Here is a 115,343-nt window from a genome sequence, read left to right on the forward strand (position 1 = left end):
CCTCGGGAGGAAAACTTGCCAAGGGGCAGGTCCGGGACCTGGCTCTGGCGGCGCTTGCCGCGGGTGAGCTCGAGGTCGCGGCCGGTGTCGGCCTCCTCGATCCGGTAGGGAGAGGGGCGCAGGGATGAGTTCGGCCCGCTGAGAGGGAATATCGTTGTTCCAGTGCTGCTGCGCCGGTAGGAAGGCAGTACGCCCGCGGGTCTCGATTCTGTATCCGCCAGTGAAAAGGGGAGGTCCACGTGACCGAGATCGACCAGCCGAACCGTGTGGTGGGCTTCACCAGAATGGACGAGTCCACCAAGGAGGACATCGCACTCATCTTCACGGAGTCGAAGAAGTTCCTCAACGATCGCCTGGTGGACACCATGGTTGACCTGCTCGACTCGCTCAAAGGGCCGACGCTCGGCTACCAGGTCGACCGCTACGAGCACTCGCTGCAGACCGCGTCGAGGGCGTACCGCGAAGGGGCCAGAACCGATCTGATAGTCGCCGCGCTGCTGCACGACGTCGGCGACGCGATGGCGCCGGCGAACCACGCGGAGCTGGCGGCGTCGATCGTCCGTCCATACTTGGACGCGGAATCGACATGGGTCGTGCAACACCACGGAATCTTCCAGGGTTACCACTACTGGGACCGGCTCGGCCTCGATACCGATGCACGCGAAAAATTCCGCGGTTCACCGTATTTCGGCACCTGCGCCCACTTCTGTGCCGAGTGGGACCAGGTGTCCTTCGACCCAGGCTACGAGACCTTGCCGATCGATCACTTCGTGCCGATGTTGCGTGAGGTGTTCACCCGTTCGGCGTCAGGGTTCGGCTCGGACTGATCCTGATCGACACCCGCGCATGGCCGTTGCTCGGCTACTGGAAGAAGGGTGGTTCTACGCGCCTGAGGGAGCAGTGTAGATGGGCACGCTAACTTGGTTGTATGACCACGCCTCTGCAGAACATCACCATCAACACCCTCTCCGGTGAACCCACCAGCCTCGGTGCGTGGGACGGCCATGCCCTCCTCGTCGTCAACGTCGCATCCAAGTGCGGCCTCACGCCGCAGTACACCGTGCTCGAACAACTCGCGAAGGACTACGCCGACCGCGGGCTGTTCGTCATCGGTGTTCCGTGCAACCAATTCATGGGTCAGGAACCCGGCACCGCCGAGGAGATCCAGGAGTTCTGCTCGACCACCTACGGCGTCACGTTCCCCCTGCTCGAGAAGATCGAGGTCAACGGCGAGAACCGGCACCCGCTGTACGCCGAGTTGACGAAGCAGGCCGACGCGAGCGGCGAAGCCGGTGACATCCAGTGGAACTTCGAGAAGTTCCTGATCGCGCCCGACGGTACGGTCGTGAACCGCTTCCGTCCCCGCACCGAACCCGATGCACCCGAAGTGATCGACGCGCTCGAAGAGATCCTGCCCGCCTGAAGACCACCCTGCCGCGACAGACCAGAACAGAGCACGAGAAACATGTTTTCGACCGAGGCGCGTGACGCGCTGTACGACATCATCCGCATGCGCCGCGACGTGCGCGCCGAGTTCAGCGGTGACGTGATCTCCGAGGACGTGCTGTGGCGCGTCCTCGGGGCTGCCCACCACGCGCCGAGCGTCGGCAACACCCAACCGTGGGACTTCGTGGTCGTGCAGGACCGGGAACGTCTCGCGCAGTTCGCCGAGCATGTGGCAGGGCGCCGTCAGGCATTCGCCGACTCGTTGCCCGAAGACCGCAAGGGCACCTTCGACCCGATCAAGGTCGAGGGGATCGTCGAGTCCGGAACCGGCATCGTCGTCACCTATGACCCGGAGCGGGGCGGCAAACACATCCTCGGCCGCCACACCATCGACGAATCGGGTCTGTTCTCCGCGGTGCTCGCGATCCAGAATCTCTGGCTCGCGGCGACAGCGGAGGGGCTCGGCGTCGGCTGGGTGTCGTTCTACGAGGAGCCGTTCCTCGCCGACTTCGTCGGTGTCGCCGGTCCCGTCCGGCCCATCGCGTGGCTGTGCGTCGGACCGGTCACCGCGCTGCAGGAGGTCCCCGATCTCGAGCGGTTCGGCTGGCGCAGCGGACGTGAGCTCACCGATGCGGTGCACCGCGACACGTTCGCGGGTGCTGCGTTCGAGCCGGACGCCGCAGACGCCTGACAGCCGACATACCTACCGACAGCGGCGGCAGGCACCCACGGGTGCCTGCCGCCGCTGCTGTCGGTACCCGTCAGAGTTCGGCTGCGACCTTCCACGCCGAGTGGATCGCACCTTCGATGTAGTCGACGCTGCCTGCGTCGCCGACCACGCGTACATCCAGGCCCGAATCGGCCAGTTGGTCGGCCAGCGGTGCAGCGGCCGACACACCGGACGCGACGATGACCATGCTGGCGCGGGCAGACTTCGTCTCGCCGTCGACGGTGAACTCCACGGTCTTCGGCGTGATCCGCTCGACAGTGGCATTGCGGTGCACCTGCACGCCGATTTCACGAGCATGCTTCGCAGCGGTCCACCTGCGCGGCATCGCCATCGGAACACCGAGCTGCTGCCCTTCGGCGAGCAGCGTCACGCGGCTACCGCGCTCGGCCATGAACTCTGCCAGCTCGAGTCCGACGAGCGAGCCACCGATCACGACGACGTCCTTGGCCATCGGCAGGAACTTCAGGAACCGGGTACTGAGGCTGCGGATCCGTTCGGCGCTGGTGGTGATGCGTGCCAGTTTGCCGAGCTTGCCCATGATGCGCAGGAACAGTGCCTGATCGGAGACGTCGCCCGTACCTGTCATGAGTGCACGCATGCTGTCGCCGGTGTGCACGTGCGGCAGGTCGCCGCCGGGAACGGTCGGACGCTCTCGTACTGCGCCGGTCGCGACGATCACCACATCCGGGTTCAGCGCACGCACGGATGCCGCGGTCGCCTCAGTGTTCAGGCGCACGTCGATGCCGAGCCGGGTGACTTCCTGAGCCTGCCATTTCAGCATGCGTCCGTTGTCGGGGGTGGTCAGGCTGGAGAACCACATCGTGCCGCCCAGCCGGTCCGCCTTGTCGAGGACCGTCACCCGGTGTCCGCGTTCGGTGGCGACCCGCGCCGCCTCCAGACCGCCAGGCCCGGCGCCGATGACCACGACGTGCTTGGATGTGGCGCTCCGGACGAACGGCATCAGCGTCTCGTTGCCGAGCGTGGGGTTGACCGCGCAGATCGGCGTGGCATCCCAGAAGTTCTCCTGAACACACACGTAGCAGTTGATGCACGGGCGGATCTGTTCGGTGCGGCCCGTCTCGAGCTTGTTCACGAGCTGCGGGTCGGCAAGCAACTGGCGGCCCATCGCAACGAAATCGGTGTGTCCCTCGGCGATCATCTTCTCGCCGACCTCGGGCAACATGCGGCCGACGGTGATGACCGGGATCGACACCGCACGTTTGATGGCGGCAGCGTTGTCGGTGTAGAAGCCGACCTTGTCGGGCAGCGGGCCGTCGGTGAAGTTCGCGAACGCGTTGAGCGCGGTGCCCGTGACGTGGATGGCGTCCGCGCCCGCCTGCTCGAACATGACGGCGGCGGCCGTGGACTCCTCCACGGTGAGACCGTCGGTTTCGCCGTACTCCTGGCCGGCCAGACGCACGATCACCGCAAGGTCGTCGCCGACCTCGGCCTTGACCGCACGGATCACCTCGACCGTCAGCCGGGCCCGATTCTCCAGCGACCCGCCGTATTCGTCGGTGCGCTGATTCGAGTACCGGCTCAGGAACCCGCCGAGAACGTAATTGTGGGCGACATGGATCTCGACCGCGTCGCCACCGGCAGTCTTCACACGTCCTGCCGCTTCGGCGAACATGCGGATCAGCCACTCGATGTCATCGACGGTGGCCTCGTGATACGTGGTCTGCTTGCCGCCTTGGATGGCGGCCATCTTCTTCAGTTCCTCGGGCGTGTTGTCGATGAACGCGCTCATGTCGCTCGGTGGCTTCGGCCTGCTCGGAACGAGCTGTGGCCGATCCTGGACCGTGTCGATACGCGCAACCTTGCCGTGGTGCGTCATCTGCACGCACAGCTTGCTTCCTGCGTCGTGAACCGCGTCGGCGAGTGCTTTGAGCCCGGGGATGAACCGGTCCTCGGACAGTCCGGGCTCCTTCGTGCTGGCACATCCGGCGGGGTACGCAACTGCGCAGCATCCGGTGATGATCAGCCCGGTTCCCCCGGCGGCGCGAGCGACGAAATGATCGATGTCGCCCTGCTCGATCTCGCCGTCCTCGCAGAGGTTCATGTCCATCGCAGGCAGCACCACCCGGTTGTCCAGAGCAATGGGACCGATGGCACCGGGGGAGAGCAGGTTGGGGTATGTCTGAAGCCGGTTCGTCACGGGAGAAAGCTATTCCTGGCAGAAGGGCCGGCGGGAATCGGTCCCGATGAACGAGATGCCGGTCACTCAGCGCCGAAGCAGTGAGACCGGTACGCTGTCGAACCCGCCTGCGGGGTACGCGGCGTGACCCGGAGGCACGGCCACTTCGATGAAGTCGGTCGCGGCGAGCAGCTCTTCGATCAATACCGTCAGTTCGAGTCTCGCCAGCGGTGCGCCGGGGCACCCATGGATGCCGCGCCCGTAGAGCAGATTGTCGTCGGGATCGCGGTCGAGCCGGAACTCGTCGGGATCACCGAAGACGCCCTCGTCGCGATTCGCCGACGCCCACAGCACCATGACGCGCTCGCCCACTGGAATCGTCCGGCCGCTCACCGTCACCTCCTCGGTGGTGCGACGACGGTTCGCGATCAAGGGCGCACGCATGCGCAGAATTTCGTCGCACGCAGCGCCGATGAGATCCGGCTCGGAACGGAGACGACGTTGGACATCGGGGTTCGCGGCGAGGAACGACACGAGGATCCCGACACAGGCGGCGATCGTGCTCAGTTCCCCGACCGTCCAGTTACGGATGAGGGACACCAGTTCGGCGTCGGACAGCGGCCGTCCGTTCACCCGCTCGGCGAGCAGTTCGGCGGTGACGTCGGCCGGCCGCTCGGGGGTGCGGCGCTCATCGAGCTGTTCTCGGATGTAACCGTCGAACTCCATCGCGATCGCCGACATCGCTTCTCTGTCCAGGGCACGCGTCGCTTCCCGGTTCTTGCGTGTCCATTCCCGCAGCGGGTCGTGAAGGCGTGCCGGCCATCCCATGAAGCGGCACTGGATACGGTTTGCGAACGGTTCGGCCAGCTCGGAGACGATCTCGACGAGGCCGTCGCCGAGCGCGCCGACGAGCTGCCGCGACACCGCGCGGCACTCGGGTTCGAACTCGCGCATGCGGCCGGGAGTGAAGTAGCGATCGTTGATCGCACGGAACGCCGTGTGCTCCGGCGGATCCATCCCGTTGGGAACCGACAGGTGTGACGACACCGAGTTGCTGAACGTGCCGGGGTCGTCGAGGATCCGCACGATGTCGGCGTGCCGGAACACCGTCCAGTTGCGGTACGCGCTGTACGCCACGGGGCACCGGGCGCGCATCTCGTCGTATGCCGCGACCTGGTCGGTCTGGACCTGTGCGGAGCGCGGATCCCAATCGACATGCGGTTCGCCGGTCATCGACTGCCTCCGTTGTATCGCCGGTACATGCCCTCCCAGTGTGCAGACCGTGGACGGACTGTCGCGTAGGTTTCGGCCCCCCGACGATTTCCGTTCATCCGCATCGTGCATCGTGAAAGGCATGAGCGGACAACTGATCGTGTCGGTCTCGGGGATCAGGGACGCCACACGCGACGTCATCGACGGATTCGCGCGGGAGATGGACGCCCGCGGCGTGCCCCTGTCGCTGTTCGTCGCGCCGAGGCTCAAAGATCACTACCGCCTGATCAACGATCCGGAGACCCAGGAGTGGCTGCTCGAACGCCGTGAAGGGGGCGACGCGGTGGTTCTGCACGGGTACGACCAGGCTGCGACCAAGCGCCGTCGCGCCGAGTTCGCCGCACTGCCCGAGCACGAAGCCCGTCTGCGTCTGCTCGCGGCCGACCGTGTCCTCGAAGAGGTCGGCTTGCGTACCCGCCTGTTCGCGCCCCCGCGCTGGCTCGGATCGCCGGGTGCACTCGCCGCGCTCCCGCACGCCGGGTTCCGTCTGATGGCCGACATCGCGGGGATCCGTGACCTCGAACGCGACACCGTCGTCAAATCCCGCGTCTACGGCATCGGGGACGGCGCGAAGACCGAACCGTGGTGGTGTCGGGCCATGGTGATCGGGGCGGGGCGCGTGGCGCGCCGTGGTGAACTGTTGCGTGTCGCAATATCCGGAGCGCACCTGGCGAAGCCAGGGCCTCGGCAAGCGATGCTCGACGCTGTGGATATCGCACTGCACCACGGCGCGGAGCCCAGCGTCTACCGTTGGCAGCGCACCGTATTCGATCGCAGTGTGGCCTGAGGTCGTTCGGGACGATCGCCGGACTCGTCTCCCATCGGGCGCTACCGGTCGGTAGTCTTTCCGTCCATGGACGCAGACGTGATCGTGGTGGGCGCGGGTCTCGCGGGATTGGTCGCAACGGGGGAGTTGATCGACGCGGGCCGCAAGGTGCTGCTCGTCGATCAAGAGAATTCGAACAACCTAGGCGGACAGGCATTCTGGTCTTTCGGCGGACTGTTCTTCGTCGACAGCCCTGATCAGCGTCGCCTGGGGATCAAGGACTCGTACGAACTTGCCCTCCAGGACTGGATGGGTACCGCAGGTTTCGACCGCGACGACGAGGACCGCTGGCCGCGCCGCTGGGCGCAGGCCTACGTCGAGTTCGCGGCGGGCGAGAAGTACGCCTGGCTACGGGAGCGTGGCCTGAAGATCTTCCCGATGGTCAACTGGGCCGAACGCGGCGGTTACGACGCCGGCGGCCACGGCAATTCCGTTCCGCGCTTCCACATCACGTGGGGAACCGGCCCCGCGCTCGTCGAGATGTTCGCGCGCAAGGTCCGTGACGGTGTCGAGCGCGGACTGGTGACGCTGAAGCACCGCCACCAGGTGGACGAGCTGGTGGCGGCGGGCGGCGCGGTCACAGGCGTGCGCGGCACCGTCCTGGAACCGACCACTGCCGCACGCGGCGTGAAGTCGTCGCGGACTGCGGTCGGCGATTTCGAGTTCTCCGCCGGCGCCGTCATCGTCACGTCGGGCGGTATCGGAGGCAACTACGACCTCGTGAAGAAGAACTGGCCGAAGCGGCTCGGGGAGCCGCCGAAGCACATGCTCACCGGGGTACCCGCGCATGTCGACGGCAGAATGCTCGAGATCACCGAGAACGCAGGTGGCAACGTCGTCAACCGCGACCGCATGTGGCACTACACCGAGGGCATCACCAACTACGACCCCGTGTGGCCGAACCACGGCATCCGCATCCTGCCCGGGCCGTCGTCGCTGTGGCTCGACGCCACCGGCAGGCGGCTTCCGGTGCCGCTGTTCCCCGGTTTCGACACTCTCGGCACACTCGAGCACATCGTGGGTACCGGCCATGATCACACCTGGTTCGTGCTGGATCAGAAGATCATCGAGAAGGAGTTCGGCCTCTCCGGGTCGGAGCAGAACCCCGATCTGACCGGTCGTGACATCCGACTGCTGTTGCAGCGCGTGAAGTCCGGCGCCCCCGGTCCGGTGGAGGCGTTCAAGGAACGCGGCGTCGACTTCGTGGTGCGCGACAACCTCGCCGACCTCGTCGCAGGCATGAACGAACTCACCCCGGACGCGCCTCTCGACTACGCGACGGTGCGATCGGTAGTCGAGGCCCGCGACCGTGAGATCGCCAACAAGTACACAAAGGACCTGCAGGTCGCCGCACTGAGAGCAGCGCGCGCCTACAAGCCCGACCGCATCGCGCGGATCGCCTCACCGCACCGGATCCTCGACCCGAAGGCCGGGCCGCTCATCGCCGTCAAACTGCACTTGCTCACCCGCAAGACACTCGGCGGACTGGAAACCGATCTGTCGTCGCGGGTGCTCAAAGCCGACGGATCGGTGTTCGATGGTCTGTTCGCCGCAGGTGAGGTCGCAGGCTTCGGTGGCGGCGGCGTCCACGGCTACCGGGCGCTCGAGGGCACATTCCTCGGCGGTTGCATCTTCTCGGGCCGGGCGGCGGGTCGCGCCGCCCGGTGACCGTCCCGGCCGGGTGCTTCGTCAGACCTCTTCGCGGTCCTCGTGCTTCAGCACCCGGAACTCGGTGCCCGCAGGCGCCATCTCGGAGTACCGGCCGTAGAAGATCCCATTGGCCTGATCGGTGATGATGCCCTGGTGGATCGGCACCGCCACGCGCGGATTCACCGCGCGCAAGTAGTCGACCGATTCCCAGATCTTGAGCCAGGGAGCAGCCGAAGGCAGCGCGAGCACATCGACCTTCTCGTGCGGAATGTAGAGCGAATCGCCCGGATGGAGCAGACGGGCCGGGTTCTCGTCGTCGCCGACGAGGTAGGCGGTGTTGTCGATCACCGGTAGTTCGGGGTGGATCACCGCGTGGCGTCCGCCGGTGCCGCGGACGGTGAGGGTGCCGACGGTGAACGTGTCGCCGGGGCGCACCGCCGACCAGTCGCCGCCCAGCATCGACGCCGACTGCGGGTCGGAGAACAGCGCGGCGCCCGGGTTCGCCTCGAGCAGCGCGGGAAGGCGCGCCGGGTCGGCGTGGTCGGGATGCTGGTGGGTGACGAGGACGGCGTCGAGTCCGGTGATCCCTTCGAATCCGTGCGAGAAATTGCCCGGGTCGAACAGGATCGTGGTGCCGTTGTGTTCGAGCAGGATGCAAGAGTGTCCGAAGTGCGTCAGTCGCATGGATCCGAGTATGCCGGGCTCGACCGCTGCGCGTGGGCCGGTAAACTGCAGCGTGTCCGGTATCCGTCTCCGGACGCCAGCACTACTACCGAGGAGCAGCACGTGGCGCGTGTCGTCGTCGAAGTCATGCCCAAGACCGAGATTCTCGACCCCCAGGGCCAGGCCATTGTCGGGGCGCTGTCGCGGCTGGGCTTCGCGGGCGTGACCGACGTCCGTCAGGGAAAGCGGTTCGAGCTGGAGATCGACGGCAGCGTCGAGGATGCCGAGCTCGAGAAGATCGCCGAGGGTCTCCTCGCGAACACCGTGATCGAGGACTGGACGGTCCGTCGAATCGACGGTGAGGCATGAGCGCCCGCATCGGAGTCATCACGTTCCCGGGAACGCTCGACGACGTCGATGCATCCCGCGCCGTGAAGCTCGCCGGTGGTGAGGCCGTGAGTCTGTGGCACGGCGACGCCGATCTGAAGAATGTCGACGCGGTCATCGTGCCCGGCGGATTCTCCTACGGCGACTACCTGCGCTGCGGCGCGATTGCCCGGTTCGCTCCGGTGATGGGCAAGGTCGTCGAGGCAGCGCAGGGCGGAATGCCCGTCCTCGGTATCTGCAACGGCTTCCAGGTGCTGTGCGAGGCAGGCCTGCTGCCGGGTGCTCTGACCCGCAACGCCGGTCTGCACTTCATCTGCCGCGACCAGTGGCTGAAGGTCGAGGCCACCGACACTGCGTGGACGTCGCGCTACGAGTCGGGCGCCGAGATCCTCGTGCCGCTCAAGTCGGGAGAAGGCCGCTATCAGGCTTCCGAGCAGGTGCTCGACGAGCTCGAGGGCGAGGGGCGTGTCGTGTTCCGCTACGCGGGCGACAACCCGAACGGTTCGCAGCGCGGAATTGCAGGTATCTCGTCGGCGAACGGCCGCGTCGTCGGTCTCATGCCGCATCCGGAGCACGCCACCGAGGCGCTCACCGGTCCCAGCGACGACGGGCTCGGCATGTTCTACAGCGTTCTCGACGCCGTTGTGAACGCCTGACTTCTGGCACGACAAGACCCCGCTGTCCATCTGGGCAGCGGGGTCTTGTGTTCGGAAACGGAAGCGAGGGACCCCGTCGCCGTCCCGATCGGCCTCGAGGTCCCTCGCCCGTAATACACCCGGAATTCAACCCCCCGATCGAGTCCCGAGCCGGAGCCACCCCCATCCCCCTCCGGTGGCGCCGACGTCGAGTGTGCCGGACACGATCGATCTTGTCGTGAGTAGGAATACGCAAACTTCGGGTATCCATATCCGGGCTGTTCGGACGTACGCTGTAGCGCACTGTTCCGATCCCACTCGTGAAGGACCGGCATATGGCAACTTCTGATACGGCATCCTCCGAACCCACCGCTGCGAATTCCAGTACGTCGGACGAAGCACCTGTGTCCGAAGAATCTTCGGTGAAGCGCATGCTGCACATCTTCGACGTGACGCAGACCGGTGAGAACAGCTTCACCGGGGAGAGCGACGGCGGGGGACGACGCGTCGTCGACGGCACCCAACTGCTCGCCCAGTCCATCGTTGCGGTAGCGAAGCGATTTCCCGACAAGGAGATCCGATCTGCACGGGCGATCTTCTCGCGCGCGGTCGATGCGGACGAACCGGTCGATTTCGAGATCGATATCGTTCATGCGGGACGCACCATGGTCAGCGCCAACGTGGCCGTATGCCAGAACGGTCGCCGCCACGCGATGGTGTCGATCCTCGCGGATCGTCCGACCCCGGACGTGATCCGCCATCACAAATCCCGGCCCGATGTGGCCCCGCCTGCCCGAGCTCATCTCAACGAAATGCCCATGACCGGACGGGAGCTCAGGGTCGTCGATGTGGTGGACGTCCGCAGCCCCGAAGAGGTCGGGCCGCCGGAACTGTATGCCTGGCTGCGTTACGACCCGATCCCGACGCGTACCGACCTGGCCAAGGCGCTCATCGCGCACTTCACAGGGCACCTGTCGGTCTCCGCGACCATGCGGGCACACGACGGAATCGGAACGAGCCAGGCACACCGGACTGTTTCGACCGGAATCATGACGGTGTCGGTCGCATTCCACGACCCGGTCCGATGGGACGGATGGTTGCTCTATTCCCACGAAAGCACGCAGGTGGGTGGAGGAATGTCCTACGTGCGTGGGCAGGTGCACACCGAAAGCGGGGAATTGCTCGCATCGTTCACCCAGGAAGCGATGATCCGTCCGTTGCAGGCCGATCATTCTGCGATACCCGCAAGCGCGCGATTGTGACCGAACGCAGAACCACCGCACAGGAGAGTGCCGATGAGTGTGCACGACGAGACACGTCCCCGGGGCAGCACCGGTTTCGCGGACAGGCCGGACTACCGGGTCGATATCCATGCCCGCCGCAACGTGGTCCGCGCGACCCTGGGCGGGGTGCTCCTCGCCGAGACCACAGCATCCCTGCTGGTCGACGAGCAGGACCACGGCCTGGTGTTCTACTTCCCACGCGCGGACGTCGCGGTGGAACTGGCACCGGCCGGGGGCGCCGGGTCGCGGTGCCCGTTCAAGGGCGAGGCGACGTATTGGCGTTTCGATGGGGACGGCGAGCAGCCGCTGTGCTGGAGCTATGAGGAGCCGTGGGAGCAGGTCGCTCGGATACGCGGATTCGTGGCGTTCTACCAGGACGCCGTGACCGTGAGCGTGGGGCAGGCCCATCCTGCGGTCTCGGGGCGCTGAGCAGAAGGCGACGGTGGCGCCGGCGAGGGCGCAGCAGCGAGTGCGAAGATGCTGGCATGCCTTCGATCACGAATGCCGATGCCCAGGGTCTGTGCAACTTCGTCGACCTGTCTCCCTCACCGTTCCATGTGTGCGCGACCGTTGCGGCAACTCTGAGCGACAACGGGTTCACCGAGCTCGACGAGACCAGCAGCTGGCCTGCTGATCCGGGTAGGTACTACGTGATCCGGGGCGGCTCGCTGATCGCGTGGAGCACCGAAGGGGAAGACACGAGCCCGGCCCGGCCGTTCCGCATCGTCGGGGGACATACCGACAGCCCGAATCTGAGAGTCAAGCAGCACCCGGATCTCGCGTCGGCCGGATGGCAGCTCGTCGGCCTCGAACCGTACGGCGGGGCATGGCTCAATTCGTGGCTCGACCGCGACCTCGGGGTGTCCGGACGGTTCACCGTCCGCTCCGGTCACACCACCGAGGACGTGCTCGTGCGCGTCGACAAGCCGGTTCTGCGTGTGCCGCAGCTCGCCATCCACCTGTCGGAAGACCGGAAGGGCGTGCAGCTCGATCCGCAGCGCCACGTCAACGGTGTGTGGGGCATCGGGCGCGAGCCCCGGTCGTTCATCGAGTATCTCGCGGAGCAGACGGGTATCGACGCCTCCTCGGTCCTCGGCTGGGAACTCATGACGCACGACCTGGCACCGAGTTCACTCGTCGGCGCAGGCGGAGATCTGGTCAGCGCTCCGCGACTGGACAACCAGACCACGTGTTACGCGGGCCAGCAGGCCCTGCTCGCCGCAACCGAGCACGTCGCCGAGCATGCCGGACCGATGCCCGTGCTGGCCCTGTTCGATCACGAGGAGGTCGGCAGCATGTCCGACCGCGGGGCGTTCTCCGATCTGCTGAACACGGTCCTCGAACGCATCGTGCTGGTGCGCGGCGGTGGGCGCGACGAATTCCTGCGTGCGATGGCCGGGTCGATCGTGGCCTCCGGCGACATGGCACACGCGACGCATCCGAACTATCCGGACCGGCACGAACCCGCGCACCGGATCGCGGTGGGCGGCGGACCGGTGCTCAAGGTCAACCAGAATCTGCGGTACGCGACCGACGCGGAGGGCGCCGGTGCATTCGCCCTCGCCTGCGAGCAGGCCGGTGTTCCCCTCCAGCGCTACGTCCACCGGGCGGACCTGCCGTGCGGTTCGACGATCGGACCGATCACTGCGTCCAGGACCGGCCTGACCACCGTCGACGTCGGTGCGCCGCAACTCGCGATGCACTCGGCGCGGGAGTTGATGGGTGCGGCGGATGTGACGACGTATGCGGATGCGCTCGCCGCATTTCTCACGCCGCGCTTGCCTCATTCCTGAGACCGGCGCGCCGCCCGGTGCGAGACTGGGGTCGTCCAGTCCGGCGTGCGATCGGGGGTGTCGAGGTGAGCGGCCCGTCCTTCCCCGACCACCTGCTCGGCCTCGACGAGTGGGTGGGGCTCCCCGAGTACGAGCGCTTCCACGTGGAGCTCTGCGAGGGGGTTCTCGTTGCGTCGCCGCAACCCGGATCAGCGCACGACCACGCCGCGCTCGCGCTGGTGTTGCAGCTCGACGACCAGCTTCCAGGCAACCTGTGTGTGCTCGGTGGGGTGGAGGTCCTGGTCACTGCCGAGCCGCTCACGGTGCGCGTTCCCGACGCCATCGTGGTCGACCGGGCCCTCGTGGACGCGGATCCCGACCGAGCTCCGTCCTCCGAGGTGCGGTTGGTACTCGAGGTCACCGTCGACGGCACTGCCCGCACCGACCGCGTCACGAAGTTCTCGGAGTATGCGGAGGCCGGGATCCCTCAGTACTGGATCGTCGATCTCACCGGTCCGCCGGTGATCGCGGTCTTCACCCTCGATTCCGGCTGGTATCGATACGACGGTGAACACAGCGGTGCACCGACGCTGACCGCGGCGGGAAACGAGGTCACCGTGGACCTCGGCGGGCTCGTCGAACAGAGCGCCCGTGCACCTGCGGAACGCCGCGTGACGGCGCCCGTGCAGGAGCACAACGCAGTGGTCGCCGACACCGCTGCGGCACCGGAAGCGCCGGAGGGGCCTGCCCCCCGATAGACTGGCCTCCGGCAGTGCCCGCCCGGCCTGCTGTTTTCGATCCTGCTGTTTCTCGATCCCAGAGTGAAGGGACCCGACGCCCAGTGTCATCGCACGTGGATACCGTCACCCACGCCGCCGAAACCCCCGATGTCGCTCAGCCCTATCGGGAGCTGGGGCTGAAGGAAGACGAGTACACCCGCATCACGGAGATCCTGGGGCGCCGCCCCACGGACGCCGAGCTGGCGATGTACTCGGTGATGTGGTCCGAGCACTGCTCGTACAAATCGTCGAAGGTGCACCTGAAGTACTTCGGTGAGACCACCACCGACGAGATGCGCTCGTCGATGCTCGCCGGTATCGGTGAGAACGCAGGCGTCGTCGACATCGGCGACGGCTGGGCCGTCACCTTCAAGGTCGAATCCCACAATCATCCCTCCTACGTCGAGCCCTACCAGGGCGCAGCGACAGGTGTCGGCGGCATCGTCCGCGACATCATGGCGATGGGTGCTCGCCCGATCGCGGTGATGGACCAGCTTCGCTTCGGCGCGGCCGACCACCCCGACACGCGTCGCGTCGTCGACGGTGTCGTGCGCGGCGTCGGTGGCTACGGCAACTCCCTCGGCCTGCCCAACGTCGGTGGCGAGACCGTGTTCGACGCGTCCTACCAGGGCAATCCGCTCGTCAATGCGCTGTGCGCAGGAGCGATGCGTGTCGAGGATCTGCATCTGGCGTTCGCGTCGGGTACCGGCAACCGGATCATCCTGTTCGGTGCCCGCACCGGCCTCGACGGCATCGGGGGTGTGTCCGTACTCGCGTCCGAGACGTTCGACGACAGCGAAGGCGGTGGACGTCCGAAGAAGCTGCCCAGCGTCCAGGTCGGCGACCCGTTCACAGAGAAGGTGCTCATCGAGTGCTGCCTCGACCTGTATCGCGAGAAGCTCGTTGTCGGTATCCAGGATCTCGGCGGTGCCGGGCTCTCCTGCGCGACATCCGAGCTGGCCGCTGCCGGTGACGGCGGCATGCACATCTACCTCGAGCGTGTTCCCACGCGCGCGACGGGCATGACCCCGGCCGAGGTGCTCTCCTCGGAGTCTCAGGAGCGTATGTGCGCGGTCGTGGCACCCGAGAACGTCGACGCGTTCATGGCCGTGTGCAAGAAGTGGGATGTGCTCGCCACCGATATCGGTGAGGTCACCGACGGCGAGCGTCTCGTCATCGACTGGCACGGCGAGACCGTCGTCGACGTGCCGCCGCGCACGGTCGCGCACGAGGGGCCGGTATACGAGCGTCCCGTGCAGCGTCCCGATACGCAGGACGCGCTGATCGCCGACACCACTGCGAAGCTGAAGCGTCCGGAGACGGACGATGAGCTGAAGGCCACGTTGCTGAAGTTGCTCGCGTCGCCTGCGCTGTGCAGCCGCAAGTGGATCACCGAGCAGTACGACCGGTACGTGCGTGGCAACACTGTGCTGGCCGAGCACGCCGATGCCGGTGTGGTCCGCGTCGACGAGAAGACCGGCCGTGGTATCGCGCTGGCCACCGATGCGTCGGGCCGCTACACGCAGCTCGACCCGTACGCCGGTGCGCAGCTCGCGCTCGCCGAGGCGTATCGCAATGTGGCCACCACCGGTGCTACGCCGAAGGCCGTGTCCAACTGCCTGAACTTCGGTTCGCCGGAGGATCCGGGTGTGATGTGGCAGTTCCAGCAGGCCGTGCGCGGTCTCGCCGACGGATGCGCGCAGCTCGGTATTCCGGTCACGGGCGGTAACGTCAGCTTCTACAACCAGACCGGCTCCACGCCGATTCTGCCGACGCCGGTCGTTGCGGTCCTCGGAGTGATCGATGATGTGCACCGTCGCATCCCCACCGGCCTCGGGCTAGAGCCCGGTGAGACGCTGATCCTGCTGGGGGAGACCCGCGACGAGTTCGACGGGTCCATCTGGGCGCAGGTCGAGCACGATCATCTCGGTGGTGTGCCGCCGAAGGTCGATCTCGAGCGTGAGCGTCTGTTGTCGGAGATTCTCCTTGCGGGGTCGCGTGACGGGCTGATCTCTGCTGCTCACGACCTGTCCGAGGGTGGGCTTGCGCAGGCTGTTGTCGAGGCTGCGCTCGCGGGTGAGACGGGATGCCGGGTTCTGCTGCCCGAGGGTGCGGATCCGTTCGTGACGTTGTTCTCCGAGTCGGCGGGCCGGGTGCTCGTTGCTGTTCCGCGTACCGAGGAGTCCCGGTTCACGGGTATGTGCACGGCGCGGGAGATGCCGTGGGTCCGGATCGGTGTCGTCGATGAAGGGTCCGACTCGGTCGAGGTTCAGGGCCGGTTCTCGGTGCCCATGAGTGAACTCCGCGAGGTCTACGAAGGCACCTTGCCGGCACTGTTCGGGTAACCGAATGGCGGCTGCCCAGGTCGATCGGCTGGCAGCGATAGAAGCCCGTCAGGGGCAGATCATCGCCGCAGTCACCGATTTCGGTGAACGCCACCCCCTCACCGCTCGGGTGTGGGGGTGGCTCAGCCTCGATACGACCGGGGTGGCATTCGCCGCTCTGTTCTTCTGCTGGTCGTTGTCACCGTCGCTACTGCCGCGCGACTGGCTGTTCCAGGGCATCATCGGCGGGCTCAACGCCACGATCGGGTACGGGCTCGGCTGCGTCGTCGGCTGGGCCGTCACTCGATTCGTGCTCAGGGGACGAGCGTGGTGGCCGCTGCCGCTGCCCGTCGAACGGGCGATCAGGGTGGCGGTCCCGGTTGCAGGCATCCTCGCTTCGCTGGTCGCTCTCGTGCTCGCCGCCGGTCAGCAACGTCAGCTGGCTGCCCTCATGGACGCCGAGGGCACCACGACGTCCGGCTACCTTCGCACCTGCCTGCTCGCCCTTGCCGTTGCCGCATTGCTGATCTCGCTGTGGCGCGGGTTGCGCGATCTCGGCCGCTGGATTTCCAGGCAACTCGTGCGGCGCACACGGATGCCGGCGGGGCTCGCCCGCACCCTCGCGGTGATGGTCGTCGTCCTCGCGACCTTCATGCTCATCGACGGTGTGCTTCTGCGCGGTGCTTACGCGATCACGAACTCGGCATTCAGCATTCAGGACGACACCACCCGACCCGGCGCGATACAACCGTTGAGCCCCGCGAAATCCGGCAGTCCCGAGTCTTTCGCACCTTGGGAGACACTCGGGTTCGAAGGCCGGAACTTCGTGTCGCGGGGACTGGACACCGACGAACTGACCGCGATCAACGGTGTCCCCGCGCAGGAACCGATTCGCGTCTACGTCGGGCTCGATACGGCCGAAACAGCCGAGGAACGCATCGATCTCGTCGTCGACGAGCTCGAGCGCACCGGTGCGTTCGACCGTTCTGTACTGGTGCTGATCCCCACGACAGGGACCGGCTGGGTCAACCCTACGGCGGCGCAGGCGATGGAGCTCGTGCACAACGGCGACGTCGCGATGGTGGCGTGGCAGTACTCGTACCTGCCGAGCTGGATTTCGTTCCTGGCCGACAAGGAGAAGGCCGCTGCTGCAGGCGAGATGCTGATCGACCGCGTGCACCAGCGGTGGCTCGAGCTCCCCGAAGACCAGCGGCCCGAATTGTTCGTCTACGGCGAGAGTCTCGGAACGCAGTCGGGTGAAGGTGCTTTCGACAGTCTCGCGGACATCCGGGAGACCGTCGACGGTGTGCTGTGGGTCGGACCGCCGAATTCGAATCGGCTGTGGAGTCAGCTCGTCGAGCGCCGGGATCCGGGTAGTACCGAGGTCGAGCCGGTGTATGCCGATGGTCTCGTCGTTCGGTTCGCGGACAGCCGACAGGAGATCGGTGTTCCCGACACTCCGTGGTTGTCGCCGCGCGTCCTGTACATCCAGCACGCCTCGGACCCTGTCGTCTGGTGGACGCCGGACCTGCTGTTCACACGTCCCGACTGGTTGTCCGAGCCGCCCGGGCCGGATCGGCTCCCGCAGATGCGCTGGTTCCCGTTCGTCACGTTCTGGCAGGTCTCGGCCGATCTGACGAACGCGGCAGGGGTTCCGGACGGGCACGGTCACAACTACGGCACCACCGTGCTCGACGGGTGGGTGGCGGTGACGCAACCCGAGGGTTGGACCGATACCGACACCGAACGGGTCCGGATCGCGTTGGAGGCGCTGCGCAAGACGCAGGGGCCGGAGAAATGAGCATCCGGATGTGGCGCGGACCGGTCGCTGCGGTTGCTGCAGTGGCGCTCGGAGCGATCCTGCCCGCAGCCCCTGTCGGGCCGCGTGGCCGCGCGCTGCTCGCCGTCGGTGCCGGGATCGGTGCGGTGGCGTTGACCCGCGCGTCGGGTCTCGACCGACATGCCCTCGGTCTCGACGTATCGCGGCTGCGTGCAGGCCTGCGGTGGGGAGCCGCCGCGGCAGGCGCCATCGGGGCCGGCTATGTCGTCGCGCTGTCCGTTCCGGCGCTGCGCATCCACTTCGTCGACGACGAACGGGGCCGGCGCGAGGACTTCTACGAATGGATCGGCCTGCACATTCCGATCGGCACCGTCCTCGCCGAAGAGTTGCTCTTCCGAGGCGCGTTGACGGCCCTCGTCGGGCCGGTGCCTCAGGCGGTGGCGTTCGGACTGTGGCACGTGCGCCCGGCGATCGCCGTCGGCGACAGCGTAGCGACGACCGTGGTCGTCACGGCCCTGTCGGGCTTGGCCTTCGCGTGGTTGCGAAGGGGGAGCGGCAGCGTTCTCGCGCCGGCACTGGCTCATCTCGCGATCAATGTCGGGGGAGCGGTCGCGGTGCGGGTCGCGACGGCCGGGACCGGCCGGTCCCACACAGCGAATTAGGCTCGACTCCATGGCACCGCGCAAGATCGTCGATCCCGCCGACCTCCGTGAGGCGCTCCTGCGCGTCGGGTCGTGGGTGTCGGGCAGCAGCGACGAGAAGCCATCGAGGACGGACCTCGCGGTGGCGGTGCGGCTCAGCGCCCGGACTCTCGAACAGATCGCGCCGGGCTCGAGCGTCGAGGTGCGGGTTCCACCGTTCGTGGCGGTGCAATGCATCGAAGGTCCCCGGCATACGCGTGGGACGCCCCCCAATGTCGTCGAGACGGACCCCCGGACGTGGCTGCGGCTGGTCGTGGGACTCGAGGTGTTCGACGATGCAGTGGGCGCCGGCGGCGTCGATGCGTCGGGCGCACGGACAGGTGAGATCGCACATTGGCTTCCGCTCCTTCGTCTGTGATCCAGGAGTCCGTGCGGGTGCATGGTCGGGGGCGTCCGGAACGGCACGTAGAATGGGCCTGCCCCGATTTTGTCCAGCCCCAGGGAGCACCCCGGTGACCAGTGCCGATCTGTCGGTTCACACACGCAATCTTCTCGCCTCGGACGAACCCGAGAACGAGCCGCGCGAAGAGTGCGGCGTCTTCGGAGTGTGGGCTCCCGGCGAGGACGTGGCGAAACTCACGTACTACGGGCTCTACGCCCTTCAGCATCGAGGTCAGGAAGCCGCGGGCATCGCAGTTTCCGACGGTGCGCAGGTCCTCGTGTTCAAGGATCTCGGTCTGGTGAGCCAGGTCTTCGACGAGCAGACCCTGGCTGCGATGCCGGGTCATATCGCCGTCGGCCACTGCCGCTACTCGACGACGGGATCGACGACGTGGGAGAACGCACAGCCGATCTTCCGTACCACGGCGGCAGGCACCGGCGTGGCGCTCGGCCACAACGGCAACCTCGTCAACACCGCCGACCTTGCGCAGAAGGCGCGTGAGCTGGGCGCGCTCGACCAGAATCGTCCGGGCGCAGCGACCTCCGACTCGGACCTCGTCGGTGCGCTCCTCGCCCATGCGGCGGCGGACAGCACGATCGAAAACGCCGCAATGAAGCTGCTACCGACCCTCCGCGGCGCGTTCTGCCTGACATTCATGGACGAACACACCCTTTACGCGGCGCGCGACCCCTGGGGCATCCGGCCTCTGTGCCTGGGTCGTCTCGATCGTGGCTGGGTGGTGGCCAGCGAAACCGCGGCGCTCGACATCGTCGGAGCGTCCTTCGTTCGCGACATCGAGCCCGGTGAGTTGCTCGCCATCGATTCCGACGGTGTCCGGTCGTCCCGTTTCGCGGCGCCCGAACCGAAGGGCTGTGTTTTCGAATACGTGTATCTGGCGCGACCGGACTCGACGATCAGCGGACGTTCGGTGCACGCGACGCGTGTCGAGATCGGACGGCGCCTCGCGAAGGAACATCCGATCGACGCGGACCTGGTGATCCCGGTCCCGGAGTCCGGAACTCCCGCCGCGGTCGGCTACGCACAGGGCTCCGGTCTGCCGTACGGACAGGGGCTGATGAAGAACGCCTACGTGGGCCGCACCTTCATCCAGCCGAGCCAGACGATCCGTCAGCTGGGTATTCGGCTCAAGCTCAATCCCCTGCGCGAGGTCATCCGCGGGAAGCGACTCGTCGTCGTCGACGATTCGATCGTGCGTGGCAACACCCAGCGTGCACTGATCCGCATGCTGCGTGAGGCCGGGGCGCTCGAGATCCACGTCCGGATCGCGTCGTCCCCTGTGAAGTGGCCCTGCTTCTACGGCATCGACTTCGCCTCGCCCACCGAGCTCATCGCCAACGGTGGCGGTCACCGCGACACGGACATCGACGAGCACGACTACGACGAGATGGTCGAGATGGTGCGCCGGTCGATCGGTGCCGATTCGCTCGGCTACATCTCGATCGACGGCATGATCGGCGCGACCGAGCAGCCGTCGACGCGTCTGTGTGCGGCGTGCTTCGACGGCAGCTACCCGATTGCGTTGCCTACCGAGTACGCGATCGGCAAGAACGTCCTCGAAGGTGTCGTCGATGCGGAATCGGTCACTCCGACCGTGCTGGACAACGCCAACGCGGACGTTCTGAGCCGTCCGTAGATCCGGTTCCGGTACCGTGAGTGCGCGGTCGGCTCTCTCGGGCCCGCTTTCGCATGCGTTCTGACGGACACCGGCCACCCTGCATTTCGGTCACGAACGTGCCGTAACGCAACCTGACAACCCTATTCACAACTCGAAGCTGGAGCCGACAACCCATGACCGAGGAGACAACCCCCGGAGCTTCCTACGCAGCGGCAGGCGTGGACATCGAGGCGGGCGACAAGGCCGTCGAACTGTTCGCTCCGCACGCGAAGAGGGCAACACGACCGGAGGTGCTCGGAGGTCTCGGGGGCTTCGCGGGTCTGTTTGCACTCAAGGGCGACTACAAGGAGCCGCTGCTCGCCGCGTCCACCGACGGCGTCGGCACGAAGCTTGCGGTGGCGCAGGCGCTGGACAAGCACGACACCGTCGGTCTCGACCTGGTGGCCATGGTCGTCGACGATCTGGTCGTGTGCGGCGCCGAGCCGCTGTTCCTGCAGGACTACATCGCTGTCGGGCGCGTCGTGCCCGAGCGCGTCGCCGAGATCGTCTCGGGTATCGCCGAAGGCTGCGTCCAGGCCGGCTGCGCTCTTCTCGGCGGCGAGACTGCAGAACACCCCGGCGTGATGGCAGACGGCGACTACGACCTGTCTGCGACCGGTATCGGTGTGGTGGAGGCCGAGAAACTCCTCGGCCCCGAGCGCGTCCGCCCTGGTGATGTCGTGATCGCGATGCGCTCGTCGGGACTGCACTCCAACGGGTACTCGCTCGCACGCAAGGTGCTGCTCGAAATCGGCAAGATGAGCCTGACGGCCCACGTCGACGAGTTCAGCCGCACACTCGGTGAGGAACTGCTCGAGCCGACGCGGATCTACGCGAAGGACTGCCTGGCCCTCGCCGCCGAGACCGAGGTGCGCACCTTCTGCCACGTCACCGGTGGCGGGCTTGCGGCCAACCTGGCGCGCGTGATGCCGAAGGGCCTCGTCGCTGAACTCGACCGCACTACGTGGAGCCCGGCACCTGTTTTCGGTCTCATCGCTCAGCGCGGTCGTGTCGAGCGCGCCGAGATGGAGAAGACCTTCAATATGGGTGTCGGCATGGTCGCGATCGTCGCGCCCGAGGACGTCGACCGCGCGCTTGCGGTGCTCACGGCTCGGCACATCGAGAGCTGGACTCTCGGAACTGTCCGGAAGGCGCAGGATGCCGACGGTGAGCGGGCGCTGCTCCTCGGTGATCACCCGCGCTTCTGACGGCAGCGGCAAAATACGAAACAAGGGCCGGATATTCACGCTGGAGCGTGAATATCCGGCCCTTGGGTGTTTCTATGTGAACTCGCGGTCGTTGCGTCGCACACGCAGGGGGACCGCTCGATCAGCCGATGTCACCATCAGTGGAGGGGGAGCCGATGCCGGCTCCCCCTCCACTGATGGTTTACGTCTGGTCAGCGACGCCAGTCGTCGTCGTCGTCCCAACCGGAACCTTGGTCGGCGAAGACCTCGTCCCTGTGCGAGTTGGGTGCACCGCCCGACAGATCTCCGTCCGACAACTCTCGTTGAAGGCTCTCGAAGTCGGTGGATGGCGAGCTGTACTTCAGTTGCCTTGCAACCTTGGTCTGCTTTGCCTTAGCTCGGCCGCGGCCCATGGCCAACCCCCTCGCGCTTTGACGGGGCGGCCTGGGGAATTTGGCGGCCCCGGTGTGTTGAGTATTTTCCTGTGCCCCACTTTAGCTTGGAAAACTCAGTTCCGCTCCCACCCACCCGTTCAGGCCGGTGTCCGTTACATCTCATTGACACCCGACCTGCAGTAATGCGGTATTCAATTGTGTGAAGATGCGGCTCAGAACACCCCCGGTACGGCTCGGACGGTGCCGACACGCGCACCACCACCGAGTACGGGTTGCGAAGCCAGAGCTGCCAGCTTCTCGTCGACGGCTATCCCGAGCCGGGTGAGGACCGCAGCGGTGAGCGGGAGCCGGGCACGTTCATGACCATCGTCGATCTTGAAAGCGAACGCCGAGCCGTTCGGAAGGGCGCCCGCATGGATGCCGTCGGCTCCGGCCTTGCACACCAATCCCGGAACGGCCTGAATGAGCCGCAGGTCGTCCTTACCCGACCCTGAGATGAGGAACGGGTGCTCGCGGATCGCATCGGCGACAGCGTGTTCGGGCGTGTCGGGATCGGCGGTCGCCAGCCGGGAGTACGCGCGGGCCAGATTGATCAACGGCACCGGGACGATGGGAAGCCCGCATCCGTCGATTCCGAGATCCGTCTCCTCGATGTCGCCCGTGAGATCGAGGATCGTCTCCACCACAGCTCGCTGCAGGGGGTGGGCGGAGTCGAGGTAGTTCGCGGTGGGCCAGTTGTTGACCGCGCACGTCGCGAGCATCGCGGCGTGTTTACCCGAACAGTTCATGTAGGCGGGACGAGGGGCGCGACCCGCTGCGAGGACCTCGGCGCGGGCGAGTTCGTTGCCGGGTAGGTCCGCGGGACACTGCAGTGCGTCTTCCCCGAAGCCGGAGTAGGCGAGCAGCTCCTCGACGAGTTCGATATGGTCCGATTCGCCTTCGTGCGACGCCGTCGCGATGGCAAGTTCGGCGGTGTTGCGGGGCGCGAAGCCCAACCGCAGCATCGCGGTTGCCTGCAACGGCTTGTTCGACGAGCGCGGATAGACGGGAGTGTGAACCTCGCCGAGCGACACGATCACCTCACCGCGGGGATCGAGGACCACGAGAGATCCCCGATGTATGCACTCCCGGAATCCGGAGCGCACCACTTCGACCAGTTCGACGCTCAATACATCACCCGTACCTCTCGCCCGGCGACACGTCGCCGGGCCTTGTCCGCGACACTCGGCGACAGATCGTCCTGCTGCTCGAGCATCATCGCGATCCGTTCCGGGTCGCGTCCGGTGAACAAGTCGCGCACGGTCACCCCGTGCCCCGGGACGTCCTCGACGACGATGCGGTCGCCGGCCTGCACCCGGCCTTCGACGAGTACCTTCAGGTAGACGCCCGTGTCGCCGCGGGCCGCGAACCGCTTGACCCACCCCGTTTCGCCCGACCACACACCGAACGTGCCGCAGGGCGTACGCGGGCCTGTCACCTCGAGCAGGAGACCGGCGCCGCCTACCCGCCACCGCTCGCCGATGACCGCGTCGCTGGTCGCGATGCCACTGGTTCGAAGATTCTCTCCGAACCATCCGGCGGGAAGGTCTCGGCCGAGGTCGCCGGCCCAGCGCCCGGCTTCGTCGTCGCCGTACGCGTAGACGGCTTTGAAGCGGCCCCCGTGGTTCTCGGTATCGCATTGGCGGTCACCGTCGAGGCCGAGACGTCCGACATGGACGGGACCCGCCACGGGGCGCTTGTCGATCCCGGTGACGGGGACGCGGCGGGTGCCGCTGGCCCGGATCTCGTGCACCACACACACGGCGTCGACCCGGCCGGGATTCGGTGCGGGACTCAACGGCCGCGCAATCGGTCGACCGCGAGGCGGCCGGCCTGGATCGTGTCGTCGGCCGGCACCGAATCCGGATCGATGGCGGCCGCACACGGACCGACGACGAGCGCGGTGTCGGTCGCGATGTTGCGTTTGACGAGGGCCAGCGCTATCGGGCCCAGCTCGTAGTGATCGACGACGGTGCCGAGCCGTCCGACCGAGCGGCCTCCGGCGGTGATCGCCTCACCGGGTTCGGGACGCCCGTCGGCCGAGCCGTCGAGGTGCAGAAGAACCAGGTGACGCGGCGGTTTACCGAGATTGTGGACGCGGGCCACGGTCTCTTGGCCGCGGTAGCAGCCCTTGTCGAGGTGGACCGCGCCGGCCTCGGCAGGACCTCCGATCCAGCGGGCCTCGTGTGGGATGGTGCGCTCGTCGGTGTCGAGCCCCACGCGCGGCCGGGAGTCGGCGACGCGCAGTGCCTCGAACGCCCAGATGCCCGCGGCGCGGGCGCCTGCGGTGGTGAGCGCGGTGAAAATCTCGCCGAGTTTCTCGCGCGGCACGAGCAGGTCGTAGGAGTGCTCGGCGGGCCACGGCATTCTCCGCACGAATCCGCCGCCGGGGAGCGCGACGGCCGCATAAGCCTCGGCGGGCATGGCATCGAGGCCCAGTGCGGCGAGGATCGGCGCGCCGTCGGCATCGGAGCCGAGCAGAGAGAGCACCGCGAGTTCGTTGCCGTCACGGGGCTCGGCCTTTGCCCAGAAGACCATCTTGGTGAGGAACCCGAGCAGGTCGGGGCCACGGTCGTGTTCGGTGTCGATCCAGGTGGTGCCGTCGAGGTCGGTCTGCACGAAGTGGTGTTCGACGCGACCGTTCATATCGAGGCTGAGGTTCTCGGCGGAGGTGCCGTCGGGCAGGGATTGCACGTGCTGACTGGAAATGGTGTGCAACCAGCTCAGGCGTTCGTCGCCGCGGATCGCAATCACGAAGCGGTTGGAGCGGTCGACGACGGCGACGGAGCCGACGGCGGCGCGCTGTTCGCCCAGCGGATCTCCGTAGTGCCACGGCAGGCCCTCGTCGGGACTTCCGGGCGGGGACGCGACGGCATCGGGGAAGGTGAGCAACGGGCTCTCGGACACGATCGGAAACTCGGCCACGACACCAGTCTATGGGGAAGCGATCGGCAGGGGAGTAGTGGATAGGGTGGGCGGCATGGCTGATCGGGTGCTGGTGACACTGGATGGCGAGGTGAGGGATGCTGATGCGCCCCTGCTGCACGCCGACGATTTCGGAGTGCTGCGAGGGGACGGTGTCTTCGAGACGCTACTGGTGCGAGGCGGGCGAGCCCGCGCGGTCGAGCTGCATCTTGCACGGCTCGCGTCGTCCGCATCCGTAGCTGATCTTCCTGCCCCCGAGCTCGACGACTGGCGTATGGCCATCGACATTGCCGTCGAGCAGTGGGGAGATGCGCGAGAAGGTGTACTTCGTCTCGTCTACACCCGCGGCCGAGAGTTCGGCGACGGGCCCACGGCGTTCCTGCTGGTGACCCCGGTGGCCGAGCGTGTTCAGGCCGCGCGGCGCGACGGTGTCTCGGTGGTGTCGCTCGAGCGCGGGTTCTCGGTGGACCTCGCGCAGAAAGCACCGTGGCAGCTCCTCGGCGCGAAGACGTTGTCGTATGCGACCAACATGGCTGCGCTGCGCCACGCGGAATCCGTGGGGGCCGACGACGTGATCTACACGAGCAGTGAGGGCCACGTTCTGGAAGGCCCGCGATCGACGGTGGTGATCGCGCGCGGACGGACTCTCCTCACGACCCCGCCGGAACAGGGCATTCTGCCGGGCACCACCCAGCAGGCTCTGTTCGAGGCAGCTCGCGGGCACGACTTGACGGTGCGGTACGAGGCGCTGCGGCCCGCCGATCTCATCGTCGCGGACGGAGTCTGGCTGTTGTCGAGTGTGGCGCTCGCCGCGCGTGTGCACACGTTGGACGGTCACTCGCTCGCCACTGAGGCGCTCGGCGACGAGATCGAGAAGCTGGTCGACAAGGCGATCGAGACCGCACGCTGACACTCGCGTGAGCCCGGCCGCGGGGGCGGGCTGGTTGTGGTGGTGGCCACCGATGATGGGCGAGACCGACATTTTCTACTACTGTTCGTAGTAACAAGCCGTTCTGCATGTGCGCGGTCGGTCTTGTGAACAGAATCCGACGCGGGCCCCGCGCTCGGACTTCATCCAGGTACCGGCCCTACCTGTACTGGCTCGACTCGGAGTGGCAATGGACGTGCTCGACCTGTCCCGATGGCAATTCGGGATCACGACGGTGTATCACTTCATTCTCGTCCCGCTGACCATCGGGCTCGCCCCGATGATCGCGATCATGCAGACGATGTGGGTGATCACGAAGAAGGATCACTGGTATCGGCTCACCAAGTTCTTCGGGAAGATGTTCCTGATCAACTTCGCACTCGGTGTGGCCACGGGCATCGTGCAGGAATTCCAGTTCGGCATGAACTGGAGCGAGTACTCGCGCTTCGTCGGCGACGTGTTCGGCGCGCCACTCGCGCTCGAAGGTCTCGTAGCCTTCTTCATGGAATCCACTTTCCTCGGACTGTGGATCTTCGGGTGGAGCCGCCTCCCGAAACTGGTACACCTCGCGACCATCTGGCTCGTCGCCATCGGCGTCAACGCCTCCGCGTTCTTCATCATCGCAGCCAACTCGTTCATGCAGCACCCGGTCGGTGCGGTGTACAACCCGGAGACCGGGCGCGCAGAGCTGACAAGCATCTGGGAACTGCTCACCAACAACACCGCGCTGGCGGCGTTCCCGCATGCGGTGGCCGGGGGCTTCCTCACGGCGTCGACCTTCGTCGCCGGTATCGGAGGCTGGTGGATGGTGCGGAACATGCGTCGTGCCGCGAAGCTCCGTGAATCCGAAGCGCCGGAGACGGATGTCCTCGAAGAGGCCGAGCGACTCGAATCGGACGCGCGGACGATGTTCCGCCCCGCGACACGGCTGGGGCTGCTCATCATGATCATCTCCGGGATCGGTCTCTTCGTGACGGGGGATGTCCAGGCAAAACTCATGTTCGAGCAGCAACCCATGAAGATGGCCTCGGCAGAATCCCTGTGCCACACCGAAACCGACCCGAACTTCTCGATTCTCACCATCGGCACCCACAACAACTGCGATGGCGTGATCCACGTTCTCGAAATGCCTTTCGTGCTGCCGTACCTCGCCGAAGGCGAGTTCTCCGGTGTGACACTGCAGGGCGTCGAAGACCTGCAGGCCCAATACGAGGAGCAGTTCGGTCCGGGCAACTACAAGCCCAACCTGTTCGTCACCTACTGGTCGTTCCGGGCGATGATCGGTCTCGCGGCGGGGTCTGCCGCCCTGGCGCTCGCCGGCCTGTGGGTCACCCGACGCGGACGGGTGCCGGATCAGAAGTGGTTCGGATGGCTCAGCATCGCGGCGATTCCCACACCCTTCCTCGCGAACAGCGCCGGCTGGATCTTCACCGAAATGGGCCGTCAACCCTGGGTGGTCCACCCGAACCCGACCGGTGTCGACATGATCCGGCTCACGGTCGAACAGGGCGTCTCGGACCACGCGCCCGCGACCGTGATCACCTCGCTCGTCGCGTTCACTCTGGTCTACGCGGGCCTCGGCGTCGTGTGGTTCTGGCTCATCCGCAAGTATGCGATGGAAGGCCCGATGGAACACGACGCGCAGCCACCCGGCGAGCACGACGACGAGTCCGACGACAACGGACAGCCCAAACAGCTGTCCTTCGCGTACTAGGAGACGGCCATGGGGCTCCAAGAAGTCTGGTTCATCCTGATCGCCGTGCTGTTCACCGGGTACTTCGTCCTCGAGGGGTTCGATTTCGGTGTGGGCATGCACATTCCGGTACTCGGACGGGGCAGGGACGAGACCGCCGACACCCGTCGGCGCGTGTTGCTCAACACCATCGGACCCGTATGGGACGGCAACGAGGTGTGGCTGATCACCGCAGGCGGTGCGCTGTTCGCTGCCTTCCCCGAGTGGTACGCCACCTTGTTCTCCGGCTTCTACCTACCGCTGCTGTTGATACTGCTCGCGCTCATCCTGCGCGTGTGCGCCATCGAATGGCGCGGCAAGATCGATGATCCGAGGTGGCGTCGCCGCTGCGACCGGGGCATCATCTTCGGCTCATGGGTACCGGCGGTGCTGTGGGGTGTGGCATTCGCGAATATCATCCGCGGCGTCGCAATCGACGAGAACAAGCAGTACGTCGGCGGGTTCTTCGATCTGCTCAATCCCTACGCGCTGCTCGGCGGCGTTACCACCGCACTCGTGTTCGCTCTGCACGGGGCAGTGTTCATCGCGCTCAAGACCGCCGGCGACGTGCACGAGGATGCGGTGAAACTCGCACGGCGTCTTGCACTCCCGGCTGTCCCGGTTGCGGGCGGGTTCGTGCTGTGGACACAGCTCGCCTACGGCAAGGACTGGACGTGGATCCTGGTTGCCGTCGCGGCGCTGTCGCTGCTGATGGTCGTGGCACTCACTGTCGCCGAACGTGAGGGCTGGGCATTCGTGTTCACGACCATCGCGATCATCGCGACCGTCGTCTTGCTGTTCGCCTCGCTGTTCCCGAATGTCATGCCGTCCACCCTGGACCCCGCATGGTCGTTGACGATCGAGAATGCGTCCTCGAGCCCGTACACCCTGAAGGTCATGACCTGGGCTGCTGCGATCATGACCCCGGTCGTTCTGATCTATCAGGGCTGGACGTACTGGGTTTTCCGCCAACGTATCTCGACCGCCCAGATTCCCAAGTCCATCGGGCTGACAATCGGAACGAAATGACCGTCGAGTCCGCTGCGGTTTCCGCCGACGTGTCTGCACGAAGACGGGGGCCGATCGACCCGCGACTGTGGCGCTACTCCGCCGCAGCGCGCGGGTACCTCGTCCTGACGGTCATCACGTCGCTCGTCGATGTGGCGATGGTGATCGCGGCGGCGCTGATGATCGGTACGGTCCTCGCCGGGGTCATCACCACAGACGCGCGGTCGCTCGGAGATTGGAGCACCGAACTCGGTCTCCTCGCTGCGGTTGTCGTCGTGCGGGTCGCGGTGACCTGGTTGCATTCGCGCTACGCCCACCGCTCGGCGACCCGGGTGATCGCAGAACTCGAACACGAGGTCCTGGACGCGGCAACCACCTTGCCGCCCCGCGAACTGGACCCGCGGCGGGACGAGATCGCGACCGTACTCACCCGCGGGCTCGACGGTCTCGGCGATTACCTCACCGGTTACATCCCGGCGCTGCTCCTGGCCGTCACGCTCACCCCGATCACGATCGTCGTCATCGCCACGCAAGACCTCACGTCCGCGCTCATCGTGGTGATCACCCTTCCCCTGATCCCGATCTTCATGATCCTCATCGGAGTCCTCACGAAAGGGAAAGCCGACCGCACCCTCTCGGCGATGACCACACTGTCGTCACAACTGCTCGACCTGGTCGCGGGACTGCCGACCCTGCGCGCACTGGGTCGTGAACGCGGACCGGAAGCTCGTGTGCGCCAACTCGGCGAGGACCACCGTCGCACCACGATGTCGGCGCTCCGGGTTGCGTTCCTCTCGGGTACGGTGCTCGAATTCCTCGCGACCCTCTCGGTCGCGCTCGTCGCGGTGGCAATCGGCCTGCGCCTCGTCACCGGCGATATGGCCCTCGAAGCCGGCATCATCGCGCTGATCCTCGCACCGGAGGCCTACCGGCCGCTACGCACCGTGGGTAGCAAGTTTCACGCCGCCGAGGACGGGATGGCCGCCGCGGAGAGAGCATTCGCGATCCTCGACAGCGTGGGCACCGGTGCGCCCCGACCACCGGCAGGGCCGACGAAGCACCGGAATCCGAGCCGGGGCAGCGCGCCGGAACTGGTGTTCGACGGGCTCAGTGTTGCGGGCCGTGACGGATACGCCCCGCACCGGTTCAGTGCGGTCTGCCGACCCGGTGAGATCACCGTCCTCACCGGACCCAACGGCAGCGGTAAGTCCACCGCATTGCTCGCGCTCCTCGGCCTTGCCGAAGCGGCAGAAGGACTGGTCACCGTCGACGGTGCCTCGGCAGAAGGCACCGATCAGTGGTGGAATCGGGTCGCTTGGCTGCCGCAACGACCGGTGCTGGTTCCAGGCACCCTCGCCGACAACCTGCAACTCACGGGGGCCGACCCCGCGACGCCCGAACTCGACGAGATCTGCGTCGCAACGGGATTCGACGCTGTTCTGGCCGACCTTCCGGATCGATGGGACACCGTCGTCGGTGCCGACGGCACCGGTTTGTCGCTGGGCCAGCGGCAACGGCTGGCACTCACCCGCACCCTGGCGTCACCGCGAGATGTCCTGCTGCTCGACGAACCCACCGCACACCTCGACGACGTCACCGAAGTCACCGTGTTGAACACGCTTCGTGACCGCGCGGAAGCAGGACGCACCGTCGTGATCGTCGCGCACCGACCTTCCCTGCTCGCGATCGCGGACCGGGTGGTCGCCGTGGAAGGGCGTGCCGCATGACCGAGCCGAAGGGCCGCAGCGACAGAAAGTGCCTGCTGCGGCGCGCGATGGCGCTGCTCGAACTCGAACCTCGACGCGTGATGCTCGCCGTGGGCGCCGGGGTTGCGACCCTCGGCAGCGCGTTGCTGCTCGCCGGAGTCTCGGCGTGGCTCATCGTGCGGGCGTGGGAGATGCCTCCGGTCCTCGACCTGACTGTGGCGGTCGTCGCGGTGCGTGCGCTGGGTATCTCGCGCGGACTCTTCCGGTACTTCGAGCGCCTGGCCACCCACGACACAGCTCTTCGCGGCATGACATCGGCACGGTCGCGGCTGTACGAGCGCCTCGCCGAAGGTGACCCGGCTGCCTCCGCCGGGCTGCGACGCGGGGATCTGCTCGCCCGCACCGGTTCCGACGTCGACGCCCTCGGCGATGTCGTGGTGCGCGCCCTCGTACCCATCGCCGTGGCGGTCGTACTGTGCGTCGCCGCCGTGATCGCGGTCGGGATCCTCGTACCCGCTGCGGGCGCGGTCCTCGCCGTTGCTCTGCTGATCGCGGGAGTCGTCGCACCGTGGCTCTCGGCGTCCGCCGCGGCCCGTGCGGAAGCCGACGGCGACGCCGCCCGGTCCCGCTTCGGTGAGGACGCCGTGACCGCACTCGACCATGCCGCGGAACTACGTGTCGCGGGGCGCTTGACCGCCGTGACCGACCGCGCGCGGGCCGCGAATCTCGAATCGGTGCGTGCCACCGATCGTTCGGCGGCTCCCGCCGCATTCGCCGACGCGGCAACACCGCTCGCGGTCGGGGCGAGTGTGCTCGGTGCTCTGTTGATCGGCGTCACGGCATTCGGGTCGGATGCTTCGACGATGAGCCCCACGACCCTCGGAGTCCTCGTGCTGCTGCCGCTGTCCGCGTTCGAAGCCACAGCGGTCCTTCCTGCTGCGGCACAGACACTGACCCGAGCTCGACTTGCGGCCAGGCGCATCGTCGACATTCTCGACCGTGCAGATCGGCCCGTACCCCACGGAACTGCCTCCGCGGACGGCCCGGGCACACTCCGCGCCGACGGACTGCGCAGCGGATGGCCGGGCGGCGCGGACACCGAACCCGTCGATCTGGAGGTGGGCCCCGGTTCGCGGGTCGCGATCGTCGGGAGCAGCGGTAGTGGCAAGACCACCGCATTGATGACACTGGCCGGACTGCTCGTACCGGCGGGTGGATCGGTGACCCTCGACGGCGTGGATCTTGCTGAGATCGATCAGGCCGCGGTCCGCCGGCGTATCGCTTTCTTCGCCGAGGACGCCCACATCTTCGACACGTCGATCCTCGAGAATCTGCGTGTCGCCCGGGGTACCGTCGACGAGTTCGAGGCGCGGGCCGCACTCGCGTCGGTAGGCCTCGGGGAGTGGGTCGACGCACTACCCGACGGCGTCCACACGGTGCTGACCTCAGGTGCCCGCGACATCTCGGGCGGACAGCGCCGCCGGTTGCTCCTGGCACGCGCGATTCTGTCTCCGGCGGACATACTGTTGCTCGACGAACCGGCCGAACACCTCGATGCGGAGGACGCCGCGCACCTGCAGCGCCGGCTCCTCGATGCCGGTTCGGGACTCGTCGCTGCCGCTCGGACGATCGTCCTCGTCACGCACAACCTGCCCGAGGGCACCGCCGCCGACCTGGTGGTACGCGTCGAGAAAAATGCGTTGCCGACGTTGTGATCCGCGCGTACTTTCTCAGGTACACGAGAAAGGAGGTGGTCTGGAAGTGATTGATATTCGGACGCGTGAGGTGACCATCCGCTAGCAGTGTGACGACGGAATTCACCCGCCGCACATGGCAGGCGAATCCCAGGTGGTCACCCGGCCCCCGAGCACCGGTCTGTCCGGACCGGACCCGGCATTCACGGACGTCGTTCTGTGATGTGCCGGGAGGCTCGGGGGTCGTTCGCGTTCCGGACGGTGGATTCCGAAGTGATCATTCGCACGGTTCCGAAAACTCAGTGTGTGTGTGCAGGCGCCGGGGTACACATGGATGATGCCGATTCTGCAGCAGGCCCACGATGCTCTCCGGCTACGCACTTCGCCGGGCATCTTCTTTGCCTCGGCGGGTGTCGCGATCCTGTTCGTCGTGCTGACGATCGCGTTCACCGACGCCGTGGACGAAATATTCAGTACTGCATCGAACTGGATCATGACCAACCTCGGCTGGTTCTACATACTCGGGGTCACGACCTTCCTGCTCTTCCTGGTTGGGATCGCACTCACCCGCTACGGCAGGGTCCGTCTCGGCGGCGACGACGAACGACCGGAACATTCGAACATCGCATGGTTCTCGATGCTTTTCGCGGCGGGTATCGGCACGATTCTGATGTTCTGGGGAGTTGCAGAACCGATCTCGCACTTTGCGAACCCGCCGAGGCAGGACGTCGAACCGGGTTCGGTCGAGGCCGCTGAAGAGGCGATGGGCTTCGCCCTCTATCACTTCGGTCTGCACACCTGGACTATCTTTGCGCTCCCCGGCCTGTGCTTCGGCTATTTCATCTACAAGCGGCATCTGCCGCCGCGTGTCAGTTCGATCTTCGCGCCCCTCCTCGGCGGACGGATCTACGGACCGATCGGCCACACGATCGATGTCGTCGCGATTCTCGGCACCGTGTTCGGTGTCGCGACCTCGGTGGGTCTGGGGACACTGCAGATCAATGCCGGTCTCGCGCAGTTGTTCGACGTCGAGGAATCCGGAGTCATCCAGATCGGGTTGATCGCGATCGTCACGGTGATGGCCGGTGTCTCGGTTGCTCTCGGGCTCGACAAGGGCATCAAACGATTGTCGAATCTCAACATCGGCATGGCGGTGGGTCTTCTGATCTTCGTGCTCGTCACCGGCCCGAGCCTGTTTCTGCTCAAGGGCATGATCGAATCGGTCGGTATCTATGGCGAATCCCTACCGCGACTGGCGTTCTGGAACGACACTTTCGCGAACTCCGGATGGCAGAACACGTGGACCGTCTTCTACTGGGCATGGACGATCACCTGGTCGCCGTTCGTCGGTATCTTCATCGCCCGGATCTCCCGCGGCCGCACGGTCCGCGAGTTCGTCGGCGGTGTGCTCGGGCTGCCCGTGCTCTTCTCCGTGATCTGGTTCAGCATCTTCGGCATGGGCGCCTTCGACATCGAACTCAACGGTGAAGGTGGTCTGGTCGAGCGTGTCGTGGACGACGGTGACATCCCCGGTGCGCTCTTCGAATTCCTCGGGCACTTCCCGTTCACCGGGGTCGTCTCGTTCATCGCGGTCGTGCTTGTCGTGATCTTCTTCGTGACGTCGGTCGATTCGACGGCGATGGTGCTGGACATGATGGCGTCCGGTCACGAGGAGAAGGCGCCGATTCATCAGCGTCTGTTCTGGGCGGTCCTGATGGGTGCCGTTGCGGCGACGATGCTCGTCGCGACCGGTAAGGACGGGCTCGACGCGCTGCAACAGGTCATCACGGTGGTCGGGTTGCCGTTCTTCGTGATGGGCTGGGTGATGATGTACAGCCTTGTGCGCGGCATCCGCGAGGACCTCGGTGAACGCCCGGAACCGGTGACCAGGCAGTGGCCCGAGGTGTACTCGGCCGAGGCGCTTGCCGCGGCCGAGGGCCTACCTGCACCCGAGGTGGTTGTGGTCACGCACGCAATCCCGGAGGAAGAAGAACAGGAAGGGCCGGAGACGGACAGTCAGGAGTCGGCCCGCGCCGCAGAGCGGCCGGCCGACTCGAAGTGACGCGTCCGGCGGAGCCGGAGCGTCAGCCGACGTAGCGCGACAACCGCGCTGACATGCGCGGGATCAACTCGCCGTCGCCGATGACGCGTTCTTCGACGTAGGCGAGGTCGCCCCCTTCGATGATGCCGTAGAGCCGCTTGGCTCCGCCCACGGTCTCACCGGATTTCGTGCGGATCACGACGTCGGTCGCAAGTTCCCAGGAGGACTGGGTCAGGGCCGCTCCGTAGTACAACTCGACGACACCGGAGCTGTGGGTGAGCAGCAGTTCGACGGTCTCGGGATCCTCGCTGCCTGCGGCGTCGGTGCCCGACACACGCCAGAAGCCGCTTTCACGGCGATCGGGTGCACTGAACTCGCCGGCCTCGTCGAGCCGCCACGAGCGCGCTTCCCACGCGAGATAGTCGGATCCATTGTGTGAGACGACGATCTGTTGACCGAAGCGGTAGTCGCCCGTCTCGGGATCGTGTCCTTCGCCTTCGCCGCGCCACACACCGACGAGCGGCAGCAATGCCAGCATCGCCGGGTTCAGGTCGGGCCCGAGCCTCAGGTTCGCGGTGTCCTCAGGGCCGGGGAGACCGGGCAGGGCCGGGATATTGCGCTCGGCGGTGGCCTCGGCGCGTTTCTCGGCATCGGCGATGGCGTCGTTACCGCTGCGGCGGGGTCCGTCGTCCGTCACTGGTCTTGGGTGACCAGGCGGTAGATGGTGTACAGCGTGAACCAGATGATGAGCAGCGCTGCGAGGACCAGGAGAACTTCGAAGAAAATGACCACGGGCACATATTAGCTCCTCGGTGTTCGTCGGTACGACTCGGCCGGGTGGGAACGCGAAGGGCCCCGCTCCTGATCGGAGCGAGGCCCTGATGCCCTGAACGTGACCTGTCGGTCGGGGCTACTTCGCGACGGTGACGTCGACGTTGTGGACACCGGCGGAGGTCGGGCTCACGGTCGCGGTGCCGTTGCCCGTGCTGGACAGCGCACGGATCTTCCACTCGCCGGGTGCGGCGAAGAAGCGGAAGTCGCCGGTAGCCGACGCGACCACTTCGGCGGTGAACTCATCGGTGCTGTCGAGCAGGCGCACGAAGGCGCCACCGACGGGTTGTCCGTCGGCTGCGAGAACACGGCCGGTGATGACCGTTTCCTTCTCGGTATCGACGTTCGACGGAAGAGTCTGGGACTGGACGGGTGCTCCACACATGTTCTTATGCTCCCAATTCGATCGGTGCGCCGACGAGCGAGCCGTACTCGACCCAGCTGCCGTCGTAATTCTTGACATTCTGCTTGCCGAGGATCTCCTGCAGCACGAACCAGGTGTGGCTCGAGCGCTCGCCGATCCGGCAGTAGGCGATGGTTTCCTTGGTGTCGTCGAAGCCCTTCGCTGCGTAGAGAGCGGTGAGCTCGTCGTCGGACTTGAACGTGCCGTCCTCGTTGGCGGTGGTGCTCCACGGGATGTTGATCGCGCCGGGTACGTGTCCACGCTGCTGTGCCTGCTCCTGCGGAAGGTGCGCGGGGGCGAGGATCTTGCCGGAGAACTCGTCGGGCGAACGCACGTCGACGAGGTTCTTGTTGCCGATGGCGTCGATGACCTCGTCGCGGAACGCGCGGATCGACGTGTCGGGTGCGGCGGCCTTGTACTCGGTAGCCGGGCGGCTGACCTCGTCCTTCGACAGGGGGCGACCGTCGAGCTCCCACTTCTTACGGCCGCCGTCGATGAGCTTGACATCGTTGTGGCCGTAGAGCGTGAAGTACCAGTAGGCGTACGCGGCGAACCAGTTGTTGTTGCCGCCGTACAGCACGACGGTGTCGTCGTTCGAGACGCCCTTGGCCGACAGCAGCGCGGAGAACTGCTCCTGGTTCAGGAAATCGCGACGGACCGCGTCCTGCAGATCCTTGCGCCAGTCGAGTCGGATCGCGCCCTCGATGTGGCCGCCTTCGTAGGCGGAGGTGTCTTCGTCGACCTCGATGAAGACGGTCTTCGGCGCTTGCAGGTTCTGCTCAGCCCAGTCGGCGGAGACCAGAACGTCGGAGCGAGCCATAGTTGTTCCTTTCGTGGTGACACTGAAGTAGTCGTGGGTGGAACGGCAGAAGTGCTGGCGGAACAGCGAATTCAGGTGGTCTGTGACCGCAACCGGGAGACGAGCGGATACATGCGGCACCCGAGGCACACCCCGAATGCGGCATTCAACAGGGCTGCGAACAACGCGAATCCTGCGGCGACGAGACCGAGCGTGACGGCACCGGCCAGTAGTGCGGCGGTGCCGATCAAGGCGAATACGAAGCCGACCCCCTGCGCGAACCGCAACGGCTCGGCGGGCTCGGTCTCGGACGGCGGCGACAGGCGCGGTGCAACCGCGACGGCGAAGAGCGTGCCGTACGGGCTTCGGCGTGGGCCGACAGTGGCGCCGAGGAGGAACACGACGGTCTGTACGGCCAGCACGATGCCTGCTGCCCGCGGTGCGAACGAGGCGATGGCGAGGACCGAGACGAGAACCACTGTGGTGATCCAGGCGGCGAACCGGGGTCCGCGCACGTCCACCTGGAGAGCAGAGGATGTGGTGAGAGACATGTGTGTACTCCTGCTGGATCGATATCGCTGGGGCGAGTCGAATCGCGGTAGGTCGACCGCGGGTGGATCAGCAGGTACAACAAGTGCCACCGAGGCGGCACAGATCAACTGTGCGGCGTCGGGTGAGCATCAGCTCTTGGCAGGTCAGCACGCGTCGCAGTCTAACCGAGAAAACGGCGCAGGGAAGGGCCGGGTGCCTGCTTGTTTCACAGCCCGGGTGCCCGCCGGTGTCACAGCGCGGCCAGTGCTTGCCTCAGATCGTTCGTCGTCGGAACCCCGGAGACCCGGTAGCGCTGGTGTCCGTCGCCGTCGAACAGGAAGGTCGTGGGAAGCGAGAGTACGCCGAGTTGCGTGGCGAGGGAGACGTTCTCGTCGAAGTCGAGCTCGATGTCGCGCACCGGCGCCGCTGTGCCGCCGTTGTCCTCGATGACCCCGGAAACGACCCGGCGGACTGCGGCACATGGCCCGCACCATGGCGCGGAGAAGTGCAGGATCACCGGTTCGCCCTCACCGACCCCGACCTTGCCGAGTTCAGGGTCCGCGGCCGAAGTCTCGGCGATGGGTAGTTGCTTCAGCCGGCCCGACCGGGACCGGATCACCGCACCCACTACACCCGCCGCGACGATCACGACCGCAAGGACGATGAGCGCGTTCACGAGGGCTGTTGCACTTCGGTGAGGTCGATGGTCACGTTGTGCGCTTCACCTTCGATCACGATCCGCGAGCCCCGTGCCTCCACCGACGTGGGATAGACGCCGAACGGCAGATCCTGTGGTTCGATTGTGGTGGTGAACAACCCCAGTACCAGGGGTTTCAGCGGATCGGGAACGGAGAAGTCGGCATGCCCTTCGGGGCCGAAGTACAGGTCGGACGCCACGATCTGTACCCGGTCGCCGTCGAGGACGAGATCTGCCTGGACACTGACCCGCGCGGAGAGCGGGCCGACCGGCACGGTGCCGGTGAGCACGACACCGCCCGCGGTGGTCGGACCGGATCCGCCTGATCCGCCCGTGCCGTCCGATTTGCTGGCAGGCGGCGCAGAAATCTGCAGATCGGGAATGCCGAGTGCCTGACCGAGCTCGGTGGCGTCGATCATGACACGGCCGTACAGCAGGTCGACCGGTACCGACCGGATCGATCCGTCGAGGAGCGCGGACGCCTCTGCGTGGGCGCCCACCAGGTTCGCTTCGACGGTGATGTCCCCGAGCATGTCGGTGGGGACCCGATCCGCAGTGATCTCGACGTTCTCGTAGTGACCGTTGCGCGCTTGCAGAAGAAAAGGGAAACCGTGGATCGTCACCGCGGGATCGGCCTCGAGGGCGCCTCCCTCACGCAGTGCGCGAGACAGCCGATACTCCGACCAGGCCGCCGCTCCGAAATCGACCAGCAGAACGAGTCCGACGAGGACGACGAGACCATAAATGAGTTTGCGCACGCCGACCATTGTGACGGAACGTACCGGGCGGCGTTCTCGCCAGCTAACACGGCGGTAACAAATGGGGGGTTAATCTGTACCACACCGTTCATCCGGAACGGTCTGCCCAGGCAGTGCGAAGAAACGGAGGCCCGGTGGAGCTTCTCCTTCTGACCTCCGATCCGGATCCTGATGCTGTGTTGCCGTCGTTGTCGCTGCTGGCGCATTCGGTACGGCCGGTCCCGACCGAAGTGTCGTCGCTGCTCGAGGCGGCCACCGCCGATATCGCGCTCGTCGATGCCCGAACCGATCTCGCGGCGGCGCGCGGATTGTGCCGCCTGCTCGGTGGCGCCGGGTCGGCGATACCCGTGGTCGCTGTTCTCACCGAGGGCGGGCTTGTCGCGGTCAACCCCGAGTGGGCGCTCGACGACATCCTGCTCACAGGCACCGGGCCCGCCGAACTCGACGCTCGGTTGCGGTTGCTCCTTGCTCGGTCCGGCGGTGCGGTCTCTGCCGAGACCTCCGGGCGGATCACGCTGGGCGAACTCACCATCGACGAGGACACATATACAGCGAGGCTGCGCGGGAAACCGCTCGACCTGACGTACAAGGAATTCGAGCTTCTCAAGTACCTCGCCCAGCACGCAGGCCGAGTCTTCACCCGCGCACAACTGCTGCAGGAGGTGTGGGGCTACGACTTCTTCGGTGGCACCCGGACGGTCGACGTGCACGTGCGACGACTCCGCGCGAAGCTCGGCCCCGAACACGAAGCCCTCATCGGGACCGTCCGCAACGTCGGATACAAAGCCGTCCGGCCGAGCAGCCGTACCAAGGGCGGTCACACGGTCGGCCACCCCGAGGACGAGTTCGCCGAGTAATCGCTACCCTCGGGTGCATGAAGTTCGGGCCCAATGAGCGCGAAGAGCTCCCGCTGCAGCAGCAGTTCGTCGATCGTCCGACCGCGGCGCAGGCCGCCGAGGTGCAGGCACTGTTCGAGCGTGCCACCGCGCACGACGGGACGGCTCCGGTGTCGGAGCAGGCAGTTCACTCGCTGACCCGCGACACCGATGCGCGGCATCTGATCGCCGTCGTCGACGGGGCGGTCGCCGGGTATGCGAACCTCATGCCTGCGCACGACGAACATCCGTCGATGTCCGAGGTCGTCGTCGATCCGGCCTACCGGGGTCACGGCCTCGGCGGCGAGCTCGTCGGCGCAGCCCTGACCGAAGGGGGTCCCGAAGCACGGGTGTGGGCGCACGGAGATCTTCCCGCAGCCCGCGCTGTCGCCGCGAAGCACGGCCTCAGGGGCGTTCGCGAACTCCTTCAGCTGAGGAGGCCGCTCGATCTCGCGCTCCCCGAACTCGAAATACCCGATTCGGTCGAGCTGCGCACGTATCGAGGACCTTCGGACGATCCGGAACTCGTGCGGGTCAATGCTTCCGCCTTCGAATGGCACCCTGAGCAAGGGCGGATGACCGCGAGCGACGTGGCCGACCGTCGGGCCGAATCGTGGTTCGATCCGGCCGGGCTGTTTCTCGCATTCGACGTCGCCGACCCGGATCGCCTCTTGGGATTCCACTGGACGAAGGTGCACCCGCCGGGGCCGACGGAACCGGCGCTCGGCGAGGTGTACGTGGTCGGCATCGACCCGGAGGCACAGGGCCGGGGACTCGGGCGGCTCCTCACGCTCGCCGGACTGCATCATCTGCGCGAGCGGGGACTACCCACTGTGCTGCTCTATGTCGAGGGTGACAACACAGCCGCGCTCAACACCTACGGCAAGCTCGGGTTCGAGCGATTCCATGTGGATGTCGCATACGCGAAGTGAACATCTCCCGACGACACGTTGTTGTCCGGTGAAGTTCGGGTGATTGTCGCAACACCAATAGTGCCTGTATCCGGCGTGTTCATCTCCCGTTAACCGGCGAGAGAGTATCCGTCCACCGGATCCGCCTACCTTCTGCATACGGGTCGGATGCTGACGACTCGGCGCAGGGGATCCTCCCGCGTCTCGAAGTCGCCACCCAGCCTTGTGTGGCGGAAGCGATATTCCTGAAGGAGTACAGGTGAACCTGAAGCGCAATGGTGCCCTGCTCGGCCTGTTTGCGGCCGGCGCACTCACGCTCGCGGCTTGCGGTAGCGACAACAATGCGGGCTCGGTCGAGGTCGACGCCGACGCGTCGGGCGCGACCTGCGAGGGCAAGGCGAACCTCTCCGGTGCGGGGTCGTCTGCGCAGAAGAACGCGATGGACAACTTCGTTTCCACCTACATCGCCGTCTGCAACGAGAAGGGCGCCTCGGTCAACGTGGCGTACAACCCGTCGGGTTCCGGTGACGGCCGCACGCAGTTCATCGCCAGCCAGATCGATTTCGCCGGCTCCGATTCGGCCATCAAGGAGGAGCAGGCCGCACTGGCAGCCGAGCGTTGCGCCGGTAACCCGGCATGGAACCTGCCTCTCGTGTTCGGCCCGGTCGCACTTGCCTACAACCTCGAGGGCGTCGACAATCTGGTCGTCAACGGTGAGGTCGCAGCCAAGATCTTCAACGGCCAGATCACCACGTGGAACGATCCGGCGATTGCCGCGCTGAACGAGGGCGTCGAATTGCCCGACAGCCCGATCACCGCGATCGTCCGTTCCGATTCGTCGGGTACCACCGACAACTTCCAGCAGTACCTCGAAGCAGCATCCAACGGCGCATGGACCACCGGTGCAGGCTCCGATTTCACCGGCGGTATCGGTGAAGGTGCGAAGGGCTCGGCCGGTGTCGCCCAGGCTGTTTCGGGCGCTCCCGGATCGATCACCTACGTCGAGCAGTCGTTCGCCGAGCAGAACGGGCTCAGCATGGCTTCCATCGACACCGGCAACGGCCCGGTCGAGCTGAACTCCGAGACCGCCGCTGCGGCCATCGATGGTGCAGAGTTCGCCAGCGCAGGCGGCGGCGACCTGACCCTGGACCTCACGTCGATCTTCGGCACCGACGCAGAAGGCGCCTACCCGCTGGTGCTCGCGACCTACGAGATCGTGTGCTCGGGCGGTTACGACGCCGACACCTCGGCAGCGGTCAAGTCGTTCCTGGTCAGCGCGGCCAACGAAGGCCAGGAGGGCCTCGAGGAAATCGGCTACGTCCCGCTTCCCGAGTCCTTCAAGTCGAAGCTGACCGAATCGATCGACGCCATCGCCTGATCGTCTGCACAGGCGGACCGCCCGTTCCGGAAATTCACCACGAGATAGATTGCGAGTTCACATGAGTGACGCGCCGAGCACCTCGGCTACTCGCGCCGCCGGTCCTGACCCGGCCGGGTCAGGACCGGGCGGTCCGCACGGCAGTACACCGGAGGCCAAGATTACTTCCCCACAGACCAAGAAGAAGTCCGTCGTTCGCCCAGGGGACCGGATCTTCAGTTCGCTGGCTTCCGGGTCCGCTGTCCTGGTCTCGGTGATCATCGCCGCGATCGCGGTGTTCCTCGTGTGGCGCGCCGTTCCGGCCTTGCAGCGCAACACCGTCAACTTCCTCACCAGCCGCACGTGGATCACGCAGGACATCGAGGAGATGGCCTTCGGCGTCCTCGATCTGTTCCAGGTGACCGTCCTCGTGTCGCTGTTCGCACTGGTCCTCGCGATGCCCGTGGCGCTCGGTATCGCGATCTTCCTGACCTCGTACTGCCCCGAGAAGATCAAGAAGTCGCTCGCGTACGTGATCGACCTGCTCGCCGCGGTGCCGTCGATCGTCTACGGCCTGTGGGGCATGCTCGTCCTGGCGCCCTTCCTCCGACCGGTCGCAGAGTTCCTCAACACCAACCTCGGCTGGTTCCCGTTGTTCGCGACGGGTAGCGGATCGATCATCGGCGGCGGAACGATCTTCACAGCGGGCATCGTGCTCGCCGTGATGATCCTGCCCACCATTGCCGCGGTCAGCCGCGAGGTGTTCGTCCAGACACCCACCGCGCACATCGAGGCCGCACTCGCACTCGGTGCGACCCGCTGGGAAGTCGTGAAGACCACGGTGATCCCGTTCGGCAAGTCCGGCTACGTCAGCGGTTCCATGCTCGGTCTCGGACGTGCACTCGGCGAGACCATGGCGCTCTATCTGATCCTGCGGACCACGTCGGAAGCGTTCTCCTGGTCGCTGTTCGACGGTGGCGCCACCATCGCATCGAAGATCGCTCTCGGCTACGCCGAATTCAACAACAACATCCAGGCCGGTGCCTACATCGCCGCGGGTCTCGTGCTCTTCGTCCTGACCTTCGTCGTCAACGCCGCAGCCCGCATGATCGTCGCTGGAAAGAAGGACTGACGCCATGACGACGACAACCCTCACATCGCCCGTCAAGGCACCGACGTTCCAGCGGGTCAGCGGTGCACGCAGGGCCAAGGACGTTGCGGCCACCGTGCTCGTCACCCTCTCGGTGCTCATTGCGCTTGTGCCTTTGGCCTGGGTGCTCATCACCGTGATTTCCAAGGGCATGCCCGCCCTGCTCTCCTCGACGTGGTTCACCCATTCACTGAGTGGACTGACCGCTTCGTCCATGGGAGGCGGTGTCTACCACGCGATCGTCGGCACCCTCCTGCAGGGATTGGTGTGCGCGATCATCTCGATCCCGCTCGGAGTGTTCGTCGCGATCTATCTCGTCGAGTACGCGGGTAAGTCGAAGCTCGGCCGCATCACGACCTTCATGGTCGACATCCTCAGTGGTGTTCCGTCGATCGTCGCCGCGTTGTTCATCTACGCGCTGTGGGTGGCGACCTTCGGAATGCCCAAGTCCGCATTCGCGGTGTCCCTGTCGCTGGTGCTGCTGATGGTGCCGGTCGTGGTGCGCAGCACCGAGGAAATGCTGCGAATCGTTCCTCAGGATCTCCGTGAGGCGTCGTACGCGCTCGGGGTCCCGAAGTGGAAGACGATCGCCCGGATCGTGCTCCCGACCTCGCTCGCAGGCATCATCACCGGCATCATGCTCGCCCTTGCTCGCGTGATGGGGGAGACTGCGCCGCTGCTGATTCTCGTGGGATACGCACCGTTCATCAACTTCAACCTGTTCGGTGGCGAGATGGCAACCCTGCCGGGTCTGATGGTGGCCGAGATGAACAACCCCACCGAAGCGGGCTCGATGCGCATCTGGGGTGCTGCACTGACCCTGATCCTCATCATTGCGATCCTCAACATCGCCGCCAAGCTGATCGGCCGCTTGTCGCAGGTCGGCTCCAAGTAGACGAGCCGGCGATGACCACATACTTCGAATTCGATACACCATTAGGGAGCCGATGATGGCCAAGCGTCTGGACCTCAAGGACGTCAATATCTTCTACGGGAAGTTCCACGCGGTGTCCGACGTGACGCTGTCGGTGCCTCCTCGCAACGTCACGGCGTTCATCGGCCCGTCCGGCTGCGGTAAGTCCACCGTGCTCCGCTCCCTCAACCGTATGCACGAGGTGACCCCCGGTGCCTACGTCGAGGGTTCGGTGCTCCTCGACGGCGAGGACATCTACGACGCGGCTGTCGATCCTGTGGGGGTTCGCAAGACGATAGGCATGGTGTTCCAGCGGCCGAATCCCTTCCCGACGATGTCCATTCGCGACAATGTCGTAGCCGGACTGAAGCTGCAGGGAATGCGCGACAAGGGCAAGCTCGACGAGGTTGCCGAGAAGTCGCTGCGTGGCGCGAACCTGTGGACCGAGGTCAAGGATCGCCTCGACAAGCCCGGGGGTGGCCTGTCCGGCGGTCAGCAGCAGCGTCTGTGCATTGCCCGTGCAATCGCGGTACAGCCTGACGTGTTGCTCATGGATGAGCCGTGCTCCGCCCTCGACCCGATCTCGACGCTCGCAATCGAAGATCTGATCACGGAGCTGAAGCAGGAGTTCACGATCGTCATCGTCACTCACAACATGCAGCAGGCGGCCCGCGTGAGTGACCAGACCGCATTCTTCAATCTCGAGGCAACCGGCAGGCCCGGCAAGCTGATCGAGATCGACGACACCGAGAAGATCTTCTCGAACCCGACGCAGAAGGCCACCGAGGACTACATCTCGGGTCGCTTCGGCTGAGATCTCCCCGGCGACAGTACGAACAGGAGAGCCCCGACCGGATTGATCCGGTCGGGGCTCTGCGCGTGTGGGGCAGGAGAACTGTGTGGGGCAGGAGAACTCAGGATTCGGGGTACACAGTGAGCTTGTCGACGCGCTGCTGCATGGTGTGGAAGTCCTCGAGGGTGGGCAGCTTGCCCGTTACCAGGAAGATCACACGACGGCCCACCTCGACGGCGTGATCGGCGAAGCGCTCATAGAAGCGTCCCAGCAAGGTGACGTCGACGGCCGCCGCCACACCGTGCTTCCATTCGCGGTCCATGAGTACCGTGAACAGGTGACGGTGGAGATCGTCCATCGCTTCGTCCTCCTCGTGGAGGCGTGCCGCGCGCTCGGGGTCTCGGGTTTCGAGGATCTCGCGGGTTGCGGCGCCGAGGGACACGGCGATCCGGCCCATTTCGGCGAAGTATCCGCTGACCTCGTCGGGAAGCACGTGATTGGGGTGACGTCGACGCGTGGCCTTCGCGATGTGCAGGGCAAGCGCACCCATCCGGTCGATGTCGGCGACGATCTGGATTCCGCTCACCACTGCGCGCAGGTCGCCGGCGACCGGACCCTGCAGCGCGAGAAGCGCGAACGCCTTCTCTTCGCACACGGCACCGAGTTCGGTGATCTTGTCGTGCTCTTCGATCACCATCTCCGCGAGCGGGAGGTCGGCCTGGAGCAGGGCCTGGGTGGCCCGTTCCATCGCCGTTCCGGCGAGCCCGGCCATTTCGCCGAGTAGCCCGGTGAGTTCATCCATCTGTTCGTTGTAAGCGACGCGCATAATGTCACACCATACGGCGTCCGAGGGTCCTTATCACGATCAGAGAGTGAACCGGAGGTGAACGACGCGGATGGGTTCAGCGCTCTCAGCTGCAGGGATCGGCGGCGGCGTTGGTAACGGTGAGGTCGGCGGGTAGCTGGACGGCACCCTCGGCGTCGGCTTCTTCGATGGCGACCGGTTCGAGCGGGCTCCCGGGCGGCGTGGGTGACACGACGACACCGTCGTAGCCCGATCCGAGAACGACCTCGACCACGTTGCCGATCGACGAATCCGATGCACGCTGCAGCACCGCACCGGGGAACGTCGAGGCGACCGTCATCGCTTCGGCCTCCATCCCGGGAGCGAACCGGACGACCGTGTGTGTGCTGGTGCCTGTGTAGTTACCGGTGTTGTAGATGGGGAACCCGTACATGGCAAGTTCGTCGGCAGTGCTTGCGGCGAGCCCGGACACATCCGATGCGTTGGATACCTGCACCGACACCCAGGACGGATCGACCGCCGAGAGGGAGGGGGCCATCTCCGGCGGCGCGTCCGGATCGGCCTCGGCGGCCGGGTCGCGCTTTTCTCCCGGAAGGGGCTGGTCGTCGATGATCGCGGTGAAGATGGCTTCGATGTCGTCGAGCCGGGGAATCTCGTTGCCCCACTCGGTGGTGCCTGCAGTGGGTGTGGTCAGGAAAGTCACGGCCCCGGCGTCGACATTCTGAAGGGACCGGCCGAGCTTCACCAACGAATCGGCGTTGACGTTCTCGACGAAGGTCGCGCGGGTGAAGGCACCGATGAGACCGTTCAGCTTTCCTGGGTCGAGCAGGACCTTGTTCGACAGCGCGGACCGCAGCAGCGACGACAAGAACTTCTGCTGGCGGTTGATACGCGAATAGTCGCTGTTGATCTCGGACTCGACCTTGCGCGCACGAACGTAATCGAGGGCTTGCCGACCATCGAGAAGGTGGGTGCCCGCCGTGTCGATGATCGTGCCGAGCTCACCGTCCACCAACGGAGTCGGGGTGCAGACCTCGACACCGCCGACCTCGTCGACCATCGATTCGAAGCCCGCGAAGTCGATACCGACGAAGTGACCGATCTTCAGGCCCGACATCTTCTGGATCGTCTTGACCAGGCATTTCGGACCGCCCAGGGCGTATACCGCGTTGAGTTTGTCGCCATCGGCCGCGGGGTGGATCTCCGAACTGTAGTCGCCGGTCGAGCTGTCCCACGCGAGACAGACCGGCCGTTCGACATCGAGATCCCGGGGGAATGACACCGCAACGACGCGACTGCGATCGGCGGGAATGTTGACGAGGATCGCGACGTCGGCACGAGAGCCCTCCGCGTCTTCGACGCTGCCTGCACCCACCTCGCCGCTGGCGCCCGCACGCGTATCGGTACCGACGATCAGGTAGGTCTCGTCACCGGTCTGCCCGATCGGATCGACGATGTCTGCGGACTCGGTGTCGAGCGCTGCGATCTGAGAGAACCCGGCCTCCGTCGCTCGGAGATAACTCCAGACCGACCCAGTACCCACCAGGGCGACGACGGATACGAGCGCGACCGAGGCACGCGCGAACAATCGGAGTTTCCGTTTCTTGCGCTTCTTGCTCAACGCCAGCCGGCTCAGTCCGTCGCCGGCCACCGCATGGGGCGTCGCCGTCGGCTCGTCGCCGACATCGTCGGGCTCTGTGCCTGGCCCTTGGGGGGCTACGGCAGTGGCCGGCGCGACCGATCTGGTGCGGTCATGGTCGGCCGGGGTTGCCCGGGCCGGGACGCGGCCATGAGGTGGGTGAGCGGGGGGAAGCGCCGCCGCCGCGGTCAGTGGAGGTGGATCCGTCCGCTGCGGGGGTGTCGCTTCCACGGGCGTGCGAGGTTGCTGATGCGGTGGCCCGGATACGCGTGGAGGCCGCGACGCCACCGGAGGCGGAGCCTGCGGCGTCCGGGGCGCAGGCGGAGTATCGGGAGCCCGAGGTGACGTGGGCGGTCGTGGTGCCGGGGGAGGTGGAGATGCGGCGGGAGGCGGCGGCAGTGACGGTGCTGACGGGGCAGGCGGCGATGACGAGGTGGACGGTGATGACGGGGTGGAGGGGGGCGAATTCTTCTCGCGATCCACCTTGTTCATCAGCTCCGCGACGGTGAGCTGTTTCGATTTGTCTGCAGAGTCGTTGCGCCTGCTGCGTGCGCTCTCGCTGCGGCGGCTGTCGGAGCGAGAACCGGCACTTCGTCCGGTGTCCGACCGAGCGCGATCGGTTTCTGCACTGTCGGCCCGGTCCCGACGGATTCGGCCGGAGTGTGCGTCGCGGTTGGAGGGGTCGGCGATCGGTCGCTCCCAGGGGGCACGACTGTCGGGCGAACCCGGATCGTGCTCCTCATCCACAGATGCCCCGGCCTCTCCGCGTCGCGTTTCCGCACTCGTAGTGTTCGCCCTCGGTCCGAGCGACCTCGCCATGATACTGATTGCCGGGCGACGAACGGAGATGTGCGAGCTTTGTCTCGCTCGGATGGTGAATCAGCGCAGTTCAGCCACCAGAGTGCATGATGTCCGCGCCCGCTGGGACCAGAGTGTCGTCGGGGTCGTCGAGCCATCCGTCGGGAAGTGCCACGGAGCTGGGGGAGCCTTGGCGGCCACGCGGGCCTTCGGCATCGGCCGGGAACGGGACGGCCGGGTCGAGCAGGCCGAGGAGATCGTCGAGTTCGCTCAGCGACGACACCCGCGCCAGGCTGCTCCGGACTTCTGAACCCGCTGGGAAGCCACGCAGGTACCAGGCGATGTGCTTACGGATTTCGCGCATGCCCTTGTCTTCACCGTGGTGATTCGCGAGCAGCGTGGCGTGGCGGCGCATGATCACTGTGACCTCGCCCAGCGTGGGAGGGGTGGGGATCTCCCTGCCGTTCAGCGCCGCGCTCAATTCGGCGAACAACCAGGGACGCCCCAGGCACCCGCGTCCGACGACGACACCGTCGCATCCGGTCTGCGCCATCATCTTCTCGGCGTCCTCGGCATCGAAGATGTCGCCGTTGCCCAGGACCGGTACGTCCGTGACATGGTCCTTGAGGCGGGCGATCTCGTTCCAGTCCGCGGTGCCCGAGTATCGCTGAGCAGCGGTGCGGGCGTGCAGTGCCACAGCAGCAGCACCCTCGGCTGCAGCGATGCGCCCCGCATCGAGGTGGGTGTGGTGTTCGTCGTCGATGCCGATGCGGAACTTGACGGTGACCGGGATATTCGTGCCCTCGGTGGCGCGTACCGCCGCCGCGACGATCTGTCCGAACAAGCGACGCTTGTAAGGCAGAGCCGATCCACCGCCCTTACGGGTGACCTTGGGGACGGGGCACCCGAAGTTCATGTCGATATGGTCTGCGAGGTCCTCGTCGACGATCATCTTCGCTGCGGCATATGTCGTGTCGGGATCGACCGTGTAGAGCTGTAGCGAACGGGGCGTCTCGGTGGGGCCGAACGTGGTCATGTGCATCGTGACCGGATGACGTTCGACGAGGGCGCGCGCGGTCACCATTTCGCACACGTACAGGCCGGACGTGCTGCCGCTCCGCTCGAGTTCGAGGTCGCGACACAGAGTGCGAAATGCGACATTCGTCACCCCGGCCATCGGAGCCAGCACGACAGGGCTGTCCAATTCGAGCGAGCCGATCTTCAGGGCAGACATGAGAACCTCGAGAAAGCGTTGTGGTGCAAAGGAATACGACCAGGTTCCTGCAGGCGCAGGGTGGGACACCTGTGCCCGGCGCCGAAACCGGCACCGGGCACAGGATAACTGCCGGCGGTGGTGGCGCCCGAATCGGTCGATTCGGGCTCGGGCTCCACTCGCAGCGTCAGGAAACGGCTCCGGCGCGCTCGCGCTTGGCTGCCTCGCGGGCGAGAGAACGGTCGCGCATCTCCTCGAACTTCACGGTCTGCTTCTCGAGGTCTTCGAGGAAGGTGCCGAGTTCGTCGAGCGTCTGGGCGCCGGCGCTACCGTAGTCGCGATCGAACAGCTTCCACTTGCGCAGAACGGGCATCACGACGTCGTCGAGGTGCTGGCGCAGGTCGTAGATGCCGTGCTTTGCCATCAGGACGCCGTTGCGACGGAAATTGGGCATGCCTGCGCCGGGCATCTGGAAGTTCTTCAAGACCTCGGTGATCGCTTCGAGGGCTTGGACCGGCGCCACGTCGAGGGCTGCTTCGCAGATGTTGCGGTAGAAGATCATGTGCAGGTTCTCGTCGGCGGCGATGCGCTGGAGCATCTTGTCGGCGATCGGGTCGTCGCACGCGTGGCCGGTGTTGCGATGGGAAACGCGGGTCGCAAGCTCCTGGAAGGTGACGTAGGCGACCGAACGCAACAAACCCGTATCTTCGTTCGGCGACGCGAACCCGTTCGTCATGTGCTCCATTCGGGCGTTCTCGAGCGCCACCGGATCGACACCGCGCGTGACGACGAGATAGTCGCGCATCACGATGCCGTGCCGGTTCTCTTCCGCCGTCCACCGTCCGACCCATGTGCCCCACGCGCCGTCGCGCGAGAAATTCACGGCGATCTCGCGGTGGTAGGAAGGCAGGTTGTCTTCGGTGAGCAGGTTGGTGATCATCGCGGCCTTGGCCACCTCGCCGAGGCGTGACTGCTCGGGATCCCAATCGCTGCCGCCCATCGCGGCGAAGTTGCGGCCCTCGTCCCACGGCACGTAATCGTGGGGATGCCAATCCTTCGTCATGGAGAGGTGTCGGTTGACGTTCGCCTCGGCCACGGGCTCCAGCTCACGCAGTAGCTCCAGTTGAGTCAGGACTCGCGTCATGAATTCGTACCCCTGTCCGTGTGATGTCGTGTCGTGCTGCAGCCTACGGGACCGTAGGTTTGTGCCCGTCGAAGTCTGTCGCCGCGCACCGGAACCTGGCAGCCGATCGGAATCACAATGTTGCCTGTCACAAAATGTCCGTGGCTACGGTACCGGGTCACCGCTGTGCACCGCCGGAAGTCCCTGAATCGGAAACGGCCCCGGGTGGGTCCGAGGCCGTTTCCGCACGAGAGATCAGGTTGTGCTGATCAGCGCTTTCCTCCGCCCAGCAGCCCGCCGAGCAGCCCGCCGAGCCCGCCGCCGGAATGACCGCCGAGGACGCCCCCGAGTATGTCGCCGAGTCCGCCGCCGGTGTTACCCGAGCCGCCCGCAGCGTTCTTCAGAAGTCCGCCGAGCAGGTCGCCGAGAACGCCCTGGTTGCCTGCGCTCGCGGTGGTCGAGGCGGGAGCGGATCCGCCGGTGATCTGCTTCGCGAGATAGGACAGCACGATCGGCGCCAGGATAGGCAGCAGTTGCGCGATGAGGTCTTTGCCTCCGGAACCGTTGACCGAACCGAGGGTGCTGATGACCTGGTCCTTGTTGGCACCGAACACGTTGGCGACGATCTTGTTGCCGTCCGCGGTGTCGACCTTTGCAACATCGACACCGCCGTCGAGGATCGTCGAACCCGAGTGCTTGTTCACGGCCGACATCAAAGACGCCGCGCCCGCCGTGTCCTGAGCATTCGCGTCCAGGCCACCGACGAGAGTCGGGAGGGCCGCGCGGACCGCGGTCTCCGCCGTTGCGGTGTCGACGCCGAGTTCGCGCGCCACCTGATCTATCGGTACCTGGGAGATCAGTTCGTCAAGACTTGCCATGTGGACCCTCGCCTGGTCAGGGCACCCCACCGAGAGGCGCCGGTGTGGTGAGAGTATCGACCGTGTCACAGTTCAGCCGCGTGCCGGCTGGCGGGAGGGTCTTCGTAGCGAAACGAGGCAGCACACCAGGCTGACGAGGGTGCCACTGACCAGCAGTACGAACCCGTTCTGATTGGTCAGGGCAGTGCTGTGGTTCTCCACCAGATAATCGCCGTGAGACTGGAAGATACGCACGGCTGCAGTCGCACACACCGTAAGGGCGAGGACGGTGCCGGCCCAGCCGGTGACCACGGAGTCGAACAGTGCGGCGATCAGCAGTAGTACTGCTGCTGCCGCGAGCGGAACCGCGAGTGACTCGTACAGCGGTAGGCCCGCAACGGCGAGGCTCGTGGGATCGCCGCTCGGAAATCCGTCGCGGAGCCCGGAAAGAGGGGCTTCGGTGGAACGAACCCCGCCGACCATGGGCAAAACGGTGCCGATGCCCAGCGCCACGGCAGCCAGGAACAGGCCCAGATCCACGAAACTGCGCATGTGCCTCCCACCGAATTCGATTCGCGCGTGCTCACACTATCCAAACCGGGGCGGCGAACGCGGGGTGAAACGCCAGGACACGGAATCGAATCCACTGCGAGCCGGGTGGACCGTAGGCTGAGTACATGTCTGACGCCAGGACATCGTCCGAAATCGAGCGAGCGGGAATGAAGCCGTGGCTCAAGAAGACCATCGCAGTGGTTGTGACTCTGCTCGTACTCGTCGTCACCTATTTCGTGCTCGCCGCCTTCCTGCCTCGGTGGTGGGCGCAACGCGTCGCCGGCCTCGCCGAAGGGGGATTCTCCCGCGGAATCATGTGGGGCCTGCTCTTCGGAATCCTGTGCACCGCGATCCCGCTCGTTCTCCTCGTCTGGGTCTGGCAAGTGCGCGGGTGGAAGTACGGTCGCGGCGTCCAGATCGCCCTCACGGTGCTCGCGCTCGTTGTCGCGATACCGAACCTGATGACGCTCAGTGTGGTGCTCGGCGGTGGGAACGCGGCGCACGCCGGTGAACGGATCATGGATGTCGATGCGCCCGGATTCCGGGGGGCCTCCCTGGTCGGAGCTGTTATCGGCGTCCTCGTGTTCGTGTTTCTCGTCATCGCGGTGGCGCGATACCGGAAGCGCGGGAAGGACCTTCGTGCTGCGCGCGCCGACCTCGAGCGGAAGGCTGCGGACGCAGAGAAGCGCGACACCGATCCACGGGGTGGCTCAGCCGACGGTGTACCCCCGGAGGGTTTCTCGAGGGGTTCCGTGGATCGCTGACCATTGCCCGAAGTCGGCATGAATTCTCACCATCACGCGGCTGCCCGTCCCCCGGCATGGGTGCGACAGACGCACCGGACGGCGAGGTCGTCGTCGTTCATCACGTACCCGGTGCCTTCGCAGGCGGTGCATTTGGCGGTGCCGTAGTAGGCGGGCGTGGGCGTGGGGCGGGGGAGTGGCATGGCTTTCCACAACCGGATCCAGCCCTGCGCGTAGAGAGTCGGGTTGGCGTCACGATGCATGGCCTTCGCGCGCTCGGCGAGTGCTGCGGCGCCGTGCAGATCGATCATCGCGAGGATCTCGCTCTTCTGGGCGGGCTTCACGTGCTCGAACGATCCGGGGAGACCGGCGTGGGCGCAGGCGTCGATCAGTGCCGCGTAGTTGCGGTCGCGCTCGTCGAGTTCTTTCTGGGCGGAGTCAGGCAACGACAACGAGGTCCCGACCATGTCGACAGGTGACGTGTCGGCCTGACCGGTGTTGTTGTCGGTTTCAGTTCTTGGTGATCCATCCTTTGTAAAGGCGCCCGTCTGTCCGTCGCGCGGCTGACCGGAAGTCGATTTCCTGGTCTTCGGTTCGGGAATCGTGGTGTCGCTGGTGACGGGCTCTTCGTAGATGGTCTGGATCGTGGCCCAGCGGCCCTTCTCGTTCTGCACCTTCTCGCGGACGAGGTACCCGTGGGCGACGAGTTCGCGCATCACGGTGCGGATCGCTTCGCGTCCCTCGAAGGGGGACTGGTCGGCGATCACTTCGGAGCGGATGCTCCAGTCGAACGGCTTGGAGAGGAGCCAGATCAGGACTCCGCGGGCGCGGAAGCTGAGGGCTTCGTTGTTGATGATCGTGTTCGAGAGGATGGTGAAGTTGTCGGCGAGGCGTGGGCCGCGACGGATACCGCCCGTGCTCGAGACATGGGTATGCTGGGACATCGTTCGACTCCTTTTCAGTCGGACAATCGCCCGTCGCGAGGGCCTAATCTCGCGGCGGGCTCTTTTTTGTTGTGGTCGAACCTTGGCACAAGGTGTCGCACGTTGTCCATCGGTCGCGGCACACCCAACGCTCAACCCGATCGGGGAGCGATTTGGCAATTGGTTGGTACGCACGAAAATGACCTGGCGTCCTCCGAAGAGAATCACCAGGCCATTGCTGGTGCCCCCAGTAGGGCTCGAACCTACGACCTGCGGATTAAAAGTCCGTAGCTCTACCAACTGAGCTATAGGGGCATGGGCGCACAGTGTAACCACACCGCGCCGCCTGATCGTATCCGACGCGCAGCCGAATACTTCAATGGGCTCGGGTGCACACCCCCTGCTTCCGCACCCGAGCCGCGGAAAGCATACCACTCGGTGTGTTCTGTGGTTCATGGTGCTCCGAAGGTCAGGTCCCGCGGTCACGAGGGATGCTGCGCGACTACTGTTTCGTTTCGGGGATCGGATACTCGGAAGGCTCGATTCGCTCATGTCACGTCAACAGGAACGTGCGCGTCGTACGCGTTCCGCCATCATCAGGGCGGCTGCAGTCGAGTTCGCCAAGCGTGGCTACGGCGCCGCGTCGATCAACTCGATTCTCGAACACTCGAACGCCACCAAGGGCGCCATGTACTTCCACTTCGCGTCCAAGGACGAACTTGCGCGCGCGGTGCTCGAAGAAGGTCTCGAGCACTACCGGGCGATCGTGACTCACTGGGTCGGGGCAGCAGACCTCGACCCGTTCGAGCGCCTGCACGGGATGATCGCCGAGCTCGGAGAAGCTCTCCACAACGACGATGTGATTGCGGCCGAGTTCAGACTCGTCACCGAACCCGAGTTCATGAACGAAGCGCGATTGCGTGGCAGTTATATCTGGGGGAGAGCGGGCTACCAGCTCGCGGTCGAAGCGCAGGAGCAGGGATTGTTCCGTCCGGACGTGGATATTCGTAGGTTCGTCGAGGCAGTCGGATCGTCGCTGGCCGGCCAGCGCTACCTCGCGGACCTCACCTCGCCGGACATCGACGTCAAGTCGAAGTTCGAAGCCTGTCTCGAGGTCCCGCTCGAAGCGATGGCCTCGGAGCAGTGGCTGGCTCGCTGGCGGGAGCGGGGTTGGCCGCGAACAGCGGAATGACGGCATGACCAGCTGATTTGTGAATCAGGAATGCCGTGACATAAGCTGTGCAAGCTCCCAGCGGAACGGAAAATCCCGTTGAGGGTACGGGTCGGAGGAATCCGGTCGGGCCCCCTTCGTCTAGCGGCCTAGGACGCCGCCCTTTCAAGGCGGTAGCGCGGGTTCGAATCCCGTAGGGGGTACACTTCGGTTTCGGCCGAATGTGTGCAGTACGCTGGCAGAGAATTGAATAGCAAGGCCCTGTGGCGCAGTTGGTTAGCGCGCCGCCCTGTCACGGCGGAGGTCGCGGGTTCGAGTCCCGTCAGGGTCGCAGAAGTTTGCGATCGGCATTCGGTTCGGGTGCCATCCGGCCAGGTAGCTCAGTTGGTACGAGCGTCCGCCTGAAAAGCGGAAGGTCGCCGGTTCGATCCCGGCCCTGGCCACCACGATGGTTGCGTTTCGACCATCGAAAAATGAATACAAGTGGCCCACCGCGTGCGGTGGGCCCAGCTATGAGAGCCCGATGGGTTCCTATGGCCCTGTGGCGCAGTTGGTTAGCGCGCCGCCCTGTCACGGCGGAGGTCGCGGGTTCGAGTCCCGTCAGGGTCGCTCTGCGCGAAGGCCCGGTATCGATGAGATACCGGGCCTTCGTCGTCGTTACAGCACTGTCGCCGACCGGTATTCGGTGTGCTCGGCTACCGCGACCGAGTGAACATGTTCTAGTGTGTGCCCTACGTAACTGCATGGACACGCGTCCGAACAATCCGGGGGTTGATGTGCGCATAGCTCTGCTGTCGTACCGGAGCAAACCGCACTGCGGAGGTCAGGGCGTCTATATTCGCCACCTCAGTCGGGAGCTCGCAGCCCAAGGTCACGACGTCGAGGTCTTCTCGGGCCAGCCGTACCCGGAACTCGATCCGTCGGTGACCTTGACGAAAGTTCCCAGTCTCGATCTCTATCGCGACGACGACCCGTTCCGTACGCCGCGACCCGGCGAGTACCGCGACCTGATCGACGTCCTCGAGGTTGCCACCATGTGGACGGCCGGGTTCCCGGAACCGCGCACCTTCGGCCTTCGCGCGGCCCGGCTCCTTCGTGATCGAATCGCCGATTTCGACGTCGTCCACGACAACCAATCACTCGGATCCGGTCTCCTCCGCATCGCAAAGGACCTACCGCTGGTCGCGACCATCCACCACCCCATCACGCGCGACCGCGAACTGGATCTCGCCTCGGCAACCACCGTGCGTCGCAAGATCACCCTGCGGCGGTGGTACGGATTCCTGCGAATGCAGGGGCGGGTGGCCCGGAAGATACTGATGCTGCTCACCGTCTCGGAGAACTCCGCCGACGATATTCGCACCGCGTTCGACATCGAGCAGGACCGGATCCACACGATTCCCCTCGGCGTCGACACCGATCTGTTCGCTCCCGCGACCACGCCTCGGGTCCCGGGCCGCATCGTGTGTGTGGCCAGCGCCGACGCTCCTCTCAAAGGAGTGCCGACGCTGCTCGAAGCGGTGGCCAAATTGCACACCGAGCGCGAGATCGAGCTCGTGCTCGTTTCCAAGCTCGCCCCCGGCGGCGCCACCGAGCGTCGGATAGAAGATCTCGCGATCGGCGATGTCGTGCGCACTGTGTCGGGGATCGACGACGCCGCGCTTGCGGAGCTACTGGCGTCGGCGGAGATCGCTGCGGTCCCGTCGTTGTACGAGGGCTTCTCGTTGCCTGCTGTCGAGGCCATGGCGTGCGGGACACCCCTCGTGGCCAGTCGCGCAGGCGCGATTCCCGAAGTCGTGGGCGACGCCGGCGAGCTCGTGCCACCGGGTGATGCCCAGCAGTTGGCTGACGCGATCGCGGCACTGCTCGACGATCCGGCGCGCAGGACGCAACTGGGCACCGCTGCCCGCGCCCGCGTCGAAGAGAAATACAGCTGGGCTGCGGTCGCCGCGCAAACCGCGAACGTCTACGAGAACGCGATCGCCGTACACGAAGGAAGGAGTAACTGATGTTGACCGTCGACTTCGATCGGCTGGGGGTGCGGCCGGGTTGCCGCGCGATAGACATCGGCGCCGGCGCAGGCAGGCACTCGTTCGAGCTGTACCGGCGCGGTGCGGACGTCGTTGCCTTCGACCGCAGTGCCGACGACATGAAAGCGGTCGCCGACATGTTCGTGGCGATGGAACTCGAGGGCCAGGTACCCGAAGGGGCCCTTGCCCGCGCCGAGGTGGGTGACGCGCTGGCGTTGCCTTATGCCGACGAGACCTTCGACGTCGTCATGATTTCCGAAGTCCTCGAACACGTTCCCGAGGACGATCGCGCGATCGCGGAGTTCGTGCGGGTCCTCAAACCCGGTGGTGTCGCAGCTGTGACTGTCCCGCGATGGTTACCCGAGAAGATCTGTTGGGCGTTGTCGGACGCGTACCACGAGGTCGAGGGCGGGCACGTCCGCATCTACAAGGCGGACGAGCTGGCCACGAAGCTCGGCGCGGCCGGTTTGACGGTGCGCGGGACCGACCACGCTCACGCTCTGCACTCGCCGTACTGGTGGCTCAAGTGTGCGGTCGGCGTCGACAACGAGAACAATCCACTGACCAAGGCCTACCACCGGATGCTCGTGTGGGACCTGATGGAAGGTCCGTGGCTGACCCGGACCGCGGAGAAACTCCTCGACCCCGTTATCGGCAAGAGTGTCGTGTTCTACCTCGAGAAGCCGGGTGCATCCGGTGCGCCGCAGTGAGTTCCATCGCCGGATGATGCCGGAGGTACCCGGTGTGCTGTCGCGCGACGAATGCTATGCGACAGGGCAGGCGATTGCGCGCATGCAGGAGCCGTCCGGGGCAATTCCCTGGTTTCCGGGCGGTCACACAGATCCGTGGGACCACGTCGAGTCCGCAATGTCGCTGACGGTCACCGGGCTGCGTGAGGAAGCGTCGGCTGCCTTCGGATTCCTTCGCAGTACACAACGTTCCGACGGTTCATGGCCCGTGAAGTTCCGGAACGGGATCATCGAGAACGCCGATACCGACAGCAACTTCACCGCGTACATCGCGGTGGGGGTGTGGCACCACCATCTCGTGACCGGCGACCGGATGTTCACGTCCGAGATGTGGCCGACCGTGCGAGCCGCGCTCGACCACGTCGTCGACATGCAGTTTCCCGGCGGCCATATCGCGTGGGCGCGTGGGTCGGGCGGACTCGTCGACGAGGCGCTGCTCACCGGATGCGCCAGTATCCACCAGAGCTTGCGGTGCGGGGTTCAGCTCGCAGAACTCGTCGACGACCCGCAGCCGGAATGGGAAGTGGCGCTGTATCGATTGGGGCATGCGTTGCGCAGGCACCCCGAGGTGTTCACGCCGAAGCCCGAATACTCGATGGACTGGTACTACCCGATACTCGGTGGCGCGCTGCGAGGCCCCGAAGCCCATCGGCGCATCCGCGAGCGATGGTCCGATTTCGTCGTGGACGGACTCGGTATCCGCTGTGTCGACCACAAACCGTGGGTGACCGGCGCGGAGACGTGCGAGCTCGTTCTCGCGCTCGATGCCCTCGGCGACAGCGAACGAGCACACGAGCTGTTCGCGTCGATGCAGCACCTGCGCGACCCGGACGGTTCGTACTGGACGGGCCTTGTCTACGACGACGGTAAGCGGTGGCCCGTCGAGGTCAGCTCGTGGACGAGCGCGGCGGTGATCCTTGCGGCGGATGCGTTGTCGCGGACGACCGGCGGCAATGCGGTGTTTCGTGATGCTGCAATGCCCCGGGGGCAGGTGGGTCGTGATCGCTGCACCGAGCACTGCGAGGTGTTCGTCTGACACTGCACCGAGCAATGCGAGGTGTTCGTCTGAGGGAGTATCCGAGCCACACCTTTACGAGCCGACGACCCCTCCGGTGCGTTCGAGCACTCGCAATGATCCGGTGACGGAGACTTCGGTGAATTCCCCACTTTCGAGTGCGCGGCAGTAGATCTCGTACGGGGGGCGTCCGCCGTCGGCGGGGTCGGGGAACACATCGTGGATGATCAGGGCGCCTCCGGGCTCCACCCATCGTGCCCAGCCCGAGTAATCGGCCTGCGCCGCTTCGCTACTGTGCCCGCCGTCGATGAAGACGAAGGCGAGCGGCGTTCGCCAGAACGCCGCGACCTGAGGAGAACTGCCCACGACCGCGACGACGTGCGACTCGAGACCCCCGTCGGAGAGGGTGTGCCGCAGTTTCCCGACCGTATCCAGCTTGCCGGTGTGCGGGTCGACCAGCGACGAATCGTGGTACTCCCAGCCCGGTTGGTGTTCTTCGGAACCGTGGTGGTGATCGACGGTGACGATGGTGCCGCCTGTCGCCTTCGCAGCCTCGCCCAGGTACACCGTGGAGCGGCCGCAGTAGGTGCCGATCTCGACGCCCACCCCGTCGCCGAGATAGCGGACGGCTGCGTCGTGCAACGCCGTGCCCTCGTCGATGGGCATGAAACCCGGTGTTGCTTCTGCGAGTTCGATCGCCTCGCGGGGGAGGGTGGTGCGAGTCATCGCGGTCGGTCTCCGTTCGTCGGACGAGCTGAATATTCGTGTGCCACATTACCGAGAGCACTCGGCACGCGATACCGCCGTCATCCGGTAGCGCCGAGGCTGTCCAGGTCGCGGATCGCCGCGCACGAACGTGTCACCATCGCGGCGAACATCCGGTCACCTCGTTCGGTTCGGGTGCCGAAGGCGCACCCGAACACCGCGATGAGCGGACCTTGAAGTGCGCCGAATCGGTAGTCGTCCCAGCACTCGGAGAACGCATAGCGTTCCACGCCGCCCTCCATGAGCCTGCGGTGGTATGCGGTGACCAGATGGTGTTCGTGTTCGCGACGTAAGGCAGGTGGCAACGATGTGCCGAGAAAATACGCGAGGTCACGCGCGGCGAGTCCCACGGTGATCGTCTGCCAGTCCACGGCCGCCACCCCGGGCACACCGTCATCGGGGAACATCAAATTGTCGAGGCGGTAATCGCCGTGCAGCACGGTGAAACGCTCACTGCGAGCAAGTATCCACTGTTCCGTGGCATCGACGCACCCACGCAGCGTGTCGTGGTCGCTGTCGTCGAGCAGATGCCCCAGATCGGTCATGAAGGTATCCACCGCGGGCCCGTACAGTTCGGAGAGCATGCGGGCCTGCGCCTCGTCGGAATGTCCGAGCCATTCCAGACCGAGCAGAGCCGGGTCGTTCCACCGTGGCGCGTGCAGGTCGGCGAGATTGCGAACGGCGTCGAGTGCCTGTCCCGGTGTGCATCCGCGGATCTGATCACCTTGGCGGGCGGGGGCAAGGTCTTCGAGAAGGAGCGTGAAGTTCCCGTCCTCGCCCAGGGCCGCGTAGTGACATCGGGGAGCACGGACCGAGACGGTTGCTGCGAGATCGGTGTAGAACCGGACTTCGCCGCGGTACGCGCCGGCGAGCATCGCGCGTACGCCGGTGTCGGCTGCGGGTAGTTTGGCGACGAGTCGTTCCGGCACCCCGTCGCCGGTGAGTTCGAGTCGGTAGCACGTGCCGATCTGCCCGGTGCCGATCGTCTCGGCGCGGACGCTGTGTACGGGAGCGTCGAGGGCAGCACTGAGCCACTCGGGGGTCAGCTCCGCAATATCGGAAACGACGGTGTTGCTCACCGAGTACTCCATCCGGGATTTGCGGGTAGATGTGCGAAACGGTGGGGAGTGCGGATGTGCCGCCACGCGTCGAGTACCGGAGCGAGCTCTGCGGGAGTGGCTCCGTGCAGGATCACGCTGTCGGCGCCGGCGTCGAATTGGTCGGCGATCCGCTCGGCGCACTGGTGCGCGGTGCCGGTGGCCGACGCCGCGAGCCAGTGTTCGGGCAACTGCGCCTCCAGGTGCCGGAGTACCTCGTCGGTGCCGGTCGCATCGAATGCGCCTTGGTGTTGCTGCACGATCGGGTCTGCGCGGAACCGCTCGAGATCGGCAGGGGACCACCCGTTGGCCTTGACCAGCACGTCGCCGTAGCCCTGGAGATAGGTGGCGAGTCTGCCCACGAGTTTGCGTCGTCGCTCGGTGTCGGGGATGGACTCTTCGACGGTCGCCAGTACCGACCAAATGCGGACGGAGGCCGGGTCGCGTCCGGCTACGGCAGCGGCGTCGCGCACGATCTTCACGGCCCGCGCCACTGTCGCGTCGGAGAAGAAGGTGTGCAGGACGACGCCGTCGGCGATGCGTCCGGCGAGTTCTAGCGATCGGTCGCCGAGTGCGACCATGAGAATCGGGATGTGATCTGTTCCGTCGGCGGTGCGGCGCAGGTACGGAAACGTGCCGGCGGGGCCGTCGTGGCCGACTGCCGCGTCGCCGCGGAACAGCGTGCGGAGAAGCCCGACGGTGTCGTCGAGCCGTGCCGACGACACCCTGGGCAGACCCATCAGATCGAACAGGGCATCGAAGCCGCGGCCGAGTCCGAGGGCGTAGCGGCCCCCACTGAGCCGGTGGGCGGTGGTGGCCATGGTTGCGGTCACCACCGGGTGGCGGGTCTGGGGATTCGTCGCGGCGGTACCTATCCCGATCGATTCGCTGATGGCCGCGGCTGCCCCGGCGAGCACACCCGCGTCCTTGGTGTCGAATCGTTCGGACAGGAAGACCGCGCCGAGACCGAGTTGTTCGCCGTGACGGATCTCATGGAGCAATGCGCGCGGGTCGGGGGCGTGCCCGGCAAGCGCGTAGAAGCCGAGTTCGGGGAACTTCGGCATGTCAAGCGTGGTCACGACCGCGTCGCGGCACGGCGTTTGCCGAGCACACTCCCGACTGCGTTGTCCAGCTTCGTTCCGAGTGGCCAACCCACATAGTGCGACAGGAACAATGCGATCTCTCGCAGCTGTTCCTCGTCGAGTTCGTCGTTCTGCAGGGCAGCGCCGAGCTGGATCTCGGCGACGTCGCTGAGCCCCTGCGCCGTCAAGGCTCCGAGTAGCAGTAGCCGGCGGTCGCGGATGCTCAAACCCGGTCGCGACCAGATGTCGGCGAACAGATGATCGGCGGTGGCTGCGAAATGGGCACCGGGCCCGTCCTGGAACTCGAACCCGTAGACCTTGCCCATCATCTCGAGGCCGCGCTGGCGCCTGTCGTCGGTCATGAATGCTCCTCCATGCTGTGGGTGCGTGCGACGTCGCCGATCCCGACTCCGAGGCCGGGACCGAGGCCTGCGAGGGAGCGTGTGGCGAGGGGAAGTTCGACGTCGAGTCGGTCGCCGAGCGCCATGGCGAGCGCCAGATCCTTCTCGCCCAGCGCTCGCACGTGCGAGAAGATCGGAAACCACGAATCGTCGGGTTCGAGTGGGGATGTGTTGTCGCGCCACATGATCGATCCGGCACCCCCTGTGATCGCGTCGGTGTGCCGGACGACCTTGCCGAGTTCGGTGATGTCGATTCCGGCGGCCTCTGCGAGGCGTTGGGCTTCGGTCGCGGCGGTGAACGAGACGAAGTGGAGAAGGTTCCGTGCGAGTTTCATGCGGGTGCCTGCACCGACCGGCCCGGCGTGGACGACCAGCGCGGCGAATGCGCTGAACGGATCTCGAACCTTCTCGAACGCTTCATCCGATGCGCCGACCATCACCGCCAGCGCCGCCTTCTTCGCGCCCGCAGCGCCACCGCTGACCGGTGCATCCACGAACTCCACGCCGTGCGTTGCGCACAGCGCGCCGAGATCGACGGCTGTGGTGTCGGAGATCGTCGAGTGCACGGCGATCACAGTGCCGGGTTCCGCGCTCGACAGCAGTCCGTCGGGGCCGGCTACGACGTCGCGGACCTGGGTGTCGTCGAGGACGGTGACACACACGATGTCGCTGACGGAGGCGAGTTCTGCGGCGTTCGAGACGGAGTGGGCGCCCGCTTCGACAAGCGGGGTCACGGCGTCGGGGTTGGTGTCGAGGACGGACAGCCTGTCGGTGTGGTCGAGCAGCCGGTGCGCCATCGGTGCACCCATGTTGCCGAGGCCGATATAGCCGATGCGGATCGTCACGACCGGATCACCTGCCCGCCGTCGACGTTGAAGATCTGACCGGTCACCCAGCCCGCGTCGTCGGATAGCAGGAACAGGCACATGCCGACGAGGTCGTCGGGTGTGCCGATGCGCTTGAGCGGAAGCTGCTTCACCATGTCGGCGACCATGTTCGACGGTGTGGTGGTGCGTGTGGCCTCGGTGTCGATGGGTCCGGGTGCGATCGCGTTGATCCGGATGTTCGACCCGCCCAGTTCGACGGCGAGTTGCTGTGTGAGGCCGTTGATCCCGACCTTTGCGAGACCGTAGAAGCCCGAGTACACCCAGGCGGCAGTGGACGACTGGTTGACGATCGAGCCTCCACTCCTCGTCATGTGAGGCCACACGGCGCGGGTGATGTTCAGGGCCCCATCGAGATTGACGCTCATGAACTTCTTGTAGTAGTCCCACGGCACGGTGAGCAGGAGATCGAGTTTCATTCCGCCGTAGATCGCGGCGTTGTTGACGACGTGATCGATTCCCCCGTACGTCTCGACGGTCTTGTCGGCGAGTTCCTTCGCCGAATCCGGATCGGAGACATCCACGGGTAGAAATGTGGCGGTTCCGCCGTCGACGACGATCTGCTTGGCCACCTGCTCGCCGAGTTCGGCATCGATATCGGCGACCACCACGCGCGCACCTTCGGCGGCGAGTGCACGTGCGTATGCCTCACCGATTCCTTGGGCTGCTCCCGTGACGATCGCAGTGCGATCGGTGAATCTGGACATATGGCAGGTCCTTTCGATTAAGTGGGGCACTGCGAACGTCAGAGCGCGGGTTCTGCGACGAGCTTGGTCTCCAGGTACTCCTCGAACCCGGCGAGGCCCATCTCGCGGCCGATGCCGGACTGCTTGTATCCGCCGAACGGAGCGTCCGCGGCGTACCAGATGCCGCCGTTGACTCCGAGGGTGCCGGTGCGGACTCCCGCGACGACTCGTGCGATGCGGTCGGGGTCGGTGCCGTAGACCGCACCGGAGAGTCCGTAGGGGGAGTCGTTGGCGATGCGGATCGCGTCGTCGTCGCCGTCGTGGGGCAGGATCACCAGCACCGGACCGAAAATTTCTTCCTGCGCGGTGCGGGCGGAGTTGTCGAGTCCCGAGATCAGGGTGGGTTCGACGAAGAACCCGCGGTCGTGCTCGGTGGGCCGTCCGCCGCCGACAACCACCGTGCCGCCCTCCTCGACGGCGAGACGGATGTAGCCCTCGACGCGGTCTCGCTGTCGGGCCGAGATCAACGGCCCGCAGACGGTGCCGGGGTCGCGGGGGTCGCCGGGGCGCAGCCCCTGCAGAGTGTTCGCGGTGGCCTCGACCGCTTCGTCGTACCGGGCGCGGGGCACGACGAGTCGAGTGGTGATCGCGCAGCCCTGACCAGCGTGTGTGCACACCGTGAACGCCGCCATCGAGCACGCCGCGCGGAGGTCGGCGTCGTCGAGGACGAGAAACGCGGACTTGCCACCGAGTTCGAGGAAAACCTTCTTGAGCGACTCCGATGCGGCCCGCATGACCGACTTACCGGTTGCGGTGGAACCGGTGAACGAGATCAGGTCCACTCGGGGGTCCTCGGCGAGCAGTGCGCCGATGCGGTGGTCGCTCGAGGTGACGATGTTGAGCACTCCAGGTGGGAGGTCGGTCTCCTCGGCCGCGATCTTGCCGATGAGCGCTGCACACCAGGGGGTGTCGGGCGCGGGCTTGAGAACCACGGTGTTACCTGCGGCAAGTGCCGGCCCGATCTTGGCGAAGTTGATCTGGTGCGGGAAGTTCCACGGGGTGATCGCGCCGACCACGCCGGTGGCTTCCTTGAGCAGGTACCGGTGGGTGGGAATGCCCATGGGGGAGGCATTGCCGAGATCTTGTTGCCACGAATAACTCTCGGCGAGATCAGCGAACCACAGCAGGTCGTCGACAGGCCCTTCGAGATGAGCGGCGGCGGTCAGGAACCGGGGCGCGCCTACCTCGGCGATCGTGATCTCCCGCAGTTCCTCGATGTGACAGTGGATGGCGTCGCGGAGTTGGCGCAGGCAATGTGCGCGGAAGGTGTGGTCGCGGGACCAGTCGGTGTGGTCGAAGGCGCGGCGGGCCGCGTCGATCGCAGCGTCGAGATCCGCAGGGGTGCCGTCGGCCGCGTGGCCGAGCACCTCCTCGGTGGTGGGATCGATCACCTCGAATGTGCCGCCGCTGCCGGGGACGAGTTTTCCGTCGATCAGGAGCATGGAACTGTCGGTCGGGCGCAATGTCATCAGACGATTCCCTAACGTTCTGGACAGGTGTCTGGACTATAGTTCGACACGTTCCGGGAAAGCAATGGTTCGGGTAGATGTCCGTACGGGGGAGCTTGATACGGAGAAATCGAGTGTGCAGTTGTGGCCGCAATTTTCGAGAAAGACGACAACGACTGCACACTCGAACGTGGTCAGGAGATAGGGCTCCTCAGAACACCCGCACGCCGAGGCGGCGTCGGATGCGCATGTCGACGAGATAGACGTGCCACAACAGGCGCCATACGTGCGGGGTCATGCGGTGGACGGCGCGCATCGTGCGCAGATATCTGTCGAATCGTCGCTGATCGTCGGCTGTCCAGTCGTAGCGCATGACCTTCCGGAACTCCGGCGGCAGCGCTCCCCGGGTGATCAGTTCGAAATCCCGCCCGAAGATCTTGTGGGCGGCCCGCCCGGCGCGGCCGAGTCGCATTTCGAGGAAGCTCAGATTGCACAGACGCGTGAGATATTCGCGCACCCCGTCGTTCATGGAGATCCGGGCAAGGCCCTCGCGCCAGAGCGCGTCGTATTCGTCGCGGGTCCTCGGCCAGGAGTCGGGACGCACGTTCAACGTGGTTGCCAGGGTGATGCCGTCGCTCAGGACGCTGGTGTATTCGTTCTCGGTCAGCGGGCCGTGCAGGAATTCGTGCTGGTCGATGAAGTACTTGAGCAGACAGACGGCTACCCAGAGTTGCAGCCTGGGTGAGTTCGCGCTGTACGAGACGTCGGCGTTCGGTTCGGACACGACGCGGGCGTGGATCTTCCGCACGGTCTCGCGCAGGTATTCGCGGTCGGCGTCGGTGCCGAACACCGCCACTGCCAGGTAGGTCCCCGTCGTGCGGGCGCGTTTGATGGGATGCAGGTCGGCGCGACCGGAGTCGACGGAGCTGTCGACCACGCCCTGGCCGACGGCGGGATCTGCCAATTGCATGATCACGTTGGCTGCGTTGATCGTCCCGCCGAGTGGAGAGACGAGATCACCGACCGACTTGATTGTGCGCACGCTTCCTCCATCTGGTGACGTATGTGATCAGTTTACGTCGGAGTCGCCGCGGAGGGTGTGGGCAGGTGGGACAGTGCGCCCTGGACCACGGATTCGTAGATGCGGTCCAAGTCGATCTCGTTGCCGAGGAATCCGCTGCTCTCGAGGATGGCAAATCCGTGGAGGGCTGAGAACATTCCGATGGTGACCTCGAGGGCCTGTTCCTCCGCGACGCCGCATGAGTGCAGCATGGACCCCAGGGCGCCGTTGGCGTCGAGCCCGGCGGTGATGAGTGCCGCCCGATCGACCGGGGCAGTGGTGAGCGCCTGGTAGCGCCTCGGGTGGGCTGTGGCCCACGCTCGGTGCGCGTCGATCAGAGCACGCAGACCGGCTCTGCCGCTGCGCCCCATCGCCACCTCGCGCAAATGGAGCCCGAGGTCTGTCATTGCACGTGCCTGCACCGCGGCGCGAACATCGTCGAGTCCGCGGACGTGGTTGTAGAGGGAGGCTGCGACGATGCCGAGCCGGCTCGACAGCGTGCTCATCGTGAGCTGCTCCCATCCGGCCTCGTCTACGGCGGCGACGGCGGCGTCGATCACCTTGTCGCGCGTGAGAGTTCGTCGTCTGACCGGTCGGGAATTGTCACGTGCCATGAATTCATTCTAAGGGGCTTCCATTGCAAACGAAGGCATGTAGTTTATAAACGATAGCCGTTCGCCACCGACTCGTGAGGCGCACCATGACGACATCCCACATCGACTTGAAGAACCCCGACCTCTACACTCAGGGCATCCCGCACGCCTTTTTCGACGACCTTCGCCGGCAATGCCCGGTCTACTGGCAGCCGGAGGACGACGGGCCGGGATACTGGGCGGTGACGCGCCATAACGATGTCATCGGCGTCTCGCGCGACACCACCTTCTCGGCCGCGATGGGTTCCACCCAGATCGACGAATTCGACGAGGAAACCCGGCTCAAGCAGGCCTCCATGCTCCTCAATCTCGACCCACCCGATCACACCCGGTTGCGTCAGCTCGTCAGCCGCGGATTCACACCACGCGTGATCAAGCAACTCGAAGGCCACATTCGCGATATCTGTACGCGCGTGGTCGACGACCTGATCGAGGCGGGCCGCGACGGGCAGGTCGTCGACTTCGTTCCGGTCGCAGCCGCGCCGCTCCCGCTAGAGGTGATCGCCGCGCTGCTCGGCGCACCCGCCGAGGATGTCGGCAAGCTCTACGACTGGTCGAACAGAATGATCGGCTGGGACGATCCGGAGTACGGCAGCACCCGTGAGGACGGCGAACTCGCTGCGGCAGAGGTTTTTCTGTATGCGAACGAGATCGCAGCACAGCGACGTGTCGAACCCCGCGACGACATCGTCACCAAGCTCATCACCCCGGACGAGCACGGCGACACGCTTACCGAGATGGAATTCGACATGTTCTTCGTGCTTCTCGTGATCGCGGGGAACGAGACGACCCGCAACGCGATCTCCGGGGGGATACAGGCTTTCATGGACCACCCCCATCAATGGCGACGTCTGCAGAACGAACCGGAACTCCTGCCGAGCGCGGTGGAAGAGGTCCTACGCTGGGTCAGTCCTGTCATCGGATTCCGTCGCACACCCACCTGCCCGGCCGCAATCGGAGACCAGGAGGTCGACCGGGGCGACAAGGTGGTGGTCTACTACCCGAGTGCCAACCGCGACGCGGACGTGTTCGACGACCCCGACGTCTTCGACATCGCGCGCAGCGACAACCCGCATGTGGCATTCGGCGGTACCGGTGTGCACTTCTGCCTCGGTGCGCACCTCGCGCGGCTCGAGCTGAAGATCATGTTCGAGACCCTCGCGACGCGACTCGACCGCGTCGAACCGGCGGGGCCTGCGCGGCGGTTGCGATCGAACTTCATCAACGGGATCAAGGCCATGCCCGTGCGGATCCACCCGCGCCAGGCCTGAATTCATGCGCGCGCAGGTCGTCGACCATTGCCGGACGATGGTTACCGTAGTAATGTCCAGACACGTGTCCAGAAATGTGAATCTCGAATCCACCCGACGTCGGCTCACCGAACGGCAGGCCGACACCGTGCAGCGCCTCACGCAGGCCGCCGTCGAGGTATTGAGCGAAGAAGGATTCGCAGGGCTGACCGTCCGCATCGTCGCCGCACGCGCCGGCGTGGCTCCCGCCACCGCCTACACGTACTTCTCCTCCAAAGAGCACCTGGTCGCGGAAGTATTCTGGCGCCGGCTCGCCACCGCACCCATCGAAGAGTCGAGCGAAGCGGATCGAGTCGACCGCGTGGTTTCGGTCCTCAGGGGCGTGGCGCTGCTCATGGCCGACGAGCCGGAACTGGCCGCCGCAGTCACGAGTGCGCTGCTCGGCCGCGACCCCGACGTCGAGCATCTGCGCGCACGAATCGGTATCGATATCCGCGAAAGGCTCTCCGCCGCACTCGGGGACGGCCCGGACGGCGACGAGCTCGAGGCGCTCGAACTGCTCTACGCAGGTGCGCTCGTGCGCGCGGGAATGGGTTACGGAACATACGAAAAGCTCGCCGACAGGCTGGAAATCTCGGCCCGACTGTTATTGGAGTGATCCATGATCCAGGCTCCCCCGGAGTCCGTATCGATCGACCCGCCCACGTTCGATCCCTACGATTACGCCTTCCACGAGGATCCGTACCCCACCTATCGCCGGCTGCGTGAGGAGGCGCCGCTCTACTACAACCCGGACCTGAACTTCTGGGCGTTGTCACGTCACGCCGACGTCATCGCAGGTTTTCGCGACAACACGCGGCTGTCCAGCGCGAACGGTGTCTCGCTGGATCCCGCGGCATACGGACCAAACGCCCACAAGGTGATGTCGTTCCTTGCCATGGACGACCCGCGGCACATGCGCATGCGTCAACTCGTCTCGAAGGGGTTCACTCCGCGCCGGGTCGCAGAACTGCAGGATCGGACTCTCGAACTCGCTCTCGGGCATCTCGAACCCGCGCTCGCCAGCGGTGAATTCGACTGGATCAGTGATTTCGCCGCCAGGCTGCCGATGGACGTGATCTCCGAGCTCATGGGGGTCCCCGAGTCCGATCGGGCCGAGGTCCGGAGGCTTGCCGATCTCGTCGTGCATCGGGACGAAGGTGTGCTCGACGTCCCGGTCTCGGCGATGGAAGCGTCGCTGCATCTCGTCGGCTACTACGCGGACATGATCACGGAGCGCCGGAAGTCGCCGACGACCGACCTCACCTCGGCTCTGCTCGATGCCGAAATCGACGGCGACCGGCTCGACGACGACGAGATCATCGGGTTCATGTTTCTCATGGTGGTCGCCGGAAACGAAACCACCACCAAACTCCTCGGCAATGCGCTCTACTGGGGAGCCCGGAACAAGAGTGAAGTGTCGCAGGTGCTTTCGGACCCGGACCGTGCACCCGAATGGGTCGAAGAGACCCTGCGGTACGACACGTCGAGCCAGCTCGTCGCCCGCACCGCCACAGCAGACATCGACCTGCACGACGCCACGATCCGCTCCGGCGACAAGGTGCTGCTGCTCATCGGGTCTGCCAACCGCGACTCCGAGGTGTTCGACGACGCCGACGACTTCCGCCTCGGCCGCGACATCGCGGGAAAACTCGCGAGCTTCGGTGCGGGAGTGCACTTCTGTCTCGGTGCCCACCTCGCACGGCTCGAGGCGAACATCGCCCTCGAACAGTTCGCGCGCCGGGTCGCCGACTACGAGATCGACTTCGACCGCACCGAACGGGTCCATTCCACCAATGTGCGCGGCTTCGCCGCCCTCCCCATGAAAGTGACGGAGCGACATGCCTAGATTCGAGCCACACCCCGAGCGCAGGCCCGCACTCATCAGCGGTGCCTCGTCGGGGATCGGTACGGCCACCGCATACGCGCTCGCCGAACTCGGCCATCCGGTCGCGCTCGGTGCCCGCCGCGTCGAAGAATGCGAGGCGATCGCCGAGAAGATCCGTGCCGAAGGCGGCGAAGCGTTCGCCCATCATCTCGACGTGTCGTCCACAGACTCGGTCGACGCCTTCGTCACCGCTGCCGAGGAGGCTCTCGGCCCCACCGAGATCGTTGTCTCCGGCGCTGGCGACATGGACTTCTCCCTCGTCCACGAGATGGATCCGGACCGGTTCGAATTCCAGGTGAACGTGCACCTGAACGGCACCCATCGCCTCGCGCGACGGGTGCTCCCCGGAATGATCGAACGTAAGCGCGGCGACTTCGTCGTGATCGGTTCGGACTGCGCCGACGTCCCGCGTCCACGGATGGGCGCCTACGTTGCCGCGAAGACCGGCCTCGAAGCCCTCGTGGTCCAGCTGAGGATGGAACTCGAGGGAACCGGGGTGCGTGCGTCCACCGTCCGGCCCGGCCCCACTCAGACGGGCGCCGGAATGACCGCACCGGCCGAGGTGGTAGGCCCGCTCCTCGAAGACTGGGAGCGTTGGGGTTTCGCCCGCCATCCATATTTCCTCCGAGCATCGGATATCGCCGCCGCCGCCGCGACCGTGGTGTCCGTACCCCGCGGCGCTCACATCGTGCTGGTCGAAGTGCAGCCCGAAGCACCCTTGCGGGAGGAAGAGAAGTGACCGGACCATCACACACGGCCGTCGCACCGCCGCGCGTCTCCGGCGGCGAACACGAGCACGGACACCTCGAGGAACTGCGTACCGACCCCATCGCCCTGATGAACCGCGTCCGCGACGAATGCGGCGACGTCGGTGTCTTCCAGCTCGCCGACAAGAAGGTCGTGCTGCTCTCGGGTGCCGAAGCCAACGAGTTCTTCTTCCGGGCGTCCGACGAAGACCTCGACCAGCAGGCCGCTTATCCCTTCATGACGCCGGTGTTCGGAGAGGGCGTCGTGTTCGATGCGAGCCCTGAACGGCGCAAGGAGATGCTGCACAACACGGCACTGCGCGGCGAACAGATGAGGGGGCACGCGGCGACCATCGACCGCGAGGTCCAGGACATGATCGCCGGGTGGGGCGATGAGGGCGAAATCGACCTCCTCGAATTCTTCGCCGAGCTGACGATCTACACGTCGTCGGCGTGCCTGATCGGCAAGAAGTTCCGCGACGAACTCGACGACCGTTTCGCGCACCTCTACCACGATCTCGAGAAGGGCACCGACGCACTCGCTTTCGTCGACCCCTACGCACCGATCGACAGCTTCCGCCGTCGCGACGAGGCCCGCCGCGGGCTCGTCGAACTGGTGCAGGACATCATGAACGGTCGGATCGCACATCCGCCGCAGGGTAAGGAGGACCGCGACCTGCTCGACGTGCTCGTCTCCATCAAGAACGAGGACGGCACCGAGAGGTTCACCGCCGACGAGATCACCGGCATCTTCATCTCGATGATGTTCGCAGGGCACCACACGACGTCCGGTACCGCGGCGTGGGCCTTGATCGAGCTGCTGCGCAACCCGCAGAACATGCAGCAGGTGACCGACGAACTCGACGCGATCTACTCCGACGGCGCAGACGTGAGTTTCCATGCGCTACGCCAGATTCCGAATCTCGAGGCGGTACTCAAGGAGACGCTGCGGATGCATCCGCCGTTGATCCTGCTGCTTCGGGTTGCGTGCGCCGACTTCGAGGTGGCCGGCTACCGCATCGCCGAGGGTGATCTCGTGGGAGCCACCCCGGCGATCTCCAACCGCATCCCCGAGGACTTCCCGAATCCCGACGTGTTCGATCCGGGCCGCTACATCGACCCGAACCAGGAAGACATCGTCAACCGGTGGACGTGGATTCCCTTCGGGGCGGGCAGGCACCGGTGCGTCGGCGCCGCGTTCGCCTTGATGCAGCTCAAGGCGATCTTCTCGATCCTTCTGCGCGACTTCGAATTCGATCTGGCCCAGCCCTCCGACACCTACCGCAACGATCACTCGAAGATGGTGGTGCAGCTCGCGCAACCGTGCGCGGTACGGTACCGCCGGCGGATCCGGGAAGTGGAGTAGTCGTGAAGATCGAAGTGGATCTCGACCTGTGCCAGGGGCACGCCATGTGCGAGATGGAAGCACCCGAGGTGTTCACCGTTCCCAAACACGGCACCGTGGAGGTCCTCGTCGACGAGGTCCCCGACGACCAGCGCGACGACGTCGACGCCGCTGTCCGTTATTGCCCCACCCAAGCGTTGCGACTAGCCCAAGACTGACGACAGGAGACGTTATGTCCACGTTCGACCGTGCTGAGCTCGACGAGATGATTGCCCGCTGGCTCGATGCGAACAAGCGCGCCGAGGCCGAGCAGGACTGGAAGCCGCTGGCCGAGATGTACACCGAGGACGCCACCTACGGATGGAACTACGGCCCCAAGGACGACTTCATGGCTGTCGGTCGTGACGAGATCCGCGAACTCGCACTCGGACAGGAGATGCGAGGATTGGAAGGGTGGGAGTACCCCTACCAGCAGGTCGTCATCGACGACCGCACCGGCGACGTGATCGGCCTGTGGAAGCAGATCGCCGATGCGAAGCGCGACAACGGTGAGCGCTACGCATTGCACGGCATCGGTGGCAGCTGGTTCCGTTACGGCGGCAACTTCCAGTGGTCGTGGCAGCGCGACTTCTTCGATTTCGGGAACGTGTCGCAGCTGTTCCTCGAGATGATCACCGACGGGGCGTTGTCCGACGGCATGAACAAGCGTATCGAGAGGTCCACGTCCGGCAAGCGGCTTCCGGGCTGGTATCCGGCGGGTCAGGCACCGGTGCCGCTGTGGTGACCACGGTGCGTGCCGGCTCCTCGTTCGAGGCGTTGTCGCGAGGCGATCTCGCGGTCCTCGTCCCCGAACTGTTGCTGTGCGGCCAGCTGATCGACCGCTCCGGGATGGCCCACCTGATCTCGGCTTTCGGCCGAGAGGGGATGGCGGCCGTCGCGATCGAGGAATGGCAGGCGTCCTCTCCCTGGTACACCCGGCGCATGCAGCAGGCGCTGAAGTACGAGGGCGACGACATCGTGACGATCTTCAAGGGCCTGCAACTCGACATCGGCGCACCGCCGCAGTTCATGGACTTCCGGTTCCGGGTCGAGGACCGCGACCACGGCGAGTTCTGGCTCGACCACTGCGGTGCGCTCATGGACGTCGAACCGCTCGGCGAGGAATACGTCACCGCGATGTGCCATGACATCGAGGACCCGACCTTCGATGCGACAGCGCTCGCGACGAATCCATATGCACAGGTCAGGCCCATTCACCGGCCGCCACGCAGCCCCGAGGATCGGCACCCGCACTGCGCCTGGACCGTGACGATCGATCCGGCGCACGTACCGCCGGTCGTCGAACCCCACACCGAGGCATTGGGGCGCACGGCGGCGAGGTCGGTCGAACTGAGTCCGATCGTCCCCGGAGGCGGTGGGCGCGACGACTATGCGGGGCCGTTGCTCTCGGACGTACGCTTCGACGATTTCTCCCACTCTGCGTTGGTGCGGATCGCCGAGGAAGTGTGCCTCCAACAGCACATGCTTACCCTCGGGTTCCTGATCGGTGTCCGCAAGCGCACCGACGAGGCATCGGCGTCCACGCTTCTCCGGAAGCAACTCACCGGCATCGCCGGGCTGACCTCGGAACGGATCCGCAACGCCCTCGGACTGTCCGGAACTTTCGACGGACTCGCGAAAGTACTCGGTATCCACCCTGTCCTCGCGCCGCAACAGTACGTCGGGCGCACCATCGAGGCCCACGACGATCACGTCCGGCTACGCATCGGCCGCGGCGGGGGAATCGATGTCGACGGTGGGTGGACGACCTTCATCGATGCCGATCACCTCGCACCGCTCGATGCGCTCGTCCGCGGGGTCGACCCGCACTTCTCGACGCGGATGGTTGAGGAGTCACCCGACGCACTCGTCGTCGACGTGATCCGGGCGGACACGCCGGCGCGTGAGTCCAAGGATGTGCAGGTCACCAGATTCAGCTCGGGCGCGGCGTTCGTGTTCGCCGACCGGGGGATCCCGCTGCCACTCACAGTGCTCTGACTTCGAAATCACGGCCAAGGGGGAAACATTGAGCACTGCGCTGTCACGCAGGGCTTTTCTGGGCGGCGCCGCAGCGGCCGCGTTGGGTTTGTCCTTGACTGCGGTTCCGCGCGCCCGCGCCGACGTCACCGAGGAACGCCACCGCGCTGTCGTCATCGGAAGCGGTTTCGGTGGTGCGATCACCGCGATGCACCTCGGACGAGCGGGGGTGCAGACCCTCGTTCTCGAACGGGGCATCAGGTGGCCGACCGGACCGAACGCCGAGACGTTCCCACACATGCTCCAACCAGATCGGCGGATGTCCTGGCTGTCGCCGATTCCGGTCATGCCAGGAACACCGCCGGTCCCGACGGAGTCGTTCACCGGACTCATCGAGCGGATCCCCGGCGACGGAATGGACATCCTGTGCGGAGCAGGTGTGGGTGGTAGTTCTCTCGCCTACCACGGCATGACGTTGCAACCCGATGGTGAACGTTTCGCGCAATCGGTATCGTCGTCGATCGATTACGACCGCCTCGATTCCGACCACTATCGCCGTGTCGAGCGGATGCTTCGGGTCGCGACCATTCCGGACGACGTGCTCGGCCACGAACGGTACCGATCGTCGCGGGCATTCCTCGACCGCGCGGAAGCGGAAGGGTACGAGACGTTCCGGGTACCGATGCCGATCGACTGGGACTTCGCGCGACGCGAGTTCACCGGTGAACTGAAGCCCTCGTACACGACCGGCGATGTCATCTACGGGGTCAACAACGGCGGTAAGTTCTCCGTCGACGTCACCTATCTCGCGGCGGCAGAGGCGACCGGGCATGTCGATGTCGCGGAACAACGGCGACCGGGTGTTCTCGGTGATGTCGCCCCTGGCCGGTCCCGGTGCGTTCCAAGGAGGTCCGGCGTGTGTCGGCATGCGCGACCATTCCGATCCTGCGGGCGCGCTGATGATCGTCACGGGGCCGGTCCCGTTCCCGGCAGGCGTGGGGACGACATCGGTGATCGGTCTCGGAGTGGTGAAGGGGATCGGCAGGTGGCGCTACGACGCCGGCCGCGACGACGCTGTACTGAGTTGGGAATGGCCGAATGTCACCTTTGGTCGATGTGAGTGACCAAAGGTGACATTCGGCCGAAAGCGCGGGGAAAGGGGGCGTCAGTTCTTCGCTGCGGCGAGGCCCGCGCGGCGGCCGAAGAAACTGCCGTCCCCGAGCGACGTGCCGCTCGCGTACCCCCACGCGCACACGCCGGAGGTGCAGCGACCCGCCGCGTACAGTCCGGGGATCGGTTCGCCCGAGACGTGCAGGACTTCGGACTCGACCGTGGTGCGCAGGCCGCCGAGGGTGAACCCGGCGGTGCAGTTACGCAGATCAAGTGCCGCTACCGGAGTTCCGATCGGCTTGACCCATTCGGCCTTCTTACCCAGGACTGGATCCGCGCCGGACTCGGCGTGCCGGTTGTACACCTCGACGGTGGCCTGCAAGGTGCCCGCGGGAAGGTCCATATCTGATTCGAGTTCTTCGACCGTCTCCGCCACCCACTTGGGCTGGAACCGGAAGAATGGAGTGGAACTCGTTGCTGCGCAACCCTCCTCGTATGCCTTCTCGTCGATGATCAGATACGCCTGGTTGTCGTTCTTGAGGAGGGTCAGCTGGCCGATCCGTCCGGGGTAGGTGTCTTCGGGGACGTACCGCTGCCCACGGGCGTTGACGAGAATTCCTCGGGCCATCAACTGGGGGTCGCCGAAGAAGGCGACCTCGGTCGCGTCCATGTGTGCGAGGTCGGCGCCGAGCGCCTGTGCCATGCGGATGGCGCGACCGTCGTGTTCCTCGATGGCGGCGGCTGGGCGTCCGTTCAGCTGCGGTGCATAGGTGGCGACCATGTCCTTGTTGTACGCGAAGCTTCCGGTGGCCAGGACGACACCGCGCCGGGCCCGTATGTGGACATCTTTGCCGTACTGTTTGGCGGCGAGCCCCACCACGCGTCCGTCCGCGTCGACGATGAGCCGTTGCACTCGCACGTCGTATTCGGCTCGGACACCGAGTTCTTCGGCCACCTGCGCCAGCGGCTCCATGAGCTTGAAGCCGCCGCCCTTCTCTCCTGTGCGCTTGTCGGTCATCTGAGGGACGTGCCCGCGCGGTGCGGGCGTGGCGATCTCGTTGAAAGGCGCTGAGTTCTCGCCGCCGGAGAACATGAGGCCGTCGTCGCCGGGGATCTCCCACCCCGGTTCGCCCCAGAAGCTCTCTTTGAACACGACACCGTTGTCCACGAGCCAGTTGTAGTGTTCGACGCTGCCGTTGCAGTATTCGGCGATCTTCGCTTCGTCGGCTCCCGGGCCGAGGGCGGCGAGCATGAAGGTTTTCATGTTCTCGGCGGAGTCGTCGAATCCGAGTGCTTTCTGCAGTCCGGTGCCTCCGCCGAGGTAGACGATGCCGCCGGACAGTGACGCTGCTCCGCCCCACCCGCCGGTGCGTTCGAGAACCAGGACCTCGGCGCCGCTGCGGGCTGCTTCGATGGATGCTGATACGCCTGCGATGCCGTATCCGGCGACGACAACGTCGGCCTCGTGATCCCAGGTGGTGACCTGGTCGGCGAGCAGGGGGTGGACGTCGGTGCTCATGTGGTGATCCGTTTCTGGTGCGGGTGGGTCAGGAGGTGAGGCCGAGTTTTCCGGCGAGACGGTCGATGTAGGCGACGACCTCGTCAGCGGAGCGGTCGGGCAACCCGAAGATCACTTCGGTGACGCCGGCGTCGCGCCACTGTTCGAGTTGCCCGGTGTCGGGACGACCTGCGAGCGCCAGCACCTCGGGGGTTCCGGTGCGCCCGGCGTCGGCCCACATCTTGTGCAGGCGTTGCACGTTGTCGACGATGTCGCGTTCGGTGGGTGTGGTGATCCAGCCGTCGCCGGAGCGGACGATCCACTCGAAGTTCCGGTCGGTGGCGCCGGCACCGAGCAGCACCGGCGGGCGAGGTTGCTGGATCGGTTTGGGCCATGCCCAGCTCGGCCCGAACGATACGAACGTGCCGTCGTAGGACGCTTCTTCCTGGGTCCACAGCGCCTGCATGGCTTCGAGGTACTCGCGCAGGGCTGTCCGTTTCTTCTTCGGCGGAACTCCGTGGTCGGCGAGTTCTTCTGCATTCCAGCCGAACCCCGCTCCGAGGACGACACGGCCTCCGGAGAGGTGGTCGAGCGTGGCGATGGTCTTCGCGAGGGTGATGGGATCGTGCTCGAGGGGGAGTGCGACCGAGGTGCCCAGGTTGATGGTGGAGGTGACGGCTGCGGCGAGGCCGAGCGCGACCCATGGGTCGAGGGTGCGCATGTAGCGGTCGTCGGGGAGTGTCTCGTTTCCGGTTCCGGGGTGGGCGGATTCGCGCCGGACCGGGATGTGCGTGTGTTCGGGCACATAGAAGCTGTCGAAGCCGGCTTCTTCCGCGGCTTTTGCGGCGGCGTCGGGTCGGATTCCCCGATCGCTCGTGAACAGGGTGATTCCGTGGCGCACAGCGACCCCTCTCATCGGATGACGCAAAAAATGTAACGCGTTCTATCTTTGGATGGAAGGGTTTCCGGACAGGTGTCTAGTATTTCCGGGTCGATGAAGGCGGTCCACTATCCTGGACGTGCACTAGCGGAAGGTGACATCGATGACGGAAGAGTCGGCCGTGGGGGTCGAGGCGCGGAAACGTCCGGTTGCTCAATCGCCGGGGGCCGGGCTGAAACCGGCGCAGCGCGCACGGTATCTGCGGATCGTCGACTCTGCGAAGGCGCTCGCGTCCGAGGGTGGTTACGACGCCGTGCAGATGCGTGCCGTCGCTGATCGGTCGGGTGTCGCTCTCGGCACGGTCTACCGGTACTTCCCGTCCAAGAATCAGCTGCTCGTGGTGGCGATGGTGACCCAGTTCGAAGAGGTCGGCGAGTACTTTTCGGGCGCCGAGCTCCCGGGCGATACGCCGCACGAGCGGATCATGGGTGTGTTGCAAGCGTCCGTCTCGAGGCTCGAGCAGGATCCTCGCCAGTACGACGCTCTGGTGCGTGCCGTGATGTTCGCCGACGCGTCGTCGGCGCCTGAACTCGACCGGCTCGGTCAGGTGCTCACCGAGTTGTTCGCGAAGTCGGCCGGTATCGAGGTCGTCACCGAAGAGGTGCTCAACGCGGTGCGCATCGTTGCGGACGTGTGGATGTCGACCCTGGTTGCGTGGGCCAATGGGCGACAGAGCGGTGAAGGCGTTCTCGAGCACATGGACACCGCGGTGCGGCTGGTCTTCGACCGCCTCGAACGGATGCAGCGGGTGAGCTGAGCCCACCCGTTGCACCCTGTTGCGGCAGATGTCAGGCCGGCACCTCGACGATGCCGACGGTCGGCAGGAAGAAGCACGACGACTCGCCGTTCTGTACCGTGCCGAACACGGCGGCCAGGACGGTGCCCGCGCCGGTGTCGACCGGTGCGACGCGCACACCGCCGAACGGAACGGTGTCGGCAAGGAACTGGGAGATGGCCGCCTCGACCATCGGTCGCATGGGGGCCGGGATCGTCTCGGGGATCGCCGCGCGTGAGGCTTCGTCCAGTGTGCCCATCGGCACCAGTCCGCCTTGGAGCGTGTTGACGTTGAGCCACGCGAGTTGGATGCCGTCGGCGTTCGCGTCGTCCTCGAGGCCCATCGGCACGAAGGCGAACAGTGTTTGGGCGGGGTCGACGACGTCCAGAGAGAACTCTCCGATGCTCTGACCGGGCCACGGTCCGGGTACCGCTCCGGCCACCGCGGGGGCGATTCCGAGGGGCAGATTGCCGTCGGACGTGCAGAACGGTGCGCCGGTGGGGTAGAGGAACGGCTCGACGCCGAGTCGGCGCAGGAATTCCATCCCCTCGTCGTACGCGGCGAGTGGGGTTCCCTCGGCGGCGTCGACGGCACTGCCGCGTGCGCCTGCGATGGCCTCGGCCGCCGCGAGTGCAGCCTGGTCGACGCCGGGTGTCGAGCGCAATACACCGAGCGTGGTGGCGATTGCGCTGTCGGCGGCGGGTGCGGGCACATCGGCGGGCGCGGGTGCGTCGACGATCGGTGGTTCCGCCGGTTGCGCCGTGGCGACGACGGGCAGTGCGAGGCCGGCCGCGACGGCCAGCGTGGCCGCTGCGGCGAAGGGGCGCATCCGGAGGCGCGTGGTCCTGCGGGTCATGTGGGCTCCTGTGGATCAGGTCTCGACACATCGGTCTCGACGGATCGTGTCAACACTGTTCGAACTCTCAGTCTCAAGTAAAGGTTGAGACTGACCGAATCAAGGAAAGCACAAGGGCGGCGCTCCGGCCAGAGCGCCGCCCCGTGTGTTACTCAACCGACACTGTGGTCGAGCAGATCACTCGATCTCGTCGGGGTGCTTCCGTAGATGGAGCACGCTCAGGATCAGCCCGCCCCACAAGGTGGCCAGAGCGAGGACCATCATCACGATTGCGGAGGTGTTCACGAATTCTCTCCCTGCTCTGTTTTGGTGAGCGCCGGTGTGGAAACCGAACGGTTCTCGTCGAGTTCGAACTCGGCTTCGACCCCGCGACGCCAAGGAATGAACGACATGGCGATCGCGAGAATGATCACCGCGATCTGGACACCCCACCCGAACGTCGTCACCAAGCTGTCCGGGAGTCCCCCGTAGCCTTCGTTGATGCGGTCACGGATCTCGCTGAACAGCATGTAACCGAGCACCACCGGAGTGACGACGCCGACGAAGACCTGCCACACCACGCCGACCTTGAACGACGACACCGAGTTGAGATGGTCACGCAGTTCGGGCAGGCGCCGCAGCACCCACGCGATCACGATAACGGCCGCGAACGCAACACCCACGATGCCGAACTGATTCGCGAACCGGTCCACCACGTCGAGGGTGTTCAAGCCGGTTGTAGTGGGGAACAGGAGTATCGACACGATGGCTGCAGCGCCGCCGATCGTAAGTGACGCGGGTACCTTGCCGAGCCCGGTCTTGTCCTGGAAGGCGGAGACCGTCACCTGGATGATGCTGATCATCGATGTGAACCCGGCGAACACCAGCGACCCGAAGAACAGCACACCGAAGATGGGACCGCCCGGCATCTGCGACACGATCGTCGGGAAGGCGATGAAGGCCAGGCCGATACCGCTCGCTACGACCTCGTCGACCGCGACGCCCTGAGCCTGCGCCATGAACCCGAGCGCCGAGAACACACCGATTCCGGCGAGCACCTCGAAACTCGAGTTGGAGAAACCCACCACCAGTCCCGAGCCGGTCAGGTTGGTCTTGCGTTTCAGATACGACGAGTAGGTGAGCATGATGCCGAAGGCAACGGACAGCGAGAAGAAGATCTGTGCGTAGGCCGCGATCCACACTCCGGTGTCGGTCAACGCCTCCCAATTGGGGGTGAACAACGCGTCGAGGCCGAGAGCCGAACCGTCGAGCAGCAACGCCTGGACCACCAAGGCGCCGAACAGAATCACGAGCAGCGGAACGAAGATGCGGTTCGCGTTGCCGATACCGCGCTGCACACCGAGCGCAAGAACGGCCACGACCAGAACCCATACCAGGACCAGCGGCCACGCGACGCCCGGAACGAAGCTCAGACCGAACGTCGCCTCGGCGTCCATATGCAGGAAGTCCTCGAGGAAGAAACCTTCGGGGTTGTCGCCCCACGCCTCGGTGATGGAGAAGAACGTGTAGCAGCCTGCCCACGCGACGATCACCGCGTAATAGACGCCGATGACGAAGCAGATCAGGACCTGCCACCACCCGAGGAATTCGCTGCCGCGGCTCAGTCGCCGGAACGCCAGCGGCGGAGATCCTCGGAACTTGTGGCCCATTGCGTAGTCGACGAACAACAACGGAATACCCGCGGTGAGCAGGGCCACCAGGTAGGGGATGAGAAATGCCCCACCGCCGTTTTCGTATGCGATGTACGGGAATCGCCAGATATTGCCCAGGCCGACCGCCGAACCGATGGCGGCCATGATGAACACCGACCGTCCCGACCAGACCTCGCGCTTGTGTGCAGCTTCGTGCTGTGCCACGAACCTCGTCCCTCCACTCGTTCGATTGCGTAGACGCTAGTCCTCACAGCGCCGGAACCGGAACAAATTCGGGATTCATGATCAGATATGAGCTTCGTACACACCCGATCGGGTCAGTCCTGCCAGAGTTTGTCGAGTCCCGGGCCCGGGTCGTCATCCTCTTCCTCCGGGGCGCCGCGGTAGCGCAGAGCAAACACGACCCATCCGATCACGGCGATGAGCACGAAGCTGATCAGGCGGTACACGAGCACAGCGGACAGTGCTTCCGCGCCCGACATTCCGCTTGCAGTGAGCGCAGGAACGAGCACAGCGTCCATCACGCCGAGGCCGGCAGGCAGCAACGGGATCGCACGGCTCGTCGCGGTTCCTGCAGCGTAGGCCACGGCGATACCCGCGAGGCTGGGCGTGCCACCGACCGCGTAGGCAGCGAACGCGAGGCACGCGCCGTCGCAGACCCAGTTGAACAGCGACCACCCGAAAGCGCGTGCGGCGTGTGGACGGTCGAGTTGCACGGCCCCGATCTGATCGACGATCTTGCGCCACGCCCGCGAACCGGCCTCCGCAGGCTTCTTCCTGAGCCGATTGAACCCTCGCAGTGCGATCAGGCCGATGGATTCGAGCGACCCCGGATTGCTGGCTGCGTATTGGATCAGCACCAGGAACGCGGCGAGGCCACCGATGGAGAAGATCAGCGAGAACGGGTTCGTGGTGGCGCCGATGAGAAGAGCACCCACGAGCCCGAGTAGTGCGAGTCCCGCGGCCTGGAGCAGGCCGGCCATCACGAGCTGCCACGTGGCGATGACGGGGGCCGCACCCCACTTGCGCATCTGCCGGTAGGTGAAGGTGGTTCCTACGACAGGACCGCCTGGCAGGGTCACGCTCATCGAGTTCGAAGCGAGCGCCACGGCCAGTGACTGGCGAAGCGTCACCTTCACGTCCGCAGCGGACAACAGCGTGCGTTGCACGCTGGCGAAACTCGTCATCTCCGCGACCGACGCGAGGATCGCGGCGATCACCCACCACCAGTACAGGTGGCCGAGGCCGCTGACGCCGTCGGTCAGCTCGGGCCACACGAGGATCACCTCGACGGTGAGCACCACCACGAGCAGGCCGCCGACGATCCACTTCAGGTAGCGACGCCGCTTCGGAGTCAGAGCAGAGCCGTTGCCGTGACTCTTGCCGGAGTCCCTGGAGTCCCCGGAGTCCCCGGAATTCCCCGCAACTGCGGCGTCCGTCGGGCCGGGTATTTCCGTCGTGTCGCTGGTGTCCGTCGCTTGTTCGTCGGGGGTCTTGTCGTCGGTCATCTACTCGATCGGCCAGTCCGTGAGGGTCTTGCGGTACAAGTCTTCGACCGCGGCGATGTGTGTGTCGAGATCGGTGACGCTCCACTCGCTCACATCGATGGGGGCGAGCACTGCGACGTCGATGGTGCCCGACCGCAGCAGGGTCGAGTGTTTCCACAACAACTCCCCGGCATTGCGGATCACCACGGGGACGATCGGGACCCGGGCCTCCATCGCGATGCGGAATGCCCCCTTCTTGAACCGCCCGATCTGCGGTGTCAGGGAGCGCGTGCCTTCCGGTGCGATGATGACCGAGGTGCCTTGTCGCAGGGTGTCCACCACCGGTGCCAGCGCCTCCACGGCGCGTTCGGTGTTGCCACGGTCGATGAACGTGGCACCGACGAATCGCAGCAACGCACCGAAGAGCGGGTCGTTCGCCAGCTCTTTCTTCGTCACGCCGGTGAAGTCGTGACGCAGGACCTTCGCAAGGACCACTGGATCGAGTTGACTCTGGTGGTTGAAGATGAACACCGCCGGGCGATGCTCCCACGCGTTCCCTTCCCCGTGCACCCGCACGTCGATACCCGCGAGCGCGAGCGACACATCGGACCCGATGTTCACGATCGAGTCGAGCGCAGTCTTGCGGCTGCGATTGATCAGCCCGAGTCCCAGCCCCGTCCAGACGGAACCGACGATTCCGCCGTACGCGGCAGCGGTGCGCACCGCCTCCTTCACCCCGGGCGTGCCACGCGGCCGGAACCGCAGGATGGGCCACTTGCGTTCGCGTGCGATCCGGTCGAGTGTGCGGTCGGGGTTGGTCGCGGTCGGGTTTCCGGTGGTGGCGAGGAACTCGGCGTCCTCGCCGCCGTTGGAATAGGTGTAGCTGTGCGGACCGTCGATGCCGTGCTCGTCGATGAATGCGCGCGTCGCATCGGATTTCCCGCTGCGCCACAACGACTTTCCATCGACCTTGCCGGTGAGGACACCGTCGACCACCTCGAGCGGAGTGAACAGTACGTGCTCGACGCCGAGTGCGTCGGCTGCCGCTTGGATCTGATACCGAGATGCCGACGACGCGATCACGACGGTGTGGCCCGCGTTCTGGTGCGCTCCGATGAGCTGCCACGCCTCGGGATAGAGGTGCCCGGCGATCGTGGACATGAACAACCGTTGCCCGATCTCGTACAGTTCTTCCTCGCTGTGGCCGCGCCATGCCTTGAACGCAACGGCTACGAAGCGTTCGAAATCGGCTTCGCTGTCGGTTCCGCGCAGACCGTTGACCATGGTCGACGCGAGTTCGGCCGCGGTCACTTTGCCTGCGAGGAGCCGGTCGCGGAAAAAATGCACCCCGGAGAAACCATGCACGATGGTGCCGTCGAAGTCGAAGAACGCAGCCACTTCGGGGCCCTGAGGCCCCGTCCGCACCCTGTGCAGTGCCTGCTCGATGTTCACCGCTCCGCCTTCCTGTTCGACACGTCCAGTGACTCGGCCAATGCGACCCGCTCACCGACGGCCAGCAGCTGTGACGCGAACGCACGACGCTTCTGCGCGACCGAGTCGTCGTTCCGGTCGAGAAGCCCGCGGTTGCGTGCCAGCTCCAAAGCTGTTGCGAACAGTTCCGAGGATACGGACTCGGAACCGTACAACCGGTCTTGCAGCAGCATCTGCCGTCCCACCGCGACGCACTCGTCGAGGAATGCGTCGCGCTCCACTTCGAGCGTAGGGTCCCTGCGCGCCAGCCGCTCGGCGACGACGAGCTGTGCGTCGAAGAACGAGCGCAGCGTGCGGTGCGACATGAACAACCCGGTCTCGATCAGCGCGTTGAGCGCCCGGCCCTCGCTGGGAAGCGGCGTTCCCCATTCCCATTCGGGCACGAGAAGCTCCACTTCATCTCGCAGCTCCGATTCGAAGGCGTCGCGGTCGGGGAAGAAGAACTCGAACTTGAGCAGGTCGCGCAGATTCTTAGCTTCGTGCCACGCGGTGCGCACCGGGTTGTCACTGGGGTGTTCGTGTACGAAGAGCACAGCGAGTTCGAGGATCGAGCGGTTGACGAACCAGTGGATACCGCTGTTGCGGTAGAACGCGGCGACGAGATGCTGACCCGGTTGGATGGAGTACACCGCCTCGTCGCCTCCGGCGTAGGTCGTCACCACACCGGCGTCGGTCAGCGCAGCGAGAACCTGGGCGAGCCCACCCTCGCGGTCGAGGAGTTCTACTTCGCCTTGCGGGGCTCCGCGGGCGTCGAGGTAACTGCGGACCGGCGCGACGACAGCCCGCACCTCGTCGAGCGTGAGCGCTCGGTCGCGGACCCCGAGTAGGGCGAGGGTGACAAGGCTGTTCACGGTGACCGGTGTGGTGCGGTTGATACCGACCGCCACCTCGAATGCCACCTTCTGCATCGCCTTACGCTGGAGACCGTCCCTGGTTGCGGGGTCGTGGGCTGTGCCCTCCCCGGGTTCCGGCTCGGACAGGTCGGGGTCCCCGCCCGCCGCGAGTTGTGCTCGCATCGACAACGGCGTGCCGAACTGCACGTAGACATTGCCTGCGCTGCGCTGCTGATTGCGGGCGTAATTCGCCAGCCACCTCAGCCCTTCGGGTTTCTTCGGGGCGCCGGTCTGCTCGGCGGCCACGGCTGCAACCTCGGCGAGCCCTTCGTAGGTGATCGATACAGGTACCAGCATCGCGTCGTCGACACGGCCGGTACGGATCGCGTTCGCAACGTAATTGAGGAGTCCGTAGCGCGGCCTGCGAAGCTTGCCGGTGCGGGTGCGACCCCCTTCGAAGTACCACTCCAGATTGAATCGCTTGCCCAGCAGGAAAGCGAAGTACTCCTCGAGCGCAGCCTTGTACACCGTGTCGTTCCCGAAACTCCGCCTGATGAACACCGTGCCCGTGCGACGTGCGATGGGGCCTATCGGCCAGAACGTGAGGTTGGCACCGCCCATCAAGTGGTTACCGGGGAAATCGTGATCGGCGAGGATGCTGCCCAGGACGAACGCGTCGGCGTACGACCGGTGGGACGGCAGGAACACCAGCGGATGCGTGCGATTGAGCTCGCGTAGCGCCTCCAGTCCGGAGTCGTCGGCGTGCACCGTCCATGCCGAGCTGTGCAGTGGACGCATGGCCTGTGTGAAGAGGTCCGTGACCAGGCGTGACTGCACTGCGACGAGCTCGTCGAGTGCGGCGCGGGCTCGTCCATCGACCTCGTCTCGGGAAAGGTGTTCCTCGGCTGCGATCGTGTCGAGACGCCGCCGGAACGACGGCTGATCCATGATCTGCGCGGCAACGAGCCGGGGCACCTTGTACCGATCACCGATGACGGCGCGTTCGGCGCGCTCGAGCGCAACCACGGCTCGTCGCGTCACATAACGCGCGAGGGACGCCGCGTCCGGAACTCGGCCGTGTTCCTCGGCGGCAAGCTGCTCACGAAGATCGTCGAGGTGCGCGGGTGCTGCCACCACGATCCGGTACCGGTCGGAGGACCTGCCGACCAGCCACTTCTGGATCAGGACATTCGGGTTGCGGGGGTTGGTCAAGGCAAGGACATCCGAGAACCGCGCGCGGCGGGCACCGTCGCGTTCGGAAGGGAGCCACACCACCCGGACCGGGACGAGAAGCGGGTCGTCGGTTCGGGCGGAGAGTTCGGAGGTGAGGACTCGTGAGTCGAGGTCCACGACGTCGGGACGAGCCGCCGCACGGTAATCGTCGGGCACGTACTCGGAGTTGCACCAGCGGTCCAGGAGGTCACGTTCGATCTTCGTCCTCGCCGCGGAGAGGATGACGACCCGTCTGTTCCCGGCGGCGCTGTCCTTCTCGCCGACGCTGGACTCCCCGTCGATATGCATCGTTCCCCTGTTCGATATCCACTCGACAGCAAACTACCGCTTTCGGACGGGGCGTTCAGGCGCAACGGCGCAAGTCACTGTGCGCCTGAGTGCACGAACCGCGCGAGATGCGGGCACAGTGGGGCAAGGAGACCGCGGACCGATACGAGGAGTACACAGTGGCGGGGCAAGCAGAGATCTCATACGCGTCGATGCGGGAAACCCACAGCTCGTTGGTGTTCTTCGTCGGCGATCGAGTGCACAAGATGAAGAAGTCACTCGATCTGGGGTTCCTCGACAATCGCACGCGCGCTGCGCGAGAGCAGATCTGTCACAGGGAAGTGGAGCTCAACCGGCGCCTCGCCCCGGATGTGTATCTCGGCGTGGCCGACATGCACGATCCTGGAGGGGAGGTGTGCGAGCACTTCGTCGTCATGAAGAGGCTTCCCGACGATCGGCGTATGGCGGCGGTGATCGAACGGGGCGAGGACGTCGGTGCGGCAATCGACGGTGTGGCACGGCAGGTTGCAGCCCTGCATGCCGCGTCGCCGCACAACCCCGGCATCGATCGGTGCGCGACTGCGGAATTCGTTGCCGAACTGTGGCGACTGAGCCTCGATCACCTCGATCGCCTGCAGGTCGGGCGGGAGGCCGGGTCTGCCCTGGCTCGGATCCGCACTGCGTCCCAACTCTATCTACAGGGGCGCACAGAACTGTTCGATGGCCGTATTGCGGCAGGCAGAGCGGTCGATGGGCACGGAGACATGCTCTGCGACGACATCTTCTGTATGGACGACGGACCGCGCATCATCGACTGCCTCGAATTCGACGACGAGCTGCGCTATGGAGACGCGGCCCTCGACCTGGCCTTTCTTGCAATGGATCTCGAACGCCTCGGCGCTCTCGACGCGGCGCGCACCTTGCTCGATGCGTACGCCTCCCATGCGAACGATCATCCCCCCGCGTCGCTCGTGCATCACTACATCGCCTACCGCGCCCTGGTGCGCGCCAAGGTGACCGCGCTACGCCACGAGCAGGGCGATGCTTCCTCACGTGAGAAAACCTTCGACTATCTCGACCAGGCAGAGCACAATCTCGACCGTGGACGGGTGCGGCTGGTCCTCGTCGGTGGTGTTGCCGCAACCGGGAAGTCGACGCTGTCGAAGACGATCGGACGTCATCTGAGAGCGGCTGTCCTGCGAACCGATGTGATCCGTAAGGAACTTGCCGGGATGGCTCCGACCGAACGTACCGGGGACGGTGTCGGCTCGGGTCTGTACTCCGCGGAGAGTACCGAGGCCACCTACCGGGAACTGTGCCGTCGTGCCGGTGACCTGCTTGCACGGGGCGAATCGGTGGTGCTCGACGCGACGTGGCTTTCGGAGGAGCGTCGTCGCGCTGCGCGGGAGGTCGCGGTTTCGGCGGCTGCAGATCTGATCGAGATCGAATGCAGAGCCGACCCGGAGGTGCTGATGCAGCGCATCGCCTCTCGCACCGCACGTGGAGACGATGCCTCCGATGCCACCCCGGCGGTGCTCGACGAGCAACTGCACCGGCGGGACGAGTGGCCGGGTGCTGTGGTCCTCGATACGACGGAGGGGGGATCTCCCGACTCCGACTGGATCGAACGGAAACTCGGCCGCGCGCCTTGGTGAGGTGAGCATGGCCGTGCTATCGGAAGGGGTGTGCGAGTTCTACGCTGGCGATCATGTCCCTACCGGAGTCGGTGTCCGACCACGCCGCCGAGCCGCACACCAGCGGTCTGGCCACCAAACTGAACTGGTTGCGAGCCGGCGTGCTCGGCGCGAACGACGGCATCGTCTCCACGGCGGGCCTCGTCGTCGGCATTGCCGCAGCCACCACAGACCGGTCGACGATTCTCGTTGCCGGTGTGGCAGGGCTGGCCGCCGGCGCGGTCTCGATGGCGTTGGGGGAGTACGTGTCGGTGAGTGCGCAGCGCGACACCGAACGAGCCGCGTTGCGGGTCGAACGCCGCGAGCTCGCAGTGATGCCCGAAGAGGAGCTCGAAGAACTTACCGGCCTGCTCGAGCACAAGGGATTGTCCCGTGCCACGGCACGTTCGGCAGCGGAGGAACTGACAGCCCGTAATGCCTTGCGGGCACACGCGGAAATAGAGCTGGGAATCGATCCGAGCGAGCTTGCGAACCCGTGGGTCGCGGCCCTCTCATCTGCGGTCGCCTTCACAGCGGGTGCGTTGGCACCGCTTCTCATGATCGTATTCGTGTCCGAAACTATCAGGATCCCAGTGACTTTCGTGGCAGTGTTGTGTGCGCTCGCCGCAACGGGATCCGTCGGTGCCTGGCTGGGTGGCGCGCGACCGGGGCGCGCGGTGGCGCGCGTTGTGCTCGGAGGTGCGCTTGCCATGGCGGTGACCTATGGACTCGGCGCTGCATTCGGGGTCGCACTCTGATCGACCCGCGCAAAGGCCCACGCGCCGCGGCGGGGGCGTGGGCGTGGGCCTGAGCGTTGTGCGGTCCGGCGCTTTCTCAGGGCTTGCGTGCGACAAGGACAGGGCAGGGTGCGTTGTGCAGAAGATTCTGACTGGTGGAGCCGAGTAGAGCGGCGGCGAACTGGCCGCGCCCATGGCTGCCGACCACAGCGAGTTGCGCATCCTGCAGGTGGTTCAGCAGTACCTTCGCGGCGGGACCGCGATCGATGACGCGACGGACCTCGACGTCCGGATACTTGTCATGCAGACCCGCGAGGGACTCCGCGAGTACGGCGGACTCCGACTCTTCCACGGCCTCCCAGTCGACCAGCGCGGCCGTGGCACCGACGCCGAGTGCAGCGTCGCCGATCCACGAATGCACGGCCGAGAGCGGTGCTCCGAGGGTCTGCGCATATTCGAATGCGTACTCCACTGCGGCAGAAGAGAGTTCGCTACCGTCCACACCCACGACGATGGGCTTCGAGCTGGGGAGGGGGTTGGAGGTGTCGCCTCGCCACACCACCACCGGGCACGGTGCGTGGTTGGAGACGCGTACGACCGTCGAGCCGAGCAGGAAGTTTTCGACCTTGCCTGCGCCCGTGGCGCCGAGGACGACGACGCGAGCCTTTTCGGCGGCCTCGAGAATGGAGGTTGCTGCGGGCCCGGGGCCGATGAAGCTCTGCACCTCCAGGCCGGGATTGTCGGCACGCACGCGGTCGGCGACGTCGGAGAGGACCTGTTTACCGTCCTTCTCGAGTTGTTCGACCATCTGGGACTGGATCAGGACCGCAGCTTCGCTGTAGAAGATCCCCTCGCTGGGTAACGAATGAACGAGCTCGAGTGGCACCTCGAGACGCGCGGCGAGTGCGCCTGCCCAGCGGGCGGCTGCCGCAGAGGTTTCGGAACCGTCGACACCTGCAACGACGGCCTTGCTGGTGCTCGGTGTGCTCATCGATGTCTCCTTCATTTTGTACGGCGACCTGCGGGACGGGGCGACCGATCGGCTACGGATGTCACGTTACGCCACACGAATCCGACGCATACCCGGGAACCGCGATGCGTCGTGGCGAGTCTCGAGGTCCTGGCTCAGCGCCACAACGTGCGTGCGGATTTGTATGCCTTCTTCCATGCCGCCTCGAGGTGCACGGCCTGCCGAGCGCCGATCTCGGCTTCGAGCTGATGCAGGACACCGAGTCCGAAACTGGACTCGGCGGAGTGCCCCTGCTCGGACGCCAGATCGAGCAGATGGTCGCGCGCGACCACCGAATCCTGGAACTCGCCCAGCAGGTCCTGGAACTCGTCGAACCTGTCGAGTGCGTGCTCGGCGCGTTTCGGATGCAGCGGCGCGATCACCTCGATCGCGTAGCGCAAGCGTTTCGACCCCTTACGTGCGCGGTGCATCCGTTCGTCGCGCTCTGTATCGCCGCGGGCTTCGGCCACCCGGTCCACACGTTTCGTCACTTTCTTTGCGAGATTCTCGATCGACCGGGCGAGCTTTGCGGGTTTGGGACGGTGCTGCTTGTCACGATTCTTCGGGGTGGCCGACAGTTCGCCGATCAGCGTGTCGAGACTGTCGATCAGCGCCAGATACCGATCGGAGTCGAGCGTCGTGATCGCTTCTGCGCGTGCCGCAATCGATTTGGCGGTGAAGTACTCGTCGATGCGCGCGCGGGTGGCCTCGCGATACCGTTCGACGCTGATCTCCGCGACTCGATCGGCGAGTCGTTCGTGCTGGACCTCGAGATCGCGGGACGGGCTCAGACATCTTCCGAGCCAGCGCAGTTCCTCGACGAGTGCGGTGTCGATCGCGAAATCGTCTGCGTAGGTCTGCAGGGCACTGCGGAGGCGGCGCGCTGCTTTGCGCATGCTGTGTACCGCGTCGGGTGCGTCGCGTCGCACGGCGATGTCGGACATCAACAGCGTCTGTCGCTCGTGTGCGAGATAGTCGCGCAGGTAGCCCGCGGTACCGCGCAGGGGTTCGGTGGCCGGGATGAGGTCGCCGAGGACTCGGTGCACCTTCGACGGACTCGGGGAGCGTGTGATGCCTTCCGCACCGAGGAGTTCCTCGACTGAATCCAGGATGGAGGGGTCGGCCCCCGGCCCGAGTTCGACCTCGATCTCCCGCCACTGCGGTTCGGCGTCGTCGACGCTGCGGATCGCGGTCACATCGTCGATGACCACTTCGGCGAGCAGCGCGCCGTCGGCCCCTCGGAGCCGATGTCGACGGCGTCGAGTGTTCAGTAGCGCGGCGAGCGCTACAGGGCGATTCCGCCGAACCCCGCGGAGCAAGCCGAGCAACGCATCGGGCGCAACGTCGGTGGGGCCGCTCGCCGCGAACGGATGATGCAGTTCGGTCCGGGTGTCGTCGCCGACGGGAAGCTTCGAATGCCAGCCTGCGTCGTCGCCACCCTCACGCCTGCGAAGGGTGATCTTCGATCGCAGCAACTGCAGATCAGGGGTATCGAAGTATTGGGCGGACAGATCGACCGTGTCGGTGTCGATCGACGTGACTCCTGCGATCTCGGAGAGATCGGGCACGTCCTGGTCGGGTGTCGCCGTGTACTTGCGTTCGGTCTCTTCGGATACCGATGTGGTCGATTTCGCCGGCGTCATGATCCTCCTGTCGGTGGTGTGCACCGAGTGCTCCCTGAAATGCAACTGTGCCATCGAGTTCCCGATATGTCGCGAGTGCAGGATGTGAAACACAACAAAGCCCGGGAGAAGGGCACTTGGACTCTGGTCTTCTGCCGATTTCCGGGTGATCATGGGGAAACGCGCGCCTCCGGAGGGTGAGAATGAGGATTTTGGTGGCGGTGGGGAGCAAGCACGGTTCCACCGCGGAACTCGCAACGGCTTTGGCTGCGGGTCTGCGTCATCACGGCGCCGACGTCGATGTTCGCGCGCCCGAGGCGGTATCGAGTATTGCCGATTACGACGTCGTGATCGTGGGGAGCGCGGTCTACCGCAATCGGTGGCTGCGCGCGGTTCGAGATTTCCTCGACGAGCACGCTGTGGCCCTGCGACGCCGGGATGTCTTCCTCTTCTCGTCCGGACCGATAAAGGAGCAGGGGCGTCCCGTGAACAACCATTACGACGTCGCGCCCGCCATGGCCCGCACAGGCGCTCTCGAACACCGTACGTTCGCAGGAAAAGTCGATCCCGCCGTACTCAGCGCCGGTGAGCGTGTGGTGGTCCGGATGACCGGGGCCCGGCTCGGTGACTTCCGTGACTGGGATGAGATCGGTTCATGGGCGTCGGAGATCGTCGCGAGAGTGTCGGGACGCACCGGGGCGCGAGTCCCCACCGAACAGATCCGATAACCCGGCCGAGGTGCGCTTCAGCTGCCGGGGAGGCGGTAGTGCTCGGCGAGCTCCTCGGCACGTTCCCACATCGACCAATCGATCGGTCTGCCGTCGAGCTGGGCTTCGACGACCTCCAATCCCGCGTGCCAGCCCGCACCGTGCGCGTACGCGTCGTCCTCGGTGTCCGTGGTGTGGGTGAGGGTGAGCCAGCATCCGCCGGATCCGTCGGGTGCCAACTCCCAGTGAAGTACGTCGGAGTCCCACATCAGCTCGAGAATTCGTCCGGGGTGCACTACCAGGACCGAACCGCTCGCGGTATGCCCAGCGGGAAGATCGAAGCGGCGTACCTGTTCATCGGTGGTGCGGAACTGTAGTTGCGCGCCCGGGGTGAGGTCCCAGTCGACGGAGGCGGGAAACCAGGCGTCGAGATACTCGGACTCGGTGAGGACACTCCACACCCTCTCCGGAGAGTGAGGGAAGCCACGTTCGAAGCGCAGGGCCACCCGGCCGTCGTAAGTACGAGAAATGCTGCCGAGACTCATGGATCCTCCACGACGAGAAGCCCGTGCTGCCAACGGGGTCAGGGGGTGCTGTGGTCCCATGCTGCCAGGTTTCTGCGGCTTGTGAAGTGAGTCCGCCGACCCGTGATCGGATCGTCGAATTCGACCGCGCGCGCGAGTAGCTGGAGCGGTGACGAATAGTCGTCGCGGGCAACGTCGTACACGTGCGGGTAGAGGGGATCGCCCATGATCGGCAGACCAAGGGAGTTCATGTGTACGCGCAATTGGTGCGTTTTCCCCGTCCTCGGTAACAGTCGGTACAGCGCACGATCGCCGCGGACATCGTGCACGTCGAGGTGGGTAACGGCGTTGATCTCACCCGGGACTTCGCGCGCCTGGAGAACCCCGCGTTCCTTCACGATGCGGCTTCGTGTCTCGAGAGGGAATCCGAAGTGCGGCGCAGCGGGTGCCACCGCCTCGTACTCTTTCTCGACCATTCGGTTCTCGAAGAGCATCTGATAGGCGCGGCGAACCTCACGGCGAACCGTGAACACCAGTACCCCGGCGGTGAGACGGTCGAGTCGGTGCGCGGGTGTGAGTTCGGGAAGGTCGAGTTCGCGGCGCAGTCGCACGAGCGCGGTTTCCGCAACCCACGAACCTCGGGGGGTAGTGGGAAGGAAATGGGGTTTGTCGGCAACGAGCAGATTGTCGTCATGATGAAGAATGTCGATTTCGAACGGAACACGTGTCTCCGCAGGCGGATCGCGATAGAGAAACACGAACGTGCGCGGAACGCACGGACTGGTACGTGAGATCACAGTTCCGTCACCGGAGAAGACCTCACCCGAGTCGATCTTCTCTTCGATCCGTGCTGCGTCGTCGGGAAAACGGGTGCACAGGTACTCCACCACCGTCTCCGACGTGCAGTTTTCCGGAATTCGCAGGCGGGTCGGATTCAGTCCGTCTCGGACGGGAAGGGGAGCGTCGGGCACGTCGAGACACGGTAGCCGCCGAGTCGCCGATTTCGGTTTCGGCTTTGCAGGATAACGATTGTGTGCAAGCCTGCTTAAGTCTCGTGCGCACTTATATCGTGTGACGAGAGTGATTTCTGGGGTAAACGTTCAAGGAGAGCTTGGTGTGACGAATTCGTCCGATAACGGAACGCGACGGGGAGTGCGCGCCCTCGTGCGGCTGCTCGTAGCGGCGATCGTGGTCCCGCTCGCGCTCGTTTTCGCAGGTATCGGGGCAGGTACCGCGTCCGCAGACCCGTACACCCGATTCTCCGAGGACTGGGTCGCCGCACCCGGCGGCGTCGGCCAGATCAAGGTGCGCATCTGGCACGCGAACAACGGCAGCAACAAGGCTGTGTATCTGCTCGACGGCCTGCGCGCCACCGACGATGTCAGCGGTTGGGAGCACGAGACCAATGCGGCATGGCTGGCCGACAACGGCATCAACGTCGTGATGCCGGTGGGCGGCCAGTCGAGCTTCTACGCCGACTGGTACGCGCCGAGCAACTTCAACGGCCAGAAGTACACCTACAAGTGGGAATCGTTCCTCACCCAGAATCTCCCCGATCATCTCGCTGCCGCGTACGGCATCTCCCGCAGCAACAACGCGGTCGTCGGGTTGTCGATGGGCGGTAACGCCGCGCTGATCCTCGCCGCTTACCACCGCGACCAGTTCGGCTTCGCAGGCTCGCTGTCCGGGTACCTGAACTTGTCCGCGCCCGGGATGCGCGAAGCGATCCGCATCGCCATGCTCGATGCAGGCGGATTCAACTCCGATGCCATGTGGGGCCCTCCCTGGGATTCCGCGTGGCTGCGCCATGACCCGTTCGTCGCGGCACCGAAGATGCGCGGGCTGCCGATGTGGATCGCGGCCTCGAGCGGCCTGCCCGGTGAGCACGACCGTCCGAACTCCGCGATCGGCGTGTTCAACACTGCCAACGCAATGGGACTCGAAGCGCTCGCACTCGCGCAGAACCGCGCATTCCAGGTCCGGCTGGCCGCACTCGGTATCGACTCCGCGCACTTCTCCTTCCCTTCCACCGGCACCCACACGTGGGGCTACTGGCAAGACGAGCTGTGGGAGATGCTCCCGATGATGAAGGCGTCGATTGGCGCCTGACTCCACCGCATCACCGGTAGCGCCGGTCACCTATTTGGTGACCGGCGCTACCAGTGGTGTGGGGGAGGCAACTGCTCGATCACTCGGTGCTGCGGGAGCTACGGTCCTGCTCGCAGGCCGCAACACGGCCGCAGGTGAACGGATCGCATCGGAGATCGGCCCCAACGCGTCGATGCACCGTCTCGACCTGGCCGACCTCGATTCGGTCCACGAGTTCTCCCGCACCCTCGGCGACCGTACGATCGACGTGCTCGTCAACAACGCCGGGGTCATGGCGCTGCCACTGACCCGGACACCGGACGGGTTCGAGATGCAGTTCGGTACCAATCACCTCGGCCATTTCGCTCTGACCGGGCTGCTGCTCGACCGCATCACCACGCGCGTCGTCACCGTGTCCAGCGCTGCCCACCTCCTCGGCCGGCTGGACCTCGACGACCTCAACTGGGAACACCGCCGCTACAGCAGGGCGCGCGCCTACGCGCAGTCCAAGCTCGCGAATCTGGTGTTCAGCCTCGAACTGGAGCGGCGCCTGGCGGCGGCTCGTTCGCGGTTGCGTGCGATCGCTGTTCACCCCGGGTACGCCGCCACAGAAGTCGGGAGCAACACCGGCACATGGTTCGACGGCCTCTTCGGTTTCGGCAAGAAGATCCTGCAACGCACTTCCGCGCAGGGCGCCGAATCAGTGGTGTACGCCGCGACGGAGCCGACGATGGCCGGTGGTCTGATCGGTCCGCACATGCTGCTGTACGGCTCACCGCACCAGGCCCGGATTGCGCAGCGGGCACGCGACCGCGATGTCGCCCGCAGGCTGTGGGAACTGTCGGAGAAGTACACCGCAGTGACGTTCTCCCTGAAGTGACTTTGCACTGCAGAGACGTTCTCCCTGCAGCGACGTTATCTCTACCTGCCGAAGGGCGACCCTGGTTCGAACGTGAACAACGGCGGTGCCGTATTCGTCGAACCGCCGCCGTTGCCACTGCCCTCGCCGGTTTCCGATTGCTCCGGTTCAGCGTCGGATTCGTTGTCGGAGTCGTCGTTGCGGGAACGGTCGCGGCGAGAGGACCATCCGGTCTCGGTCGTCGTAGGGGAGAGCGAGGTCGTGGGGGACGGTTCGGTGGTGGTCTCCGGCGAGGATGTTTCCGTCACGGTTTCGGGCGTCACGGTCGTCGTGACCGGGGGCGGGGCAGTGGTCGTCGTGCTCGGCTCCGACGTCGTGGCCGGTGTAGTGGTGATCGGGTCGCGCGGATAGTCCCCGAGGTCCACTCGCAGGGTCGCTTCGCTCGGACTCGGGACACTCTGTTCTGCGGGCGCGCGACCGGTGAACGCGAACACCGCGACCGCAACCAACGCTGCGACCCCGGCTGCAGATGCGCCCCAGGCCACGATCGCGCGTCGTGGTTTCCCGGGAGCAGGGAAACCTGCACGATCGACAGGATCGATCCGGCGACCCATTGCCGCGCGTTCCGCTGCGGACGGTGGCGCGGTGAGGACTCGGTCGCGCAGGTACGGCGGCGGCGGTGTCGTCGGAAGTCGAACGAGTTGTCCGGCCGGGTCGGTGACGGCAGCGTTCGCGTGCTCGAGCGCAGTTTCGACATCGAAATCCCCGCCGATGATCGCGGCGACCTGACCTTCGGTGAACCCGTACCGCACGGTGAGGTCAACTGCCTCGAGGTCTGCCGGATCCAGCGCGTGTACCGGCGGCAGAACGGTGGTCTCGGCGTCGACATCGGCTTCGGGGCCCGCGGGGACGTAGCCCGGTGCAGCACCGCCGGATACGCGCACGCACTCAGACCGCGCGATTGCCCACAGCCAAGCCCTGAACATGTCGGGATCACGCAGCGTCCGGATCCGTTCGACCGCGATCCACACGGCGTCGTGTGCCACGTCGGACGCACTGGACGGATCGAGGAACCCGCGCACGTATCCGTACAGTGTCGCGGCGTGAAGGTCGTAGACGTCGGCGGCCGAGTCGCCGGCCTTCGCTCGCAGTGCCGAGACGAGCGAACGGTCTGTTCCTCCCGAATGCCGGCTCAATCGTCGAACCTTCCGTGTCGGAATCGGTCGTGTCGTCCGGCGCAGTCTACGAGGGAACCCGTGTGCGGGTCGCCCGGGCCTCTGCGACGGTCTATCAGCGACGGATGTAGCCGAGCTCGGTGGCAGCCGCGACCGCCGAGGTGCGTGAGTCGACACCGAGTTTGGTGTAGATGTGCGCGAGATGCGACTTGACGGTGCCTTCGGTCAGATGCAATCGCCGTCCGATCCGCTGGTTGGACAGTCCCTCGGAGACGAGCGTGAGGACCTCGACCTCGCGCCGGGTCAATGCCGTCCCCGGATTGCGCAGCCGGGTGACGAGCCGGTCGGCCACGGCGGGAGCCAAGGTGGTGCGTCCCGCCGCGGCAGTGCGGATCCCCGCGGCAAGATCCTCGGGGGGAGCGTCCTTGAGGAGATAACCGGTTGCGCCTGCCTCGATCGCGGGGAGAGTATCGGCATCGGTGCCGTAGGTCGTCACGACCAGGATCCGCGGCGCGCCGGGACGGGAGGTGATCGCAGCGGTGGCCTCCGCGCCGGTCATTCCACCGCCGAACTGAAGATCCATGACGACGACGTCGATGTCACCCTCCGCTGCGCGAGAAACGGCTTCCTCTGCCGTCGCTGCCTCCGCGACCACCGTCATGCCCGGTTCGGTGTCGAGCACGGCGCGTAAACCGGCTCGCACGACCGGATGGTCGTCGGCCAGCAGCAACCGGATCGGTTGTTCGTTCACTCGGTCACCTCGGTAGCAGCCGGTTCGGTGGGAGGGGGAAGAGGAAGTCGGGCAGCCAGAGCGGTACCGCGTCCGGGGGCCGACTCGACGGTGAACGTGCCGTCGAGGTCGAGTATTCGTGAGCGCATCGCTGCCAGCCCGAAACCGTCGCCGTCCTTCCCGGGGCGTGGCACACCGTCCGGAACGAATCCGCGACCGTCATCGACGATGTCCACCGCTACCTCGTCGTCGAGGAAACTGAGGGTGACGGCCACATTCGCGGCGTCGGCGTGGTTTGCGGCGTTGGCGAGTGCGGACTGCGCGATCCGGAGCAGCGCGACCTCGTGGGCGGTGGGCAACGCGACCGGGGTTCCGGTCAGGTGGAACCGGGCGACGAAGGGGTGCCGTGCCGCCGTGGTCATGCAGAGCCGGTCGAGTGCGTCGGCGAGGGTGGAGTCCGTGAGCGCGGGAGGTGACAGTGCAGCGACGAACTGTCGTGCCTCGGCGAGGTTGTCGACAGCGGCGATCCGGGCCTGTTCGACGTATCCGGTCGCGGCATCGATATTCGATGGCAGCGCACGCTCGGCCGCGCGCAAAAGCAACTGGATGCTGGAGAGCCCCTGGGCGAGGGTGTCGTGGATTTCGCGGGCCAGTCGTTCGCGTTCCTGGAGGACACCGGCGCGGTGCTGTGCGGCAGCGAGGTCGGCCCGCGTCGCGGTGAGTTCGTCGATCAGCATCCGTCGCCGCTCACTCTCGTGGTACAGGGTCCGATAGCCCCAGACGACTGCGACCGCGACCGCGGCACCGAGGGCCGGGCCGATCCCGGCTGCGGGAGTCACGGCGTCCTGATGAGCGGCGAACCCCGCCGCAGCGGTGATCGCGGTGAGGACCACCGCAATCAGACCGCCACGCCGCGGTAGCAGGTGAAGCTGCACGAAGTACAGCGGAAAGGCCAGCCACACCGCCTCGGCGGACAGTGTCAGCAGCACCAGCCACACCGCACCGACGGCGATGAGCCAGAGTGCGGCCGCGCGGGGAGATCGAGCGACCACGGGCAGCAGCGGTCCGATCGCGTATGTCACGGCGAGGACCACGGCTGTAGCAGCCACCGCGCCGGCATGGGGAGCGTCGCCCGCCACAGCGCGTACCACCGTCAGCACGAGCAGTCCCATCACGAGCAGGTGCAGGCACCAGGCCAGAACCCTGGTGGCGGTCGTCGAGGTGTTCACTGTCGGCCAAGCCTACGGGTCGCTGCGGCGTGTCACATCTGCCGAAAGGTGGAGAGCGACCCGCTTCGTTCGACTCGGAAAGACATCACTCGGGCCCGATGAATGCGGCTCGGGGGACGACGAAAGTGGACGGCGTTCCGAGTTCCACCGAGAGAAAGCCGAGCCGTGTTCGTTGCCTGGAGAGACCTGAGATTCGCCAAGGGCAGATTCGCCCTGATGGGGACTCTCATCGTCCTGATCACCCTCCTGGTCGGCCTGCTGTCCGGCCTCACCGCCGGTCTGGCTCGGCAGAACATTTCCGCGATCACGGATCTGCCCGCCGACCACATCACCTTCGCAGATCCCGGCGACGACGATCCGGCGTTCGGGAGTTCCATGGTCACCCGTCAGCAGTGGCAGCAGTGGGCCACCGCACCCGGCGTGACTCGCGCCGAACCGCTCGGCATTTCCACCACAAGGGCGACGGCGGGGCAGTCGACCGCCACCGTCTCCGAGTTCGCGGTCGAACCGGACTCGGGCCTCGTGCCGGGCGGGGACGGTGTCTCCGACGGCACCGCTGTGGTGTCCGCGACAGCAGCGGAGGCCTTGTCCGTGAACGAGGGCGAGCGCATCACGGTGAACTCCCGGACCCTGACCGTGGCCGCGATCCGAGGTGACGACGCCTTCAGCCACACCCCCGTGGTGTGGACCACCCTCATCGAGCCGACGGCCACGGTGATCGCACTGACCACCGCGGACGGCTTCGACAGCGCCGGGCCCGACCGGCTCGCGGGAACCGACACAGTCTCGAAGAGCGACTCGCTGTCGGCCATCGGTTCCTACACCTCGGAGAACGGTTCGTTGCAGCTGATGCGCGGCTTCCTGTTCGTCATCTCGGCGCTCGTGATCGGCGCGTTCTTCACCGTGTGGACCGTCCAGCGCAGTGGTGACATCGCCGTGCTGAAGGCGCTCGGGGCACCCACGTCGGCTCTGCTGCGCGACGCGCTCGGGCAGGCGGTGGTCCTGCTGTCGGTGTGCACTGTCGTCGGCACGGGTATCGCCGCTGCGCTCGGCGCTGTGATCTCCGGTTCCGTCCCGTTCGAACTGACGGTTTCGACCGTCCTGACCCCCGCGGTGGTGATGATCGTCCTCGGTGCGGCCGGTGCAGGCCTGGCAGTTCGCCGCGTCACCTCCGTCGACCCTCTGATTGCCCTGGGAAGTGCCCGATGAGCTTGAACCTGAACGATGTGACTCTCACCTATCCCGACGGCGACCAGCGGCTGGTCGCGCTCGATCGTGTCACTCTCGATGTGCCTGCGGGGAAGGTCACCGCGGTGGTAGGACCGTCGGGCTCGGGCAAGTCGAGCCTCCTCGCCGTCGCCGCGACCCTGATCACCCCGGATTCCGGCACGGTCACGATCGCGGGAACCTCCACAGCCGGTCTGTCCCGTGGTGCGCTGGCGGACCTGCGTCGAAAGAAGATCGGCATCGTTTTCCAGCAACCCAATCTCCTGCCCTCTCTGACTGCCGTCGAGCAACTTCAGGTCACGGCGGCGATCGACGGCAGGTCGACGTCCGATGCTCGCTCCCGGGCGTTGGAGCTGCTGGACGCGGTCGGGCTCGCCGACCATTCGGATCGACGTCCGCACCAACTCTCCGGCGGGCAGCGGCAGCGCGTCAACATCGCACGCGCGTTGATGAACGACCCTTCGGTGCTCCTCGTCGACGAACCGACGAGTGCACTCGACCATGAGCGCGGCGCCGGGATCGTCGACCTCATCACCAGGTTGACGCACCGGCAGGGGACAGCAACGGTGCTGGTCACGCACGACCGCGCTCACCTCGTCGCGGTCGACGACGTGGTCCCGGTGATCGATGGCCGGATCGCAGCCGAACATGCCTGAGACGCATGTCCGAGCGCATTGACATATCGTTTCGATATGTCTTCATGCGCAACTGACGGCTAGCAGCCGGCATCGGTTCGGCGCACGCTCGACAGGTGCAGACAAGAACGGAAATCGCGCCGGTAGCCCCGGCATCGATGATCGCCCGACTTACGCCGGGACTTGCGCTGTGTGCGGTTGCGTCGGCGATCGCAATGGCTGCAGGTGCCCTCGTGCCTGCGTTGAGTCCGCTGCTGATCGCAATCGTGCTCGGCGCGGTCGTTGCGAACGTGGTCGACCTTCCGCAGCGTGTGCGTCCCGGCCTTGCCTTCTCGGCCAAACGGCTGCTGCGCGTCGGCATCGCGCTGCTCGGCCTGCAGTTGCTGCTCGCGGACGTCCTCGGCCTCGGCTGGAAGGTCATCGTGGTGGTGGTTGCCGTTGTCGCACTGGGAATCTCGGGAACGATGGTTGTCGGCGGACTACTCGGTCTCACCTGGACGCAGCGAGTCCTGATCGCCTGCGGATTTTCGATCTGCGGTGCGGCGGCTGTCGCCGCAGTGGACGGTGTCGTCGATGCGAAAGAGGACGAAGTGCTCACCGCGGTCGCACTCGTGGTGATCTTCGGAACGTTGATGATCCCCGCGGTACCCCTGCTGTCGCAGGCTCTCGGACTGTCCGACGAAGCGGCAGGCGTGTGGGCAGGAGGGTCGATCCACGAGGTCGCTCAGGTCGTTGCGGCAGGTGGCGTCATCGGCGGCGCAGCGTTGGGGGTGGCCGCGGTGACGAAGCTGGCCCGCGTCCTCATGCTGGCGCCCGTGATCGCAATCCTCGGTATACGTCAGCGGCTCACCGCCTCCGGAGCCGATGCCCACCGTCCTCCGCTGGTACCACTTTTCGTCGCAGCGTTTCTCGTGTGCGTCGGGGTGCGGGCCACCGGGCTGGTTCCGGACGTCGTACTCGGCGCGGCCTCCGTAGTGCAGACCGCCTTGCTCACCGCGGCCATGTTCGCCCTCGGCGCCGGTGTCCGGGTAGCAACCATCAGGAAGGTGGGCGCACGCCCCTTCGTCCTCGCGGCGATCTCGACCGTGTGGGTTGCATCGATCGCGTTGGTCGGAGTGCTTCTCGCAGGTCTCGGGTCCTGAGACCCTGTTCGACGGTCCCGGGCCTGTTCCGCGGGCTCCGCCGCCCGTAGGCTGGCGGTCATGGTGGCATGGACTGCGCAGGACATCCCCGATCAGACCGGCCGCACGTTCGTCGTGACGGGCGCGAACAGCGGGCTCGGCGCCGAAACGACACGGGCCTTGGCTGCCGCGGGTGCGCGTGTGGTGCTCGCGTGTCGCGATGTGGAAAAGGGCGAGAAGGTCGCGGGCGAACTCGGTGACCGCGTTCAGGTGCGTCGGTTGGACCTGGCGGATCTGGATTCGGTGCGCGGGTTCGTCGACGCTCTCGCGGAGTCGCACGAGGTGATCGACGTCCTGATCAACAACGCGGGTGTGATGGCAGTTCCTCTGCGGCGGACAGCAAATGGCTTCGAAATGCAGATCGGTACCAACCACCTAGGGCATTTTGCGCTCACGGCGTTGCTTCTCGGGCGCATCACCGACCGCGTGGTGACGGTGAGTAGCGCGATGCACAGGATCGGGCGAATCGATCTCGACGACCTCAACTGGGAGCGCAGGCGATACGACCGCTGGCTCGCGTACGGGCAGTCGAAGCTGGCCAATCTGTTGTTCGCCTACGAACTGCAGCGGCGCCTGACCGATCGCGAGTCACCGGTGCGCTCGCTGGTTGTCCATCCGGGCTACTCGTCGACAAATTTGCAGTTCCGTAGCGAGACCCTCTACGGCAAGCTCATGGAGCTTGCGACCCCGATCATCGGGCAGTCACCTGCAATGGGTGCGTTGCCATCGCTGTATGCGGCGACAGTCCCCGACGTCGAACCCGGTGGGTTCTACGGTCCCGACTCGTTCTTCGAGATGCGCGGGCATCCGAAGCGGGTGCAGTCGAGCGCACGTTCCAAGGACGAATCCGTTGCGTCGAGGCTGTGGTCGCTCTCGGAGGAACTGTGCGAGGTGGAGTTGCTGTCGGACTGAAGGTGGCAGGTCGTTCACAACAGCGTCGCAGGAACGGGTGGTAGCGCGCCTCGCCGACACAGCCGGGTCTGGTCGACGAGATCGAGCGTCCGCAGATAGTGGCGGACCAGATCTCCTCCCGAGCGCGCCGAATCGGAGGCCACTTGCAGTGCCGCAGCGAGCCCGTCGCCTCGCGCCCACCGGTGGATCGCCGCCACCGGGGCCGGATCGGGCTCAGGGCTCACCGCAAGGCCGTGCCGTTCCTCGGCGGCGGCGAGTTCTCCCCACAACCGGACCGTCGCGCGCAGTGCCTCGTCGATCGCCGGTGTCGTACGTCCCGCGGATGTGGCCGAGCGTCGGCGGTTCTCGCCGAGCACACTCGACGCAACCGCGGCCAGCTCGGCTGGCTCGAGTCCGGCCCATGCCCCGGTGCGTAGGCACTCGGATACGAGAAGATCGCTTCCGCAATAGATCCGACTGAGCCGCACGCCGTCGTCGGTGACGTGGGCGTGCCCGCTGATCGGGTCGTACATGAGGTGGCCGCGTTCGTCGAGCAGTGCCAGTGTGCGGTCGAATGTGTCGATCAGTCGGCCCGAGACCGTATGAACCTGCGCGAGTAGCAGTTCGGTGTCCGCGTTCAGGGCGCTGCGTTGGGCGGCAAGCGTCAAGAGGCGGTCACGGTCGCCACGACGATGACCGGGGTGAGAGCGGACCGCACGCGCCAGGACTGTGACGGTGTCGGCCGGAGCGGTGGTGCGGGCAATGGCGAGCCGGTCGCACAAACTCCGGTATTCGTCGAATCCGTCGGCCTGGGCGAGCTCTGTGTCGAGTGCGGCGAGAGTCGCAGAGTTGACACGGGCGGCCTCGGCGAGCGCAGCGACCGAGTTCTGCGCTTGGAACTGGGCGAATGAGCGACCCAGTAATGCGCGAGCGCCGTCCACACCGAGATCGTCGATGAGATTGACCGCCGTGTTGTATCCGATGCGCAGCGAACTGTGCAGCGGGTAGGTGCGAGTGGAGGCGAGTCCGGCGACGGTTGCGGGCGCGATGTCGGGACTCCACAGCACTACGGCGTGCCCCTCGTCGTCGATGCCGCGGCGACCGGCGCGGCCGGTCAATTGGGTGTACTCACCGGCCGTCAACCGCACCGGCCCATCGGCCGTCGGTTTGACGAGACGTTCGAGTACGACTGTCCGGGCAGGCATGTTGACGCCCACCGCGAGTGTCTCTGTCGCGAAGACCACCTTCACGAGGTTGCGAGCGAACAGTTCTTCGATGGTGTGCCGGAACGCGGGAACGAGGCCGGCGTGGTGTGCGGCGAAACCACGCTCGAGTCCGTCGATCCAATCGGCGTAACCCAGCGCATCGAGATCGCCCGGGGGCAGCGAGGCAGTGTGCTTCTCCGCGATGGCCCGGATCTCGGACAGGTCGGTTCCGTCGGTGAGCCGCACCGAGGCGTCGAGGCATTCGGTGACCGCGGCGTCGCATCCGGCGCGGCTGAACCGGAACCAGATGGCAGGCAGGAGTTGTTCGGCTTCCAGGCGTGCGACGATCTCGGGTCGGTCGGCGCCCGCGGGTTCGGGCCGGTGACCCCGTCTGCGGCGGCGTCCCCCTCCGGGGGCCGGTGGTGGCGCGGCCTCGACGAGTCGTCGATGCGCGATGTACCGCTCGAGGTTGTCGTCGACACTGCCGTCAAGAGGCGACAGCAGGTCGAACAGGCGACCTCCCGCGAGCATGTGCTGGGTCAGCGGCACCGGTCTGGTCTCCTCGACGACCACGGTTGTGTCGCCGCGGACGCGGGCAATCCACTCGCCGAATTCCTCGGCGTTGCTCACCGTCGCGGACAGGCTGGCGAGACGTACCGTCGCGGGGAGGTGAAGTATCGATTCCTCCCACACTGCGCCGCGCTCGCTGTCGGCGAGATAGTGCACTTCGTCCATGACGACGTGGGTCAGCCCGGTCAGTAGAGGGGAGTGTCCGTGCAGCATGCTCCGCAAGACTTCGGTGGTCATGACGACCACGGGCGCATCGGGATTGTGGGTGATGTCGCCGGTGAGCAGGCCGACTCGATGGTCACCGAATCTTCGGGCGAAGTCGTGGAACTTCTGATTGCTCAGAGCCTTGATCGGTGTGGTGTAGAAGCACGTTCCGTTCGAGACGAGGGCTAGGTGGGCTGCGAACTCCCCGACGACGGTCTTTCCGGAGCCGGTGGGCGCGCAGACCAGCACGTCGCGGTGGTTCTCGAGTGCCACGCAAGCGCGGGTCTGAAATTCGTCGAGGACGAAGTCGAGCTCGGCCGCGAACAGCGTGAGCTGCGGCCCGTACTGCGTATGCACGTGTCCACGCTACGCGGACGTTTCGGGCAACGTGAAGGTGTGGCGCGGATCACTCGACTGCGGGAATTGATCGCGAGGTATGCACGTTAGTTGAGTACGTACGACTCAAGTTCAACAGAAAGGCTTCGGAATGCCGTCATTCTTCGGGCCTGGTGGCCCCGGCCGCATCGACATTTCGCGCTTCATGAGCCGCGGAACGCAGGAGCTCATGGCTGCTGCGGCGCGTTTCGCAGCGGAACGCGGCGACGTGGATCTCGATGCACTGCACGTTCTACGTGCCATGGCTGAGCAGGACCCGGCCCGGACGGTCATGACCCGCTCCGGTGCTGATCCCGCCGACGTGGTCAAGGCAGTGGAGCAGCGACTCCCGCAAGGCGATCCCGGGAGCGGCGCGATTGCGCCCGCACTCAGCGGCGTGGTGAAGACCGCCCTGCTCGAGGCACACCAGCTCTCACGTGCACTCGGATCCACGTACATCGATCCGGAACACCTGTTCTTCACGCTCGCTGCAGACCAGACTCGCGCGCCAGGGCGTCTGCTAGCGTCGCTCGGTGTCACCCCGCAGGCACTGCAGACCGCGCTCCAGCCGGTGCCTGCTGCGCCTGCTGAGGCGGAGTCGTCGACGCCGACCCTCGACAAATACGGCGTCGACCTCACCGACCGTGCTCGGAACGGCGGTGTGGACCCCGTCATCGGTCGTGCCGACGAGATCGAGCAGACTGTCGAGATTCTTTCGCGTCGCACCAAGAACAACCCGGTGCTCGTGGGTGAGGCCGGTGTCGGCAAGACTGCGATCGTCGAGGGCCTGGCCCAGCGCATCGTGGACGGTGACGTTCCGGACACTCTGCGCGACAAGCGCATCGTCCAGCTCGACCTGACCTCGATGGTGGCCGGTACCCGCTATCGCGGCGACTTCGAGGAGCGACTCACCTCGGTCCTCGACGAGATCACCGCGCAGGACGGCGCGCTGATCGTCTTCATCGACGAACTGCACACCGTCGTCGGAGCCGGGGGTGGCGGCAATGAGGGCTCCATGGATGCGAGCAACATCCTCAAGCCCAAGCTCGCACGCGGCGAACTGCATGTGGTCGGTGCGACCACGCTCGACGAATACCGCAAGCACATCGAGAAGGATCCGGCGCTCGAACGGCGATTCCAGCCCGTCACGGTGGGCGAGCCGTCGCACGACGATGCCGTCACCATCCTGCACGGACTCCGCGACCGGTACGCAGAATTCCACCGCGTCAGGTACTCGGACGAGGCGATCGAGGCGGCGGTGGATCTGTCGGTGCGGTATCTGCCCGACCGGCACCTGCCGGACAAGGCCATCGACCTGATCGACCAGGCGGGTGCGCGGCTGAGGCTGCGTACGCCGGCGGTCGACGCCGAGGCGCTCCGCGAGCAGGTGAGCTCTCTCGAAGCGGAGAAGGACGCCGCCGTTGCAGCCGAACGCTACGAGGAGGCGTCGCGGATCCGCGACGAGATCGTGAAGACGCAGGCCCGGATCGACTCGGGATCTGCGACGAGCGATGACGCCGGGATCCCGGAGGTGGACACGGAGCTGATTGCCGAAATCGTCTCTCGCGCAACAGGTATTCCCGTCACTCGGATGACGAGTGGGGAGAAGGACCGGCTGCGGAACCTCGAGAACGAGCTGCACGAGCGCGTCGTCGGCCAGGACGAAGCGGTCCGTGCGGTGGCGCGCGCGGTGCGTCGAAGCCGTTCGGGGATGAGTGATCCGGGCCGGCCGGTAGGTAGCTTCCTCTTCCTCGGGCCGACCGGCGTCGGTAAGACCGAACTGGCGAAAGCCCTGGCGGAGGTGCTGTTCGGAGACGAGCGGTCGATGTTGCGCATCGACATGAGCGAGTTCGGTGAGCGGCACACGGTCAGTCGCCTGGTCGGTGCGCCACCCGGATACGTCGGATACGGCGAGGCCGGTCAGCTCACCGAAAAGGTGCGCCGCAACCCGTATTCGGTGGTGCTGCTCGATGAGATCGAGAAGGCGCACCCGGATGTGTTCAATACGCTCCTCCAGGTCCTCGACGACGGTCGTCTGACCGACGGTGAAGGTCGCACGGTCGACTTCAGCAACACCGTGGTGATCATGACCAGCAACCTCGGGTCGGACATCATCTCGAGCCGTGGTGGCGCGCTCGGCTTCACCACCGGTGACGCCGAGGCTGCCGAGAAGCCGTTGAGAGACAGGGTGATGGCTCGATTGCGCGAAGCCATGCGACCGGAATTCCTCAACCGGATCGACGAGATCGTGTTGTTCCGTAAGCTCGACGACGAGCAACTGCGGCGCATCACCGACCTCTTGCTCGACGACACTCGGAAGAAGCTGGCGGACAAGGGTATCGATCTCGACATCGACGGTGTGGCCGTCGACTGGCTCGCCGATCGTGGGCGTCAGCCCGAGTTCGGTGCGCGACCGTTGCGCCGTGCGATCCAGCGTGAGGTCGACGATCGTATCGCAGATCTGCTGCTCGATGACGAACTCGTCGAAGGTGGCGCGGTGTCTGTAGCGGTCGAGGACGGCGAACTGGTCGTCAGGTAACCGGAAACGGTTGGTAAAGAGATGCTTCGGCCCGCCTCGGGTGGCAACACCTGAGGCGGGCCGAACGCTCTGTGGACGGTAGGATCGGGCGCCATGGCCACCCGATCCGGATTGTCCGTCATCATTCCCGTCCACAACGAAGAGGTGTATATCGGGCCGTGTCTCGACGCTTTGATCGAGCAGCAGGACGACCTTGTCGAGATCGTCGTGGTCGACAACAACTGCACGGATTCCACCGTCGATGTGGTGTGGCGTGCGCAGGCGAAATGCCCGAAGATCAAGCTGTTGAGTGAGACGAGGCCCGGTGTTGCATACGCGAGGAATGCCGGATTCGAAGCTGCATGCGGCGACATCCTCGGGCGGATCGATGCCGATACGCGTGTCCGTTCAGGCTGGGCTCGGGTGGTGTGCGACTACTTCGACAGAGGCGACACCGACGAGGTCGGAGCTGTCAGCGGGCTGAACAATTCGTACGATTCACCGTATCGGCGACTCAAAGGCTGGTACGTCGAAAAACAGGTCCAGCGCGGAATTTTCGGTGGCGAGCGTCCTTACCGCAATTTGCACGGCGCCAACATGGCAATCCGTCGGTCGGCGTGGGAGCGGGTCCGTGAGGACGTGAGTGTGGCTCCGGATATCCACGAGGACCTCGACCTGGCGCTGTGTCTCGGTGCGGCGGAGGTCCCGATCGTCCAGCTCAGCGACATGCGAGTCGATATCTCTCCCAGGCGGGCGTTGACCCCGCCGCGGGAGTTCGGCTCCTACATCGAGTCGGGTGTCAAGACCTTCGAACTGCACGGACGGATGACATCCGAGATTCGTCGAGCGCTGGCACTGCATGAGAAGTTCCACGTCCTCGTCTACGCCGCATATCGGCCCTACGATCCGGAGCTCGGCCGGTTCTCGCTGCGCGCGCTATTGGGGAAGCCCCGGGCTCGGACGATGCCGGTGAGTGCCGGTATCGACGCAAAATAGCGCTGGGAGTCGATGCCCTGTGCCAAGGTGGGGGAAGGCGAACCGGCGGGTCCCGTGCTCGAAAGCGACGGGACCCGCCGTAGGCGGGGACCGGGAGTTCGCTGCAGCCCTCAGCTCTCCGCTCAGTCCTCAACGGGCCCACCGATGAATATAGGTTAGGCAAACCTTATGCGCAAGGGTTTGGGTTTCGACGCTGTCGGTCAGGCACCGGATCAGCCGCGACCCGCAGGATTGTGCACCGCCGAGCCATAGCGGATCGAAATGCATGTGAACGCACGTGTGTGCCGATAGATTGTCGACCATGACAGCGAACCGGCCGGAGGGGCGGGTGGCAGAGCTGTGCACCCGCATGCGCTCCTTCATCGACGACGAGGTCGTTCCCCTCGAACCCGTCCTCTCGCGACATGACGACGAGGCGGTAGCCGCACTCACCCGACTGAAATCCCGCGCGAAAGGTCTCGGGTTGTGGGCGCTCGGGCATCCCGAGGAGATCGGTGGTGCAGGTGTGCCATTCCTCGACTTCGTCTATCTCAACGAGATCATCGGCCGCTCCGAATTCGGGCAACTCGCTGTCGGGTCGGTGTCCATGCAGGACGCGTTGATGCTGCAGCGGCACGGCACCGACGAACAACGCCATCGCTGGATTCCCGGTCTGGTCTCGGGAGAGATCTTTCCGTCCGTCGGAATGACCGAACCGGAGGTTGCCGGATCCGACCCCATTCTGGTCCGGACCGCCGCCACTCTCGACGGGGACCACTGGATCATCAACGGACACAAGTGGTTCACCACTGGTGCGCGGGAGGCCGGGTACTGCACGGTGTTCGCCCGCACCGAATCCGAGGCGACAGCGTTGCACCGCAGCATCAGCGCGATCATCGTCCCCACCGATACCCCCGGCTTCGAGATAGTCCGGTCCATTCCCACAATGGGACACGACCCCAGCGACCACTACGAGGTTCGCTACACCGATGTGCGGGTGCCTGCTACGAACCTGCTGGGAGCGCGCGGCAACGGGTTCGTCGTCGCGCAGGACAGGCTCGGTCCGGGCCGGATCTTCCATGCCATGCGCTGGCTCGGGCAGGCGCAACGCGCGTTCGAGATGATGTGTGCGCGCGCCAACGAACGCTTCGCCCACGGTTCACTGCTGTCCGAAAAGGGCGAGATCCAACGGTATGTGGCCGAATCGGCCGCAGAGATCCAGGCGTCGAGGCTGATGACGCTCGATGCCGCCCGGGTCATGGATTCCGGTGAGGATGCCCGAGTGCAGATCGGGCTCGTCAAGTTCTGGGGAGCCCGAATGCTTCACAACGTCGTGGATCGAGCCATCCAGGTCCACGGCGCCCTCGGGCTGACCGCCGACACGCCGCTCGAAAGGATGTACCGGCAGGCCCGCTACGCGCGGATCTACGACGGACCCGACGAGGTGCATCGAATGTCGACTGCTCGTCGACTCCTTCGCGACGGGGAGAGGGCCCCGTGGAAGTAGCGGTGGGCATCGCCGACGTCCTGTCGACACACTGGGGGACATCGGTGTCGGTGACGGGCCTGCGCAGACTCACCGGCGGCGCGAGTAGACAGATCTGGTCGTTCGACGCTGCCCGCAACGGGGACACGAACGGGTACGTGTTGCGCCGCGATCCTCCGGGCCAGGGCGACGCACCGCGGATGCGCGCCGAAGCCGCATGCCTGCTCGCGGCGCGGAAGGCGGGAGTGCCTGTGCCGGAAGTCGTCGTTGCGGCCGACGCCGCACCGGGACTCGACGCACCTTTTCTCATCATGGAACGTGTGACGGGTGAGAGCATTCCGAGGAAGGTTCAGCGGGACGAGGCGCTCGCCGGCGCGCGGGCAGGACTCGCCGACGAACTGGGCGGAATCCTCGCGCGTATCCATTCCGTGCCGGTCTCCGAGGTTGCGATGCTCGGTAACGAGGACCCCCTCGATGTGGTGCGAGACCTCTATCGCTCGTTCGACGAGCCGCGACCCGTCGTCGAAATCGCCCTGCGGTGGCTCGATCGGCATCGTCCACCGAGGCGTGGCAACGCGCTGGTGCACGGTGATTTCCGGCTCGGCAACCTCCTGATCGGGCCCGGGGGGACCGCGGGCGTTCTCGATTGGGAACTGGCGCACCTCGGGAATCCGGTCGAAGATCTCGGGTGGTTGTGTGTGCGCGCATGGCGTTTCGGAGGTGATCGTCCGGTCGCCGGGGTCGGTACACGCGACGATCTGCTCGACGGATACGAACGCCTCACCGGGTGGCGTCCCGACCTGGAAGAGCTTCACTGGTGGGAGGCTTTCGGCACGCTGCGTTGGCTCGTTCTCGGCCGGTTCCAGGCGCAGAAGCACATCTCGGGAGCGGAATACTCCGCCGAGTTCGCGGCGATCGGTAGGCGGGTGTGCGAATCCGAATGGGACGTGCTGCACACCCTGGGTCTGATCGATGACGTTGTCCTGCCGCCGGATCCGGTGCCGGAGCCCGAAACTCGCACAGACCTGTTCGGACTTCCTGTTGCCTCCGACCTGCTGGGCGCGGTGATCGACGAACTCGGCAGTGGCATCGCTCCGTCGCTCACCGACCCGGGTGCGGCGTATCGCTTGAAGATCTGCACGAGTCTGCTGCGGGTCGCGCGAAGGGAGCAACTGCTGGGCTCGGTTCAGCGGGCAGCGCACGCCGGCCGTCTTGCGCGCGTGGGCTGCTGCGACGAAGCGGAGCTTGCTCTGCGCCTCCGTAGTGGGTTGCTCGATGTCGCCGACTCGGACGTGCGCTCCGCGGTTCTCGGTGCGGTCGTCGAAAGGTTGCGTGTCGCGAACCCGAGACAGCTCGATCGGCCTTGAACGGCGGAGAAGTTACCTAAGGCAAACCTATCTTCGCTGCGTTAGGATCGGTCGACGATTCCGGTGGGGATCGCGTTCGATGATGGTAGGAGACGGTATGGCCGAGAAGTCCCGCGGATGGCAAGGTGCGGTTCTCAAGCTCCTCCGCGCCGACGACTACGAACTTACTGTCACGAGCCGCACCGAGATCACCGAGCACTATCTGCGGATCGGATTCACCGACGGCGGCCTGCTCGCGGACCATCCGGTGCACCCCACCATGTGGATCCGCATGTGGTTCCCCAACGGCGACAAGGTGCACCAACGGGGCTACACCCTCGTCGACATCGATGTCGACAAAGGAACCTTCGACATCGACTTCGCGATCCACGACGGATCTGCCGCGAGATGGGCGCAGACGGTGACGCCGGGCGAGAAGATCGGTGCCACCGTGATGGGATCGAAGTTCGAAGTCCCGGAGGTGACGCCCGCGGGGTATCTCATCGCCGGCGATATCGCCTCGCTACCTGCCATCAATTCTCTGCTCGCCTCGATCGGTGATGTGCCCGCGAAGGTGTGGATCGAATGGGTGCACGAGAGGGACCGCACTCTCCCGCTCGCCGCGGGTTCGAACGTCACGGTGAAATGGATTCAGCGCGCGAACGAAGGCAAGAGCCTTGCCGACGCTGTGAAGGCTGAGGCTTTTCACGCACGCGATCACTTCGGTTGGGTTGCAGCAGAAGCGAAGTGGACGCGTGCGATCGCCGCCGCATTCAAGGGGGAATTCGAGATCCCCAAGAAGCAGATCAAGTCGCAGGCCTACTGGATGTAGCGAGTATGAGGTGGCCGTCACACTCGCTCGTCGGAACCTTCTGTTACTCTCGTCGACATGCAGCGCGCATATTTCTGGTTTAGCAGGCCGGCCCGGGGTGGGTCGGTCGGCGTTACCACGCGCTGACTTCTTCCACCTACGAGCCGGATTACAGACCGGCTCGCTGGATATCGCAGCTTCCTCGAGGGTCGGCCTGAGAACAGGAACCGAGAACCCGATGAGCACCAAGACCAATAGCATCTCCACCGCGAATCTCGATGATCAGCGCACCGTGCGGATCAGCCCGCTTGCAGCACCGTCCGTCGTGCGTGCCGAGCACGCACCCGACGAGGTTGCTGCCGCGACCGTGCGTTCGGGCCGCGCTGCCACCGTCGACATCCTCAGCGGCACGGATGACCGTCTCGTCGTCATCGTGGGCCCGTGCTCGGTGCACGACCCCGCCGCCGCGATGGACTACGCCCGCAAGCTCGCTGCGAAGGCCGACGAACTGCGCGATGACCTGCACATCGTGATGCGCGTGTACTTCGAGAAGCCCCGCACAACGCTCGGCTGGAAGGGCCTGCTCAACGACCCGCACCTCGACGGCACATACGACATCAACACGGGCCTGCGCATCGGCCGCAAGCTGCTTCTCGATGTCTCGAGCCTCGGCCTGCCCGTCGGCTGCGAGTTCCTCGATCCGATCCTCCCGCAGTACTACGCCGACCTTGTCACCTACGGCGCGATCGGTGCCCGCACTGCCGCGAGCCAAGTGCATCGTCAGCTGTGCAGCGCCCTGTCGATGCCGGTCGGCATCAAGAACTCCACCGAGGGTGACGTCCAGGTGGCGGTCGACGGCACGCGTGCGGCCGCCGCAAGCCACGTGTTCCCCGGAACGGATCTCGACGGACAGGCCGCGCTGATCGAAACCGTCGGTAACCCCGACTGCCACGTGATCCTGCGTGGCGGCAGTGCAGGACCGAATTACGACGCCGAGACCGTCGCCGACACGATGGCTCGGCTGCGCAAGTCGGGCCTGCCCGAGCGGGTCGTCATCGATGCGAGCCACGGCAACAGCAGCAAGAACCACGAGAAGCAGGTCGACGTCGTCACCGACATCGCCGACCGCATCGTTGCAGGTGAGAAGGGGATCGTCGGTCTCATGCTCGAGAGCTTCATCGAAGCGGGCCGACAGGACCTCACGCTCGGTCAGGCGGACGAGCTCGAATACGGCAAGTCGATCACCGATGCGTGCATCGACTGGGCGACCACCGTCGATCAGCTCGACCGCCTCGCGGAAGCGGTGCGCGCTCGCCGGTCCTAGCAGGTCGCAGCTTGACCCCGACGTAGCGTCAGGGTTGATGCTGGGGTCATGAGAATCGGCGAACTGGCCACAGCCGCAGATACGACCGTACGCACCATCCGGCACTACCACCGGCTCGGGTTACTGCCGGAGCCACCGAGGTCCTCCAACGGGTACCGCGTGTACTCGATGGAGGACCTCGTGCGTCTGATGCGGATCCGCTGGCTCGCCGGTGCCGGTGTACCGCTCGGCGCGATCCCGACGGTGATCGGAACAACCGATGACAGCGAAGCCCGCGACGACCTCACTGCGGATCTCGAAGCGCTGATTGCAGACCTCGACGCGCAAGTGCATGCACTCGACGGTAAGAAACGTGCGTTGTCCGCGATGCTCGAAGGGCATCGACGCGGCGAAACCCTGTCGCCGTTTCCCGAATCACTCGTACAGGCGTTCGCCGAACTCATCGACGGCGAGCAGGACCCCCGCACGCGCGAGGTATTCGAACGTGAACGTGATAGCTGGGAGGTCATCGTTCTGTCCGGCCAAGTCCCGGAATCATTCCTCGATGCGGCGACGGTTCTGCTCGTCGACCCCGCGCAGCGAGATTCCGTAGTAGCGCTGTATCGCAGGTTCGGAGCGCTCGCGGGACACCGGCCCGACGACGTCCGCGACGAGATCGACGCAGTTGCCGAGGCGATGGCCGGCTTCTTCCAGGCACTCATCGGCAGCGGTGAAGGCGGCGTCTTCGCGGACTGGGCTGCGACTGCGGCCGCCTATGCGGAGGAAGGGCAGTTCATGATGTCGGAGGTGCTGCCCGATCCAGCACAGCGGGCGGTGGCGATCGGGGTGATCGGCCGCGTCGCCGACAAGGCGGGAAAGTCAGCCGACAAGGCGGGAAAGTCATGATCGCCCGGACGGCACGCCGGATCCACGGGGTCGCGGTGGCGATCACGGTGCTTGTGGCCGCCGTCAATGCGACGCTTGCTGCAATCGGGATCCTGAGTCCGGGAGCGGCCTTCGTACTGTGGCTGGGGGTCGAGATACCGCTCGGCATCGTGGTCGGTGTCATGACCGTGCAGCGCATCCGATCTCTGAGGCGCGAGGGATTCGGTTGGACTGCGACCCTCGATGAGATCGCCGGGAGGATTACTGCCGACCTCATTCGGTTCGAGGCACGCGGCTACCGCGCGATATGGCAATTCGTGCGCCGCCGTTACGACGGCGGAGAGCCCGGGGTGGTGCCCGTCGGATACACGAAGGGGACGATGGGTATCCCGATGGCGTTTCTCGTCGCGTGCGTCATCGAAGCCGTGGTCGTCCACGTGCTGGTCCCGTGGCCGGCGGTCCGCAACGTACTGCTCGTACTCTCGATCTGGGGACTGATCCAGATTCTCGGGATTCTCGCAGGCCGGATCACACACCCGCATCTGCTGACGGATACGCGGCTGACGATCCGGGCGGGACACCAGGTGATCGTGCAACTGGATCGAGGTGACGTCGAACGCGTGCTCGAGCGGAGGCGGTGGGAGTACACATCTCAGATCGTCGACGATGACGCGCTCTACCTCCCGGGGCCGGACGGCACCTGCCTCGATCTGGTGCTCAGAGAAGCCGTCGACGTCACGCTCCCGGCCTTCTTCGAACACAAGCGCACCACCGCCTCGGTGTCGCGCCTGTCATTGCAGGTGGACGATCCGGAGGCGGTGGTGGCGCACTTCAGTGCCGTGGGGCTCAGGCCGAAGGGCTTCAGCGCAGAGGCGTGAAATCCCTGCTGCCGAGATACGACGGACGCGGCTTGCCCGCAGCGAACGGCTCGACCGGTGTGTTCTCGACGCTGTTGAACACCACGAACAGATTGGAACGGGGGAGCGGGGTGATGTTCCCGTTCGATCCGTGCATGCAGTTCGAGTCGAAAACTGTTGCAGAACCTGCAGATCCGCGGAATGTGGTGATGCCGAACTCGGCACACATCCGGGTCAGGGTGTCTTCATCGGGCGATCCCGTCGGCGGGACGTGGGTTACAAGCGACTCTCGATAGTAGTCGTCGGGAGTCTCGCCGGCACACGAGACGAACGTCTTGTGTGAGCCCGGCATGATCATCAACCCGCCGTTGTACCCGTAATTCTCGGTCAACGCGATCGAGATGCTCAACGCGCGAGGGGTCGGCATGCCGTCCTCTGCGTGCCAGGTCTCGAAGTCCGAGTGCCAATAGAACGGGCCACCACGGAACCCTGGCTTGACATTGAGCCGGGACTGGTGGATATAGACGTCGGATCCGAGTAATTGCCTTGCAATACCTGCAATTTCAGGACGGCGGATGATCGAATCGACCAGGTCGCTCAAGCGGTGTACATCGAAGATCGAACGTACATCGCCGCCGGCGTGCTCACGGACCACGCGTTCGTCGTTGCCGAGCTCGAGTCCGAGACGGGAGGTTTCTTCCAAAAGGTTTCCGACATCATTTGCGGCGAGAAGTGCTTCCGCAGTGTGGAATCCGCGTGTATCGTACGCCTTGACTGCGGCGGAATCCAGCGGGCCGGGGTGGGAACCCCAGACGACAGGATCCTTCCGCGCGATGGATTCCGAAACAGTGCGGTTGCGAGTCGGATAGGCATCCTTCACGACCGTGCGCATATTCTCCGAATCACCCTCTCGAGGATAGACGATGGTTCTACCCGACCGTCTCAGAACCGGGTCGGTTATGCAACCCGGCAAACCGGGTCTGCGCCGGAAAACGCCCTGCTCGTCGCCTCGGGACTCGAACGCGGGACCGTGTCGGAGATGCGCAGTAGGGTCACGACATGGGATACGAATTTCAGGTCACGATCGATTGCAGCAACCCGCATACTCAGGCGCGATGGTGGGCCGAAGCGCTCGAATGGCGTGTCGAACCCAGCGACGAGGATTTCATTCGCGGCCTCGTTGCGGCCGGGCACGCAAAAGAAGAGGACACCGAGATTTTCGACGG

Annotated in this window: 109 protein-coding genes and 5 tRNA genes (2 of these 114 cut by a window edge); 67 read left to right on the forward strand and 47 right to left on the reverse strand. The window is 65.6% G+C overall.

Annotated elements, in window-relative coordinates:
* The 4 genes from ACSYG9_RS14155 to bluB all read left to right on the forward strand — a co-directional run.
* Positions 1-128, forward strand: the 3' end of a protein-coding gene (locus tag ACSYG9_RS14155) for a class I adenylate-forming enzyme family protein (RefSeq protein WP_454838775.1). 1,561 nt of this gene lie to the left of the window's left edge; the window shows 128 of its 1,689 coding nt (coding positions 1,562-1,689); its start codon lies off the left edge, out of view; its stop codon occupies positions 126-128.
* A 111-nt stretch (positions 129-239) separates the two neighbouring features.
* Positions 240-827, forward strand: coding sequence for an HD domain-containing protein (locus ACSYG9_RS14160; protein WP_440123171.1), 588 nt, complete (start codon positions 240-242; stop codon positions 825-827).
* A 101-nt stretch (positions 828-928) separates the two neighbouring features.
* Positions 929-1,423 carry a glutathione peroxidase gene (locus ACSYG9_RS14165; RefSeq protein WP_169688273.1) on the forward strand — a complete coding sequence of 165 codons (495 nt, stop codon included), beginning with the start codon at positions 929-931 and terminating at the stop codon, positions 1,421-1,423.
* Between the two features lie 42 nt (positions 1,424-1,465).
* A complete protein-coding gene (gene bluB, locus ACSYG9_RS14170; protein WP_440123172.1) occupies positions 1,466-2,137 on the forward strand; it encodes a 5,6-dimethylbenzimidazole synthase in 672 nt (223 codons plus the stop codon).
* A 70-nt stretch (positions 2,138-2,207) separates the two neighbouring features.
* Here bluB and ACSYG9_RS14175 read toward each other — a convergent pair whose 3' ends face one another.
* Positions 2,208-4,334: an oxidoreductase gene (locus ACSYG9_RS14175; RefSeq protein WP_454838776.1), complete on the reverse strand. Its 2,127-nt coding sequence runs from the start codon at positions 4,332-4,334 to the stop codon at positions 2,208-2,210.
* 66 nt (positions 4,335-4,400) lie between these two features.
* A complete protein-coding gene (locus ACSYG9_RS14180) occupies positions 4,401-5,546 on the reverse strand; it encodes a cytochrome P450 (RefSeq protein WP_454838777.1) in 1,146 nt (381 codons plus the stop codon).
* 121 nt (positions 5,547-5,667) lie between these two features.
* Between ACSYG9_RS14180 and ACSYG9_RS14185 the strand changes: the two genes are divergently transcribed.
* On the forward strand, positions 5,668-6,372 hold the full coding sequence (locus ACSYG9_RS14185) for a DUF2334 domain-containing protein (RefSeq protein ID WP_440123175.1): 705 nt from the start codon (positions 5,668-5,670) through the stop codon (positions 6,370-6,372).
* A gap of 66 nt (positions 6,373-6,438) precedes the next feature.
* Positions 6,439-8,079 (forward strand): FAD-binding dehydrogenase, encoded by a 1,641-nt coding sequence (locus tag ACSYG9_RS14190; RefSeq protein ID WP_440123176.1) that lies wholly within the window; start codon positions 6,439-6,441, stop codon positions 8,077-8,079.
* A 21-nt stretch (positions 8,080-8,100) separates the two neighbouring features.
* On the opposite strand, the gene ACSYG9_RS14195 is transcribed toward ACSYG9_RS14190, so the two are convergent.
* Positions 8,101-8,745: an MBL fold metallo-hydrolase gene (locus ACSYG9_RS14195; RefSeq protein WP_440123177.1), complete on the reverse strand. Its 645-nt coding sequence runs from the start codon at positions 8,743-8,745 to the stop codon at positions 8,101-8,103.
* 102 nt (positions 8,746-8,847) lie between these two features.
* Between ACSYG9_RS14195 and purS the strand changes: the two genes are divergently transcribed.
* The 12 genes from purS (at position 8,848) to purM (ending at position 21,650) form a co-directional block, all read left to right on the forward strand.
* Positions 8,848-9,093 carry a phosphoribosylformylglycinamidine synthase subunit PurS gene (gene purS / locus ACSYG9_RS14200; RefSeq protein ID WP_440123178.1) on the forward strand — a complete coding sequence of 82 codons (246 nt, stop codon included), beginning with the start codon at positions 8,848-8,850 and terminating at the stop codon, positions 9,091-9,093.
* Positions 9,090-9,767: a phosphoribosylformylglycinamidine synthase subunit PurQ gene (gene purQ, locus ACSYG9_RS14205; RefSeq protein ID WP_330134280.1), complete on the forward strand. Its 678-nt coding sequence runs from the start codon at positions 9,090-9,092 to the stop codon at positions 9,765-9,767. The genes purS and purQ overlap by 4 nt, the downstream gene beginning before the upstream one ends.
* A gap of 314 nt (positions 9,768-10,081) precedes the next feature.
* Positions 10,082-11,008 carry an acyl-CoA thioesterase domain-containing protein gene (locus ACSYG9_RS14210; protein ID WP_440123179.1) on the forward strand — a complete coding sequence of 309 codons (927 nt, stop codon included), beginning with the start codon at positions 10,082-10,084 and terminating at the stop codon, positions 11,006-11,008.
* Positions 11,009-11,041: 33 nt separating this feature from the next.
* A complete protein-coding gene (locus ACSYG9_RS14215; protein WP_440123180.1) occupies positions 11,042-11,458 on the forward strand; it encodes a DUF427 domain-containing protein in 417 nt (138 codons plus the stop codon).
* 56 nt (positions 11,459-11,514) lie between these two features.
* Positions 11,515-12,822, forward strand: coding sequence for a M18 family aminopeptidase (locus tag ACSYG9_RS14220; RefSeq protein WP_454838779.1), 1,308 nt, complete (start codon positions 11,515-11,517; stop codon positions 12,820-12,822).
* Between the two features lie 65 nt (positions 12,823-12,887).
* The gene (locus ACSYG9_RS14225; protein WP_454838781.1) at positions 12,888-13,559 is read left to right on the forward strand and encodes a Uma2 family endonuclease; all 672 of its coding nucleotides are present in this window, start codon (positions 12,888-12,890) and stop codon (positions 13,557-13,559) included.
* A gap of 83 nt (positions 13,560-13,642) precedes the next feature.
* On the forward strand, positions 13,643-15,925 hold the full coding sequence (purL, locus tag ACSYG9_RS14230; RefSeq protein ID WP_440123183.1) for a phosphoribosylformylglycinamidine synthase subunit PurL: 2,283 nt from the start codon (positions 13,643-13,645) through the stop codon (positions 15,923-15,925).
* A gap of 4 nt (positions 15,926-15,929) precedes the next feature.
* Positions 15,930-17,705, forward strand: a complete 1,776-nt coding sequence (locus tag ACSYG9_RS14235) for an alpha/beta hydrolase (protein ID WP_454838783.1) — start codon at positions 15,930-15,932, stop codon at positions 17,703-17,705.
* Positions 17,702-18,346, forward strand: a complete 645-nt coding sequence (locus tag ACSYG9_RS14240; protein WP_440123185.1) for a CPBP family glutamic-type intramembrane protease — start codon at positions 17,702-17,704, stop codon at positions 18,344-18,346. The genes ACSYG9_RS14235 and ACSYG9_RS14240 overlap by 4 nt, the downstream gene beginning before the upstream one ends.
* A 10-nt stretch (positions 18,347-18,356) precedes the next feature.
* Complete coding sequence (locus ACSYG9_RS14245; RefSeq protein WP_440123186.1) at positions 18,357-18,743, forward strand: sterol carrier family protein; 387 nt, start codon at positions 18,357-18,359, stop codon at positions 18,741-18,743.
* A 94-nt stretch (positions 18,744-18,837) separates the two neighbouring features.
* Positions 18,838-20,421: an amidophosphoribosyltransferase gene (gene purF, locus ACSYG9_RS14250; RefSeq protein ID WP_454838785.1), complete on the forward strand. Its 1,584-nt coding sequence runs from the start codon at positions 18,838-18,840 to the stop codon at positions 20,419-20,421.
* A 155-nt stretch (positions 20,422-20,576) separates the two neighbouring features.
* Positions 20,577-21,650 carry a phosphoribosylformylglycinamidine cyclo-ligase gene (gene purM / locus ACSYG9_RS14255; RefSeq protein ID WP_440123188.1) on the forward strand — a complete coding sequence of 358 codons (1,074 nt, stop codon included), beginning with the start codon at positions 20,577-20,579 and terminating at the stop codon, positions 21,648-21,650.
* A 191-nt stretch (positions 21,651-21,841) separates the two neighbouring features.
* Here the strand turns inward: purM and ACSYG9_RS14260 are convergent, their stop codons facing one another.
* The 4 genes from ACSYG9_RS14260 to ygfZ all read right to left on the reverse strand — a co-directional run bounded on the left by ACSYG9_RS14260 (position 21,842) and on the right by ygfZ (position 24,988).
* Positions 21,842-22,042, reverse strand: coding sequence for a DUF3073 domain-containing protein (locus ACSYG9_RS14260; protein ID WP_169688290.1), 201 nt, complete (start codon positions 22,040-22,042; stop codon positions 21,842-21,844).
* Between the two features lie 194 nt (positions 22,043-22,236).
* Positions 22,237-23,193 carry an asparaginase gene (locus ACSYG9_RS14265; protein ID WP_454838788.1) on the reverse strand — a complete coding sequence of 319 codons (957 nt, stop codon included), beginning with the start codon at positions 23,191-23,193 and terminating at the stop codon, positions 22,237-22,239.
* A complete protein-coding gene (locus ACSYG9_RS14270; RefSeq protein WP_454838789.1) occupies positions 23,190-23,861 on the reverse strand; it encodes an MOSC domain-containing protein in 672 nt (223 codons plus the stop codon). Before ACSYG9_RS14270 ends, ACSYG9_RS14265 begins: the two co-directional genes overlap by 4 nt.
* Positions 23,858-24,988, reverse strand: coding sequence for a CAF17-like 4Fe-4S cluster assembly/insertion protein YgfZ (gene ygfZ, locus ACSYG9_RS14275; RefSeq protein ID WP_454838790.1), 1,131 nt, complete (start codon positions 24,986-24,988; stop codon positions 23,858-23,860). The genes ACSYG9_RS14270 and ygfZ overlap by 4 nt, the downstream gene beginning before the upstream one ends.
* Positions 24,989-25,043: 55 nt before the next feature.
* Between ygfZ and ACSYG9_RS14280 the strand changes: the two genes are divergently transcribed.
* The 6 genes from ACSYG9_RS14280 to ACSYG9_RS14305 all read left to right on the forward strand — a co-directional run bounded on the left by ACSYG9_RS14280 (position 25,044) and on the right by ACSYG9_RS14305 (position 34,118).
* On the forward strand, positions 25,044-25,898 hold the full coding sequence (locus ACSYG9_RS14280) for an aminodeoxychorismate lyase (RefSeq protein ID WP_440123192.1): 855 nt from the start codon (positions 25,044-25,046) through the stop codon (positions 25,896-25,898).
* A gap of 208 nt (positions 25,899-26,106) precedes the next feature.
* Positions 26,107-27,630 carry a cytochrome ubiquinol oxidase subunit I gene (locus ACSYG9_RS14285; protein WP_440123193.1) on the forward strand — a complete coding sequence of 508 codons (1,524 nt, stop codon included), beginning with the start codon at positions 26,107-26,109 and terminating at the stop codon, positions 27,628-27,630.
* 9 nt (positions 27,631-27,639) lie between these two features.
* A complete protein-coding gene (cydB, locus tag ACSYG9_RS14290; protein WP_454838792.1) occupies positions 27,640-28,677 on the forward strand; it encodes a cytochrome d ubiquinol oxidase subunit II in 1,038 nt (345 codons plus the stop codon).
* The gene (cydD, locus tag ACSYG9_RS14295; protein WP_440123195.1) at positions 28,674-30,383 is read left to right on the forward strand and encodes a thiol reductant ABC exporter subunit CydD; all 1,710 of its coding nucleotides are present in this window, start codon (positions 28,674-28,676) and stop codon (positions 30,381-30,383) included. The genes cydB and cydD overlap by 4 nt, the downstream gene beginning before the upstream one ends.
* Positions 30,380-32,077: a thiol reductant ABC exporter subunit CydC gene (cydC, locus tag ACSYG9_RS14300; protein ID WP_454838794.1), complete on the forward strand. Its 1,698-nt coding sequence runs from the start codon at positions 30,380-30,382 to the stop codon at positions 32,075-32,077. Before cydD ends, cydC begins: the two co-directional genes overlap by 4 nt.
* 313 nt (positions 32,078-32,390) lie before the next feature.
* Positions 32,391-34,118 carry a BCCT family transporter gene (locus tag ACSYG9_RS14305; protein ID WP_440123197.1) on the forward strand — a complete coding sequence of 576 codons (1,728 nt, stop codon included), beginning with the start codon at positions 32,391-32,393 and terminating at the stop codon, positions 34,116-34,118.
* A 22-nt stretch (positions 34,119-34,140) separates the two neighbouring features.
* Here the strand turns inward: ACSYG9_RS14305 and ACSYG9_RS14310 are convergent, their stop codons facing one another.
* The 6 genes from ACSYG9_RS14310 to ACSYG9_RS14335 all read right to left on the reverse strand — a co-directional run bounded on the left by ACSYG9_RS14310 (position 34,141) and on the right by ACSYG9_RS14335 (position 38,116).
* Entirely contained in the window at positions 34,141-34,794 is a 654-nt protein-coding gene (locus tag ACSYG9_RS14310; protein WP_440123198.1) for an FABP family protein, read from the reverse strand.
* 213 nt (positions 34,795-35,007) lie between these two features.
* Positions 35,008-35,313 carry a DUF1416 domain-containing protein gene (locus tag ACSYG9_RS14315; protein WP_440123199.1) on the reverse strand — a complete coding sequence of 102 codons (306 nt, stop codon included), beginning with the start codon at positions 35,311-35,313 and terminating at the stop codon, positions 35,008-35,010.
* A gap of 4 nt (positions 35,314-35,317) precedes the next feature.
* Positions 35,318-36,151, reverse strand: a complete 834-nt coding sequence (locus tag ACSYG9_RS14320; protein ID WP_440123200.1) for a rhodanese-like domain-containing protein — start codon at positions 36,149-36,151, stop codon at positions 35,318-35,320.
* Positions 36,152-36,222: 71 nt separating this feature from the next.
* The gene (locus tag ACSYG9_RS14325; RefSeq protein ID WP_454838797.1) at positions 36,223-36,681 is read right to left on the reverse strand and encodes a DUF4395 domain-containing protein; all 459 of its coding nucleotides are present in this window, start codon (positions 36,679-36,681) and stop codon (positions 36,223-36,225) included.
* Between the two features lie 230 nt (positions 36,682-36,911).
* On the reverse strand, positions 36,912-37,337 hold the full coding sequence (locus tag ACSYG9_RS14330; protein WP_440123202.1) for a thioredoxin domain-containing protein: 426 nt from the start codon (positions 37,335-37,337) through the stop codon (positions 36,912-36,914).
* Positions 37,334-38,116: an LmeA family phospholipid-binding protein gene (locus tag ACSYG9_RS14335; protein WP_440123203.1), complete on the reverse strand. Its 783-nt coding sequence runs from the start codon at positions 38,114-38,116 to the stop codon at positions 37,334-37,336. Before ACSYG9_RS14335 ends, ACSYG9_RS14330 begins: the two co-directional genes overlap by 4 nt.
* Before the next feature lie 134 nt (positions 38,117-38,250).
* Between ACSYG9_RS14335 and ACSYG9_RS14340 the strand changes: the two genes are divergently transcribed.
* The 6 genes from ACSYG9_RS14340 (at position 38,251) to pstB (ending at position 44,136) form a co-directional block, all read left to right on the forward strand.
* Positions 38,251-38,973 (forward strand): winged helix-turn-helix domain-containing protein, encoded by a 723-nt coding sequence (locus ACSYG9_RS14340; protein WP_440123204.1) that lies wholly within the window; start codon positions 38,251-38,253, stop codon positions 38,971-38,973.
* Between the two features lie 17 nt (positions 38,974-38,990).
* Positions 38,991-39,923 (forward strand): mycothiol synthase, encoded by a 933-nt coding sequence (gene mshD / locus ACSYG9_RS14345; protein WP_454838799.1) that lies wholly within the window; start codon positions 38,991-38,993, stop codon positions 39,921-39,923.
* 238 nt (positions 39,924-40,161) lie between these two features.
* Positions 40,162-41,280: a phosphate ABC transporter substrate-binding protein PstS gene (gene pstS / locus ACSYG9_RS14350; RefSeq protein WP_454838800.1), complete on the forward strand. Its 1,119-nt coding sequence runs from the start codon at positions 40,162-40,164 to the stop codon at positions 41,278-41,280.
* 61 nt (positions 41,281-41,341) lie between these two features.
* Positions 41,342-42,391, forward strand: coding sequence for a phosphate ABC transporter permease subunit PstC (gene pstC, locus ACSYG9_RS14355; RefSeq protein ID WP_454838801.1), 1,050 nt, complete (start codon positions 41,342-41,344; stop codon positions 42,389-42,391).
* Between the two features lie 4 nt (positions 42,392-42,395).
* A complete protein-coding gene (gene pstA / locus ACSYG9_RS14360) occupies positions 42,396-43,304 on the forward strand; it encodes a phosphate ABC transporter permease PstA (RefSeq protein WP_440123208.1) in 909 nt (302 codons plus the stop codon).
* Positions 43,305-43,359: 55 nt separating this feature from the next.
* Positions 43,360-44,136 (forward strand): phosphate ABC transporter ATP-binding protein PstB, encoded by a 777-nt coding sequence (gene pstB / locus ACSYG9_RS14365; RefSeq protein WP_440127659.1) that lies wholly within the window; start codon positions 43,360-43,362, stop codon positions 44,134-44,136.
* Between the two features lie 100 nt (positions 44,137-44,236).
* On the opposite strand, the gene phoU is transcribed toward pstB, so the two are convergent.
* From phoU to ACSYG9_RS14395, 6 genes are all read right to left on the reverse strand, one after another.
* On the reverse strand, positions 44,237-44,941 hold the full coding sequence (gene phoU / locus ACSYG9_RS14370; protein ID WP_054806866.1) for a phosphate signaling complex protein PhoU: 705 nt from the start codon (positions 44,939-44,941) through the stop codon (positions 44,237-44,239).
* A gap of 85 nt (positions 44,942-45,026) precedes the next feature.
* Complete coding sequence (locus ACSYG9_RS14375) at positions 45,027-46,790, reverse strand: LCP family protein (RefSeq protein WP_454838802.1); 1,764 nt, start codon at positions 46,788-46,790, stop codon at positions 45,027-45,029.
* Positions 46,791-47,448: 658 nt separating this feature from the next.
* On the reverse strand, positions 47,449-48,591 hold the full coding sequence (gene dusB / locus ACSYG9_RS14380; protein ID WP_454838804.1) for a tRNA dihydrouridine synthase DusB: 1,143 nt from the start codon (positions 48,589-48,591) through the stop codon (positions 47,449-47,451).
* Between the two features lie 166 nt (positions 48,592-48,757).
* Positions 48,758-49,714, reverse strand: coding sequence for an acyl-ACP desaturase (locus tag ACSYG9_RS14385; RefSeq protein WP_454838805.1), 957 nt, complete (start codon positions 49,712-49,714; stop codon positions 48,758-48,760).
* Between the two features lie 248 nt (positions 49,715-49,962).
* Positions 49,963-50,571: a DUF937 domain-containing protein gene (locus tag ACSYG9_RS14390; RefSeq protein WP_454838806.1), complete on the reverse strand. Its 609-nt coding sequence runs from the start codon at positions 50,569-50,571 to the stop codon at positions 49,963-49,965.
* Positions 50,572-50,643: 72 nt separating this feature from the next.
* Complete coding sequence (locus ACSYG9_RS14395; RefSeq protein WP_440123213.1) at positions 50,644-51,102, reverse strand: hypothetical protein; 459 nt, start codon at positions 51,100-51,102, stop codon at positions 50,644-50,646.
* A 125-nt stretch (positions 51,103-51,227) separates the two neighbouring features.
* Here ACSYG9_RS14395 and ACSYG9_RS14400 point away from each other — a divergent pair, with 125 nt between their 5' ends.
* Positions 51,228-51,866 (forward strand): hypothetical protein, encoded by a 639-nt coding sequence (locus ACSYG9_RS14400; RefSeq protein ID WP_454838808.1) that lies wholly within the window; start codon positions 51,228-51,230, stop codon positions 51,864-51,866.
* Positions 51,867-51,898: 32 nt separating this feature from the next.
* Here ACSYG9_RS14400 and ACSYG9_RS14405 read toward each other — a convergent pair whose 3' ends face one another.
* Entirely contained in the window at positions 51,899-52,789 is an 891-nt protein-coding gene (locus tag ACSYG9_RS14405; protein WP_454838809.1) for a replication protein, read from the reverse strand.
* 218 nt (positions 52,790-53,007) lie between these two features.
* Positions 53,008-53,083, reverse strand: a tRNA-Lys gene (locus ACSYG9_RS14410).
* 235 nt (positions 53,084-53,318) lie between these two features.
* Here ACSYG9_RS14410 and ACSYG9_RS14415 point away from each other — a divergent pair.
* The 8 genes from ACSYG9_RS14415 (at position 53,319) to ACSYG9_RS14450 (ending at position 57,754) form a co-directional block, all read left to right on the forward strand.
* A complete protein-coding gene (locus tag ACSYG9_RS14415) occupies positions 53,319-53,960 on the forward strand; it encodes a TetR family transcriptional regulator (RefSeq protein ID WP_440123216.1) in 642 nt (213 codons plus the stop codon).
* A gap of 109 nt (positions 53,961-54,069) precedes the next feature.
* A tRNA-Glu gene (locus ACSYG9_RS14420) sits at positions 54,070-54,142 on the forward strand.
* Positions 54,143-54,196: 54 nt separating this feature from the next.
* Positions 54,197-54,270: transfer RNA gene (locus tag ACSYG9_RS14425), tRNA-Asp, on the forward strand.
* A 38-nt stretch (positions 54,271-54,308) separates the two neighbouring features.
* Positions 54,309-54,385: transfer RNA gene (locus ACSYG9_RS14430), tRNA-Phe, on the forward strand.
* A gap of 89 nt (positions 54,386-54,474) precedes the next feature.
* Positions 54,475-54,548 (forward strand) — tRNA-Asp (locus tag ACSYG9_RS14435).
* Between the two features lie 134 nt (positions 54,549-54,682).
* Positions 54,683-55,948 carry a glycosyltransferase family 4 protein gene (locus ACSYG9_RS14440; protein ID WP_454838810.1) on the forward strand — a complete coding sequence of 422 codons (1,266 nt, stop codon included), beginning with the start codon at positions 54,683-54,685 and terminating at the stop codon, positions 55,946-55,948.
* Positions 55,948-56,679 (forward strand): methyltransferase domain-containing protein, encoded by a 732-nt coding sequence (locus tag ACSYG9_RS14445; protein ID WP_440123218.1) that lies wholly within the window; start codon positions 55,948-55,950, stop codon positions 56,677-56,679. The genes ACSYG9_RS14440 and ACSYG9_RS14445 overlap by 1 nt, the downstream gene beginning before the upstream one ends.
* Before the next feature lie 13 nt (positions 56,680-56,692).
* Positions 56,693-57,754 carry a prenyltransferase gene (locus ACSYG9_RS14450; RefSeq protein WP_454838812.1) on the forward strand — a complete coding sequence of 354 codons (1,062 nt, stop codon included), beginning with the start codon at positions 56,693-56,695 and terminating at the stop codon, positions 57,752-57,754.
* A gap of 54 nt (positions 57,755-57,808) precedes the next feature.
* Here the strand turns inward: ACSYG9_RS14450 and ACSYG9_RS14455 are convergent, their stop codons facing one another.
* From ACSYG9_RS14455 to ACSYG9_RS14495, 9 genes are all read right to left on the reverse strand, one after another.
* Positions 57,809-58,459 carry a class I SAM-dependent methyltransferase gene (locus ACSYG9_RS14455; protein ID WP_454838814.1) on the reverse strand — a complete coding sequence of 217 codons (651 nt, stop codon included), beginning with the start codon at positions 58,457-58,459 and terminating at the stop codon, positions 57,809-57,811.
* An 80-nt stretch (positions 58,460-58,539) separates the two neighbouring features.
* On the reverse strand, positions 58,540-59,577 hold the full coding sequence (locus tag ACSYG9_RS14460; RefSeq protein WP_454838816.1) for a phosphotransferase: 1,038 nt from the start codon (positions 59,575-59,577) through the stop codon (positions 58,540-58,542).
* Complete coding sequence (locus ACSYG9_RS14465) at positions 59,574-60,659, reverse strand: TIGR03857 family LLM class F420-dependent oxidoreductase (RefSeq protein ID WP_454842958.1); 1,086 nt, start codon at positions 60,657-60,659, stop codon at positions 59,574-59,576. The genes ACSYG9_RS14460 and ACSYG9_RS14465 overlap by 4 nt, the downstream gene beginning before the upstream one ends.
* 11 nt (positions 60,660-60,670) lie before the next feature.
* On the reverse strand, positions 60,671-61,039 hold the full coding sequence (locus ACSYG9_RS14470; RefSeq protein ID WP_440123223.1) for a carboxymuconolactone decarboxylase family protein: 369 nt from the start codon (positions 61,037-61,039) through the stop codon (positions 60,671-60,673).
* Positions 61,036-61,887 carry an NAD(P)-dependent oxidoreductase gene (locus ACSYG9_RS14475; protein WP_454842959.1) on the reverse strand — a complete coding sequence of 284 codons (852 nt, stop codon included), beginning with the start codon at positions 61,885-61,887 and terminating at the stop codon, positions 61,036-61,038. The genes ACSYG9_RS14470 and ACSYG9_RS14475 overlap by 4 nt, the downstream gene beginning before the upstream one ends.
* A gap of 32 nt (positions 61,888-61,919) precedes the next feature.
* Positions 61,920-62,669 carry an SDR family oxidoreductase gene (locus ACSYG9_RS14480; RefSeq protein ID WP_440123225.1) on the reverse strand — a complete coding sequence of 250 codons (750 nt, stop codon included), beginning with the start codon at positions 62,667-62,669 and terminating at the stop codon, positions 61,920-61,922.
* Between the two features lie 38 nt (positions 62,670-62,707).
* Entirely contained in the window at positions 62,708-64,177 is a 1,470-nt protein-coding gene (locus ACSYG9_RS14485; RefSeq protein WP_454838819.1) for an aldehyde dehydrogenase, read from the reverse strand.
* Positions 64,178-64,367: 190 nt separating this feature from the next.
* Complete coding sequence (locus ACSYG9_RS14490) at positions 64,368-65,198, reverse strand: oxygenase MpaB family protein (RefSeq protein WP_454838820.1); 831 nt, start codon at positions 65,196-65,198, stop codon at positions 64,368-64,370.
* A gap of 32 nt (positions 65,199-65,230) precedes the next feature.
* Positions 65,231-65,830 (reverse strand): TetR/AcrR family transcriptional regulator, encoded by a 600-nt coding sequence (locus ACSYG9_RS14495; RefSeq protein ID WP_454838822.1) that lies wholly within the window; start codon positions 65,828-65,830, stop codon positions 65,231-65,233.
* 86 nt (positions 65,831-65,916) lie between these two features.
* Between ACSYG9_RS14495 and ACSYG9_RS14500 the strand changes: the two genes are divergently transcribed.
* From ACSYG9_RS14500 to ACSYG9_RS14540, 9 genes are all read left to right on the forward strand, one after another.
* Positions 65,917-67,140: a cytochrome P450 gene (locus tag ACSYG9_RS14500; RefSeq protein WP_454838823.1), complete on the forward strand. Its 1,224-nt coding sequence runs from the start codon at positions 65,917-65,919 to the stop codon at positions 67,138-67,140.
* Between the two features lie 76 nt (positions 67,141-67,216).
* Complete coding sequence (locus ACSYG9_RS14505; RefSeq protein WP_454842960.1) at positions 67,217-67,777, forward strand: TetR/AcrR family transcriptional regulator; 561 nt, start codon at positions 67,217-67,219, stop codon at positions 67,775-67,777.
* 3 nt (positions 67,778-67,780) lie between these two features.
* Positions 67,781-69,007 carry a cytochrome P450 gene (locus ACSYG9_RS14510; protein ID WP_454838825.1) on the forward strand — a complete coding sequence of 409 codons (1,227 nt, stop codon included), beginning with the start codon at positions 67,781-67,783 and terminating at the stop codon, positions 69,005-69,007.
* A complete protein-coding gene (locus ACSYG9_RS14515; protein ID WP_454838827.1) occupies positions 69,000-69,785 on the forward strand; it encodes an SDR family oxidoreductase in 786 nt (261 codons plus the stop codon). The genes ACSYG9_RS14510 and ACSYG9_RS14515 overlap by 8 nt, the downstream gene beginning before the upstream one ends.
* Positions 69,782-71,158, forward strand: coding sequence for a cytochrome P450 (locus ACSYG9_RS14520; RefSeq protein WP_454838829.1), 1,377 nt, complete (start codon positions 69,782-69,784; stop codon positions 71,156-71,158). The genes ACSYG9_RS14515 and ACSYG9_RS14520 overlap by 4 nt, the downstream gene beginning before the upstream one ends.
* 2 nt (positions 71,159-71,160) lie before the next feature.
* Complete coding sequence (locus tag ACSYG9_RS14525; RefSeq protein WP_440123316.1) at positions 71,161-71,355, forward strand: ferredoxin; 195 nt, start codon at positions 71,161-71,163, stop codon at positions 71,353-71,355.
* A gap of 14 nt (positions 71,356-71,369) precedes the next feature.
* A complete protein-coding gene (locus ACSYG9_RS14530; protein ID WP_454838830.1) occupies positions 71,370-71,921 on the forward strand; it encodes a nuclear transport factor 2 family protein in 552 nt (183 codons plus the stop codon).
* Complete coding sequence (locus ACSYG9_RS14535) at positions 71,915-73,174, forward strand: hypothetical protein (RefSeq protein ID WP_454838831.1); 1,260 nt, start codon at positions 71,915-71,917, stop codon at positions 73,172-73,174. The genes ACSYG9_RS14530 and ACSYG9_RS14535 overlap by 7 nt, the downstream gene beginning before the upstream one ends.
* 28 nt (positions 73,175-73,202) lie before the next feature.
* Positions 73,203-74,273, forward strand: coding sequence for a hypothetical protein (locus ACSYG9_RS14540; RefSeq protein ID WP_454838832.1), 1,071 nt, complete (start codon positions 73,203-73,205; stop codon positions 74,271-74,273).
* 45 nt (positions 74,274-74,318) lie between these two features.
* On the opposite strand, the gene ACSYG9_RS14545 is transcribed toward ACSYG9_RS14540, so the two are convergent.
* A complete protein-coding gene (locus ACSYG9_RS14545) occupies positions 74,319-75,782 on the reverse strand; it encodes an FAD-dependent oxidoreductase (RefSeq protein ID WP_454838834.1) in 1,464 nt (487 codons plus the stop codon).
* Between the two features lie 28 nt (positions 75,783-75,810).
* On the reverse strand, positions 75,811-76,662 hold the full coding sequence (locus tag ACSYG9_RS14550; protein ID WP_454842961.1) for an LLM class F420-dependent oxidoreductase: 852 nt from the start codon (positions 76,660-76,662) through the stop codon (positions 75,811-75,813).
* 142 nt (positions 76,663-76,804) lie between these two features.
* Between ACSYG9_RS14550 and ACSYG9_RS14555 the strand changes: the two genes are divergently transcribed.
* A complete protein-coding gene (locus tag ACSYG9_RS14555; RefSeq protein ID WP_454838835.1) occupies positions 76,805-77,458 on the forward strand; it encodes a TetR family transcriptional regulator in 654 nt (217 codons plus the stop codon).
* A gap of 31 nt (positions 77,459-77,489) precedes the next feature.
* Here ACSYG9_RS14555 and ACSYG9_RS14560 read toward each other — a convergent pair whose 3' ends face one another.
* The 6 genes from ACSYG9_RS14560 to ACSYG9_RS14585 all read right to left on the reverse strand — a co-directional run bounded on the left by ACSYG9_RS14560 (position 77,490) and on the right by ACSYG9_RS14585 (position 85,316).
* On the reverse strand, positions 77,490-78,332 hold the full coding sequence (locus tag ACSYG9_RS14560) for a hypothetical protein (RefSeq protein ID WP_454838837.1): 843 nt from the start codon (positions 78,330-78,332) through the stop codon (positions 77,490-77,492).
* Positions 78,333-78,509: 177 nt separating this feature from the next.
* Entirely contained in the window at positions 78,510-78,617 is a 108-nt protein-coding gene (locus ACSYG9_RS14565; protein WP_169688341.1) for a methionine/alanine import family NSS transporter small subunit, read from the reverse strand.
* On the reverse strand, positions 78,614-80,188 hold the full coding sequence (locus tag ACSYG9_RS14570; RefSeq protein ID WP_440123322.1) for a sodium-dependent transporter: 1,575 nt from the start codon (positions 80,186-80,188) through the stop codon (positions 78,614-78,616). Before ACSYG9_RS14570 ends, ACSYG9_RS14565 begins: the two co-directional genes overlap by 4 nt.
* A 113-nt stretch (positions 80,189-80,301) precedes the next feature.
* A complete protein-coding gene (locus tag ACSYG9_RS14575; RefSeq protein ID WP_454838839.1) occupies positions 80,302-81,492 on the reverse strand; it encodes a lysylphosphatidylglycerol synthase transmembrane domain-containing protein in 1,191 nt (396 codons plus the stop codon).
* On the reverse strand, positions 81,493-82,923 hold the full coding sequence (locus ACSYG9_RS14580) for an HAD-IB family hydrolase (protein ID WP_440123324.1): 1,431 nt from the start codon (positions 82,921-82,923) through the stop codon (positions 81,493-81,495).
* Entirely contained in the window at positions 82,920-85,316 is a 2,397-nt protein-coding gene (locus tag ACSYG9_RS14585) for a glycerol-3-phosphate 1-O-acyltransferase (protein WP_440123325.1), read from the reverse strand. Before ACSYG9_RS14585 ends, ACSYG9_RS14580 begins: the two co-directional genes overlap by 4 nt.
* Positions 85,317-85,507: 191 nt before the next feature.
* On the opposite strand from ACSYG9_RS14585, the gene ACSYG9_RS14590 reads away from it, so the two are divergent.
* A complete protein-coding gene (locus ACSYG9_RS14590; protein WP_454842962.1) occupies positions 85,508-86,950 on the forward strand; it encodes a bifunctional aminoglycoside phosphotransferase/ATP-binding protein in 1,443 nt (480 codons plus the stop codon).
* A gap of 53 nt (positions 86,951-87,003) precedes the next feature.
* On the forward strand, positions 87,004-87,726 hold the full coding sequence (locus ACSYG9_RS14595; protein WP_440123326.1) for a VIT1/CCC1 transporter family protein: 723 nt from the start codon (positions 87,004-87,006) through the stop codon (positions 87,724-87,726).
* Positions 87,727-87,802: 76 nt separating this feature from the next.
* Here the strand turns inward: ACSYG9_RS14595 and ACSYG9_RS14600 are convergent, their stop codons facing one another.
* Together ACSYG9_RS14600 and ACSYG9_RS14605 are read right to left on the reverse strand one after the other, a co-directional pair.
* Positions 87,803-88,696 (reverse strand): universal stress protein, encoded by an 894-nt coding sequence (locus ACSYG9_RS14600; protein ID WP_440123327.1) that lies wholly within the window; start codon positions 88,694-88,696, stop codon positions 87,803-87,805.
* Between the two features lie 134 nt (positions 88,697-88,830).
* Positions 88,831-90,357: a CYTH and CHAD domain-containing protein gene (locus ACSYG9_RS14605; protein WP_454838841.1), complete on the reverse strand. Its 1,527-nt coding sequence runs from the start codon at positions 90,355-90,357 to the stop codon at positions 88,831-88,833.
* A gap of 182 nt (positions 90,358-90,539) precedes the next feature.
* Here ACSYG9_RS14605 and ACSYG9_RS14610 point away from each other — a divergent pair, with 182 nt between their 5' ends.
* Positions 90,540-91,064 carry a flavodoxin domain-containing protein gene (locus ACSYG9_RS14610; protein WP_440123329.1) on the forward strand — a complete coding sequence of 175 codons (525 nt, stop codon included), beginning with the start codon at positions 90,540-90,542 and terminating at the stop codon, positions 91,062-91,064.
* 17 nt (positions 91,065-91,081) lie between these two features.
* Here the strand turns inward: ACSYG9_RS14610 and ACSYG9_RS14615 are convergent, their stop codons facing one another.
* Positions 91,082-91,588 (reverse strand): SRPBCC domain-containing protein, encoded by a 507-nt coding sequence (locus ACSYG9_RS14615; protein WP_440123330.1) that lies wholly within the window; start codon positions 91,586-91,588, stop codon positions 91,082-91,084.
* A 38-nt stretch (positions 91,589-91,626) separates the two neighbouring features.
* Positions 91,627-92,538 carry a pseudouridine synthase gene (locus ACSYG9_RS14620; RefSeq protein ID WP_454838842.1) on the reverse strand — a complete coding sequence of 304 codons (912 nt, stop codon included), beginning with the start codon at positions 92,536-92,538 and terminating at the stop codon, positions 91,627-91,629.
* Positions 92,539-92,683: 145 nt separating this feature from the next.
* Between ACSYG9_RS14620 and ACSYG9_RS14625 the strand changes: the two genes are divergently transcribed.
* Positions 92,684-93,676: an alpha/beta hydrolase gene (locus ACSYG9_RS14625; RefSeq protein WP_454838843.1), complete on the forward strand. Its 993-nt coding sequence runs from the start codon at positions 92,684-92,686 to the stop codon at positions 93,674-93,676.
* The gene (locus ACSYG9_RS14630; protein ID WP_454838844.1) at positions 93,666-94,535 is read left to right on the forward strand and encodes an oxidoreductase; all 870 of its coding nucleotides are present in this window, start codon (positions 93,666-93,668) and stop codon (positions 94,533-94,535) included. The genes ACSYG9_RS14625 and ACSYG9_RS14630 overlap by 11 nt, the downstream gene beginning before the upstream one ends.
* 41 nt (positions 94,536-94,576) lie before the next feature.
* Here the strand turns inward: ACSYG9_RS14630 and ACSYG9_RS14635 are convergent, their stop codons facing one another.
* The 3 genes from ACSYG9_RS14635 to ACSYG9_RS14645 form a co-directional block, all read right to left on the reverse strand.
* Positions 94,577-95,710, reverse strand: coding sequence for an RNA polymerase sigma factor (locus ACSYG9_RS14635; RefSeq protein WP_454838845.1), 1,134 nt, complete (start codon positions 95,708-95,710; stop codon positions 94,577-94,579).
* Positions 95,711-95,804: 94 nt separating this feature from the next.
* Positions 95,805-96,440 (reverse strand): response regulator, encoded by a 636-nt coding sequence (locus ACSYG9_RS14640; protein WP_440123335.1) that lies wholly within the window; start codon positions 96,438-96,440, stop codon positions 95,805-95,807.
* On the reverse strand, positions 96,437-97,648 hold the full coding sequence (locus ACSYG9_RS14645; RefSeq protein ID WP_454838847.1) for a sensor histidine kinase: 1,212 nt from the start codon (positions 97,646-97,648) through the stop codon (positions 96,437-96,439). The genes ACSYG9_RS14640 and ACSYG9_RS14645 overlap by 4 nt, the downstream gene beginning before the upstream one ends.
* Before the next feature lie 216 nt (positions 97,649-97,864).
* Here ACSYG9_RS14645 and ACSYG9_RS14650 point away from each other — a divergent pair, with 216 nt between their 5' ends.
* The 4 genes from ACSYG9_RS14650 to ACSYG9_RS14665 all read left to right on the forward strand — a co-directional run bounded on the left by ACSYG9_RS14650 (position 97,865) and on the right by ACSYG9_RS14665 (position 101,603).
* On the forward strand, positions 97,865-98,857 hold the full coding sequence (locus tag ACSYG9_RS14650; RefSeq protein WP_454838848.1) for an ABC transporter permease: 993 nt from the start codon (positions 97,865-97,867) through the stop codon (positions 98,855-98,857).
* Positions 98,854-99,531, forward strand: coding sequence for an ABC transporter ATP-binding protein (locus ACSYG9_RS14655; RefSeq protein WP_454838850.1), 678 nt, complete (start codon positions 98,854-98,856; stop codon positions 99,529-99,531). The genes ACSYG9_RS14650 and ACSYG9_RS14655 overlap by 4 nt, the downstream gene beginning before the upstream one ends.
* Before the next feature lie 137 nt (positions 99,532-99,668).
* The gene (locus tag ACSYG9_RS14660) at positions 99,669-100,652 is read left to right on the forward strand and encodes a YeiH family protein (RefSeq protein ID WP_454838851.1); all 984 of its coding nucleotides are present in this window, start codon (positions 99,669-99,671) and stop codon (positions 100,650-100,652) included.
* A 60-nt stretch (positions 100,653-100,712) separates the two neighbouring features.
* The gene (locus ACSYG9_RS14665) at positions 100,713-101,603 is read left to right on the forward strand and encodes an oxidoreductase (RefSeq protein WP_440123340.1); all 891 of its coding nucleotides are present in this window, start codon (positions 100,713-100,715) and stop codon (positions 101,601-101,603) included.
* Positions 101,604-101,617: 14 nt separating this feature from the next.
* On the opposite strand, the gene ACSYG9_RS14670 is transcribed toward ACSYG9_RS14665, so the two are convergent.
* A complete protein-coding gene (locus ACSYG9_RS14670) occupies positions 101,618-103,918 on the reverse strand; it encodes a DEAD/DEAH box helicase (RefSeq protein WP_454838853.1) in 2,301 nt (766 codons plus the stop codon).
* Positions 103,919-104,048: 130 nt separating this feature from the next.
* Here ACSYG9_RS14670 and ACSYG9_RS14675 point away from each other — a divergent pair, with 130 nt between their 5' ends.
* The 8 genes from ACSYG9_RS14675 to ACSYG9_RS14710 all read left to right on the forward strand — a co-directional run bounded on the left by ACSYG9_RS14675 (position 104,049) and on the right by ACSYG9_RS14710 (position 114,138).
* Positions 104,049-106,475 carry an ATP-dependent Clp protease ATP-binding subunit gene (locus ACSYG9_RS14675; protein ID WP_454838854.1) on the forward strand — a complete coding sequence of 809 codons (2,427 nt, stop codon included), beginning with the start codon at positions 104,049-104,051 and terminating at the stop codon, positions 106,473-106,475.
* A 93-nt stretch (positions 106,476-106,568) separates the two neighbouring features.
* Entirely contained in the window at positions 106,569-107,450 is an 882-nt protein-coding gene (locus ACSYG9_RS14680) for a glycosyltransferase (protein ID WP_454838855.1), read from the forward strand.
* A gap of 301 nt (positions 107,451-107,751) precedes the next feature.
* Complete coding sequence (locus ACSYG9_RS14685; protein WP_454838857.1) at positions 107,752-108,936, forward strand: acyl-CoA dehydrogenase family protein; 1,185 nt, start codon at positions 107,752-107,754, stop codon at positions 108,934-108,936.
* Complete coding sequence (locus tag ACSYG9_RS14690; protein ID WP_454838858.1) at positions 108,927-110,282, forward strand: phosphotransferase family protein; 1,356 nt, start codon at positions 108,927-108,929, stop codon at positions 110,280-110,282. The genes ACSYG9_RS14685 and ACSYG9_RS14690 overlap by 10 nt, the downstream gene beginning before the upstream one ends.
* A 97-nt stretch (positions 110,283-110,379) precedes the next feature.
* Positions 110,380-111,093 carry a siderophore-interacting protein gene (locus tag ACSYG9_RS14695; RefSeq protein ID WP_454838859.1) on the forward strand — a complete coding sequence of 238 codons (714 nt, stop codon included), beginning with the start codon at positions 110,380-110,382 and terminating at the stop codon, positions 111,091-111,093.
* A gap of 217 nt (positions 111,094-111,310) precedes the next feature.
* Positions 111,311-112,396, forward strand: a complete 1,086-nt coding sequence (locus tag ACSYG9_RS14700; protein ID WP_440123347.1) for a 3-deoxy-7-phosphoheptulonate synthase — start codon at positions 111,311-111,313, stop codon at positions 112,394-112,396.
* A gap of 48 nt (positions 112,397-112,444) precedes the next feature.
* Positions 112,445-113,281, forward strand: a complete 837-nt coding sequence (locus ACSYG9_RS14705; protein WP_454838861.1) for a MerR family transcriptional regulator — start codon at positions 112,445-112,447, stop codon at positions 113,279-113,281.
* Positions 113,278-114,138 (forward strand): hypothetical protein, encoded by an 861-nt coding sequence (locus ACSYG9_RS14710; RefSeq protein ID WP_454838863.1) that lies wholly within the window; start codon positions 113,278-113,280, stop codon positions 114,136-114,138. The genes ACSYG9_RS14705 and ACSYG9_RS14710 overlap by 4 nt, the downstream gene beginning before the upstream one ends.
* Here the strand turns inward: ACSYG9_RS14710 and thpD are convergent.
* Positions 114,122-115,009 carry an ectoine hydroxylase gene (gene thpD / locus ACSYG9_RS14715; RefSeq protein ID WP_454838865.1) on the reverse strand — a complete coding sequence of 296 codons (888 nt, stop codon included), beginning with the start codon at positions 115,007-115,009 and terminating at the stop codon, positions 114,122-114,124. The two genes, ACSYG9_RS14710 and thpD, sit on opposite strands and share 17 nt — an antisense overlap.
* 167 nt (positions 115,010-115,176) lie before the next feature.
* On the opposite strand from thpD, the gene ACSYG9_RS14720 reads away from it, so the two are divergent.
* Positions 115,177-115,343: the beginning of a VOC family protein gene (locus ACSYG9_RS14720; protein WP_440123351.1), read on the forward strand. It continues 259 nt past the right edge of the window; the window shows 167 of its 426 coding nt (coding positions 1-167); the start codon lies at positions 115,177-115,179; its stop codon lies beyond the right edge, outside the window.

It is taken from the genome of Rhodococcus sp. SJ-2, from assembly GCF_053750035.1.

Coding starts and splice junctions, on each gene's coding strand:
- cydD (WP_440123195.1), top strand. CDS start 28,674: ATGACCGTCGAGTCCGCTGCGGTTTCCGCCGACGTGTCTGCACGAAGA.
- ACSYG9_RS14495 (WP_454838822.1), bottom strand. CDS start 65,830: ATGGCACGTGACAATTCCCGACCGGTCAGACGACGAACTCTCACGCGC.
- ACSYG9_RS14600 (WP_440123327.1), bottom strand. CDS start 88,696: ATGAGCACACCGAGCACCAGCAAGGCCGTCGTTGCAGGTGTCGACGGT.
- ACSYG9_RS14605 (WP_454838841.1), bottom strand. CDS start 90,357: ATGACGCCGGCGAAATCGACCACATCGGTATCCGAAGAGACCGAACGC.
- cydC (WP_454838794.1), top strand. CDS start 30,380: ATGACCGAGCCGAAGGGCCGCAGCGACAGAAAGTGCCTGCTGCGGCGC.
- ACSYG9_RS14705 (WP_454838861.1), top strand. CDS start 112,445: ATGAGAATCGGCGAACTGGCCACAGCCGCAGATACGACCGTACGCACC.
- ACSYG9_RS14655 (WP_454838850.1), top strand. CDS start 98,854: ATGAGCTTGAACCTGAACGATGTGACTCTCACCTATCCCGACGGCGAC.
- ACSYG9_RS14325 (WP_454838797.1), bottom strand. CDS start 36,681: ATGTCTCTCACCACATCCTCTGCTCTCCAGGTGGACGTGCGCGGACCC.
- ACSYG9_RS14700 (WP_440123347.1), top strand. CDS start 111,311: ATGAGCACCAAGACCAATAGCATCTCCACCGCGAATCTCGATGATCAG.
- ACSYG9_RS14595 (WP_440123326.1), top strand. CDS start 87,004: ATGTCCCTACCGGAGTCGGTGTCCGACCACGCCGCCGAGCCGCACACC.
- ACSYG9_RS14515 (WP_454838827.1), top strand. CDS start 69,000: ATGCCTAGATTCGAGCCACACCCCGAGCGCAGGCCCGCACTCATCAGC.
- ACSYG9_RS14210 (WP_440123179.1), top strand. CDS start 10,082: ATGGCAACTTCTGATACGGCATCCTCCGAACCCACCGCTGCGAATTCC.
- phoU (WP_054806866.1), bottom strand. CDS start 44,941: ATGCGCGTCGCTTACAACGAACAGATGGATGAACTCACCGGGCTACTC.
- ACSYG9_RS14470 (WP_440123223.1), bottom strand. CDS start 61,039: ATGACCGACGACAGGCGCCAGCGCGGCCTCGAGATGATGGGCAAGGTC.
- ACSYG9_RS14220 (WP_454838779.1), top strand. CDS start 11,515: ATGCCTTCGATCACGAATGCCGATGCCCAGGGTCTGTGCAACTTCGTC.
- ACSYG9_RS14280 (WP_440123192.1), top strand. CDS start 25,044: ATGGCTGATCGGGTGCTGGTGACACTGGATGGCGAGGTGAGGGATGCT.
- ACSYG9_RS14695 (WP_454838859.1), top strand. CDS start 110,380: ATGGCCGAGAAGTCCCGCGGATGGCAAGGTGCGGTTCTCAAGCTCCTC.
- ACSYG9_RS14385 (WP_454838805.1), bottom strand. CDS start 49,714: ATGACGCGAGTCCTGACTCAACTGGAGCTACTGCGTGAGCTGGAGCCC.
- ACSYG9_RS14590 (WP_454842962.1), top strand. CDS start 85,508: ATGCGGGAAACCCACAGCTCGTTGGTGTTCTTCGTCGGCGATCGAGTG.
- ACSYG9_RS14660 (WP_454838851.1), top strand. CDS start 99,669: ATGATCGCCCGACTTACGCCGGGACTTGCGCTGTGTGCGGTTGCGTCG.
- ACSYG9_RS14235 (WP_454838783.1), top strand. CDS start 15,930: ATGGCGGCTGCCCAGGTCGATCGGCTGGCAGCGATAGAAGCCCGTCAG.
- ACSYG9_RS14215 (WP_440123180.1), top strand. CDS start 11,042: ATGAGTGTGCACGACGAGACACGTCCCCGGGGCAGCACCGGTTTCGCG.
- ACSYG9_RS14190 (WP_440123176.1), top strand. CDS start 6,439: ATGGACGCAGACGTGATCGTGGTGGGCGCGGGTCTCGCGGGATTGGTC.
- ACSYG9_RS14555 (WP_454838835.1), top strand. CDS start 76,805: ATGACGGAAGAGTCGGCCGTGGGGGTCGAGGCGCGGAAACGTCCGGTT.
- ACSYG9_RS14405 (WP_454838809.1), bottom strand. CDS start 52,789: ATGTCCCAGCATACCCATGTCTCGAGCACGGGCGGTATCCGTCGCGGC.
- ACSYG9_RS14390 (WP_454838806.1), bottom strand. CDS start 50,571: ATGGCAAGTCTTGACGAACTGATCTCCCAGGTACCGATAGATCAGGTG.
- ACSYG9_RS14445 (WP_440123218.1), top strand. CDS start 55,948: ATGTTGACCGTCGACTTCGATCGGCTGGGGGTGCGGCCGGGTTGCCGC.
- pstB (WP_440127659.1), top strand. CDS start 43,360: ATGGCCAAGCGTCTGGACCTCAAGGACGTCAATATCTTCTACGGGAAG.
- ACSYG9_RS14195 (WP_440123177.1), bottom strand. CDS start 8,745: ATGCGACTGACGCACTTCGGACACTCTTGCATCCTGCTCGAACACAAC.
- ACSYG9_RS14400 (WP_454838808.1), top strand. CDS start 51,228: ATGTCTGACGCCAGGACATCGTCCGAAATCGAGCGAGCGGGAATGAAG.
- ACSYG9_RS14485 (WP_454838819.1), bottom strand. CDS start 64,177: ATGACATTGCGCCCGACCGACAGTTCCATGCTCCTGATCGACGGAAAA.
- ACSYG9_RS14585 (WP_440123325.1), bottom strand. CDS start 85,316: ATGCATATCGACGGGGAGTCCAGCGTCGGCGAGAAGGACAGCGCCGCC.
- ACSYG9_RS14560 (WP_454838837.1), bottom strand. CDS start 78,332: ATGACCCGCAGGACCACGCGCCTCCGGATGCGCCCCTTCGCCGCAGCG.
- ACSYG9_RS14395 (WP_440123213.1), bottom strand. CDS start 51,102: ATGCGCAGTTTCGTGGATCTGGGCCTGTTCCTGGCTGCCGTGGCGCTG.
- ACSYG9_RS14450 (WP_454838812.1), top strand. CDS start 56,693: ATGATGCCGGAGGTACCCGGTGTGCTGTCGCGCGACGAATGCTATGCG.
- ACSYG9_RS14575 (WP_454838839.1), bottom strand. CDS start 81,492: ATGACCGACGACAAGACCCCCGACGAACAAGCGACGGACACCAGCGAC.
- ACSYG9_RS14415 (WP_440123216.1), top strand. CDS start 53,319: ATGTCACGTCAACAGGAACGTGCGCGTCGTACGCGTTCCGCCATCATC.
- ACSYG9_RS14685 (WP_454838857.1), top strand. CDS start 107,752: ATGACAGCGAACCGGCCGGAGGGGCGGGTGGCAGAGCTGTGCACCCGC.
- ACSYG9_RS14285 (WP_440123193.1), top strand. CDS start 26,107: ATGGACGTGCTCGACCTGTCCCGATGGCAATTCGGGATCACGACGGTG.
- ACSYG9_RS14615 (WP_440123330.1), bottom strand. CDS start 91,588: ATGAGTCTCGGCAGCATTTCTCGTACTTACGACGGCCGGGTGGCCCTG.
- ACSYG9_RS14315 (WP_440123199.1), bottom strand. CDS start 35,313: ATGTGTGGAGCACCCGTCCAGTCCCAGACTCTTCCGTCGAACGTCGAT.
- ACSYG9_RS14305 (WP_440123197.1), top strand. CDS start 32,391: ATGATGCCGATTCTGCAGCAGGCCCACGATGCTCTCCGGCTACGCACT.
- ACSYG9_RS14260 (WP_169688290.1), bottom strand. CDS start 22,042: ATGGGCCGCGGCCGAGCTAAGGCAAAGCAGACCAAGGTTGCAAGGCAA.
- ACSYG9_RS14530 (WP_454838830.1), top strand. CDS start 71,370: ATGTCCACGTTCGACCGTGCTGAGCTCGACGAGATGATTGCCCGCTGG.
- purM (WP_440123188.1), top strand. CDS start 20,577: ATGACCGAGGAGACAACCCCCGGAGCTTCCTACGCAGCGGCAGGCGTG.
- ACSYG9_RS14455 (WP_454838814.1), bottom strand. CDS start 58,459: ATGACTCGCACCACCCTCCCCCGCGAGGCGATCGAACTCGCAGAAGCA.
- purQ (WP_330134280.1), top strand. CDS start 9,090: ATGAGCGCCCGCATCGGAGTCATCACGTTCCCGGGAACGCTCGACGAC.
- ACSYG9_RS14510 (WP_454838825.1), top strand. CDS start 67,781: ATGATCCAGGCTCCCCCGGAGTCCGTATCGATCGACCCGCCCACGTTC.
- ACSYG9_RS14465 (WP_454842958.1), bottom strand. CDS start 60,659: ATGCCGAAGTTCCCCGAACTCGGCTTCTACGCGCTTGCCGGGCACGCC.
- ACSYG9_RS14475 (WP_454842959.1), bottom strand. CDS start 61,887: ATGGGTGCACCGATGGCGCACCGGCTGCTCGACCACACCGACAGGCTG.
- bluB (WP_440123172.1), top strand. CDS start 1,466: ATGTTTTCGACCGAGGCGCGTGACGCGCTGTACGACATCATCCGCATG.
- ACSYG9_RS14240 (WP_440123185.1), top strand. CDS start 17,702: ATGAGCATCCGGATGTGGCGCGGACCGGTCGCTGCGGTTGCTGCAGTG.
- cydB (WP_454838792.1), top strand. CDS start 27,640: ATGGGGCTCCAAGAAGTCTGGTTCATCCTGATCGCCGTGCTGTTCACC.
- ACSYG9_RS14680 (WP_454838855.1), top strand. CDS start 106,569: ATGGCCACCCGATCCGGATTGTCCGTCATCATTCCCGTCCACAACGAA.
- pstA (WP_440123208.1), top strand. CDS start 42,396: ATGACGACGACAACCCTCACATCGCCCGTCAAGGCACCGACGTTCCAG.
- ACSYG9_RS14500 (WP_454838823.1), top strand. CDS start 65,917: ATGACGACATCCCACATCGACTTGAAGAACCCCGACCTCTACACTCAG.
- ACSYG9_RS14610 (WP_440123329.1), top strand. CDS start 90,540: ATGAGGATTTTGGTGGCGGTGGGGAGCAAGCACGGTTCCACCGCGGAA.
- ACSYG9_RS14710 (WP_454838863.1), top strand. CDS start 113,278: ATGATCGCCCGGACGGCACGCCGGATCCACGGGGTCGCGGTGGCGATC.
- ACSYG9_RS14650 (WP_454838848.1), top strand. CDS start 97,865: ATGGGGACTCTCATCGTCCTGATCACCCTCCTGGTCGGCCTGCTGTCC.
- ACSYG9_RS14185 (WP_440123175.1), top strand. CDS start 5,668: ATGAGCGGACAACTGATCGTGTCGGTCTCGGGGATCAGGGACGCCACA.
- ACSYG9_RS14480 (WP_440123225.1), bottom strand. CDS start 62,669: ATGTCCAGATTCACCGATCGCACTGCGATCGTCACGGGAGCAGCCCAA.
- ACSYG9_RS14165 (WP_169688273.1), top strand. CDS start 929: ATGACCACGCCTCTGCAGAACATCACCATCAACACCCTCTCCGGTGAA.
- ACSYG9_RS14545 (WP_454838834.1), bottom strand. CDS start 75,782: ATGAGCACCGACGTCCACCCCCTGCTCGCCGACCAGGTCACCACCTGG.
- ACSYG9_RS14675 (WP_454838854.1), top strand. CDS start 104,049: ATGCCGTCATTCTTCGGGCCTGGTGGCCCCGGCCGCATCGACATTTCG.
- dusB (WP_454838804.1), bottom strand. CDS start 48,591: ATGTCTGCCCTGAAGATCGGCTCGCTCGAATTGGACAGCCCTGTCGTG.
- ACSYG9_RS14440 (WP_454838810.1), top strand. CDS start 54,683: ATGGACACGCGTCCGAACAATCCGGGGGTTGATGTGCGCATAGCTCTG.
- ACSYG9_RS14245 (WP_440123186.1), top strand. CDS start 18,357: ATGGCACCGCGCAAGATCGTCGATCCCGCCGACCTCCGTGAGGCGCTC.
- ACSYG9_RS14665 (WP_440123340.1), top strand. CDS start 100,713: ATGGTGGCATGGACTGCGCAGGACATCCCCGATCAGACCGGCCGCACG.
- ACSYG9_RS14180 (WP_454838777.1), bottom strand. CDS start 5,546: ATGACCGGCGAACCGCATGTCGATTGGGATCCGCGCTCCGCACAGGTC.
- thpD (WP_454838865.1), bottom strand. CDS start 115,009: ATGCGCACGGTCGTGAAGGATGCCTATCCGACTCGCAACCGCACTGTT.
- mshD (WP_454838799.1), top strand. CDS start 38,991: ATGAAGTTCGGGCCCAATGAGCGCGAAGAGCTCCCGCTGCAGCAGCAG.
- pstC (WP_454838801.1), top strand. CDS start 41,342: ATGAGTGACGCGCCGAGCACCTCGGCTACTCGCGCCGCCGGTCCTGAC.
- ACSYG9_RS14320 (WP_440123200.1), bottom strand. CDS start 36,151: ATGGCTCGCTCCGACGTTCTGGTCTCCGCCGACTGGGCTGAGCAGAAC.